Source organism: Chitinophaga sancti (genome assembly GCF_034087045.1).
GTDB classification, from domain to species: Bacteria; Bacteroidota; Bacteroidia; order Chitinophagales; family Chitinophagaceae; genus Chitinophaga; species Chitinophaga sancti_B.
The window spans coordinates 403,010-518,352 of record NZ_CP139247.1 but is presented as its reverse complement, the minus strand read 5'-3'; the positions used below and the strand labels follow the sequence as shown (position 1 = coordinate 518,352).

Genomic DNA, 115,343 nt, shown 5'->3' with positions numbered 1-115,343 from the left:
TAAAGAACTATAATTTGACTAAACAGAGTTATGTGCAACACTGAGTTAACTGAACCATCAAAGAATACTGAAAGCCTTAATATATCAGACCCTGAACTTTTAATAACACTTAAAATATTAGCGAGGATCCTACTATCTGTTAACCACTCAGAACCCATTGAGACACCAGTTGTAGATCTTAATCCAACACCTGAAAAATTAGCCGCATGAGTATTATTAACGCTTTTAAACAATTTGGAAACTATTCCAAAAAACAACCTGTTAAAGTGGCCGCACAGGCTGCTGTGGTATATACCAGGGTATCCAGCAAGGAACAGGCAGACCATAATTTAAGCCTGGATGTTCAGCGTAAATCAATCGAAGAATCTGCTCGTAAGAACAACCTGGGTATAATTGGTTACTTTGGAGGCACTTATGAAAGCGCGAAAACCGATGGCCGTAAAGAGTTTAATCGGATGTTGGACTTTATTAAAACCCGCAAGGGGAAAGTGAGTCATATATTAGTTTATACACTTGATCGTTTCTCCCGAACAGGAGGTGCTGCTATTAAATTAGCCGAGGAATTAAGGGAAAATTATGGTGTTACCATATTTGCGGTAACTCAGCCCACAGATACATCTAATCCTAGCGGTGTATTGCATCAGAATATCACCTTTTTGTTTAGTCAGTACGATAATCAACTGCGTAAGCAAAAGGCAGTTGCCGGGATGATAGAAAAGTTTGACAAAGGTATTTGGGTTACTAAGCCACCACAGGGATATGATATAGTGAAGATTAACGACCAGCGTAAAATTGTTGTAAACGAGGTAGGTAAAAAGATAAAGAAAGCATTTATCTGGAAGGCTGAGGGTATGAAGAATGAGGAAATTATTTCAAGGCTGAAGGCTATGGGAGTAAAAATGTATAAGCAGCAGTTGACTAAGATATTTAAACGTCCTTTCTATTGCGGTATGATTAATCACGGTTTATTGGAAGGGAAAATAATCGAAGGTGACCATGAGAAGATGATAAGCCCTGAAATCTTTTTAAAGGTGAATAACATTCATCAGGGTTCGGGAGGATACGGAGTGCCACACAAAAAGGAACAAGATGCTGTACCCCTTAAAATTTTCATTAAATGTGATACCTGCAACCAGCCATTTACAGGGTATATAGTCAAAGCAAAATCCCTGTGGTATTACAAGTGCCGAAAGGATGGCTGTAAATGCAATAAAAGCGCCAAAAGGATGCATGAACTATTTGAGCAGTTATTAAGTCAATTCTGTTTTGATGATAATCAGATAGATTCCCTTAGAAAGGTACTTATTGAGGAGTATTATGAAATGAACAGGGAAAACATAGAACAACAGAAAATATTAACCGCCCAATTAAAGGAGGTTGATAACAAGATCGACGGCTTGGAGGAAAGTAGGTATGTATTAAAAGAAATAGGGCAGGAGACGTTCGATAAGTTTTACGCCCGGTATAGTAAGGAGCGGAATCTTATTTCCACCAAACTGGAAAAATGCACCGGCAGTATTTCGAACCCTGAAGAAGTAATAAATCAAGCCATATCTCTTTCTTCCAAACTGGCTAGGGTATGGCATTCCAGCGATACTGGAGCCAAAGAAAAACTCCAAACCCTCGTATTCCCCAACGGAATCATCTACGACCGCCAAAATGAGGCATTTCGAACCCCAAAAGTCAACTACATTTTCTCACGGATTGCCCACCTATCGGGCAATCCACCCTCAAATGAAAAAGGGACCGATCATCTTTTCGATAATCAGTCCCCTTCTGCGGACCAGACGGGACTCGAACCCGCGACCTCCGCCGTGACAGGGCGGCATTCTAACCAACTGAACTACTGATCCGTTTTTGTCCGTTCGGGACGCGAATGTACATAAATCATTTGAATTACCAAATTTCCTTACCGTTATTATCATGGATTTTTTTCCGGGCATACAAATTCCTCCCCTTCTGCAACCCTACATTTCACGTATATGGTATGTCGGAGGAACCGCTGAAAACGCCTTCCCCATCTTCGCTGATGGCCGAACCGGCATCATTTTCCAACAATCCGGAATGATCCTGGGAGGAGAAGAAAAGTACTGGCCCATACTTTTGTATTCGGCCAGACCCTGGACCTAATTATTTTACACACGCACCCCAATTGCCTGGTCTTAGGCCTGATCTTTCACCCACATATACGCCCTTCTGTATTCCCCCTGCATACCAAAGAGCTGACAGATGAAATGATAGTGGATCATGTAAATGCGATAGGAAATATATCCCGGGAGATTACACTTTATCTTAAAAGTTACAAGTGTTCGAATCCATTTAAAGATTGATCTATAGCAGTAGTTTGTAATTTTCTGTTGGCAAGGTCTAATTAATTATTCTTCGGTCACGTTATTTACAAGCCCTCAAATCCTCCAAAAAGGCCTCCACAACCGCTCCCTGCGTACTCCAACTAGTCACCAACCGAATGGCCGCCTGCTCTTCATCTATCCGTTGCCATACATAAAACGCATATTTTTCCTGTAATTTATGAATCACCCTCACCGGCAGTATAGGAAATATCTGATTCGTCTTTGATTCAATCAAAAAATCATACCCTGCCTTCCTGATACCTTCCGATAACCTCCCCGCCATTTCATTCATATAAGCTCCTATCGACAAATAAGTATCATCCTTAAAAAGCTCCCTGAACTGAATGCCCAACAACCTTCCTTTCGCCAGCAATGCGCCCCTCATTTTTAAATTATAAGCAAAGTATTCCTGCAAAGATGGATTGTTTATAACAATCGCCTCCCCAATCAACGCTCCATTCTTCGTGCCTCCAATATAGAATGCATCGGTATACTGTCCCAGATCTTGATAACTGATATCCCCTGCCATCATCCCCGAAGCCAAACGGGCTCCATCCAGGTAAAGCAGCAAACCTTTACGCTGACAATACTCCCAAAGCGCGATCAGTTCTGCCCTGAGATAATGTGTACCCAACTCTGTAGAATTCGAAATATACACCAGCCGTGGAAGTGGCATATGCACCGCCTCCACTTTATCAATAAAAGAAGCAACAAGCGCCGGTGTCAGTTTTCCATCATTAGCAAGTACCGTTTCTATCTTATGTCCGGTTGCTTCAATAGCACCTGTTTCATGATGAAAGATATGTCCGGTGGTAGCCGCAATCACAGATTCATAAGGCCGCAATACGGAAGAGATAAAAGTAAGATTGGCTTGTGTACCGCCAGATACCAGGTATACCGCGGTATGAGGGTTACTAATTTTCCCTTTAATGAGATCAATGGCCTGTTGCGAATAATCATCCTCTCCATAACCTCCCTGTTGAATATCATTGGTAGCTGCTAATGCCTGTAAAATAGCAGGAAGCGCTCCCTCGCTATAGTCGTTTTTGAAACTTATCATTTAGCAAAAATACAACGCGAAGAGATGTTGGAAGATGAGAATTTTTAACCTTCTGCCTGATAGCCCAAAGATTAGGTTGTAAAAAATAAAAAGAACTGATAACCAGTGCGCTTCAATCCTAACGTTCTATCCAGGTGCTGGCTGGAGGGGGACATCTTTCGAACCGGGTTATGAATGATTTATCAAAAATTTATGTCTTTATTAGTGAAAATTTATCCATCTTTCCGGCCGGAAGCTATTTAAATTTCGGCGTCGCTTAATAGCCATTAAAAGCAAACTGCAATTACAATGAAAAAACATCTCTTGCTCGCCCTGCTCTCGCTATCACTTATACCTCTTCCAAAAGATATCATCATAGGCATCGACCATATCCCTGTGGTTGTTAACAATCTTGACAGCGCCACCAACTTCTATAAAAAATTAGGATTCTCTATCAAGCCCGGCAGGTTCCATCAAAACGGCATCCGCAATCAACACATCAAATTTCCTGATGGTACCGAAATCGAACTTATTACAGCATCACAACCCATGGATCCACTGACAACCGAATATTACAATTCCTTAAAAGAAGGAGAAGGCCCCGTTTATTTTGGACTCTTCGCCACTAATCCCGCGGCATTAAATAAACAAATTGACACAAACATTTTACACCCACTCTTTTTCGGCTCAAGAAATCACTCACCAACCGACAAACCCGAGCATTTCGCCCACAGCAATACTGCCTACTCCCTTAGAAGTATCTGGCTGGCCACAGATCACATTCCCACATACCTCCAGCTTTTTAAAAAGCTCGGAATAAAAGTCAAACAGAAAAAGATGTTCTCAGGAATAATCGCTCAAACAGCAGTCTTGAAAGAAGGCGAAGTTATTTTATTGCCAGCCTCATTACAGGTAATCCCGCATCACCAGGTAATAGGGGCCACTGTGCAGGTTAAAGATCTGAAAAAATTGAAAACGATCTTACAGCAGTCAGGTATCAAAGGCAGTGAGAGTACAAACAGTTTATTACTATCCCCTGCACTTACACATGGAATCTATCTTGAATTTAAACAATAGAAATGGGAAAGCACATTTGAATAAATGTGTTGTCTTTTTACAACTTCACAAAGAAAATAGGATTCACCTCCGGATCTGTTGCAGTCAAAACCATCTAAGCCATGACCACGCACTCATTCTGCGGAAAAAGAGGAATTCTACACGAACATTACTTAAACAAAGACAGGTTTATTCCATCGCCTATTAAACGGTAACCCAGTTCGTTAGGATGAAGAAAATCATTCGCCCCGGCTTGTACTTCATATTTTAGAACGTCCTTATCATTGGGATCTCTCATCAACTGATCAAAGTCGATGACTGCATCGAAATGGTTCGAGCTCCGGATCCATTCGTTGACCTTGTTGCGAGCGGAATTTTTGTAGCTCTCATAATAGAAGCTTTTTTTGAAAGGCATGATGGTAGCACCGTACACCTTTATTCCTTTGGCGTGCGCCAGATCTATGAATTGTTGATAAGCGGCAATGAGATTTTGTGCTATGTCATCAGCGGCCAAACTGTCTCGTGCTCCGCCAAGGTCGTTAATTCCTTCTGCCAGAATAAGCCATCTGACCCCTTTCTGCTCAAGGACATCATGTTCGAAACGTAGCAATCCGGTAGGTCCTAATCCTCCTTTAAGAATGGCATTACCACCGATCCCCATATTAATTACACCTACCTTGCTGGTAGCTGGATTTTTTAGCAAATTCTCTGATAATATATCGGGCCAGCGATTCTGTTTATTGGTCCCGGAACCGCGTCCATCAGCGATTGAATCACCGAAAACGACAACCGATCCCGTATTATTTTTGGCTGCTACTTCAATTCCTGCAATAATATACCAATGATCAATCCTGATCATATCCCTGTATGTTTCACCGGGTTTGGCAGCGTTGCTGGCAAACAGATAAGAGGTAGTCCGGGAGCCTCCATGCCCCGTAAGAATGGAAGGGACTTCGCCAAAAGAAATAGTGATAGCGATTCTGGCCCTCGGCTTTAGCCCAAACGATTTGGGGTCGCAATAAATTTCTGTACCTGGCTGCAAAATAACTTCCTGTTTCCCATTGAAGGTTAACAATGCAATGGTTGACATATCAATCGCGCTACTGTCTTTCGCAACCGCAATCTGTACCGATCTGATCTCGAGCGGACTATTCCCAAATTTATTGGAGAACTTCAGCCTTAGTTTATCAGCACCGATTGAGACGCAGACGATCTGTCTTAAGACATGGTTAGCCATTCCTGGTTTGGGGGGCATGTCCTTAGGATCTATTGCCAAAAGTGCTGTTCCCCAGGTACCTACCCATTTCGTTTTGTCATCTGTGTGATATTGGCTAACAGGAGGATTAGCTGATACAGAAATACAATACAGCAACAATAGTGTCGGCCATCCAAATTGCAGTATTCCGAGGGTATGATATCGTTTTGTCATGATAAATAATTAATATTTGATCGTTAACGTGGTCAGGTAGCAGAATTGTTTTGATTAATATGTATTCGCCAATTTTGATTTGAAAGATAGAAAGTGGTTAATTTAATCAACAAACAAGGGTTAATGCTACCAGCAGCCGGTCATTGTTTGTGCGATAGTTAACTTTTACATACGAAACAAGTTTCGTTTTGATGAAATTAATAAAATTAACTATACCGTCACTCCCCGTACCCTCTTTCCTTTTTAACTGCGTCATGAAAATGAAATTGGTTTATTTTAAACGGACCTTAAATAATCATTTTATATTTTCATTTCTAATAATAATTTGGTCACAAATGAGGTGAAGAAATGAACGGTGTCTAGCTAGCAATTATTTCCTAAAATTTATAGAGAATAATAAATCACATGGAGCGGGCAACTGGATGCGGCTATCTGAAAGCACGTCATGGAAAAGCTGGAGTGGGCTTGCATTCGAAAGTATATGTATTAAACATGATCAGCAGATTAAAAAGCAATAGGAATATCTGATGTTTATACAGAAGTACCTCCTTGGCGATATGCTGGTAAAATAAGGAAGATGGCGCACAAATAGATCTTCTATTTGATGGGAGGGATAATTGTATCAATCTGTGTGAAATTAAATTTTCCCTTTCCGAATTTATTATAGACAAAAAGTATGCTGCTGTATTAACGCAAAAAGAAGGGCTTTTCGGGAGAAAACCAAACCCGTAAAACACTGTTTCTTACACTTATAACTACCTATGGAGCCAAAAAGAATGATTATTATGTTAATGCTATACAGAAAGAAATAACAATGGGCTTGTTCAAAAATTAATTACTGCTGCTTAACTCAGAACTGGAAAGCTCAGCCCAGGATTATATAACACATTTTATTTCGACCGCTTATACAGTTGAAAACAAACATCCTGAAAATTCATCAAAATAGATTTAAAAAGCAAGACCCGCTCTATGAGCAGGTCTTGCTTTTTAGCGGGGCGAAGGGGGCAACTTTCGAACCTATTTATAGAGGATTTATCTAAAATTCACACTTTTATTAGAGATATTCATTAAGAAACTAATTATTGATAATTCCTTAATACATCTTTGTTTTTGAGTTGCGCTTTATTAAAAATTAAGTGTGCAAATACGAACCTGCCGAATCATACTCAAGCTGTCCTGAAAGGAGGGTTAAACATTTGATTTGTTAATCAGCCATCAATAAAATTACTTCATAAAGTGAATTAAAAGAAGATGATTTGTGGAGTTGTAAATCACTTTCTTATATTATCATATTTGCCAAAACATAATCTAATTATACGCTATCATTCTAAATGGAAAACGAAAATTCATTTCAATATAATGACATTATTTTCTACAGTACACCTGCAGGAGATATAAGAATAGAAGTAATATTTAATGATGAAACATTTTGGCTTACTCAAAAGCGGATGGCCGAATTATTTGCGGTAGAAGTGCCTGCCATTAGTAAGCATTTGAATAACATATATGAGTCAGGAGAGCTGGATAAGGGTTCAACTATTTCCATTTTGGAAACAGTTCAACAAGAAGGGGGAAGAAAGATAAAACGGAAATTGGAGTTTTACAATCTAGATGCAATAATAGCTGTCGGCTACAGGGTAAATTCAATGCAGGCTACTCAATTTAGAATTTGGGCTACCAGGAACCTGAGAGAATTTATCGTTAAGGGGTTTGTGTTAGATGATGAGCGTTTGAAACAAGGGAAGTTTCAATGAAAGTTTTTTTTGTTTTCACTACAATTGCTATAATACTGTTGCATGAAATTCATGTAGTACACAGGGAAAGTTTATTTTTTGTCTATATTGAACAATGTAAACGCAATATTTGTTAAGCTTGCAAACCCCGATTGTTATGTTGGGGAGCAAATCCGGACATCACCACAATGTAGCAAAGAGATTTTATTGATCGATTTTTTCTTGAACGTCCCTCATCGTGTTATATCTGTTGAATTAATCCCTTATTTATATGCGAAGAATATTGTTAGCATTTTATTTGTTTATATGTACCACAGCAAATGCCCAAAAATTTACTAAGGATTATTTGATTTCAGAGATGGGTAGTCTTCAACGATCAGTGCGTTCGGTTTCGATGCAGTCAGATACTATCTATCTGTCCGATAAGCAAAAGCAGGAGCTGATGTGCCGGCTAAATAGTAAATTGAACACAACGCTTATTAACCTGGATGATCCTAAGCGTATTGCATTTTATGATAAGTTGTGGGGCAGCGGATTTACAGCGCAATTAGAAGCAAATATTAAAAACCTGCAAAAGTCTTTGAATGATCCTACCTATAGACCATCTTTAAATAATGTGCCTGATCCGGCCATGGTAAGTGCGATGCTTACAATGCAGCTTGATGCAGTGACCAAGGGCAAGTCACGTCCTGGGGAACAGCAGATCAATCTTGAAATACGTGATCCCTATAAGGTTTTTTTACTAAAATATTATGAGCAGTCGAAAAATCATTGGGTCGGCGATCATGATATGAATATTGAATATATCCGAAAGTGGCGGGTATTGGAAAACAACTATAAGAATGCTGTTAAGAATTATGAAATCCTGAAAGAGCTAGCGGGTAAAGTAATGGATTGCGATGAAAGTGATAATCCGCTGGTAAAGCAATTGAACGCGGTGATAAAATTTGAATCCGGATTTGAAGAAGCGGATAAGCTGGCGATACATACGTTTTTAACAAAGAATAATTTCCTCAAAGATTGGTTATGGTATACCGGAGGCAAGCTGGCTGTTAACCCTTTGATAGTTACAAATACCTGGCTGTTATATCCCAATTCGGAACCCAACAGTCTGATCACCCCGGCAGATACAACATTATTTAGCTCAGTGACCATGGATGCAGAATTAAAGAAGTTTTTAGTTACAAGCAGGGTGGTGAATAAAGTTACCTTTCCCGTTACTGAAAAGGATGGCGAATTCAGGTTATACCAGTATGATGGGGCCAATGGATATAAAACCGATGTGAAGGCAAATAAGAAGGCCATAAGTGATGAGCAGGCGATTGCCGTATTGGTACATAATGTGCCAAAGTCAACTTCAATATCTATATCACTCGAAGAAGGGGATTTGAAAGATCGCGGTTTTGTAGCCGGCGAACTGGACGACGCATTGAACATCTTTTCAGGAGCGATCACCGATGTTGGAGGTAAATCGGATGCGATTTCAGCTATATTGGGATTGTTTAATCCAGCTCAACTGACTGCCCGTGCTCCTATTGTGAAGGTAAGTGGTGGAAAGAAAATGCAGGCCTCAGAAGCGTACGCTACATTCAGTCAATCAGGTAAAATGATGCAAGGCTACGATACCATACAGAATAGCCTGGCCCGTAGGATATTAGAAATACAAAGAGATGAAAACACGGAGGAGGTTGATGCAGTTGAAATAGAGACATATAAAATCCCACTTATTAAAGATCAGAATGTTGATAAAAGGACATTGATCATTGCCTCACTGACGCTTCCATATAATACTAATTGCAAAGGACAATGTAAATCCATACCTCCCGTACTGATCGATAGTTTCATTGCGAGAGATGAATGTGTCAGGTTGAAATATGAGAAGGAGTTAATAAACGAGGGTGCCAATAAATTGTTTGAAAGGTTTAATTGTTTTATGGACAAGGTGGAGCGGTGTAATAAAGTAATGTTAGCACTTACCGGGAACCTGGAAGAAAAGATGAACAGTTATTTACCTTATCTCGAAATCACCAACCGATCCATTCCCCCGCAACTTCTGACGTCTGAAACAGACGATAATGAGCTGTACCGTACAATCGTTTATTATCCGGATGTACCGGCTGCTCCCAAAAAACTTATCTATACACTTAAAGAAGAAAGGAAAGAAGGTGAGGAAGAAGTGAAAACAGATGTGGTAAAACAAAGTATTAAAGTTGGAGGCATACACTACATTGACGTCAGCGCCGGAGTCGCATTTACAACCAGTGCTTACACAGTAGGTAAACGCGGAGCCAATGATCTGCCTGAAAGAGATCCCGGAGAACAGTTTAAAGTAATAGCAGGGCTTAATTTTTATCCGTTTGGATTATTTAAACAGGACAATCGCATCCCGGGAACATTTAAGAACCGGATCTCTGCATTTGTAGGGATCAGTATCCCTAAGTCGCTGGATAATTATTATACAGGTGTCAGTTACGACTGGGTACCCGGTATAAGAACAATTGCAGGCGCACATTTTTTTAAAGAAACCCGGTTTAAGGTATTTAATAACCAGATCACAGATCAGGCCAGTGGCCTGAAAACCGCTGGATTATTCCTGTCAGTTAATATTGAACCGTCAACATTCGTTAAAGCCCTTGGTCTTTTTTAAACCCTTTATATGAAAACACAGTTATTTGCTATTCTAATTTTATTATTAACAGGTTGTCAGAAATTTAGGGATCTGAAGAAAGATTCTGATGCACGAGGTGAAGAACGCATCAGAGGTCGACTGTTTGCATATAACAATTTGACACAGAACAACAGTACCCGTCCCCTTGGTAGTAAGCATGTTACTATCGGTTATGCAGACCAAGCGGATACTATCAATTATATTTATGATGTGACCACTGATGCTGAAGGATATTTTGAATTCAAGACCCTTGCAGCTGGTGTGCGCTACCGTATCAGGTATACAGAAGAAATAGAAGGTGTATTATACACAGCAAGCGCTGTAATAATAGCACCACAGGCTGCATTGGCACTTGTGGCCGCTATAGATCGTGTTAATCAAAATGGCTTTCATATTGTAATTGCCGACTCTTTAGGAGGCACTTTCAAAGATATGGAGATCTGCGTGTTTAATAGTAGACTACTTTTTGAAAATAGCAATTGTGAACAAAGCTCCTTTAAGCTAAATACTGATAGTCTTGGAAGGATCTATGCATTTAACCTCCCTGTGATGAAATACTATTTTCGTGGGTCCGCAGTTATTAACAATGCGACCTATGAGATAGCCGACTCACTTACAATCTCCGATACTATCATGCTGGATACCTTTCTGTTGGCAAAGAAGCCTGTAAATGAGCAGAACGGTATTCATTACGTAATAATGGATAGTTTTGGCGGACGAATACCCGGTGGTGAGGCATGTGTTTTCACAAGTATTGAACTATATCGGCGTGATACCTGTGAGGGCAGCAATTTTCAGATTGAGATTGGCGCAGATGGCTCCGGAGAAAAACGGGATATACCCCAGGGTACTTACTATATTTTTATGGAAAGGATATTTGGTGAAGAGCGGTACCGGGCACGTGATACTGTTATAGTGGCGAGTAAGCTTGTAAAGGATACCTTGTGGCTAAGGAATTGATGTTGTTTTTTCAATAAAGAAAGTGTCGACTATGCCGACACTTTCTCTATTGTGTATTATTCTAAATACCCATTAACGTTTTACATGATGATGAAAGCAGCAGCATATGCAATTGGCAACATTACACTCCATGCTTTCAGGAATTTGAAAAACCTTTTTTTACAAAAACCAGGATTCCGCATCAAACCTACGAAAGCCATAATCAACGTCATCGGAATAACGACAAACAAGGTGTTGATGTACTTAAAATGTTTTCTTTTCATTTTTTGAATTGTTTAAATTAATGATGCAAAAATGCAGGGTTATTCATCTTAAACTTTGACATAGGTCGAAAAACGGCATGCTGAATTTCTATTCAGCTTCCCGGTACCGGAAGCTAAACCCGATTTGGAGCTAATTGTATCCATTGCGTTACTTAAGAATATTAATGCAGTTGATACCGGCGACGGATAGTTTAGCTGTAAATGATAATATTGTAAAGGGTAATGGCTGCCAGCTGAAACTAAATAAGGGATGGCGAACTGAAAAATGGATAGCTTACAATCAGCGTTGATTAGGAAGGAATAATTCCCGGATTGCCCACCTGTCTGGCAATGTACTGTTAACGAAAAAGAGACCGATCATCTTTCGATAATCGATCACTTTTAGGGGAGATAGAGGAATTCTACCTCCCGGACCTGTTAGTGTCATTTTTAGCAATATAGAAGTTCTATACACCACTTGCGGCAACACTCCTATATTGGTTATATTTCTCCCGATGAATTTGAATTAAACAGCCAGGAGTTGAAAGTGAAAAATGTAGCTTAACTATTTGTCCGTATTATGAGGTCAAGACTACAACTACGCATATTGAATTGTGATAAAAATATACGAAAATAAATCATCGCAAGAATTACATATATTTAAGAGCTTGTAGTTAGCTTAAAATAACCTTTAATGAAACTAATAACCACGGCGACAGAATTAGAAAAAGAGTTTAGACGACTGACTAGACAATATAAAAATTTCTATTGGGCGACAGCCTGGGCAAGTTCCAGTTCAAAGCTTTTCAACGATCTTTTAATCAATAAAGATAAAATCGGCAAAATTGTTGTTGGAATTCATTTCTATCAAACACATCCTGACTTTATTGAAGCATTTTTGAATGACAAAAAAGTCCGCTTTATCCAACACCCAGAAGGAACATTTCATCCTAAACTGTATTTATTCACCGATAGTTCTGAAAAATGGGAGCTAATTATTGGTAGTGCTAATTTCACCAAAGAGGCATTCTCACAAAATATCGAAGCGTGCATATTGCTTAGTAACAAAGACAATAATTCATCTGAAACCTTTGCCAATGCAATAAAACTGGTTGAACAAGCTTTTGTTGATGGAAAAATATTCGACAATTCTGACTTGGAAAAGTATATGATAACCTGGAAAAATCACAGGCAAAAAATTAAAAGTATATCCGGACAATACGGCAGTGAAAAACGAATGCCCAAGCCTATCCATGAAGTTCCGATAATAATTAGAAGCTGGGCGGAATTTATGAGCGAAGTTCGTTGTGAAAACAAACACGTAATTGAACGAAGATTGAGAGTAATAAAAATCTCAAGTGAACTCTTTAGAAGTAAAAACCATTTTAGCGAACTAACAGAAGACGAACGAAAATTTATAGCAGGTATTCCAAACAAACTAAAACTTGATGGGGCAGAGGATTGGGGTTATTTCGGAAGTATGAAAGGAGCTGGGATTTTTAAAAACAAGATCAAAAAAAATGACAAAAATGTTTCAAAGGCATTAGACCAAATCCCGCTTTCGGGTCAAATAACAAAACGACATTTTGACAACTTTATAAAATATTTCACGCAGACGTTTACAGGTAATTACATAGCAACTGCAACACGACTATTATGTATGAAGCGACCAGACACATTTATATGTTTCGATAGTAAAAATCGGTCAGCACTTTGTAAGGATTTCGGAATTATTCAATCCGCAATGGACTATCAAAGATATTGGGACGAAATTATAGAAAGACTTAATGACAGTGACTGGTGGCAAAACCCAGGCCCTAAAAACTATACAGAACAAAAAGTAAGTGAAGCAAGGGCAGCATTTTTGGATAGCTTGTATTACGAAAAATGAGACGTAATAAACATTAATCTAACCACTGCATTATTATTCGAGATCAATTAATGTGATACAATAGGTACGAAATGTGGAGACATTGGCAAAAAACGTTTCAATTGTATTATTTATATTCTTTCAATTAATTGATAAACCAAAGATAGCAAGGTCATGGTAACAATACCAGCTATTATATATATAATACATCCGGAATTAAGTACTATCATACTTTTATTTCCTTTTCACCCGTAAAATTCAACAATTTATAAAATTATATATCATATGAATAGTACTCAAAATATACTGCAGGCTAAAAATATATTTACCGAAAATATCCAGACACTTTTTACTAACGCAGAAAACATACGGATTCCAGAATACCAACGGGCCTATAGCTGGGAAAGAAAACAATGTTCGCAATTCCTGGATGATTTGCTGGAGCAACGCGGCAAACGTTACTATTTAGGTCAGTTTCTTTTTGAAAAAGTGGACAACACCCTTTATATCATCGACGGTCAGCAGCGGCTCACCACCACAATTCTACTTCTTTCGGCCATTGCCAAGATCAAAAATAAAAAGGGAAAAGAAGTTAGTAAAATACAATCTACCTACTTAACAGACGTATTTAGAACAATTGGAGACGACCAGATTGTCTTTAAACAGATCACACAAAGACATTTAATGTCAAAAAAGGACGATACGGATACCATTTCCCAAAGAAGACTAATCGAGGCTTTCAGTTATTTTGAACAGTATTTACTTGATGTGGATGAATTTACAATTGATGCCGTTCAGCAAACCTTAGAGGAAGCGGTAATCAGCACTTTTTTTATTTGCAGTAAAGTCGAGGCTACGCAGGTTTTTGAGTACCAAAATAATCGAGGAAAGGACCTTTCGCGGTTTGAGATCATTAAAGCTTATCTCATGCATCAGGTATATATCCAAAGCGAAAACGTCAGACAAGCAAACAGCATCATTGCGGATATTCAGACTGCTGTTGCAAGTACATATCGCTATTTCGAAGTTACTGAAGGTTATTTTACTGAAAGTGAGCTGTTAGATTATAGTTCCAGCCTGTTTTACAGTATTAACGGAAATATAGAATCAATAAAAGAAAAGCTCATCCATGAAAGTGACAAACTGGAATGGATTAAAGGCTTTTTTGAAAATTTTGCTGGTCTAAGCCTAAGCGCCAAGAGCATCGTAAAAAATAAGGCCCACATTGAGATTGCTAATCTCTTCCTTGTCGGGAACGAAGTAAAATGGCAACTGGTTTTATTGACATTGTTTTACAAAGGGGAAACCTCAGGCGATTTTTACACTAAAATTCTAAAGTTGCTCGAAGTTCTTTGCTTTAAGCTTAAGCTAGGTGACTACCGGAGTGACCATTTGCCAACTTATGCAAAAAACTATTTTAGCGGCAAAGATGGATACGACATAGAACGGCTTTACCAGGATATAAAAAAGGCAACAGAAATTGGATTTAACTGGTACTGGAATGACCAAGATAGGTTTAAAAACATTATTCACCATTACTTTGGTAATGGGAAATGGCATTATGACCCTAATACGATAAAGTTTGTACTCTGGCAGTATGAAAATGCCATAAGGATTGCAAACAAATCAGGTGCTCTGCTGGACAAGGAACAATATGAAGGATATACAATAGAACATATCAAACCGCAAAATCCAAAAGAGGAGCAGTATACCGAAGATTTTAGGAACAATTTCCTTCATTTAGCAGGCAATCTTGCGCTTTTAACAGTGAACCAAAACAGCAAGTTTAGCAATAAGTCATTTGAAAAGAAACGTGAGCTTTTTCAGGATACGGCACTTTCAAGTTACACAGAGATCCGTGAAAAAATTCAGTGGACTGAACAGGAAATAGCCGAAAGGCATCAGAAAATTTCGGCCTTTACAAAGTCTTATTTTGATACTGCAGGCCTGTAAACGGACCACCACAGGGATATGATATAGTGAAAATTAACGGCCAACGCAAAATTGTTGTAAACGAAGTGGGAAAAAAGATAAAGAAGGCATTTATCTGGAAGGCGGAGGGTATGAAGAATGAGGAAATTATTTCCAGGCTGAAGGCGATGGGAGTAAAAATGTATAAGCAGCAGTTAACTAAGATATTTAAACGGCCGTTCTATAGCGGTATGATTAACCACGGGTTATTGGAAGGTAAAATAGTCGAAGGTGACCATGAGAAGATGATCAGCCCTGAAATCTTCTTAAAGGTCAATAACATTCATCAGGGTTCGGGAGGATACGGAGTGCCACATAAAAAGGAACAAGACGCTGTGCCCCTTAAGATCTTCATTAAATGTGATACCTGCAACCAGCCATTTACAGGTTATGTAGTCAAAGCAAAATCACTGTGGTATTATAAGTGCCGGAAGGATGGGAAGGGTAAGACCCCAAACCTTAGTATTTACTAGTGGTAGAATAAGAGGGGTGGTCTTAATGATGATGCACTTACGCTATATACTTATATATGCTTTAAAATTTTGGGTTGGAAATTTTTTGGGGGAAACTGGCATATAGCTGCATCTGCCTATTATTATGTATATTACCTAATCAATATTTGTGTTATGCCCTTAAAAGAATTGTTGTTGTTTAATAATGAGGGAAAACATCTCACTTATAGTCAATACCTCAGTACTAATGAATGGATGTCTAAGAGGGAAGAAATTATTAAAAGAGATAATTTTCAATGTACGCAATGTAAGAAGAAAGATACTATTGATAATTATGATCCTATTACAAAAAAGACAGAGCATCTTTGGCTTATAGATAATGGAGTTGTGTATTTAGGTGGTGATACAGCTTCTGTTAATAGTGTTTTTGTTTCTGCTGATAAGCATTATCACCTAGAGGTTCATCACACCAGATACATTTTAAACAGGTTACCATGGGATTATAAAAATGAAGATTTAATCACCTTTTGTAATCACTGCCATACTGAGTTTCATCTGCATCATAAAGTGCCAGTGTATAGTGGGGATGAATCAACTGAACTGGAATATGAACCATGTCCAAAATGTAATGGTAAAGGATATATCCCAGATTATTTCAATGTACAGAATGGAATATGTTTTCAGTGTAGGGGCGAGAAATATATTATTCCAATAATTTGAATCACTAGATATACTGTTTTATTTAAAGAGCCTAACAAAGTGTCTCTCAGCAATTCTTATCTGATTCTTATTTCTCTTTTTTTCAATTCTTTCTTCCTTATCCTGTTTGGTTCTTGTTTGAATAGAGGGATGTTCACCACTTTCTATTTCTGACTGCGAAAAGTCATTTGATACAAATGGGTATCTGTCTGTAATATTCATCTTAAAATGTCTTTGAAATATTTGCATCATCATTAATGTTAATGATCTTGCACCTAATTCTTTTTTCTGCCTTTGAAAAGTTAAATAATATGTTCGTGTAAATATACTATCCAAATTTTTGGGATTTTCCACATATTGCTTATAGCCTGAGGGGCAATATTCTTCAAATTTAAAAAAGGGAATTAGATTAGAAAGTAATAGCATTTTTTCACCTACTACACTCACCAGGTCGAATTCATCATATTTTAAATAAGGCTGTAAGATTTTAAAAACATTAAAAAAACCTAGTAAGTCTAATTGATTAAATTCATTTTTAAAATTGCTTAAATAATTCTGAAATTGCGCAATAATAAATTGCTTGTATTCCACACAATTAAGGTGATTAAATAAGAAATCATCTAAAGCATATTCAATTAGGAGAGGCTTAGTGTTTGGGTAATATGCCCATTTAAAAGTTGCATCTTTATCATTGTTCTCCTTTCGATATAGCATAACATGAGTAATTCTATTATAATTTTCACATAATAATTTTGCAATAAAGGAGTAATGATAATCACTTCCAAGATATTGATTATTAGTCTTAACTAAAGAAATTCCAGATGTTATTTGATTAATAGTAATTGGCTTCTTTATATAATCTCTAATTAGGGTGTGCTGAATAAGTATTAATCTATTGTTAATCAATGTTGTATGGCCTATTTTTTGCTTGAATAGTGTATAAATATTGAATGAATCATCTCCAAAAGCATGCAGCCATGATACGTTATACACCTGCAAAACAATTGACATTAGAAGGTTTTTCCACACCCTTCTCGCAGCAGTTATCCACTTCCAACAGGTGGGTTATACTCGCTGCAAAGATTCCGTGGGACAAACTGGCGGATGTGTATTATAAAAAGATGCGGGCTGATTTCGGAGCGCCAACCTTGAGTGCGCGGATGGTAATTGGTGCGGTGATCATCAAACATATACTGAATATAGACGATCGTGAGGTAGTAGAGCAGATCACAGAAAACATATATCTGCAATATTTTGTAGGTCTAAGCAGTTTTCAACAGGAAGCTCCCTTTGATGCATCGCTGATGGTCAGTATTAGAAAACGGTTAGGCGTAGAGGTGATGTCCAGGTTGAATGAGATTATCTTGCAGGAAGCGGGATTAACCAAAGCGAAAGAAGAGAAAACATCGGATGCCGGCAGTAAGGATGAAAGTGATGGGGATGGAGGAGAGAGCAATAAAGTTGGCTGCCAGGCGGATGCAGAGATAGTAAAAGAAACGCCATCTGAAGGACTATCAGGAACATTGATGTTAGACGCGACGGTGTCAGAGCAACAGATCGATTATCCAACGGATATTAAGTTATTAAATGAGGGGCGCCGTCAATTGGAAGGGATAATAGAGCGGGGATGTCTGGCTGCTGAACTGATTATGCCGCGGATGTATCGCAATATAGCCAGGAAGCAATATTTGAACATTGCCAAAAAGAAAAACAAAAGCAAAAGAGACATACGCAGGGGTATCCGTCAGCAATTGCAATATGTTAAGCGGGATTTAAAGTATATCAACTGGCTGATTGAAACAGGACCTACTTTTAAGGAGACATTGAAACCGAAAGAGTGGACGTTAATACAAGTGATCCAGGAAATGTATCGTCAGCAGGTAGAGATGTATAAGAAAAGAGAACAGAAAATATCTGATCGGATTGTAAGTATCTATCAACCGCATGTGCGTCCGATGCCGAGAGGCAAAGACCGCGTATCAACGGAGTTTGGCAGCAAGCAACTGGTGTTGTTGAAAGATGGTTACACACATATTGAGAAGCTGAGTTGGGATAATTACAATGAAGGAGGATTACTAATCGAATGCCTGGAAACCCATAAACGCTTGTTTGGGTGTTATCCGGAGCGGGTATTAGGAGATCAGTTGTTCGGCACACGTGAAAACCGACGATACATGAAGGAAAAAGGGATCCGTTATGTTGGCAAGCCATTGGGTCGGCCCTCATCAGATAGTAAGCAGCAAAAGCGATTATTGCAAAAGCAGATGCCGGAACGAAATGCGATTGAAGGGAAATTTGGACAGGGGAAAAATGCATACGGTCTGGGTAAGATCAAGGCCCGTCTTAAGGATACAGCTGAGAGTTGGGTGATGTCTATTTACTTTGTTATGAATCTGCTTAAACTGGCAGCAGGTTCTTTTTTGTCATTACTCCAAATCTATTACTGGCTGGTAACAGAGGGTTATTTAACGATAATGGTGAGTTGCCCGGATGCACAACTTAGACCTCGATATATGAGACGTATGGAATGGTAAATAGCAAGGTGTCAAAATGAAATATAATTCATCGGAAAACTTATTCAGCAGACCCTAGTTATTAGGCAGAAGTGTCAGCATTTCAAAGATGAGCTTTTGTTTCATTATTAAATACTTACCTTATTAATTTACAATTCACCCTCTTTGAACTAAAAAATAGTGTGAACCAGGGAGAAGGAACGACCAGTGATAACTGGAGCTATTGTATTCCTGTGGAGAGCTGTCGTATCCCGGATGTGGAGTTGCGTACATACCGTGAACTTTACCTGGAATTAAAACAACGGTATTACCAGGAGATCAGGAGTGCAAATTACTGTGGCAGTGGCTGAAAAGGGATCTGAAAATATCGCTGATGCCCCGTTACCTGACAAGCCGCTCACCTCTCCAGATGGTAAATATGAGTATACATATAAGTAAACCTATAACGAAGGGAGTCATTGATAATGCAAAAATCCTCCTATCAAAATGATGATATTTTTGATAGGAGGATTTTTGCATTACTAACACTATTTCGCAATAATTTCGTCAAAACATTTTAAAAGGGTAATGTATCCTGCATATACGGCACCTCCTGATTCACGATTTAATCTATGCAGTATTTTATTCTCCCGACACTCTGATACTAGCATTGCGTAAAGAGATTTAGAAGAATAACTATTTAGATCATCATCTATCATTTTATTTTTAGCCGCTGCAGACATCGTTGTTTCATACCTTTTCAGCATCGCTACAAATCTGGATTCCTGCTTACTATATTGTTGCTCTGTGATTTTTATCGTACGGACATTCTTCCATGGCATATGTACCTGCTACGAACCTGACTGCATTTGCATCCTCTGGTATCAATGGCCTGATTATGCATATATGGTATGATAACCAATATGATGGATTTGGTTATACACAGGAAAACCTGCGTAAGCGGGTATCTGCAAAATCTTATCAGGATGGATCTTCAACTCCGCAGATGACATATTATAGTTATGATCAGATAGGTATGGTGAAGACCCTGTGGCAACAGATTGATGGACTGGGAACCAAACAGATAGAATACAATTATGATCTTGTGTCTGGTAAAGTAAATAAACTGCGCTATCAACACTTTGATGATAATAATGCCAAGACGGATCAGTTTTATTATGGTTATGAATATGATGCAGATAACAGGGTGATAAAATCGCTTACGGGTATTAAATCTGTGAGCTCTGATGGATGGGAGATTGAGAATCCTAAAACTGATGTGTTGTATAATTACTATTTACATGGTCCTTTATCACGCATGGAATTAGGAAATAAGCAATTAGTGCAGGGTGTGGATTATGCCTATACCTTACAGGGGTGGGTGAAAGGTGTGAACAGTCAGTACCTGAATACAGAGAATGACATGGGTAAGGATGGTTTGGCAGGTAATGTACACAGTGTAGTTGCACCTGGTGTATTTGGTTATTCCTTAGACTATTATACAGGCGACTACACGTCTATTGGTAATCAGCAATTCATGCCTTTAGGTTGGCAGTCTTCTGCTAGCACAGCTGCAGGACATAACCTGTATAATGGCAATATCAGCCGTATGACTGTTGCATCTGCTCAGTTTGGGAATACAGTGGGGTATAGTTATAGATATGATCAGTTGAACCGTATGAAGGCAATGCATCAGCATCCGTTGACCGCTGGGGCTACTTCATGGAATGCGTCAACTGCTGGAACTGCATACCAGGAAGATGTGACTTATGATGGTAATGGTAATATCCTGAGTTATGACAGAAATGGTAGTGGTGCAAATGGTAAGAATGTGGGGATGGATAAACTGACCTATGGGTATATTAGGGATGCATCAGGTTATTTGTTGAATAATAGATTATCGCAGGTTACAGATGCTATTACAACGCACGATTATGGTACGGCGGACCTGAAGTCTCAGTCTGATAATAACTATAGTTATGATAAGATGGGGAATATGGTAAGTGATTTGGAGGGAGGTTTAGCTAATGTTACCTGGACGGCGTATGGTAAAATCAGGACAATTACCAAAGCAGATGGAAGCACAATTGAATATAAGTATGATGCAGATGGTAACCGTATTTATAAGTCATATACCAATGATTCACAGGTGGATAAAACCTGGTATGTGAGAGATGCGACTGGTAATGTGCTGGCGATCTATGGAAATAAAAATGGTGATGCCAATATTTATTGGGAAGAGCAACAATTATATGGTAGCGGTCGTTTGGGTGCATGGTATCCTGATTTGAGTATGTCTGCTAATGCTAGTAGTACAGTTGCATTATGGGGGGCTACTAATAAGAAGCAGTATGAGTTGTCCAATCATTTAGGTAATGTTGTCGCTACAGTGAGTGATGAACTGAAATCAGATAATACAGCGTTGGTGTTGAATGCGAATGATTATTATCCGTTTGGTATGATTCAGCCAGACAGAAGTTATAGCAGTCGTGGGTACAGGTATGGTTTTAATGGCCAGGAAAAATCGGATGAGATAAAGGATGGAGGCAATAGTTATACAGCTGAGTTTTGGGAGTATGATCCGAGATTAGGGAGAAGATGGAATCTGGATCCCAACCCGCGGGTGGGATGGAGTCAGTATGCAGTATTGAACGATGCACCTTTACTATATAGTGATATTAAGGGAGATACTGTATGGCCCATATACAATAAATGGGATGATGGTTTTATTACTAAGTATAAAAACCATTTGAAGGATTATATCCAAAAATATGAGTCGGAGGAAAAGAAATTCACCTGTGATGATCTGGCATTATATTCAATATTGGAATTCTCAAAGGATAACGGTCTTCCTTTTAAATGGATTACAGGAGCAAAGAAATTTGATGCAGCGAAGGATGAGGCATACAATTTTGATATTTACGCCAATGATGTACTTCGTACATCTGGTGCTCCTGATTTCCAAACTAAGGGTAATACTCTTTCCATAAACAAGGAGGATATGGAAGCAGGAGGAATATCTTTGTTGTCTCATCGGGAAGGGAAAAAAGCTGGTATAGCACATCACGTGCAGTTGACTATTAGTGTTTATCTTCCTTTTAATAATGAAGGGATATTACTGAAGAATGCTTCTTGGGAAATTAAGCAAGGGAATTTTCGAAAGGAATGGTGGATTGGACGAGGACTTACTGGATCTAGTAATCCTACATTATTTAATTATCTTGGGGTGAAGATCCAGACAGGACGTTATTATTTATATTCAGATTTTTACCATAATCAAACTACGAATAGTAAAATATTTCATTTTTCACAAGACAAAGATGATAAGGTGAGTTATAAGATTTATGATTTCTCAAATTGGAATAAATAATATGATACGGAAAATATTTAATTTATTACCCTTGTTAATTGGGGTGTTTTTTCTGAGTAGTTTTTGTTACCACTATACTAAATACTCAAGGTTTTTTGATGGAGCCACCCCACATGAGGTGTATGATATGCTATCAGTTATTGACTATTATAGTTATTGGGTTTTTTTTTGATTTTGCTTGGTATTATTCTTTCTTTTTTTATAAATAATAAAAAGTTGAAATGGTTTTCTATTTTAATATTGGTCATAACATACTTTATAATCTTTACGAATATGGGAAAGTTTAATCTGCTTTAAAGACTAATACAAATTAATGAAATGGGATTGGGTTACTCACCTAATCCCATTTCATTAATTTGGAACAACCCACGGGTAATTAATTATACAAGGATTATTTGCCATCCGGATTTTAATATAATCCCTTGATTACAATACTTAGGTAATAATTATGCGACCAAATTCCCTAAATCCAGACACTTTTGGTATAGTTTTTTTATTTTATTACAATTCAAGTCCAGTTATAAGTTTGAGAATATTCGATTGGTGTAATCGGCAGATAATAATGCAGAGTTTTCGGCAACAATGGTACATGAGTAAGTATTTTAATAATGCAGCGAAAGCTCATCATTGAAATATTTACGGAGGAACGACCAGTGATAACTGGAGCTATTGTACTCCTGTAGAGAGCTGTCGTATCCCGGATGTGGAGTTGCGTACATACCGTGAACTTTACCTGGAATTAAAACAACGGTATTACCAGGAGATCAGGAGTGCGAATTACTGTGGCAGTGGCTGTACAGTAGGTAATTCTTCCGGTTTTGTATTTAGCTCTTGTGCGAAGGTGAGTGACTTTGTGATCAGTGAGTCTGATGCGACCTTGTCTGGATGTACCGGAAAGGTAGCTAAGATTACTTATACGGGTATCGGTTTGCCATCAGCAACTACCGTACAATTTTATTATCCAGCAGAAACTGTTGTTGATAATGTGACTTATGTGACAGGCATCACATTTGAAGTTGGACAAACAGAACGCGTATTTTGTGTGCCTGATAATGTGCCTGTCAATACAATCCGTGTTTCAAGTGTAATTTGTAATAACAGTGGAAGTAATAGTGGTGATGGTGGTGACGATGAAGATACGAAGTGGGATTGTGCAAACTGGAAACTGAGTTGGTTCTCACCTATCTATAACAGCCAGGATAATCCTAAGAGTATTGGGGTTTCCTATATTGGTGCTGAAACAATTCCGACAGGAAAATATACTTATGTGGTGGTGAAGGCTACAGTGAATGGAGTTGTGAAATATGGGGCAATAAGGATCGATGCCACTACACTTTCGGGTACGTGGTCACCTGAAAACCCTAACAACCAGTATTCTCTTTTAGATTATGGAATGGTACAAACCCAATGTACCTCTTCGGTGATAGCGTTTGAATCATTCTCATCAGCAAGGATTGCATCAACAGCTTCCACAACAGAGGCTGCAACCACTACAGCATCTACAGCTACTATAGCCGGGTTATTGGTTCAAGTATAATACGCCGACGAGTGGTGCGGGGAGTGTCGGGTCAGGTATAACGGAGACATCGGTTACACCGATTTATCCGACACATACGCTGGTGACGAGTTATGCATATCAATCATTGAATGGGATCACGTTGAAGGCATCACTTGATGGTGGAATGGTACAAAGTTGGTGTGATTATTTAGGCCGTGAGGTTGTTGTACAGAATGCTGAGCAATTGGTATTATTCTATCTTTATTGTCATTTCATATATTATGGTATTTAAAGATAATGATTGGATAGGTATTATTATTCCTTTAGGAATGATAGTAGTCTATTACCTGAACAATAAATGAAATCCAATAACCCTGCCAATATCTGGGAAAGCCCTGCTTATATGACCAAAGAGAAGGAGCTTAATAATGAAATAAGCAATAGAAATACTGGTAACACACATAGTGGACAGGAAGATAAAACCTGGTATGTGAGAGATACGACAGGTAATGTGGCGATCAAATTGGTCCCTAACTAGTTTCCATTGGTTTCAATTGCCTGCAACACCGTATGTAAAGACACTGCATCATAAAACGTCGGTGCATTACGAGTACCATTCCTTATATCCCCAGCTATCAATTCATATATCCTTTTTACATTTTCCATTACTGGGTTTTCCGGAGCAGCGTTTAATAATTTCAATGCCTTATCCCCGGGTCCGGCACCATAAATAGAAAGCTGGGCTAATTGCCCATGTCCAATATTTCCAGTTACCTGTATATCTCCTTCAGAACCATTAATCTCCCAAAGAAAATTAGTGGCTTTAGATATTCCACCACGATAATGAATGGAAATAGCTGCACCACTTTTCAAAGTACCAATTACCATGATTTGATCTTCGGTGTTTTTAGGTTTTACTTCTCCGGTATCCGTTAGTTTAACAGTTGAATAATTACTGGTCATACGTGAAGTAAGTTGATCAAAACCACCGAGAACTTTAATCAAACCTGCCAATGTATGCGCCAGTGGAATTGTGAGCAAAGTAGCGCCATTATTCTTATCATACATGTAATAAAAATCCCCGACAGTTTCATTGCGCCATTGACCACCTGAACCAATTAATGAGGTAGATAGTACTTTCCCAACAAAACCATCATTAATAAGTTGCTGCAGATAAACTATCTGCGAAGAAACCACCATCTGCGTTCCTACAACAGCAACTAAATTCTTGTCAGTGGCTAATGCAGCCAGCTCTTTTACTTCTTTCAATCCGTTGCCCAGTGGATGTTCACAATATATATGCTTACCTGCTGCTATCGCATCGCGTACCAGCTCATAATGATAGGGAACTTTGACGGTCACTAATACAAGATCTATTTCATCCGAATGTATTAACGCCTGGGCATTTTCAAATGCATACGGAATTTGTAATGCATTGGCTGTTCGCTGCGCACTTTCGTGTGTAGAATTCGCCACACCCTTGATTTCAAAATCGTCTGTCAGCATTTTCAATGCCGGAATATGTGATCTCGATGCCCAATGGCTATCTGGATTTAATCCTATAAATCCAATACGAATTTTATTTTTATTCATTTTATATTGTTTAAATTCATATTGCAATATTAATCCTGAACAAGGAAAATGCAGGACAGACAATTTTGTATGTATGGCTATAAAAGAGAGCTCAACAAATAATATCAATCGTCAATTTCTTACAGAATGTAATTTGACTTATGCCTTTCAATTAATGGGTGGCAGATGGAAACTTCCTATTTTAATGCATGTGCATAAGGGATTAAAACGATTTGGTGAATTAAGAAAAAGTATCCCTAACATTACAGAGCGAATGCTGATACTTCAATTGAAAGAATTAGAAAGAGATGGATTGGTTAATAAAACAGAATTGGAGTATACAGTAACGTATCTCGGAAGAGAATTGATTCCTGTTTGTATTGAATTACATAAATGGGGAGGCAAGCATAAACTGGTCTTTCATGGTAAAATAACCGATTTAGAGCCCCGGTTTTAATCCTTTATATTGTCATTCAGCGCCCATTGGGCATAAAAGAGGCTATCACAAGTAAGACTAAGGAGGGCGTAGGATACTCTTTTAGTAACACAGAAAAAGCAACTCTCCCCTTTGTAATCCCATTGCATATTTTTAAATTTATGACCATGTATTGGAGGGAACTATATGTCGCCTTATGATTATTATAATGATGAAATGTTGCTTCCACTGATAGCAGAAGGTGATGAATCCGCTTTTACAGTGCTTTATCACAGGTATTGTGAGAAAATATATTCCTTTTTGCACAGGATGACAAAAATCCCTGAAATTGCAGAAGAATTAACCTCTGACATTTTCACCGGTCTTTGGACAGGACGGGAATTGCTGGTTGAAGTCAGGAATGTAAAGGCATTTCTTTCGAAAGTCGCTTATAACAAAGCCATGGATTTTTTCCGCCTCACGGCTCACCGCCAGCAATTACAGGCAGTAGTGGCGGCACAAATGGCTGCAGGTACTGTAGCAGATGCTGATTTCAAACTGCTGGAATCTGAAACCAAACGCATATTACAGGAGGCCATCAACAGCCTAAGCCCACAAAGAAAACGGATATTTATTATGCACCGGGAACAGGGCATGACACATGAACAAATTGCACAGGCACTTCAGTTATCTCCCGAAACAGTCAAAACAACCATGTCAATGGCCCTCAAAAGCTTACGTGCGTTTTTATCCCAACATGGCCTGAAAAGTATTGCAATAATTTACTATATAGACTATTGGAAATAAATTTTCCTCTCCAATACCACTCCACTCATTTTTAAACGTCTTATTATATAAAGGTCACCTATTATGGAAATATTTCCTGAAAGATTTGCATATCTCTTTGAAAGATATTCGACGGGGAAAGCTTCGCCGGAAGAGCAAACGGAATTCTGGACAGCTATTGCTTCCTTCAGGGATGAAGATAAGGTGGTAATAGAAGCCCTGATGCAGCAATGGTGGGATAAAAGGGACGACGACCATACTATTAATAATATAGACAGTGAAAAAATGCTTAGACGTGTATTTTCTTCCGGTAATAACCGGGTTACAAAACCGCGTTTAAGATATTGGCCTGCCGCAGCAGCTGTCATATTCCTGTTCATAGCCGCAGGGGCCTATTGGAATTGGCAACGGCAAACGGATCCCCGTAAGAATATACTCGCTGCCACTACGCACGATCTGCCGGCAGGCAGTACCGCTGCTACCCTTACTCTGGATGACGGCAGCAAAATTAAGCTGGACAGTACCCACCAGGGGCTGCTCACCAGGCAGGGGAATGCCCTGGTCAGAAATAAACAGGAAGGATTAATTTATGAAGGGCAGCCAGGTGGAGCAATAAGATATAATATTCTCACAACTTATAAAGGTGAACAATACCCGGTTACATTGGAAGATGGTACCAGGATCTTGCTGGATGCTTCTTCTTCCCTGAGATTCCCCGTTACCTTTGATGCGCATGAACGTCGTGTAGAAGTAACAGGCAGGGCCTGGTTTGAAATTGCGCCGGTAGCAGGAAAACCGTTTTATGTCATTAACGGTGATAAAAAGATTGTCGTACTGGGTACTAAATTCAACATTACCGCCTACAACAATGAAAATACAACATGGATCACGCTGGTCACAGGTAGCATCAAAGTAGAAACTGGTAAGGCGTCACAATTATTGACACCCGGACAGGAAGCCGTTATTCATAATGGTACTGAGCAGATACAAGTGAACAATCAGGCAGATGTAGAAGAAACCATTGCCTGGGTAACCGGCAACATCACCTTTCATAACGCTGACATCGCTACTATACTACACGAAATAGAAAGATGGTATGATGTACAGGTAATAATAAAAGGGACTTTGCCCGATAAAAAATATTATTTCAGCGTTTCCAGGTCCGCATCGCTGGTAGATGCATTACGTTTTTTAGAGATTTATCATATAAAATATATAATTAATGGGGAGAACAAAACATTGACTATTCAACCAGCATAATCAGCCAACTATTTTTTTCGGTAAAAAAACCGGTAGTGAGTCCAAGCACTACCGGTGAACGCCGGACATCAAATGAGACATAGTCTAGGGGACTAATTATTATTTAATATCCAAACAACCAAAATTATGCAGATAACTGCTAATGGCAAAATATTGCCATTTATGTCACCAAAATCGCTTTTAATTATGAAGCTTACAGCCTGGCTTTTATTGGCCGCTTGCTTACAGGTTCATTCAAAAGGCATCGCACAAATTACCCTTACTGCTCAAAAAGTTCCGCTGGAAAATGCACTACAGCAAATCAGGAAACAAAGCGGATATAACCTGGTCTACGATGTAAACATGGTAAAGGATCAGAGCCACCCGGTAAATGTGCACCTTGTAAATGCATCTGTGGAATCTGCACTGGAAGAGGTACTACGCGATCAACTACTTACTTTTCAAATCTCCGGGGGCAACAGTATTTACATTATTGAACGTAGCAGGGGGAATGCACCTGCTGCCCCCCGGGACACCATCATTAAAGGTATTGTCACAGGAAATGATAATACACCTCTACCAGGTGCCACTATCAAGGTGAAAAACACGAGAATAGGGACCAGTACAGATATTCAAGGTGGGTTTGAATTGAAATCCGTACCGGGAAACGCTGTAATCCAGGTATCCTATGTAGGGTATGATAATTATGAACAGCCACTGAATGGCAGGAGTTTTGTTGCAGTCCGCCTCAAACCCGGCAGCAGTAAGCTGGATGAAGTACAGGTAATGGGATATGGTACTACTACCCGCCGCTTTTCCACAGGCGATATTGCTACTATCAGTTCCAAAGAGATCGAGTCACAACCGGTTACCAACCCTTTGCAGGCACTCTCAGGCCGTTTACCCGGTTTGCTGATCACTGAGCAAAGCGGTACGCCGGGTGCAGGTATCTCTGTTCAGATCAGGGGAATCGCCTCCCTCCTTTCCGGTACGAATCCCTTGTATATCATTGATGGCGTACCCTTCACATCGGAAGCTGTTTACACTGCCGGTGGCAATAATGTGGGCTATCTTAAACCTTCTTTCGGCAGCAGTCCGCTAAACAATATTAATCCGGCAGACATCGAAAGTATTGATGTGCTGAAAGACGCTGATGCTACCGCTATTTATGGTAGCCGTGGTTCAAACGGGGTGATACTGATCACCACCAAAAAGGGGAAACCAGGCAAAACGCGTTTCGATGTCAGTGCTTCTACCGGTTCTACCCGTGTAGGTGATGTGCATAGCGTACAGGTACTTGATCTGAAAAAATACCTTGAAATCCGCAGAACGGCTTTTGCCAATTCAAATGCCACACCCACCGCTACCAATGCACCGGATCTGAAGGTATGGGATACCACCCGCTCTACAGACTTCCAGCAACTGATGATAGGAAAAGCAGCGACTACAAATGATGCTGCAGTTTCTTTTTCAGGAGGCAGCCAGCAGACCAATCTCCTGCTGAGTGGAAACTATCACAGGGAAACCGCTATCATTCCCGGTGATTACAATTATCAGAGAGGTGCTGTTCATTTTACAGCCGCACATTCTTCCGTCGATAGAAAGTTCACTGCCTCCATGGGTGCCACCCTTTCCTGGGATAAGAATAATAACGTAGCCAGGTTAGGATATTCTTACGACCTCGCGATGGTTGGACTCACAAAAGCGCCTAACTTCCCGCTATATGATAGTACAGGCAATCTATACTGGATAAACAGCTCTTCTCTTAATTATGAAAATCCACTGTCTTATATGTATAAGCAGTATAGTATGAAGAATAACAATATCATCGGCAATATTTCTCTGGGGTATACACCAATAAAAGGATTAAACCTAAAACTAAACTCCTCTTATAACAAGCTATTGTCAAATTCACAGAACCTGAGCTACAGCAAGTCGATCAATCCATATGACAATACATTGCCCGGTGCACTCTTTATGGAGAATGTGCTGACCACCTGGAACGTGGAACCACAGGCGGAATATTCGCGCCAAATCAGCCAGGGCATTTTGAATGTATTGGCGGGCTCCACATTTCAGTCCAGTTCTTTTGACCAGCCGTATTACCTGGTTGCCAACAACTATACCTCCGATGCATTGCTCACCAGCCCCAGCGCTGCAGGTAACCTGAGTGTTTATACCTTTTCATCTCAATATAAATATCAATCTGTATTCGGGCGCATCAACTACAAATGGGATAATAAATATATCCTGAACGCGAATTACCGCTGGGATGCCAGCTCTAAATTTGGCAAAAATAACCGGTATGGTAGTTTCGCTTCCATTGGCGCCGCCTGGCTCTTTTCGCAGGAAAAGTTCATGCAGCCTTTAAACCCGGTGCTAAGCTTTGGAAAGCTGAGAGCCAGTTATGGTACCTCTGGTAACGACCAGATCAGCAATTATCAATACCTGGATACCTACTCTACTACCTATTACGGTTATAATAGTGTAGGAGGTATTATTCCCAGCAGGATCTCCAATCCTAACCTTAAATGGGAGGTCAATCATAAAAGAGAGATTGGACTAGAGCTTGGATTTCTCCAGGACAAAATCCTGTTTACCAGCGCATGGTTCCTGAACAAAACCAATAACCCGCTGGTACAGGGACCTCTTGCTACCGTGACAGGCTTTTCTTCATCTTATATGAACCTGCCTGCTACTATCAAACAGGAAGGTATGGAATATAGCCTGACTGCTCAACCGGTGAAAACCAAAAATTTCTCCTGGTCAGCGGCTTTCAATATTACCTTTGCCGATACCAAACTGACCTCATTTCCCTCCCTCACCAGCACCTCCTACGTATACAACTATGTAGTAGGCGAATCGATGAGTGCAGTACATGGCTACAAATACCTGGGCGTAGATGCTACTACGAGCCTGCCCAATTTCCTGGATGCCAACAATAACGGGACCACTGCATATAGCTCCGAAACAGGCCTTACTAAAAATGGCCTGGGCGATTATGTTTACCTGGGCAAATCGAACCCGGACTACTATGGAGGATTGAATAACTCATTCCGTTATAAAGCCTTTCAACTGGATATCTTCATCCAGTTTACCGGGAAAAACATGAAGAAAGGTGCGAAGTCTCTGATCACTGCAACAGGATATAATCCTATTAATATGCCAGCATCGTCCTACAAACTGTTTAAGGAAACAAATGGTAAGATCGCAACCCGTACTTTCTCTTATTCCGAAGGGTCTGCCTATTTATCCGGCGTAAAATACCAATTGTCAGACGGTGTATATAGCAATGCCGCTTATGCGCGTCTTAAAAATATATCCCTGGTCTACAACTTTAGCAGCGAATGGCTTTCCCGTGTAAAAATGACAGCTGCACAGATTTATGTGAGAGCACAAAATCTGTTTACCATTACCAACTTTGATGGATCTGATCCCGAAACGGGGGCTGCAGGTATTCCTCCATTAAGAACCATTACCGCTGGCTTAAAACTTTCATTCTAAAAAATGACGCAAATGATCCGCAATATAAAATCTATCATATCAATATATCTTTGCCTTCTTTTAGTGGCAGGCTGTAAAAAATTCGCTGATGTAGACGTTCCGTCCAATCAGCTAAGTTCAGGGAATGTATTTTCAACGAATTCGACTGTGAAAGCTGCCATAAGTGGCATGTTCGTGACACTCTCTACCTCTGATTCGTATGAACTACAACTGGGGCTCTCTTCATATACAGGCATGTCAGCCGACGAACTGGATTTCAACAGTACGTCAGATACCTATGATCCATTTGTCAACAATGCAATTGGCTCCGATAATACCAGTATCCAAAATCTGTGGACGGACTTGTATGAAGTCAACTACCAGGCCAATAGCATCATTGAAGGAATTACTAACAGCACGGCTACACTCACAGATTCAATCAAACAGGATGCACTGGCCGAAAGTAAATTTGTAAGAGCCTTTTGTCATTTCTACCTGGTGAATTTATGGGGAAGTGTTCCATTGGTAACTACTACCAACGTGACAGTGACAAAGAACATTGCAAGAAGCAGCACTGATACTGTATACCAACAAATCATTGCTGACCTGGAGAGTGCTGCTGCCAACCTGAATAAGAACTATACCTTCTCCGGCGGAAAACGTATCATGCCTAACAAATATGCGGCGATGGCCTTACTGGCCAGGGTACACCTCTATCTTGGTAACTGGCAAAAAGCGGCTAACTATTCCGATTCTGTTATAAATCATAGTAACGGACTTTATAGCCTGCTCTCTTCTGCCAATATAGGCACTATTATGACGGCGAATAACAGTGAAGCAATCTGGCAACTGTCATCCAGCGGTACTACCGGGTATACAATGGAAGGTCAATATTATCTCATTATCAGTCCTACTCCGTCTTACCTGGTCTCTGACCATCTCTTAGCTGCATTTGAAACCGGTGACCTCCGGTTATCCAACTGGATAGGGAGTGTAACGGTTGATAACGTGACCTATTACTATCCTTATAAGTACAAATTGAAAGCAACCAATACTACCTCCCTGGCAGAAAATGCCACCTACCTCCGGCTGGCAGAGCAATACCTGATCCGTGCAGAGGCTAACATGGAATTAGGAAATACGGCAGATGCCATTACGGACATCAATATCATCCGTAACAGGGCCGGGTTGAATAATACCACTGCTACTTCAAAGGAAGAAGTCAGACTTGCTATTGAAAAGGAAAGACAAACTGAATTATTTACAGAATATGGTCAACGGTGGATGGATCTGAGACGCACCGGGAGAATAGATGCTGTACTGGGAGCAGAAAAAAGTAACTGGACTGCAGATGCTGCCCTGTTTCCTATTCCCCTGAATGAATTGTATAATGATATTCATCTTACCCAAAATCCAGGCTACTAATGAGGACATATAAATGGCTGGCCATACTCTGCCTGACAGGCCACATAGCCAATGCACAGGTGGGTCGTTATGAGGTTGAGGGTACACTAACCAGCAAGGATAATGCGACTAAAATATATGTGACGCCACTATCTATCACTGGCGGAGGATTTGGGTATCAAGGGATCATGGATAGTGCTGTTGTAATGGATGGACATTTCCGGCTTACCGGTACCATAGACGGTCCTAAATATGTGCAGCTGACATTGGTGACGGCAGGAGTTGTGATTGAAAGCCGCGCTACTGAACGCAGGAATATACTTAGGATGTTCCTCACACCGGGTAAAACGAGGATTTTGGGAGATAGTATCTTCTCCCGTTCCCAGGTGGCCGGTAGTGCTTTGAATGACGAATACAAGATGTTGATCACTATGTCCGGGCATTATGATGCTATTTTGAGGCCACTGCATGATCACTATTATGATGCGCTGTATCATGCAGATATACCGGTGATGAAGCATTACAACGATTCGCTAAATACAATAAAACTTCAGCGAATGCAGGCATTTGCCGGGTTTGTAAGTGCGCATAACAATTCTCCTGCCGCCATACTTGCAGCATCGTTGTTGTCCGAACCAGGCAATATTGATACGCTGTTCTCTGCTGCACTTGCCCACTCTCCTGATGGCCTGGCCTATTCCAAAAAACAGGAAGCTCATCGCCCCAAAATGAAAACAGGAGAAAAGGTACCTGATTTTACTTTAACAGGTGCAGACGGGAAGAAAGTAAGTCTGTCTGGCTATGCCGGAAAATATGTACTCATTGATTGCTGGGCCAGTTGGTGTGGACCCTGCCGTAATGAGATTCCTTTTATGAAGAAGCTGGATGCTATGATAAAAGGATCATCCTTTCAGTTATTGCCGATATCAGTAGATACAAAAAAAGAGGACTGGATGAAAGCTATCAATGAGGAACAAATCAGCGGTTGGACCAATATTTCTGATCTGAAGGGCATGAAAGGAATTGTTCCTACCTTATATGGTGTTCAATCCATTCCGCATAATTTCCTGGTAGGGCCTGATGGTAGGTTGCTGGCAGAAAATGTGCATGGAATAGCACTGTTAGACCTGCTTGCTAAATATTTACCGGTTAATGATAAACAATAGCGGGAGGAGATACATTTGTTATAGGTGGCATTTCGAATATAATTGAATCATATACAAAAGCAGCCGGTCCTCACTAAGGCCGGCTGCTTTATGATGATCTTGTTTATTGCAAGGTTACTTTGATAATTTTAGTAAGTTCGGGTAAAGTGGTAAAACTATTAGGATTCGGTACTGCCTGTATAGGAATGTTTTCCTGCAATGGCGTACCCGCAAGGTTGAACTGGGTAATGCCAGCTCCTGGAAACTGGTTGATCGCCGTTCCATCATCAAATAAACCAACAGAACCTGATACGTCACCTTTCTGTGTAGCGTCTATACCATTGCCCGTTGTGGCAAAAAACCAATCATTGGAGAATCCGTACATGGTGGCTATGGCAATCCTGTCACCTGCTACTATATTAAGCAACTGAGATACTTTACCGCCATCTGCGCCGTTAATTTTGGGTAGTAAAACCGTGCTGGTGGGCGCAGGCAATACATATACATTCTTCACCCCTGCCTTCGTTTTCAGCACGGCAGCCAATGCATCTGCGCTTCCTTTTTGCGCCAGGTCTTTCAGCCCTTCAGCACGATCATTTTCACCCACTTTATAAAATGGATTTTCACTGCCATCGTATACGACTACCAATACGGGAGACAAAGGAGTAAAGATCCCTGTATTGCCAGTAAGATAAGTGCTTAAGGCTGTATTGTCTCCCATTTCTGCAATATCCGTCAGGCCGTTTGCTGTTGGTTTATTTGCTGAATAGATGGGCTCGGGAAGTAACAAATTGCCGCCAGCTACATAAGATATGGCCCAAACGCCCGGGCTAAAGGGAGTTTCGTTGGACGTACCGCCTGAGGTGTTCATAATCGTAGCCGTAAATGTAGAGTTACCGCTGTAGGCCAATGATACTTTGATCAGGCTGGAAGCCGGTAGATATGTATTACCGTAATCATCGGTACTCATTACTTCTTTAATGTTTTGTGGTGAAGTTACTGCAGTTCCGGGATGCGTAACATTCATTCCCGGCGCCTGGTTAACGCGGGTACCATTATCCCACAACTTGATCTGGGTCGATACATCGCCGGTGATGGGGGTACCGTCATCATTATACAATTTAATACCCGGGTTCTCCGGTGCAAAAAACAGGTCGTTACTCCAGCCATACATAGTCGCAAAAGTAAGCCGTTGGTTCTTTGCTGCCGAGAAAGTAAAAGATACTGATTGCCCGGGAAGGATTACCGGAGGGGTTCCTGTACCTTTGAATGTGCCTGATTCTACTAATGGTTTGCTATCCAGTACATTCTCTATTGTAATGGTGTTAGATTGTTGTTTTATTTCCTTGTCTTTGCTGCAGGCTGCCAGAAATACAATTACAAATAATGCTGTTAATGGTTTTAGGATGTTCTGTTTCATTTTTCTATTTTTTGATAAGACAAAGGAACAGATGTGATATCCCAAAGCGATTGCAGAAGTATAACAAAAGTATCACAGCGCTATTTCCACGGTATTTTTACTGATTTTTGATAAAATTTTATACCTCAGATTTATGCACAAGGTGCTTATTATAGAAGACGATACCCATATTGTAGAATTACTCAGCATTCACCTGAATGATCTTAACTGCCATGTATGCGCCGAAAGTAATGGCCAGCGGGGATTGGCTGCGGCTAAAGAGCAATCCTTTGACCTGATTATTCTGGATATTATGTTGCCAGGTATTAACGGTATGGAGATATGCAGGAGGATCAGGCAAACTGACCGGCATACACCTATACTAATCTTGTCGGCCAAGTCGGAAGAGATTGATAAAGTAGTAGGATTGGAAACCGGCGCGGACGATTACCTGACTAAACCTTTTAGTGTACGGGAGTTTATTGCCAGGGTAAAAGTGATTTTCCGGAGGAAAGATGATGCTATTGCTGTCCATGAAAAATTGCCTGCATCTGCTGTCATACGATTTTCAGGACTGGAAATCGATACGGATAAAAGAAAAGTGATGCTCCATGATACCCGTGTAGATCTTTCGCCTAAAGAATTTGATTTGATTACCCTGCTGGCAGCTAATCCCGGGAAAAGCTATAGTAGGAAACGGTTGTTAAACCTCGTATGGGGTTATGATTTTGAAGGATATGAACATACAGTCAACTCCCATATCAACCGGCTTAGGGGCAAGATTGAGGAGGATATTTCCAACCCCAGATTCATCCTCACTACCTGGGGCGTTGGGTACCGTTTTAATGAAGAATTATAAAACAACATTATGTCTGTAAGAACTATCCGGGGCAATCTTTTATTCTGGAAAATAGCCACTGTATTTTCCGTCCTGCTTATCATATTGGGAATCGTGTTTGTGTTGATTGCTTCTAAGTTATCCAGGTCTTATTATACGATGGCACACCAGGAGCTATACGGTAATGTAGCATCACACCTGGCCAGCTTTACACATCCATTGAAAAATGGCCAACCAGACACCACCGTCACACACGATATTATTCATTCCATTATGGTGGCCAATCCAAGTGTGGAAGTCTATTTACTGGATACTACGGGAAAGATCACCGACTATGTAGTTCCGGATAAATCGGTCCAGAACCACCAGGTGGATATCAGCAAAGTAAAACAATGGCTGAATGTTAAAAATGGAGAGCGCCCCCTTGGTGATAATCCTAAACAGCCGGACGAGCCAGGTATATTCTCCGCAGCACCGGTATACGAGAACGGGCAACTGACTGGTTATGTATATGCAGTATTAGCCAGCGAAAAGCAAAGGGAAATACTTACTACACTTAACAGCCATTTGTATTACCGCCTGGGGATGTATATTTTCTTCTGCGCCCTGGGAATCGCATTTATTGTGGGCGTCATTACTTTTTTCCTGATTACGAACAGTATCTGCGATATTGCAATGGTTGTCCGAAGGTTTAAGGAAGGCGATTATTCTGCCCGCATAGAAGGTCATGCCAAAGGTAACCTGGGTATGCTCACTTCTACATTTAATGAAATGGCGGACGTTATCGTGGACAATTTCGACAAGATAAGTGCCACAGATAAATTCCGGCAGGAGCTGATTGCGAATGTATCCCACGACCTACGCACACCTTTATCCATTATGCAGGGTTATGTAGAGACGCTGATGATCAAAAAAGATAGCCTGGCAGAATCAGAAAAAAATAAATACCTCTCGGTAGTGCTGGACAGCTCCAAAAAATTATCGGTGCTGGTAGAGCAATTGTTTCAATATGCCAAACTGGAAGCCAATCAGGTAAACCCGGAAAAAGAACAGTTCCAGCTTAGCGAACTGGCTTCCGATATACTGATGGCTTACCAGCTCAAAGCAAAAGAAAAAGGTATTAGCTTAAACCTCAATACTGAGGGTAACCTGCCACTTGTGTTTGCTGACATTGCGCTTACAGAAAGGGTATTGCAGAACCTGATAGATAATTCCTTTAAGTTTACCTCTGAGGGTGACAGTATCACCATCCAATTACAACAAACCAGTGCCGGTGTAAAGGTAGAAGTTGCTGATACTGGTATCGGCATCGCACCAGAAGACCAAACTTATATTTTTGAACGGTATAAGTATTTACATAAAGATGGGATTCCCAAAAAAGGAATGGGCATCGGTCTGGCTATCGCAAAAAAAATATTGGAGCTGCACCAGTCGTCAATACAGGTAAACAGCGCCCCGGGAAAGGGTGCGGCTTTCTGGTTTGTGCTGCCGGCAGTTGCAGGAGTTGGTATATAAATTTCGATTCGGGAAACCAATTTCTAGGACTGATACTATTTGTCAATTCGGATTTTCCAAAGGAATAGCTATAATATTTCTAGTAATCGAACTGTTGTTTTGCGTCGATAACCGCTGGGTAAAATTTCCCAGCCAGTGCCTGTAATGCCATCCTGAAGTGCCTATAATTGTTTTTGCTCTGGACATATTAATTTTTAACAATCGTACTATTTGGCATGCTTTTTTTTATTCACTAACCACAATTAAAAATGCAAGTATGAAAACTAAAATTGCTCCCCACAAATATTGATCATTGATGACGAAGGTGACCTGTGCCTGCTTTTAAACATACTACTGGAAGGGAAAGGAACGAAAGTAGAATATGTGCAAAGCATTGCTAAGCTGAGGAATATCTTCTACAGGAAAAGCCTTCTTTAATATTATTAGACAATCGCCTGCCAGTTGGTTTTGGCATCGACTTTCTTAGCGTTGTAAAAAAGGAACATCCCACAGTAAAAGTGATTATGATCTCTGGTGTTGATGCAGCTGCTCAGGATGTAGCGCTGGAAAATGGTGCTGATGCTTTTCTCAAAAAACCATTTACCAAAACGCAGTTGCACCAGGCGGTTACGGAGTTACTGAATACGGAAGAAGCTGTTATTTCGCTGTCCTGAACTTGCAATTACATTCAATTCATTTTGTTGAAATATTTCAACCCGGAGAAGGTACCAGTAATTAAAACTGTCTTTTTCACCGTTTATAGTTTATTGTGGTCGTCTTATTGACCCTACAAAACTACTATGAACCTTTTCCGGGAACTTATATCCTTTGCGTAAAAAAACCGCTTTCAGGTCTTTGGATTGAAGGCGGTTTTTTAATTAGAATTTATAGTCCAAAGAAAAGGGTAAAAGTTAAAGACTTTATCACCATTTAACTTTTGAACTTCGTTTCTCCAATTTGTCCACCTATTGCCTTCATAAAATTAATCCAGGTTACTGTTGAAACAGAAATGTAAGAATTGGGTATAGCTAATTTGATGGTGTATTAAAAATAGCAATATGTTTGGGTGGGCTACCGTTATTTACCCGTATCTGAGGGTAAAATAACGGGGTGATTTTTCTCCCTTTTGGCCGTATTGCAATGGTAGCAATGGTTTTGGACACCGTTATTTATGGGTGGGCTTTTCACTGGTGAGGTGTCTGATCTTATGCTTTTGTCTTCTGCTTACTTTCACACCGGCATAATTTTCTTTAACCTCAATACTACAATTTATGGAACTAGCAAGACTTGCACATGGTACCCCTATTAATGAATCAGAAGCTCATGCTGCCCTTGGTGAAAGAAGGGCCCTAAGGGATAAAATGGATAGCATAATTTTACCTATTGTAACTGCATTAAAGGATCCTTCTTTGGTTCAATTTTTTACCAGCGAAGCAAACGCTTTTATTTTTAGTGCGAAGGATGTAATCGATATGCTGAAAGGAACGAATGCTGGTTTCCTTACGATCGTACTAGGTGCGCATGATACTGATAGCAGCGACCCTAATGGCCCTGGTTTTAAGATGGGAGACCAGACCGTCATGCTAGTACCTTGTAGTGGAGATGCTACTATCGATGCGGCTCGTACTCCTATTACATTACAAGCCCTGACATTTGGGAATAGCGCTGTGGCATTGGAACATCCGCCCACCACTGTTGTCAGTGAGATCGTGGGTGGTGTTAAATTGATCTTCCATATAGTCTGAGAACTTCATTACCTTGCATAAAGCGCACTACAACCCCTTTATGCAAATCCAGGAGATTTTGAGCAGGACCTCCATATGGAGTATCCTCTTACCCCTTTTTACCGGTATTATTTGTTTGAGACGTCTTGGAAAAGACTCACAGATCATCCTGGGGATAGTGGCCCTGGCCACTATCCCCCAGATATTGCGTGCTTTTATCAGTTCCGGGCCTGTCCTGAATATGGTCTATAATGCTTATACAATCTGTGAGGTGATCTTATATTGTTTGCTGTTTAGCGATAAGATCAATCATTATAATAGGAATAGGATCTTTATTATCACCGCGATGGTGATCCTTTTTTGTAATGTTGTGTTGACCATTTGCAATGGATTGCAGGAGCGGTTTATTAGTGAACTGGTCTGTCTGGATAATATCGCCTATACAGTATGGCTATTGTTAATAATACTGGATCAGTATGATGCTGAAGATAAAGGTATTGACCCAAATATGCCATTTTTCTGGTATTTGTTAGGCCTGTTGTTGTACGCACCTTGTACAATGCTGATCTATTCTTTGTGGAGCTATATTAAAAATCACCCCGATTCTGCCTTGAACCAGTTGTGGGTCATCCAGTATATTTTTAATATCACTATGTATGTATTGTTTTCTGTTGGTTTTTTGCACGAGTGTAAACGTCATGCTGATAGATAAGGATATCATTTTTAGTATGATCATCGCTACTTTGTTATTTTTATTGATGCTATGGTTTGTGATCACTTTCTGGCTTATCTATCGTAAGCGGAGACGTATGCACCTGGAAGAGAAGCAACAGTTACTGGCGACTTATGAACAGGAAATATTGCGGTCACAGCTGGAGATGAAAGAACAAACATTGAAAAATATATCGCAGGAGATCCATGATAATATAGGGCAGGTGTTAAGTCTGGCGAAGCTGAATGTGTGTGTGATGGAGGGGGAGGTACCTGATCCTCTTAAAGAGAAGGCGGCGGATACCAGAGTGCTATTGAGTAAGGTGATACATGATCTGCGTGACCTGTCCAGGAGTATGGATACAGATACAATTACCGAGAGAGGGTTATATGCGGCAATGGAAGGTGAGCTGGAGATGGTGAGGAAGACAGGGGTGTATGAGGTGCAGTTTTCAGTTGAGGGGCAAGTGGTGCGGGTGGATGCGAATAGGGAGGTGATACTTTTCAGGATCTTTCAGGAAATTTTGCATAATGTGATCAAACATGCGGAAGCAAGGGTTATATGTGTGACAATGAACTATGAGCATGATCAATGCGTATTAAGGGTGGTGGATGATGGGAATGGATTTGAAACGGGAGGTAGTTTTGAGGGGATGGGGTTGCGTAATATGCAGAAACGGTGCCGGCTTATACAGGCCGATCTTCAAATTAACCCTCATATTCCGAGAGGGACTGTGGTCAATATTGTATTTCCATTTAAATAACACTATGAAACCGATGATCCGAGTTGTTCTTGCTGATGACCATGTATTGCTGCGTAATGGTCTTGCCAGGGTAATAGAAAGCTTTGGCTCGTTTGAAGTACTTTTTGAAGCAAATAATGGGAGGCACCTTATTAATAGGCTGGATGCGAAGTGTCTGCCGGATATTGTATTGCTGGATATTAACATGCCCGAAGTGGATGGGTATGAGACCTGCCTGTGGTTGCGGGAGCATTATCCTTTGGTGAAGGTGCTGGCGCTGTCAATGTATGATAATGAGGCGGCGGTGATCAGGATGTTTAAGGCGGGCGCGAAGGGGTATTTATTGAAGGATAGTGAGCCGTCTGAGCTGAAGGCTGCATTATCAGCGGTGGCGGAGAAAGGGTTTTATTATTCGGAGATGGTGACGGGGACGTTGATACATTCTATTAGTAGTGGGGAAGATGGGCAGAGACGGTTTTTGCTGGAGCTGAGTGAGCGGGAGCTGATATTTTTGAAATTTGCGTGTACGGAGTTGACGTATAAGGAGATTGCGGATCAGATGTGTTTGAGTGCAAGGACGATTGATGGGTATAGGGATAATTTGTTTGAGAAGCTGAAGGTGAAGACGAGGGTAGGGTTGGTGATGTATGCCTTGAAGCATGGAATAGTGATGTTGGACAAGTTGCCGTGAGGGAGGTGAAATACAAAGTAGTGGGTATTTTTTTATTGGCGAGAATGGGGAAGTTTGTGAAACAACGTGGGACGGCTGTTTTTTTTACTATTCAATGTAATGCATTATGTCATTAAAAAAGTTGTCTGCTGGAAAATTTATTACTGAAGGTGCTGTGGGTAAATTACTGGAAATGCGGGAGGGTATTAAGAAGGTCACTGATCCGAAGATAGAAGCGGCTGTGGCTGATGCTGGGCAAGAGTACAAGGCTTTTTGTTGTAATGATGCTAATGGGTTTGTGTTCGATATTAAGCAGCTGAAGGAATTGATCAAACATAAGAATGCGCGGTATGTAGCGGTTATTATTGGAGCGCATTATGGGGAAGGGGAGGATAAGGGGTTTAAAAAAGGTGCACCGACGATGATGCTGGTAGCTTGTGAGGATATTCCAAAAGCAAAGACTGGTGCTAAGAAGCAGGTGTCTGTGAAGGCGTTGAAGACGGATAAAGGGTATTCAGCATTGGAACATCCGCCAGTGGTGGTGGTGAAGGAGGTAGCATTGGAAGGACTACATTTGAACTTTGCGGAGGTGCCGGATTTGAAGTAGCAGGATGATATATTAAGTTATGAGCCGGGAAGAAGCCGTGCCTTTTTATTTTATGGGATCGTCAATTTGAAGCTATTCTCCGGAATAGCTTTTTAATTTTCTGTACAGAACAGTGTAGGGTGGTAGGTGCCGCCTGCCTGGGTCGAGCAGTAGGGGGTGACGCAGTCTGTGCCGGCGGGTGTATAGTCGGCCCCATGGATCACTTGAACGGAATCTTTGATGTAACAGAAGTAATTGGCGCTATAGGTCTGTTGAGACCTGAATGCCAGAATGCCTCCTATGATTGAAAGCAGGACAATGAATGATAGGATCAGTTTAGCTTTTTTCATGTATTGAACATAAGTTTTTGTGGGGGGATTTTTTTGGGAGAAAGCGATCGGAGTTTGGAGAGGTGAAAACACCCTGGTAAAAAACGCGTTTTTCCCGTTGATAGAGATGTGGGGGTATATGATATTTGTATTGTAACGTTTTTGGTATACAATCACCCCAAATTGATCTCTTATGAAATGTTATTTGATTCCTCGTATTTTATTGGAGAAGGATTGAAAAATACAAACTAGTTGGTATTGATCGCGCTTTTAGCTTCTATTAATTTTTTATGATGAATACCTTCAATAAATGAAGCAGCTGTTTTATTACGGCTGTAAACGATTCCTATTTTCTGGCGCACCGCACCCTTTTTAATTACCTTTTATATTTTATTAAATGTTTAATAATCCCGCACTTGATGCATTCATTGGGTTAATTTTTATTTTCCTCTTGTATAGCCTGCTTGCGTCTGTATTGACCGAGTTTTATGCGCAGCTATTTAAGCAAAGGGGCAAAATGTTGAAAAAGTCCATTTACTGGATGCTGAATGATGATGTAACAGTGAAGAATGGACTTGCAACTGCGTTTTATGAGTATCCTCTTATTAAGTATCTGGCAAAATCAGGCAACCAGCAATTGCCTTCCTATTTTACGGCGGACAATTTTTCCCAGACGTTAATTGCTCTCCTGAGAGGGGATTACTTTGATCATACTATTCCGCAAATGGAATTGATAAGGAATAGATTGTCGGTGGCCCCAGATCTTAAGAATACTGTTTCGCAAACTATTGCGATTGGGGATGAAACGCGGAAATACCTTTGGATGCTTTGGGTAGATGCGGGGAATGATATTGATAAATTTAAAGCTTCCCTTGAGCAATGGTTTAATGATAGTCAGGATAGGACTACGGGTTATTATAAGCGATATACGCAGTGGATCACTTTGATTGTTGGTTTAGGGATCGCTATTGCGGGGAATGTCAATTGTATTGCTATTGCGCATTTGCTGTTGAAAGATAAACCTGCAAGGGAACAAATGGTGAATTTGGCGATCACCCAGTATAAACAGGTAGGAGATGATATTAAACAATTGCCTACGGCAAATGAAGCCGATTCAAAGGCGATTAATGAGCGATTGATGAATGATATTAACCAGGTACAGTTCACACTTGGATTAGGATGGGGATATAAGATCCAACCTGATACTATCCAGGAAAAAAAATTGATAGTTGGTATAAAGGATAGTGAGCAACGTTTTGATATGCTTGTCGGACAGATAAAGAAGGATAGTACTTTGACGGCGGATACTTTAAAGCGTTCGATACAACAGATAGAAAGCAGGAAAGCTGCATTAGAATATTATTATAAGCATATCTCCTTCTTGAAGGAATATGATGACTGGGGGGGGAGGATCTTAGGATGGTTGCTTACTGCGTTTGCGATTTCATTGGGGGCGCCATTTTGGTTTGATCTGTTGAATAAGATCATACAGTTGAGAGGAACAGGACCTAAACCTGTAGCTGCTAATACTGATGATGGGAGCCCTGCTACTACTACTGTATCTAACTCTGATAAAAGAAAAGGATAGTTATGAAAGTTGTATCAAATTGTTTTTTGAATGCGAGGGTGGGGGCCGCTAAAGTAATGGCTTCTAATCCTTCCTGGCTAAAACCTGGCGATGAGATTGAGATTGATGATGTGGTGATTGGGGATGCTATAGAGGGAAATTCTATTTGGTATCATGCGGATAATAATTGCTATTACTGGAGTGGGGGTATTGATAATGTGGAGTTTGAGCTGCCGGGGAAGGATTTAAGCAAGCTTACACCTCAAGATGCGATCGCTGTTATTGTCAATCTTAAGAATGCCATATTCGATCGATATTATAATAAGCATTTTATCATTGGTATAGGTGCGGGGGTTAAAAATGATAAAATAGACAATGATCTCTGTATCACTTTTTTCGTGTCTCAGAAAGATTCAGCCGGAGGTATAATACCTGACTATTTTGTTTTTAAGGGGTACCGTATTCCTACGGATGTAAAGTCGAGTGGGATTCCAGGGAGTCATCAATATGATCCTAATGTTAAATACAAATGGGTACTGGCTGATAAGGGGAATATTGCGCACTGTGGTGGAGGCTTGGTTGATAGTTCTGGAAACATGTGTGGGACACGGACTATTTACATGAGCAAGGATAAAAAGAATTACCTGCTTACTTGTTTGCATGTAGTGGCATTGTCTAAAATTGTCGATACGGGAGATCATTTTTGTCCTGATCTGAGCGATACCATTTTCCATTTTACAAGGGCTGGAAGTCCTTGCTTTAAGGTGAATAGGGGGAGTATCAATACATTGTGGGATTATGCTCTTATTGATATAGGTGCACATGATATGGATAATTTGTTTCCTCACCCATATCTTATTAGTACAAAGATTAGTAAGTACTATCTGAAAGAGGAATTGAAGGCTGGAATAATCGTTTACAGCTTTGGTGCTACGAGTGGTCCGCAGATAGGATCGATCACAGATCCAATGGTTGATATACAAATGATGGTGAATCAGCAAAATCGAAGTTATAAAGGGTTGATCCGTACTACAAAAATTTCAGAGCCTGGAGATTCTGGTGCCCCCGTGGTGGCTGTAGATGGTAGGCTGATTGGATATGCAGTCGGAGGTCTTGTAGAAAACACCCCTACAGAAAATGCCTGTACTTATTTAATCCCTTGGTATTATTTAAACGATCATCTTGGCTTTAAAATAGTTTAAAAATGAAAACGAAACTTCTTCTCTGCATCTTTGCACCTAGCTTGCTTTGCTTTCAGGTTAAATCTCAAATCGTATTTAAAGGGGTTGGGAATATCAAGGCAGCTCTAAAGACAACATCTCAAGTTCCTATTTCTGAAAAGGAGTATGTTATAACTTTTAAAGGATTTAAATTAGTACAATATAATCAGATTATAAATCATAGTACTTTACAGATTGGGGATAATATAGATACTAAGGGCACGTTGGTTTCTTTTTCCAAGGATAATACTAAAGCTGTTATTGAACCAAGCCCTGGAAAAGTAGCGCCTGCTCAAATTGATTTCAAAATAACCGGTGGACTTGATCCGATAGAAGATGGGAAGACTGCTGTTCTTCAATTCAGTGATGGAAAAAACGATCTGGGAAGCCTGACACTAACTTATAAGCCAAATGATGACGGTAAAAAAAGAAAAGGCAATACTTCTTCTACTGTTACGCTTAAAAAACTTGTAGGGTTAGTAGGAATTAAGATCGATGATCTTACCAATCCTACAACTGGAGATTGTTCAGGATCTGATGGGCAGAATCCTCTAGGAGCTGATATAGCTATTGGTAATCGGATTGTTTATCTGGCAGATAGGAACTTAACTTTCTATTATGATGATGAAAATAAGCTTTATCTCATTGGTAATTATGGGAAAGGATTTTTGAAAGGTTATTTATTTAATGGAACAAATCTGGTATATGGAGCTGGTGCAGTAGGTTCCAGTTTTACTAAGGAAAGAAAAATAGTGGTTAAAAATAATGAACCATTATCCTTTGAGGTAATTAATGTGAATCCCCAGGCATTTGATGTTGAAATTACAGACCTCGCTGATCGTTCAAATGCTGAATCCAATATTATGCTCGAATTGTTGGAGTCTGGAATGCAAAATGCTGTTACTACTGCGCAAAATGCAGAAAAATCAGCATTACCATATGTACCCACTGCGGAAGATAAAATCAGAGTAGCTATGTATCTTTACACAAGAGAGATGGATGAACTGTTACTTTTATTACAGTCGTATTGTATCTATAAGCAGAATGACATTATAAAATATAAATTAGATGCCAGGAAGAAGATAGATGAATATTTTGTGAATAACTTGGGGAAACCTGCTGGAGTACGATTTTCAGCTTTTCTGGCTGCTACATTTCCAAAGCAAACAGATGATGATACAAAATTGATTGAAGCCTTTCTGAAGGATTATAATTCATTGCCTGCTTCTTATTATAAGAACATCACACAAGTGCCATTAGTGGATGGTAGTTATGATAAGATTGCATTCACCTTTAGTGTGAAGGGAAAAACCAACACGCCATATAAATCCGTTGTTTCTCAAAAGACAGTGAATGCCTGGATTAAAGGTGGGTTTAAAGTGGATGTGAGTACAGGATTATATTATAGCGGTTTACAGGATGAGAAGTATTCCATACGTTCGGATAGCACCATTTTGAGTGATAGGAACGGCGCGGATTCTATTGTTGATAGAAGAAGTAAACTTTATAAGGAGAATAATGGAAAAGGAGAGTTTGGTTTTGCGAGCTTTTTACACTTTTATCCAAAGATAGGACCGAAGTTTAATATTTCTTTGAATATTGGTGCTGGGGTTACGTTCAGTGAAAAGACACGTATTAGATATCTTGCAGGGGTAGGTTTCTTGTTTGGGGCTGAAAATAGATTAGGGTTGAATGTAGGGTATATATTAGGAAATGTGAATAAGCTGAGTAGTCAATATGCAAATGGGATAAATACGAAGTTAAGCTTTGCAGAGGCAGGAAAGGACCCTGTTTATGCGCCTAAGTTCACCGCGAAGCCATTTATTAGTTTGACATATAATATTCCTTTTATAAAGAAGAAGGGTAGTGGTACGCAGACGGTGGATGCTGCAAGTGGTGGTGGTACTGCTGCTAAGGATGATGCTAAGGCGGCGGATAAGAAAACTGATTGATCTCATACATGAATTATAATGGCTGCACACAAAAAGAGAGCCGTGCCAGGGAGAATACATACTCCGAAAGGTAGAGAGAAAAAAAAAGGGGTATCATCGTTTAATGTTCCTCCTCAAACTGATAGTAGCATAAATGGATTGGAGATAGACAACCTGGAGAAATTTATACGTTTTATTGAAGGGGAAACGAATATGGAGTGTGTCCTTTTTAGAGGGCAGAATGCGGACTGGCCTCTTTTGCCGAAGCTGAGTCGTGTAAAGATACGTAGTGATAAAGCAGTCATTACAGAAAGAAAGATGTTGGAGGATTTTAAACGACTGGCAAAGGCACATATAACTAGAGTGCCAAGCAATGACTGGGAATGGTTGGCTATGGCACAGCATCATGGTATGGCAACCCGGTTGTTGGATTGGACAAGTAATCCATTAGCTGCTCTTTGGTTTGCCGTTTCACAGCCTGCTAGTGATGCTTATGGAGTGGTATATGTGTTATTTGTGCATGAAAAATCATTCTTACGACCAGAGGAGTTGAGCAAACTGGATCCGTTTAAGGAAACTGCGACAAAGGTATTTAGGCCTGAGATATCTACTATAAGGATCCAATGTCAGAGTGGGTGGTTTACTACGCAGGAGTTAGATAAGAGAACGGGAAATTGGGTTCCGTTTAATAAAACGTCTTCTTTTAGTAAGGATATAATACAAATAAAGATCCCCGCGAGATGCTTTTCTGGTATTAGATTTCAATTGGATAAGCTAGGAATAAACATGTTTTCTCTTTTTCAGGATCTGGATGGTACTGCTGCTTATGCAGAATGGTCACATACAATGTTGAAGGATGAGGAGGCGAAAGATGAGAGGTTGAGTAAGGGTAGGAAGTTGTGAGGGTATGTGGGATGGTGAGCGGTTTGAGATGTTTAATAGATGAGTTATTGTATAGTAGGAATAGCTTGGTGGAGATGATAGCTCCACCAGGCTTTTATCTATGAAGGTCAGGAGGGTGATGGGTATTTTAGTCGTTGACATAATTTAAAATGATCAAGGGAGTGTAAAATATTTTGTGTAAACTCCTTTCCCATTGTTTGAAACCCTGCCGGGATGGAAAGGGTGAATGGCTCGGCAGCAGCACCTTCCCCGGTTTTTGGTCCTATTGAGATAATTCACCACCATAGGCCATTAACACAGGAAATTTTACAGTCTCATCATCAACGCTGATTGCAAGCTGTCCACTTTTTCAATTCGCCACCCCTTATTTAGTTGCAGCTGCCATCCATGACCTTGTACAATATTATCTTTTACATGTAGACTATCTATTGTCGGTAATGTAATTACTTTCCAGTTCTTCATGAGCATACCACCATCCACTAATTTCAACTTTCCCCAAACATCATTTATTTCTGCGGTTGGATATACAGTACCCAATTCCCCCAGGTCAAATAAATTGTTAGGATTAAACACTATGTTCATTTTATCCAGGTTGATGATCAACACCGGTTGTTGCGTAAAAAGACGGGTATAAGTATCTTCCTGCTGTCGCCTGTTTTTCTCTTTCATTTGTTCTACAAGTATGATACTATCTCCCTTGTACTGCTTTTCCAGTTTTGCCAAAATAGCGGTAGCCGTTTGTTCAGGCACAGTCACCTGATAATATTTTTTTATCAAAGCTGGAAATGAAGAATTCGATTCGACTGATTGTGTCCAGCCTGGCGATTTCTCATATAGCAGATACCCATAAACAGGGCCGGTTATATAAGCCATGGATCGAATCAATGACAACTGGGTGCCAGCCTTATCAATCTCATGATACAAATGTTGTCTTATACTACCAGGTAGTCTACCCAATAGCATTCCTGTATATTCAGCTAGTCCCTCATTCATTTCCAGCAGGCGTTCGTTGTCAAAGGTAGAAGGAAACAATTCCTCTCTTTTTTTGCGAAAAAGCAGTGCATTCACCAAATCCTTCCTACGCTGATCAATCGGTTTGGCTAAGGCTGCTTTTAACGCCTGCAGTTCTAACAGAAAAAAGATACGTCCATTCGTAGTTGCCAGGTGGTCTATTGTCGGGCTAAGAGCAGGAAATCCAAGTTGATGTTGTATGCGGTGAAAGGATTCGTGTAACATAAGGCTTAGTCGTTCCTCCTTGTCAACTGGTAATGGCCATAATAGAATGGCCCACAACCGGCCTTGCCAGGTTATAGATGTATTGGCAACCATCACTTCCGGAGGTAACGTCCCTTTGTACAAGCCTTCTGTTATGAAGGTAAAGGTCCCTGCACTATCCGGCATATTTGCATAAGTGGTTCTGGAATGGGGATCAACTAGTAACATAGGGCCATAAAGGGGATATTTCCACATAAAGTTGTGGCTGCCTGCGGAGTCCGCTTGTCTGAAATAAGTGGCAGCAAGCAACATGGCAGTATCTACTCCCTGGGCAATCCCACGAAAGGTTATAGTGATTAGCATTAGCAATCCAATAATAGCTTTCATGTTTTTTTTGTGAAAATTAAATACTGGTCAGACAGGATAATCTCAAATTATACCAATGGCTTTATCCTTTTTACATTAGGTAATGTCGTTTTCATAACTACCGTTAATCCTGTAAATAAGACATTTGCTATAAAACGGATGTACTTTTTTACCATTTTCATTAATTTGGTTCATGCGACGTTTTTTACTACATGTGAGCTTTTGGCTGGGTTTCTTTTTTATATGGAACCAGATCACGTATTTTTATATCAGTGATAAGGGAAACCGTCTTTACTTTTCAGCGCTCGATGTAAGTTTGATACTCTGTGCCTTTTACGGCATTTATGCATACCTGATGCCCCGTTATTTTAAGCATAAGAACGTAACAAAGCTGCTATTACTATCGTTAATATATCTTATACTACTGGCAGTCGGATATGCTTTTATTATGAAGCTATTTTTGAACCACATGCTGGTTCCCATTCACTTTAATTTTTCATGGAACTACACTGATTTACAGTATAATCGTTTCTTCATTGCATTGTTGGGCTTGTTAGGAGGAGGTGCTTTAAAGCTGGCACTTGATCGTGTGAATGCCCAGCATAGACTTAATGCGTTGGAAAAAGCCAATTCATTGGCTGAACTGGCCTACCTCAAAGCACAGCTTAACCCTCATTTTTTATTCAATTCTCTTAATAGTCTCTATACACAATTAGATTTTGATTTGCCACAGGCTAAGATTACATTAGTGACTATAGCCGACTTATTACGCTACCAATTATATGAATGCAGTGCGGACTTTGTTCCCTTATCCAAAGAATTAATGCATCTGGAAAATTACTTTAATCTTCAGCGAATACGTACAGAAGCAACGACTATTTTAAATGTAAAAGTAGATAGTAATGACTTGACGATTTCTCCATTGCTGCTGATGCCATTCGTTGAAAATGCTTTTAAGCACGTGTCTGATGATGATAGCAGGGAGAATATTATACAAATCGATATTCACCTTACAGATGGGAAACTGCATTTTTATTGTATGAATACAGTCCCTGTTAAGGAACATTTATCTGCTACATATGATAGCACGGGCATTGGTTTGCAGAATGTAAGACAGCGACTGGAACTCTTATATTCCAATAAATATGAACTTACCACCAAAGAACTTGATAATAAGTATTACATCTATCTAAATTTAATCTTAAACCAATGATGAACTGTATAATTGTAGAAGATGAACCATTGGTACGTAAACAAATAGAAGGATACATTGAGAGAATACCTTATTTACACCTGGTTGGAACAGCACGTAATCCAATTATTGCCAAAGCTATTTTACAAACTGAAGTGGTTGATCTGATTTTTCTGGACATTAAAATGCCCCAGATGAGTGGTATTGAGTTTTTACAACGGCATGATGTGTTCCAGCAGGTTATTTTCATAACCGCTTATCCTGAATATGCTTTGCAGGGATTTGAGTTGAACGTTACCGATTACTTAATGAAACCTGTAACGTTTGAGCGTTTTACAAAAGCCTGTGAAAAGGCAAAAGTTAAAATTTGTGGTTCGTTAACTGTAAAAAATAACCTGGAACATCCTGATTATTTATATGTCAAATGCGATAATTGCTTAGAGAAAATAGCGTTTGTAGATATATTATTTATCGAATCTATGTTGAACTATGTACAAATAGTTACTACAGAAAGAAAGTATACAGTATACTCCAGCCTGAAAGCAATTAAAGAGCGTTTGCCTCAAAGTCTTTTTTTGAAAATACATAAATCCTACATTGTGGCTTTGAATCACATAAGTACCTTTGGGCAATCTCAGGTTCTAATCGCAGGACACAAATTACCAATAAGTCGCAGGAACCTGCAAACGATAAAACAGTATTTGACAAATATACAATAGCACCTGCTTTATATTTCGCTGCTACCAGATCGGCAGTCGCTGCGATCGGATTGGGTCTTTTAAATGAGTATTGGTTTTGGAAAATTTCATTTAGAAGCAGTCTTGTTAAAACAGCAGCACCTGCAATTGCTACATGGAAGTTATTCCATTCCTGCAGATGTTGTTGAATTGCCTTGTAACCGACAAATTCAGCATAGCTTATAAGGAGGTAATAGGTACAACCCAATTCAGGAGTGGTCAATACTTTTGTTGTAATGATGAGGCATTCACTCCAAATTCTTTTTTAAATACGGTGGAGAAATGTGATAAGTTTTCAAACCCGACTTCCAGGTAAACATCAGACGGTTTCCTGTTCTTTTGGGAAATAAGAAAATGGGCCATTTCCAACCTACGTTTTTGTAGCCATTTTTCTGGTGTTACGCTGAAGATCTTCATAAAATCACGCTTGAATGACGAAAGACTTCTGCCTGTTAATTTCGCGAATTGCACGAGGGGAACGTTGTATGAGAAATGCCGGTTCATATATGCTTCTAAATCTATTTTGTACGGTTCGCTGAAATCGAACAGAAAATCTTTTAATACAGGATTACGTAGCAATAATTCAATTGCTTCTGTGGTTTTAGCTTGCGCCAAAATGGGCGTAAGGATCTCTGGTTTCGCAAGATAGGGGAGTAATGAGTCGAAATATCCTCTCATAAACGCGTCGTTTTCTAACAACACATTGGAGGCTCCGCTATAAACTTTTTCTGATTTTATACCATATTCAAGGCTGTATTTTTTCAATGCATCTTGTGTCAGGAATATGTTTATGGAAATAAACTTATTACTTACGGGATCAATTTTCTTCACTGCTTTTACAAGCTGATTTTTCCGTATTAAACTCAATGTTCCGGTGTAATGTGAAACGGCTTTATTATCTGTGTAGAAGTCAACTGAACCCGAAACGATTAATCCTAAGACATGCTCGTATACAAATGGGTCGTGTTCCTGTTTCTCATCTTCGGTAAAGAAGGACAGTGCGATATTATGTTGAAAAACTGTTGCCATAACATTTACTTCATTTGTCTAAGAATTATCTTATCCATCAATTTGTCTGAAATAATTTTTCTTATACCCAGAATCGGCTTTGCACCAAAACCTCCAACATAACGTGTTTTTGGATTTGTAGATTCAATACTTTTTTTAATCAATTTAGCAATGACAGAAGGCGCTGGCAGGTTCAGGTTAAGGGTGGATTTTTCAGCACTTTTAGCCATTTCTTTATAAGCGGTATGGCCAGAAATACGCATCAGATGATCGTTTGCAATTTCAGCCCATTCAGATTTAATACCACCTGGTTCTATCACGATCACATCGATACCAAATTCCTTTACTTCCATTCGCAAAGCATCACTCAATCCTTCTATTGCAAATTTACTGGCATGATACCACCCAGCCAAAGGAAATGCAACTTTACCTCCAATTGATGAGATGTTTACTATTTTGCCATATTTATTATCTCGCATTTTAGGCAATACTAACTGCGTTAAACGCATTGCCCCAAACACGTTTACTTCCAGTTGATAACGAGCGTCTTCTATTGACACATCCTCAATTGCACCACCTGTACCAAATCCTGCATTGTTGACCAATATATCAATGGTTCCTGCTTCTGTAAAGATGTGGTCAACACATGCCAAAATGCTTCCTTCGTTTGTGACGTCCAATTCAATTGGCTTAATGCCATATTCTTTTAAATCCCGCATTTTCTCTGTTCTTCTTGCCGCGCCATAAACATTGTAACCATTTTGCGCTAATAAAGTTGCGGTTGCTTTTCCAATTCCTGCAGAAGCTCCTGTAACTAAAACTGTTTTTGCCATAAGTATTTTTTATGGTGTAAAATTAGTTGAAGCTTCTACATGAAGGTTTTCTCAAACGTCCAGATTAGTTTGGTGAGAAGTCCAGATCATTAAAAAGTACAGGTCTGGCAATTAAGTCGAGAGATTTGCAGGATTTTTTATTTGGTATGACTATAAATATGCCAATAACTTCTTCCATTTAGTCAAACGTTTTCCATGTATTAGCACTGCCAGGTGATGGTAAGTTCAGACATGGTCTTCTGGAATGGGGTATAATATACTTAACAAATGTGTGGAGATTTTATTCATCATAGATAAAACTCCAAGTTGAAAGGCTTAAGGCTTTTTATCAGAGCGGCTTTAATAGAAAAATTAACTTACAATAATATATTCTCCTGTTGTACAGTAGTTGAAAAACATTATATATTTCCTCTACTCAAACCCAATTAAGCAATTTTCTTCCTCGGTTTTTTTTGCAAACGTTCGTTTGATATATGTATAATAGGTTCTCCCAGTTCTGCTTCTAATTTAGCTAATGTCATTAGGGTCAAATTATGATTACCCTTTAACCATTTATTGATTTCAGACGGCTTTTTTTTCATTTTTTCAGCTAAGTCCTTCTGTGTATATCCTTTTGCTTGCAAAATCTGGTTAATTCTTATAACAATATCTGTGTATTGTCTTACAAATATCCTCACCTCCTCCGGTGTTTCCTCTTGAATGTCCTTTGCGACTTTACTTCTCATATCATTAAATTTTTATAGGATGATCTCTTCATCGCCATTGTTAGTACGAATTGTCCTTTTCCTATGGTCAACAATAATTTCTTTATTCATTATCGCCTCTTCTATTCTTCGGGCAAACTGACATGCTTCCCGCTATTTTAAGTTCAAATCTTTGCTCGCCTGATTGGTTAATGCAGACTTTATACCGCCATTAAATAAAACGACCAAATTAGAATGATTATTAACTCTTAAAGCGTATAATCTTAAAGGGAAATTAGGAAAGAATAATGTAATCTCACCTAGATTTGCTTTCCCCTGGTTAGGTAAACCGACTACTTCATTTTCAAATCGATTGAACAACATATCGACGGCTCCATGATCTTCTCCAATACTATCTAAAACAAAGCTTAACAATTCCTGCGTAGGCTTCTTGTATTCAGCTATTGCATTATATTTCTTAAAGAACTTATCAGTTTCACAAGTACGGGAATCCTCTTTGCATACCGCATAAAAAGTACATTTCTTAGCTTCGTTATCCCAAATTTTCAATACAAATTTATTCACTTATAAGTTAATTTACAAATTTTAGTGTTTTAAACATATTATTATATATGTGATATTGTAAAATGCTTAATGAACATAAATAAGCACTTTGCTGATAGCGTTTTGGCAAATACCATTTATATTCTGCTTTGGAAGAAGAATATAAATATGATCGCAAGTTTCAGCTGAATTATAGTTGCGTAAAAAGCCCTCTAATAATAAGCTAGTTCAATAAATATTTTAATCAATGCTCAATCATCGTTCACAAGTTCCAATGCTAATTTTTTACAGCTCACAATGGATGAGAGATTACTTAACGATTATCAAAGTTGTTAGGGGTAACTTAGGTTGAGTTATAATGGCATACTATCTTCCTGGCACGTGATAATAATTTAGCTATGTAAGCACCCGAGGGCGAATACAACGAAATGATGCTCCGTATGGTGAGCGAAGGCATTTTTCGCAAAATCCGGATAGTTCATCTTTTTTGTTTTTAAAAGATTATGATAGCTTCGTAACTGATGAAAGCGATACCTGTTAAGTCGAAGATCAATAGCAACCAGCTGTTGAAGATCAGTCCTTTTAAAGAGGTGATCAAGCCAACAGTGCCGCATAAGCACGCCGATTATTTCGAATTGATCGTGCTGGAACATGGTGCCGGTTACCATACTATTGATGACCAAAGCTACGACGTACTGCCACCGTCGATCTATTTTCTGAAGCCTGGCCAGGTCCATTGCTGGGATTTTACCCGGATACCTAAAGGCTATGTGATCCTCTTTCGCGAAGAATTACTGAACCGCAAAAGCCTGGAGATCGTGTATAACTTACCAGTGGTTATACAGCTAAAGGAGAGCCCTATGTTGTTGGACCTTGTCAAATGCTTCTGCCAGGACTACCAATCTGCTGCTCCCCCTGCTATCCTGGAGGTTTATTTACAACTGATCCTATTAAAGGCAGCGGAAGAATCCAATGCGCAATTACGGGATGGCAAGCCCTTCAATCCGATCTATTACCAATTCAAAAGCCTTGTCAATGTACATTTTCAACAGATCAAAAAGATACAGGCATATGCTGAAATGCTGCATTTGCCAGGGGCACAATTGAACACTATTTGCAAGACAGCCTCCGGCAAAACACCTTCTATGATATTGAATGAACGTATTGTACTGGAGGCCAAAATACTGTTATCCAATACAGAATTATCCATCAAAGAAATTGCAGCCAGCCTGGAATTTTCGGATCCCTCACATTTTGTAAAGTTCTTTAAGCTGTATACCAACCTTACCCCGGGTATATACCGGGAACTGGCCTTTGCGAAGCGTCCTTAATTTTATTATACCATAATTGCATAGCAGGCTACCATTAATACAATGTGGCAGGTAATATTTTTGTAAGGTTTAATATCGGCCATTATGAAACTCCTCTGCCTGCTTATTTTATTATCCGGAATATTTACTGCCTCGGCACAAAATGCTATTATTAAAGGCAGGATCATCGATGCTCAAAGTCAGTCGCCTGTGGAATACGCAAGTGCCGCATTGTTTAGCACAATTGATTCAGGCCTGGTAGCAGGTAGCATCAGTAACACCAGTGGTATATTTAAGATCAAAAAAATTGCGCCGGGAAACTACCTGCTAAAGATCACATTCCCGGGCTACGAACCACAATACCTAAAAAATAGTGTAGCTGGAAATTCGGATATTGACCTGGGCATCATCCGCCTTACCCCTTCATCTAAAATGCTCAACGAAGTCGCCATATCCGGGCAGAAAATAACTGCATTGAACAAGATCGATAAACAAAGTTATAAAGCAGGGCAATTTGAATCCGCTAAAGGAGGTTCTGCTATCGATGTCTTGAAAAATCTGCCATCTGTAACTGTCAACTCACAGGGAGACATCAGTGTGCGGGGTGCTGCCGGTTTTATGGTACTGATTAATGGTAAACCAGTGCTGGCCGATGCACAAACTGTGCTGACACAATTGCCTGCCAACGCCATCGACAATATTGAACTAATCACTGCACCCTCATCGAAATATGATCCTGATAGCCACGGTGGTATCATCAATATTATGACTAAAAAGGGAGTTAACGATGGGTTCACACTAATTGCCAATGCCCAGGGTGGACTGCCAAGTACTACTGATTATAATAATCTGAAAAAACCGCAACGCTTTAATGGGGATATAACGATCAATTTTAAAAAGAAAAAATGGGATGTTTCGATCGGGGGAAATTATACACGGAATGACAATGAAGGATACCGGGAAGGCAATGCTTACACCAAAAATATTGCTGCTAACACGATCACCCGCTTTCCCTCCAATGGAGAGCGCAGCTTTGATCGTTACAACTATGCCGGGCGTGCTTCCATAATTTATACGGCTAATGCCAATAATGTGATCTCGGCCGGATTTTACAGCGGTAAAAGATACCAGGCACGCTTAGCAGATCTGCTTTATCATAATACCACCTCAAACCTTAGTACCGGTGCGCTTATCAACAGCGCAACCTACTTTAACTCCAATCTGCAAACCAAAGAGGGTACATTTAATTTAGGTAACCTTGACTATACCCATATTTTTGCCAATAAATCGAACTTAACGGCCGGTTTGCAATATGAACATGACAACTTATACGGCGGAACTTTGAACCGCAACCTGGAATACCCCAATACCAACGATACCATCCAATATGTAAACAATCCCTATAAACGTCCAATCAGTGCATACCGTTTTAAACTGGATTATACAATTCCTATTGGCCAGGGCAAGCTGGAGAGCGGGTACCAGTTCCGTCATGATACCCAGCAAGGCGACTTCGACTACTTCGTAACTCCGGCAACCTCGCAACCTGACATTGATAAGTTTAAAGGTAGCACAAACGCCATCAATGAGATCAACTCGGTTTATAGCCAGTATTCCGGTAAAACAGGTCAACTGGAATATAATGGAGGTCTGCGTTATGAGTATGCGACAAGAACGGTTCATTTATCTTATGACGTGCAATCCCACATCCTGAACCTATCCAATTTGTTTCCTGCTGCCAACCTTTTGTACCATTTAAACAAAGCATGGGAACTCAAGACCGGCTATAGTAAACGTATACAGCGCACAAGCAACCTGGAACTCAACCCGATTCCGGAACGTGAGCACTCCGAAACGCTGGAGGAGGGCGATCCTGACCTGTTGCCAGAATTTATAGACCTCGCTGAACTAGGTATAAACCATACATTTGATAAAGGCTCATTTTTCAGTACCATTTATTATCAGCATGTTCAGAACCCTATCCAGCGATTAAACAGTGTTTATGCAGATACTATCCTTAACCGCGTTTATACTAATGCAGGTGCAGCCCGCATGTGGGGGCTGGAGGCCGGATTGAATGTAAACCTTTGCAAATGGTGGACGCTGTATGTAGGCGGCAATATATACAATTATAAAATCCATGGAATTGCTTCAATCCTCAATGTGCCGGTTACCATTTCTAATAATAAATGGGCTTACTCGTTAAATGCGAACAACAATTTCCAGCTTGGCAAGACTTCGAGTATTCAAGTTAATATCAACTACCTGTCCAAACGACCCACTGCACAAGGAGAGGATGGTGCATTCCTTGTACCCAATACTTCGTTTAAAAAGAGTTTGATGAATGGTCGTCTAACCGTTTCTCTGTTATGGCAGAATATGAATATTGGCTTCCTGGGTGCCAATAAACAGCGTATTACTACTTCGGGGCCTGCATTTTATACCACTACAAATTATATTTCAGAAACCGATGTGTTCCTGATCAATCTGAGTTTTAATTTGAACCGCTTTACAAGCAAACTGAAACTACCGACCAGCGAAACGGGTAACCGGGAATTTTAAGGATTCATTAGGCATTGCCAATGCATTGTTAACAACTGCGTTGAAGAGAGCGTATCAAAAATAAATAGACCTCCTCAGAAGTGCATGAAGGACTACCTCTCTCCATTAGGTACCCCAATAAACGAGGCCGTATCTTACTAAAGATACGGCCTCGTTTTATTAATACACGTAACCTACAGGGGCTTGAAGTACCCAGGCACCGCTACCAGCGCCTAATTCTGCATAGTTGACAGTATAGAAATTTACCGAGCCGGGATATGTGTAATGATATAGTGGGCGGGTTCCTGCTACCTGTGTAGTATACAGGTATCCAAGAATGCCTTTATAAGTATATCCACTTGATCCTGCATCATTAAGAATAGTAGTATAGTAACTATCACCAGTAGTACCTATTTGATAACGGTATAAAGGTACAGTACCTGTTACCTGGGTAGGGAATATATATCCACTGGTGCCTGGTTCTGCAGAATAACCATTAGCAGCAACTCCTAACTCAGCGCTGTTAAGCGTATAAAGATGTCTGGAACTTGAAAGGTTCCAGTATCGCAATATTCGTTTGGTACCCGGGTAATTTGGATAAACGATACCAGCAGCAATATAATCATAGAAGCTCCAGGTGGTCACGCTTGGATTAGTATTAAATATAGAACTGGCATCTCCGTCGGGTGTTTCCGGAATCGAAGTACCCGTTGAACTATCATCTGTATGTGTAAAACCAAAGCAATGTCCAAATGCATGTATGATTTTAGCGGTTTTCTGATCCGCAGTAAGTGAATTGTAATAGAGGTTCACATTTACTGACTGACCTGCATAACCCAGTGCATCTGGATAACTGGCATATTCGGTAGTAGGAGTAGTAGCATCAGTGTATGTACCCACTCTTATACTGGCCCCCGCAGCTGTAGTAGTAAGGGTAATCTTTACCAGGCAGTCTATATTATTCCATGACGTGATAGCTGCATCCAGGGCCGTAGACCAGGCAGCAGGAATAGTAGGATCTGCATACACAGTGATAGATGGTGCAATATTGCTACCTACAATAAATGCATAACGTCGTTGACCTAAACGCCCTTCGGCGCCAGAACTGTTTGCCTTTGAATAATGATCTTTTGCTTGTTGTAATGAAAGAATTACGTCTCCCCCTACAATAAATTGTTGTTTTACGGAATCAAAAACAATTTTGTTTGAAGTTACGCCTGTAACATCAGTGATGAATGATGTCAGTGTTGCCAGTTCGCCAATTGGTTTAGTGCTTTGGGATATCTGGTTTTCTTTTTTACATGATGCCAGCACTGTGGCTGATAACAATAGGGCATAGATCGGCTGGGACAAGGTTTGTCTCATGTCCGTTAACTTGGTTAACATGATTGGGTATTTAAATGATAAAATAAACAATGCAGAAAGCCTGTTTGAGTCGTTGCGCAACTTTAAATAGACTGCTACAAAAAAATAAAGGGTTATTTTAATATTATATAATCAGGTATAATTGGGTTCTCTTTTTATGTAGTGGAATAGTAATTTGTGTCTTAAACAAATATAAAATATATTTTTTTAAAAAAGAAGTCTCTTTACCCATTTTAAAAATGGATTATTCTTCGTTATGAACTACTAGTATATTATTTACATTACCGTCAAAATATCTTATGTGGATTCTCTGTAACTGAATTTTATTATATTAATTGTATTAGTGTGCCGTAATCTTCTCATGAAGTTGATTTATAGGTTTATTTAAATGCTACAGTATTTGAAGTAGTATGTAAAGGCGTTGATGTATGAGGTGTAGGGTATCATTTGCAGGTTAAATGTATAATAAAGCTATACAATTAAAATAAAATGGCATGTATTAGTTATTGAATTTTTATATCTCAATTGGTAAAATAGCAACTATGAAAGCCCCGCTATAGTTATGAATTGTTCCTTGAATTATATTGACAACCTCTCATTTTTTATAAGCTTCCGGAGATCTTATCGCCTGAATTTTGAAAATAGATTAGGTGGATGATATTTGTTTACATACATTTGCGACTCATTGTGAGGTAGAGCAGAGGTAGCTCGTCGGGCTCATAACCCGAAGGTCAGAGGTTCGAATCCTCTCCTCGCTACAAATAACGGTCCCGGCTATGCCGGGACTTTTTTTGCAATTGGATGTAATGCTCAACAAATCCATTATTCATTAAGGATGCACCCTTAATCAGCTGTCATTTACCGAATCACCTTTACTACCGCTGCCACAATACCCGATTCATCCTGTACCCCGGGGGCTTTTTCCGCTCCTTATCATTCTTTAGCATTTGCAATCTGCTTCGTAAGTTTGTATTAGACCTCCATAAAACACCAGCGAATGTTTGATACACTATTTTTCCATATTGCGGCAAAGATCGTCCTCTCCGACCCGGAAAAAGAAATTATTAAAACATTCTTTACTGCCAGAAAATTCAAGCGTAAGCAATTTTTGTTGCAGGAAGGAGAAACCTGCAAACAATTGAGTTTTATTGCCAAAGGGCTGATCAAGTCTTATAATGTGGATGATAAAGGAGAGGATCATATTAACCTGTTTGGCTGGGAAGGCTGGTGAGTATCTGATTTTTATAGTTTTCTGTCTGCTACCCCTGCACAGTTAAATATTGAAGCCATTGAAGACACAGATGTGTTGCAAATAACGCTGGCAGATTATTAAGCCATGCTGGTGAAGGTGCCAGTGATGGAACGGTATTTTCGTATTTTATATCAGAATAGTATTGTTACTAAGGAGCGACGGCTGATGAGCTCAATTACGCATTCTGCGGAAGAGAAATATCAACATCTTTTACAGCATCATCCTGAAATTATAAAAAGAATTCCTCAGACACTGATTGCCTCCTATCTGGGGCTTGCGCCAGAAACTATTAGCAGGATCAAAAGGAATAAGATGCCATAATGCATTTCCTGAAAGTGGCTTACCCAAAACAAACTCAGCCGGATTAAAAGTAATCAAACGCGATAATACAAGCCCAGGGAATTGCTTAATACAATCTATTCATCCCTGGATATTTTTACAATAAAACCCACCCACATTTTTCTTGACACAGATCAACCCTCGTCTTCTCAGGACAGGATAATTTTGCAATAAAACCAATTGATATGAGTCAGGATAAAGTAGCACTTGTAGTAGGTGCCAGTGGTATTGCAGGAGGGAATCTATCTGCATTACTGATTGAAAATGGATGGACCACTTATGGGCTTTCCAGATCACCAAAAGCTGATGTAAAAGGATTGATACCTGTTGCTGCTGATCTGCTGGATATAACTTCATTGGAAGCCGCACTGAAGGATGTAACCCCCAGTCATATGTTTTTTACTACCTGGATGCGCAATGAAACAGAAGCTGAAAATATACGGGTGAATGGCGCACTGGTGCGTAATTTATTGCAGGTATTATCGTCGCGTACATCTGTACGTCATGTAGGGTTGGTGACTGGTTTGAAACATTACCTGGGGCCTTTTGATGCTTATGTAAAAGCAGGCGTTTTGCCATTGACACCTGTCAATGAAGAACATCCAAGATTGCCGCTGGACAACTTTTATTACAGCCAGGAAGATGAAGTGTATGCTGCCGCCGCAAGAGATGGATTTAATTGGAGTATTCACCGCCCGCATACAATTATAGGTAAAGCTGTGGGCAATGCCATGAATATGGGGAGTACCCTGGCTGTGTATGCCAGTATCTGTAAGCAGGAAGGCCTACCCTTTGTATGGCCAGGTTCTGCTGCGCAATGGAATGGGATTTCTGATATGACAGATGCCCGTATGCTCGCGGAGCAGATTCTCTGGGCAGGTACCACACCAGAGGCAGCGAATGAGGCATTTAATGTGACGAATGGAGATGTGTTTAGATGGAGCTGGATGTGGGGTGAAATAGCAAAGTATTTTGGTGTTGAACCAGTAGGATTTGATGGAGAAATTCATCCGCTGGAAAAAAGACTGAACGCGTATGAGGACGTGTGGGTAAAGATTGCAAACGAGCATGGGTTAGCGCACACTGAAATGGGGAAAGTCGCTTCTGCATGGCATACTGATCTGGATTTGGGAAGGCCTATTGAGGTGATGACGGATATGTCTAAGAGTAGAAAGTTAGGTTTTACAGCGTATAAGAGTACGAGAGATTCATTCTTTGAATTGTTTGATCAGCTGCGAAAAGACAGGATTATTCCATGATAAAAAGAACTGCTTTTTAAAGTCTGACTTCCACAAACATAGGTGGTTTCGTTTTTCATAAATGGGAGATCTCATAAATGGGAGATCTCATTTTTTAATAGATTTACCTTTTTAATAAATTTACTTTTGTGATGAATTTCGAATGATTGAATTCGAAAAAAAAATAATCAACACAAACACCACCCATGTTAAATGATCTTATTGCCGAAAAACTAACTGTGATTTTTTGCGGGATCAATCCGGGATTAAAATCTGCTGAGGAAGGACATCACTTCTCCGGACGAAGTAATCGTTTTTGGAAAGTATTGCACCAGGCAGGTTTTACACCACATGAAATAGCACCAGTGGATGATAAAACGATTGTTAGTTTTGGTTATGGACTTACTACTGCTGTAGCGAGAGCCACCAACCGTGCAGATGAGTTGAAAAAAGAGGAGTTTGCGGATGCTATTGAGGCATTCAAAACTAAGATGACCTTGTACAATCCGAAATATATTGCCTTTCTTGGTAAACCTGCTTACACAGCCTTTTCACAAAAGAGAGAGGTGGCATGGGGAGCGCAGGCCGAAGAATTTTGTGGTGCGAAAGTTTGGGTGCTGCCTAATACCAGTGGATTAAACCGGGGATTTTCGCTCAGTGATCTGGTTGTGCATTATAAGGAATTATACAAGGCGATAAAAGCATCATGAAATGAACAAAGGATTTGGCTTACTGCTACTTATAGTAAGTTAAAGAATGTGCATTAGCACACTCTTTAACTTACTGTCTTTATTATCTTCACCGGGCACGCTGCTGCCACTCCCTTTGCCTCCTGCAGCAGGAGGTTATTCACCAACAAAACATCCGTCTCCCGCTTCTCCTCCGCCCCCAACAACACCGCCTTGCCATCTTTACGGCTCATCCGCCACAACTCCGGTTGCATCTCAAAACAAATACCGCAACCAATACATTTATCTCTGTAATGTATAATCTTAGGCATTTGTCAGTTTATATAATTTATCTGTTGCTGTCACCTTATGAGGAAATGGAAATGTTATGCTATCACCTTTTACCGCCTTGTCCTTTTTCTCTCCATTCACCAGCACTGTATCAAAACTGATCTTCTCCATCCCAAATGCATTACCTGTTAATAACAATTCATCGCCCTGCTGTAAGGTGCCTTTTTCTATATAGAACTCCCCTACTTTGATCTGCGGATAGAAACGTACGCCTTTACCTGCGTAAATCTTTTTCTCTGTTGCGATTGAATCCGGCTTATTTGTCCACTGCCCCATTTCTCTACCCAGGTAGTAGCCTTCCCAGAATCCACGGTTATAGACGGTGGATAAGCGTGCCATCCAGTCTTCGACCTTTGCTGCATTGTAAGTACCTTGTTGTATAGCAGTAATCGCTTCACGATAACAGGTGGTCACGGTATGTACATAATCCGCCCCTTTGCTACGACCTTCTATTTTTAGTACTGTTACACCAGATTGCAATACTTCGTCAAGAATGTTAATAGTACAGAGATCCTGTGGAGACATGATGTATTCATTATCTATCTCCAATGATTCTCCTGTTTCTGCATCTGACACTTTATACTTACGGCGGCAGTTTTGTAAACAGGCACCGCGATTGGCAGAGGCATTTTTGCTGTGTAAACTCAGGTAGCATTTCCCTGAAATAGCCATACACAGCGCACCATGTACAAAGATCTCAATCTTTACCAGTTCGCCGTTAGGCCCCTTGATCTGTTTGCGTTTGATCTCGTTGCAGATAAAAGCAATTTGCTTCAGCGTTAATTCACGCGCTAATACAATCGTATCCGCAAAGCGTGCGAAGAACTGTACGGATTCCAGGTTACTCACATTCGCCTGTGTGGATATGTGCAGAGGAATACCCATCACTGCGCATGACTGTATCACAGCAAAGTCAGACGCTATCACTGCATCCACATTGTTTTCTTTTACCGCTTTCAATACCGCCTGCAGTAATTGCATGTCATATTCATACATCACCGTATTCAGCGTGAGATAACATTTTACCCCTGCTGTATGGCAACGTTCACTTACTTCCGCAATATCACTGATGGTAAATCCGCCGGAGGAACGGCTGCGCATGTTGAGTTGTTCTACTCCAAAATAAATGGCGTCTGCACCGGCATTAATAGCAGCCTGCATAGCCTCGAACGAGCCTGCAGGCGATAATAGTTCTGTGTCCATATGTGTGTATCCCGTTGGCATGACGGGCATGCAAAGTTAATTTTTCCGATCAACGCAGATCCTGACGAAGATCAGTATCCATGACCAAACAAACTGACGAAAATCAGTTCCAAAAAATAGGAAGAATTTGTGGTTTTCCTAAAATGCCTTATTATTGCTTCTGTGTGAAGCGAGGTTACGAGTTATATGTGAATAATGCCCACTTTATTTTATGGTGCTGAGCTGATCACCGACGCTTCTTCATACTACAATTCTTTGATGACGGGTGCTTACATACGCCCATTCACGCTGGAAGTGTCACTCAATTTTAAATGCTGATGTTATGAAAAAACTATTGTTAACTGCATGTTGCATTTCCGCGCTCACTTCTTTTGCACAGGTGAAAGAGCAATTGCTCTACGGCGTTGCGTATTATGATGAATATATGCCTTATGACCGCCTGGATAAGGATATTGCCATGATGAAAGCCGCACATATCAACGTGGTGCGTATAGCAGAATCGACTTGGGCCACTGAAGAACCGTCTGATAGTGTATACAACTTCACACATATCGACAGGGTACTCGATGCTATGCACAAAGCCGGTATCAGCGTGATTATGGGTACACCTACCTATGCTGTACCAGCATGGCTGGCAAAGAAGTATCCTGATGTACTGGCCACGACTCCTTATGGCCAGAATCAATTCGGTCCAAGGCAGAATATGGATATTACCAATCCACATTACCGGTATTATGCTGAACGCATTATCAGGAAGATCATGGAACATGTGAAGGATCATCCTGCCATCATCGGGTACCAGGTGGATAATGAAACAAAAGCATACAATACCGCAGGACCTAATGTGCAAAAGGCTTTTGTGGAGTATCTGCAAAAGAAGTTCATCACTTTGGATAGTGTGAACAATGCATTTGGATTGAACTATTGGAGTAACCGCATCAGCTCTTGGGATGATTTTCCTTCTGTGAACGGTTCTGTGAATGCCAGTGTGAAAGCGGAGTTTGCGAAATTTCAACGACAATTGGTTACAGAATTTCTGGCATGGCAGGCAAAGATCGTGAGAGAGTACAAACGTCCGGATCAGTTTATCACACAGAACTTTGACCTGAGCTGGAAAGGTTATTCTTATGGTATCCAGGACGAGGTAGACCACTTTGCCGCAGCTAAAGCACTTGACATTGCAGGCATTGATATATATCATCCCAGTCAGAACCAGTTGACCGGCGCTGAAATTTCTTTAGGGGGCGATCTGGCCCGGTCTATGAAAGGTGGCCAGAATTATCTCGTGATTGAAACAGAAGCACAGGGTTTTGCGAACTGGACACCTTATCCCGGTCAGTTAAGATTACAGGCTTTCAGTCATCTGGCCAGTGGGGCAGATATGGTGAGTTACTGGCACTGGGCTTCTATTCATAATAGTGCAGAAACTTACTGGAAAGGGTTGCTGAGTCACGACTTTGCACCTAATCCTACTTATAATGAAGCCATCACGATCGGGGCAGATTTTGATAGACTCAGTAAAGATCTGCTACATCTCAGCAAAAAGAATGAAGTAGCCATGTTTTTTAGCAATGAAGCCAATACTGCCTTTAATGCCTTCAGTTTTGGTTGGGGTGTCCCCGAAAAATACAATGATATCATGCGGCCATTTTATGATGCACTCTATCGTATGAATATTGGTGTTGATTTCATCGATCCTTCCAGCAATCATCTTGACCAGTATAAAATGATTGTGGTGCCAGCTTTGTACGCAGCCTCTGATAGCCTGTTGCAGCGACTCAATAAGTATGTTGAGAATGGCGGGCATATCGTTTATACTTTCAAAAGCGGTTTCTCTAATGAGAATGTACAGGTACGTTATACACCACAACCGGGTGGCATCAATGCGGTAACTGGTATTTACTACAGCCAGTTCGTAGTGCCTGAACATGTGGGGTTGAAAGGTGATCCATTTGGTGCAAAGAACAATGAGATCAAATACTGGATGGAGTTAGTGACACCTACTACTGCCAAAGTACTCGCGTATTACGACCATGCACAGTGGGGGCAATATGCCGCTGTTACACGTAACAAATATGGTAAAGGTACTGCGACTTATATCGCATTTATGCCGGGAAATGCACTCTGTGAAAAGATCATGGAGAATTGTGCACAAGATGCCGGAATTACACATCAATTACACTTCCCACTGGTTACAAAAACAGGGAAAAACACAGCCGGCCGCACCATCCATTATTTGTTTAACTACTCAGACACACCTCAAACATTGACTTATCCTTTTGAAACAGGCAAAGAACTGTTGTCAGGAAAAATGGTGAATCAAAAAAGCACCCTGACCTTAGCGCCATGGGATGTGAAAATTATTGAGAATAATTAAATCAGTGATATATGAAAAGAATCTTACTGACTGGTGCCATGGCTTTTCTTGCAATTAGCTGGAAACCAGCCCCACCGATCATTACAATTGACGGGTATACCTTCAGGGATTTAAATGGCAATGGAAAGCTGGATAGGTATGAAGATGATCGGTTGTCGATCAATGACAGGGTAGATGATCTGATCAGCAAAATGACGGATGACGAAAAAGCTAGTATGTTAATTGGCACGGGTATGCCGGGATTCAATGGCCTCACCCCTGTAGCAGGTGCTATTGAAGGAAAGGTGCCTGGTGCTGCTGGTGGTACATATGCCATTCCAAGACTGGGTATTCCAGAGGTTATTGTAGCCGATGGCCCTGCTGGTCTGCGTATCAAGCCTGTCAGAGAGAATACAAAAGCGACTTTTTATTGTACCGCATTTCCGGTAGGTACTGCACTGGCCTCTACCTGGAATACGCCTTTATTAGAAGAAGTAGGCAAAGCGATGGGACAGGAAGTGAAGGAATATGGTGTAGATGCGTTACTGGCACCTGCCTTGAACATCATGCGTAACCCGCTGTGCGGACGGAATTTTGAATATTATTCTGAGGATCCTTTGATTGCAGGTAAGATGGCGGCAGCTATTGTAAATGGGGTGCAATCCAATGGTGTGGGTACTTCTATTAAACACTATGCAGCAAACAACCAGGAGACAAATCGCCTTTCTATCAATGAGCACATCAATGAAAGAACCATGCGCGAAATCTACCTGAGAGGTTTTGAAATCGCTGTGAAGGAATCTCAACCATGGACAGTGATGTCTTCTTACAACCTGATCAACGGTACTTATACCTCTGCGAGAAAAGATCTGTTGACCGACATTCTACGCGAAGAATGGGGCTTTAAAGGGCTTGTGATGACTGACTGGTTTGGTGGCTATGAGGGTTTTAGCGCAATCAAAGCTGGCACCAGCAATGTGGTACAACAGCTCACTGCAGGCAATGACTTGCTGATGCCGGGGTTGCCGGCACAAAAACAAGCGATACTCGATGGTATGAATAATGGGAGTCTTACGAAAGAAGTAGTAGATACCGACCTGAGAAGGATCCTCACTTTTGTACTCCGTTCCCCTGCTATGGCGAAATATGCCTACAGCAATAAACCAGATCTGAAAGCCCACGCTGCCATCGCCCGTCAGGCCGCAGCAGAAGGTATGATCCTGTTAAAGAACGATGAACAATTACTGCCTTATACCAATAAAACAAAAGAAATTGCGGCATTTGGGGTTACTTCTTACAACTTCATAGCAGGTGGTACCGGTAGCGGTGATGTGAATGAAGCATACACTGTATCACTGATAGAAGGTCTGAGTAACGCAGGTTATAAAGTAGACCAGGAGCTAAAGAAACGCTATGTTCCTTTTGTAAAAAATGCGAACTACCAGGATTCTCTCCGCAAGGTGAAAGATGGTTTGCTGGCACTGCCACAACGTATAAAGGAGATGAATGTGGATAAAGTCCTCATCGATAAGAAAGCAGCTTCCGATGCATTGGCTATCATCACTATTGGCCGTAACTCCGGCGAAGGGGGCGACAGAAAAGTGGATGAAGACTTTAACCTGGCTGCAGATGAAGTAGCGCTGATCGATAATGTGACCGCTGCCTTCCATGCAAAGGGAAAGAAAGTAGTGGTGATCCTGAACATTGGCGGGGTGATTGAAACTGCGAGCTGGAAAGATAAGCCAGATGCCATTTTACTAAGCTGGCAACCGGGTCAGGAAGGTGGTAACTCTGTGACAGACATCTTCAGTGGACAGGTAAACCCTAGTGGCCGACTGACCATGACATTCCCTGTGAAGTATGATGAGACGCCTTCTGCAAAGAACTGGCTCGGTACCCCTGCTGGCAATCCCACTGACGTGACTTACGAAGAAGGGATCTATGTGGGTTACCGTTATTTTAATACTAAGAATATCAAGATGTCTTATCCATTTGGCTATGGAGGCTCTTATACGACTTTCGCTTATAGCGATCTGAAAGTGGATAAAGATAAACTGACCGCCACCGTGACAGTGAAGAACACTGGCAAGGTAGCAGGCAAGGAAGTGGTGCAGCTCTACCTGTCCGCACCTCATAACAGTATTGACAAACCCAGCGAAGAACTGAAGGCCTTTGCCAAAACGAAAGCCCTGAAACCCGGTGAAAGTGAAGTCGTGACATTACAATTACAGGCAAGAGACCTGGCTTCCTTTATAGAAGCACAGCAAGCCTGGGTTGCGGAATCAGGAAAATATATAGTAAAGGTAGGTAGCTCTTCACAGGACATTCACCAGCAAGCCGATTTCACGCTGGATGACGCGCTGACAGTAGAAAAGGTCCACAAAGCATTTGAAAAATAAGTGGATAAGCCATCAGAATTTTCCAAATAGTGCAGCAACCTGCTGCACTATTTGGGTGTGTGTTAGTTTAATTCGTTTTCTAAGTCTGAGATGTCTGGTAATTGAGATTTGAGTTCTTCCGGGATGGCTTTGGCGAGTTGGTATTCGGCTACGCCGATGGGATGGCCGATGCCTTTTAAAGCATATTCAGCCATGACTTCGTTTTTGCCTTTGCAGAGGAGCATGCCGATGGTGTCGCTGTCGCCTGTGCCTTTCAGTTTGTCATTGACAACGTTGATATAGAAATTGAGTTTGCCGGTGTCTTCGGGTTGGAAGTCGCGGGCTTTTAATTCTACGACTACGTAGGCATGAAGGCGAATGTGGTAGAGGAGTAAGTCGATGTAGAAATCTTGTCCGCCGATTTCAATGTGCACTTGTTTGCCGATGAATGCGAAGCCTTTGCCTAATTCGAGCAGGAATTTGGTGATGTGATCAGTGAGCTGTTGTTCTATGTTTCTTTCGTCTGCTTTTTCTTTTGCCTGTACAAAGTCGAAGATGTAGGGATCTTTCATGATGTAGGTGGCAAAGTCGGTGTTGGGCTCGGGAAGGGTTTTTGAGAAGTTGGTGATCTTTTTGGTGGTTACTTGTCTTTCAAAAAGATTGGTGTCAATTTGAGAGGCGAGGATGTTGCGGCTGTTGCCGTGTTCTATGGTGTTGAGCATGTACCAGAAGCGTTTACCGGGATCAGTAACTTTATCCAGTAAAACCATTTGATGTGACCATGTTACTCTCGCTACAACCGCCTTAAGAAAGACCGATTCCGTAAATTGCGCAGCAGGTTGCTGCGTAATTGTAATTGATTGTTTTTCAATTAATATTAATTTATTATTCCAATCGTAAGAAGAGGTTTTTTCTACACTTAATTCTTCCTCCAACTGATTGAAAGTTTGCAGCATTGTTATTGGATATGCCTCAGCAAATTGCTTCATATACAAAAGGTTTCTGGAAGAAAACCCTTTGACCGATGGAAACGCTTTTTTCAAGTCAGCTGCAAGGAGAGAAATTATTTTAGCCCCCAACCTTGTTCATGTTGGTGCATAAGAATGTAATTCCCCATTTCCCAATAAAGGAACAGCATGTGCTTATTTGCTGCAATAACTGTCTTTAATTGGGCTTGTTGGACTTTTTTCTTGATCTCATTTAATACTGTAACGTATTCGTTCATAAAACAAACAATTTTAGTTGGTCTTTAATTACTTACTTATTGCAGAGATCGGAGGTTGATAACAACTATTTTTCTATTACATTCTGCCCTGAAACCCTTACTATTATTGTGATAGACAGGAATTCAGAAAGGGGTTGAGTATCATGTTATTGAAATAAAATCAGCAGAAGAATCGAAACAAAAAATGAATCAATTAGTAATCAGTTATGTTTAAAACTGGTGACTTCATCCACTATGTAAATCCGACAGAAGAAAATAAACCACGCTTAAAAGCGGAGTATGAAAGCATACCCGATCATGAAAAAAGACATGTAGAAGGTATGGATGATAAAGATCATCATATACGTTCGATCCTTTATAAAAAAGCTGATTACGCGATTCAAATCAAAGCATATCTGGATGCGCAGCCAAATATCATTTATAGCAAAACCAGATCACCCCTATCCAAACCATAACATTGACTGTACCTTGTCAGGATGCGCAGCCCGCATCATGGCAAAAGCCAACCCTGCACTACCTGTAAATAATGCAGGCATTAAATTGGAATAATGACTATCAGGTGTATGTGAAGTGATCAGGCGATTCGCCTGGGATATATGTGATTGCAATTTTTCGGAAGGATAATATTCATTGATCTTCAATAAAGTATCTAATGCCCCGGCTGTACCACAACATAAGCCAGGTGCCGATTCATGCAGGATGTCGGTATGTGAGGCACACAATGCATGTTGGGAATAGTCATCGATAAATGGCGTACCTATTGCCTGTGATACCGCCAGCCTGGAAAGTAACCCACCACTCCGGCCGTTACACCATGTCCAGGTTGTTTTCTGCTCTTCCTGCAACCCTGCTACACGAGCATCTATCCACCCACTTTCCGTGACATCCCAGAATGAATTATCGTATTCCATAGCGCCCAGCAGTACACTTTTTGCTTTTGCATCCCCAGATAATTCATACCATCTAGCCATTGCCATAGCCATTCCGGAGGTGCCGTGACTGATGTTGGGAAGAGAGAGTCCATCTAATACTTTCCAACAGGTACCTCTTTCATGAGAGACAGATCGGGTGATGAGTGTTTGCGCAGTTTCTTCTATGATTGTTTCCAGCAAAGAATCTGGCTGTCTTTTGTACAAGGCGATCATAGCTAATAAAAAACCGGCACGACCGTGTAGTATTTCATCCAGCTCTTCTTTTGCAAATATCTCTTTGTAGTGTTTGATGGCAATTGATTTTGCCAGTTGTATATTTTCAGGTGTATTGGTCGCTTCTGCAATCCTGATCATGCCATAGATAACCCCGCCAAGGCCTCTTGCCAGACCACCTCCCCTGTTTACACTGATTGGATTTGAAAGCGGACGAATCGCTTGTAGCGCAAGCTCCATCCATGATGTGTTGTTAGCCAGTTTACCTGCTTCTGCGATTGCCACTGCTGTGCCTAGTACACCATCATACAGCGCTTCCTGGTCAGAATGCACCATGGTACAGCCATAACCTGGTGCATATGCTGTATAAGCCCAGGATGGAATACCATTTTTCCATATCGTCGCATTTACGATCGACTCAATAATGCCAAATGCAGGTTGCCCTTTTAGTGACTGTTCTGATATCTTTTCCTTGATAGTAACGACCTGTAGTTCCAGTTCTTTTTCATTGATGCGCTCAAAACGTTGCTTTGCCATTTCAATGGGAGAAAAGAGCAAATTGGTATCATAAGCACTTGTACCACCTGCAAGGACATCGAAGCGGGGGATGTCTCCATTTAAAATACCCGCAGTTTCATGTAATTCAATGTTATCAATCGCATCGAGTCTTAATTGTCCCAGGATCCTTAAATCGTCGATGATCTTTTGCCTGCGCAGCTCGTAGGATCTCAATAATTGTATACTGATGCTGCGGATAAATACTACGCCATATTGTACAGTGGGGCGCAATAACAACCGTAAATTCAGGTGACGCAACTGGTCCAGCATCTTATCTTTGTATAGGATCTCCTGTCTGTGTTTTAAAAGAAACTGATGCGCAGTACGGAACCCTTTCTCTATTTCGGGTAAATATTCTTTGGGTAATTGTGGTGCTCCATTCAATGAAGGTAAGTTGGGAATGGTCGCTGCCGTAAACCATTTCTCCAATAATTGTACATTGTCCGATCCCCTTCCGCAAAATACAAATTCCTTCATCGGCTCACTACCAAAGGCGTGCAAGGCACCTGCTATAAACTCTACATGCTTATTCCCATCTTTATCCAACTGACTCAAAATAGTATGTGGCAACATCCCAATATCCAACACCGATTCACTCGATTCTATATTTTCCAGCGATATATTGCGATCCAGTTGTAATCGTTTCTCTCCTGTTGCAGAGTTGGCTAGCAGGCACCTGAATAATGGCTCAGCATCTATTACTACAGGACTATCGCCTTGTACAATGATATTCTCATGGTGCAGATCATATGTACCAAAAGCATGTGCTACCGCCAGTATGGCGCCGTATTTTTCATAACAGTCCGCTACCTGTTTCGGATCATGACAGGTGGTAGGTGCTACAAATTCCATAAACCCATAGCCAGCGAAATTTAATACGCCGGGTAAAAAGAAATCATAATGAAGCCCCTTCTCCATCAGGTAATCCAATATGTAATTCCATCCATATTCACCATCCAGTGAACGGGGCTTATACACCATCTTTACCTCTCCGAATTCCAGTATCGCTGCTGTTCTTCCCTGATCATGCGGATCAGAAATTCCGAAACTGATGGCTGTTAATTTATGCAAAGCAGGGATGCCATTTTTACCATGCAATTGTATCCTGTCGAAGAGTTCTTCAATAACTGTCAGCCAGTTTTGTTGTGCGAGTGTAAGCAGGCGGGTTAACTCCGGATAGTTTTCATTGCCGGAAAATAAGTTTTGTTCACTTTCCCATATTATATATTCATCCAGTTTTTCTCTGGATGCATCGGGTTCACAATCTCCAGGAGCTGTGTTTTTCGGTCTCCAGAACGGATATACAGACAGGAAGAAACTGGAATAGCGTTGAATAAGCAGGTTGTTTGTCAACCGGGCAATTATCTTACCATACCAATCTGTCAGATCTTGCAAAACACGGGGCTGGATATTAATTCCTTTTGACTGTAGCCGTACTTGTAATAAGGCACCTGCCTGCTGGCAGAAGGGATCAGTTAATTCAGGTATAACGGGTTCACTATTGATACGGGATGCCAGGCTGATATCGTACACCGCCTTTTGTTCAAGAACAGCACTCATAGTTGTGGTTTTCGGATAAGTGGGAAAGTAGATATTGTCTTAAAAATAACTTTACCGGGTTTGAATGGGGAACCTGATGGAGAAAAATTTCAATGAAGAAATTTTCAGATCCATCAGGTTACTCCTAAAGATAACTTCTTGTAATAGTGTTATGCACAAGTCAGTGATGCCAGCGAGCCTGCACAGATAGGGGTAGTAGCAGTACAGGTCGTACACCAGGTAGTGCCGCTACTGCTTGCTGCTGCTGATTTCAGAGATGCGTCTGACAGATCATTACCCCGGAAAGGAGGAATGCTGATGTTGTAAGAGCTTGGAGTATCCTGTACTACATTGATCTTTACATCAGATGGTACGTCAATGCCATGTGATTTTAATACACCAGCAGGATCTGCAATAAATTTTTTTCTGAAGTCTTCGTCAATTCCGCATTCTATGCGAATTGTGTCAAGGGCGGATAGTGGAGCTGTCTTGCTCCATTTGCTAGCTTTTAGGTTTGCTGTGCTCATGTTGAGGGTGTTTTTTAAAATTTGAATACAACAAAAGAACAGGCAGTGAATGCAGATTGTTTGAAAAGACATATTTGTGTGGGAAGGTGGCCCCATTTTTATGTGAGAAATCGTTAGTTCCCCGGAATTGATTAACAATAAGTATCGGCTAAATGACCATATCGGTTATTTAGCCGCTGTATTTTAAACACCCCCGTATTTCTACCTACATTTCCCCTCCTAACTACCTGATTTATTTTTCAGGTACTCTCCCGCTTGCCTACCCCTTTCCCATACCCTACTTTTACATCGTCAGCACAGGCTTTTTGTCCATTGAGACCAAAAATGACACCTTTTCCCTTCCTAAACCATGAAAACAGGGCGGTGAATACTCCCGATTCATCGCCCTCTTAAAATGGGTCGTGAGAAAAAATGCCTGCGGTGCCACTGCATTCTGTAAAGATTAAATTCGGTTATCCCGAAATTTTTTTCACCCATAAGCTATATAATATGTCTCATGAATTAGCACAGACCTTGCCCATTCCGCTAATTAGCAAGGACGATTATGAAAGAATTACCTCACAATGGATTACCCAACTCAATCAGGATGATGGTAACTCTAAACTTGACAAATTTTTTTTCAAAGACGGATCTAAACTCACTGCCGTTCGTTTTGACCTGGACACTATTCTTTACCTGGTATCGTCAGAAGGGACTACTACTATCAAAGCCCGGTTTTGCATCCAGGATGGAGATGATGACGAAAGATTGTTTAATGTGGTTTTGTATGGTGTAGATGCAAATGGTATTACTACTTCTGCCTATTTTCTCGGTACTCCATATTCGCCGGACCTGGAAACTCCCGGGCTTCCTCAGTGTCAGATCCCTTCCAGTCTTGGAAATATCTGGATACAGAATTGGGTAGACAATGATGTCTTTGTTGCAAAAGAACGATTCAAAACTATTTACGGTTATCTGCAGGGGTATAACTTTGAATTGAGTGACTTTATCGACTCGGCCTTTAGCGCCGATTATGTCGGATTGTCCGTAACTCTTGCCCTGCATGAGTTATTCAGGCCGTATGAGACTGATCCTTATGCGCCTACTTTTACTTTCAATCTTGTATTACAGGGACTTATTAAAGAGGATGGAGATGGCACATCTGAAAAGGTGGCCGATGCAGATGGGTTGTACGATATCTCAGCTCCAAGTCCTCCCTATTGACCCATACCCTACTTTTTATTCATTGCCTCTCCTGGCCCGGGAGAGGCTTTAAAATATTTACTATGTCTCTTACTATCGATCGGATCATTATGTACGCTGTAATGATCCCTGAGACCATCGCAGTAGTGGTGGGAGGGCTTCGTCTTAAAAAACTGCAACCACCCCTGCGCTACCTGTGGATCCTTGTATTATTCGGCTTTCTGACAGATCTCCTGTCAAGAATTTTCATTTTACTAAAATTGGGGAATTTGTTTTTAATTGTCCTCTATATACCCGTAGAATTTGGCCTGCTGGCAGCTATGTACCGATATGAGCTGAGTGACAGCAGGACTGCGAAGATGATCCCTTTCCTCACCGCTGGTTTTGCCGGCTATGCCTTCTTTGAAATCATCACGGGCAAACTGCAGGGGTTCAATAGGGAAGAACGCTTTGTGGAAGGGTTTCTCCTTCTTTTTTTTGTGTTACAATATCTTTACCGCGTACTGAAAAAATTGAATATCTTTCACCTGGAATATGCACCTATGTTCTGGCTGTCGGCAGGGTTGATCATTTACTTTCCCTGCGATATCATTGTGTTTACTTTTAGTGAGTATATCTTCTCCTCATATTCTACGACGTTTAATTTGCAGTTATGGGATATCCACGCCATATTAACAATGATACTCTACATTTTTTATACGCTAACACTAACGATCCCCCGGAGGAACTAGAGATGAAGTACATGTTATTTGGCGGCATTATGGTGATCCTGTTTCTGGCCATTTCGGTGATTATATTTTTCATTGTTTACCAGAAACGGTTACTGGCACAGCAAATCAGACTGCAATCAGTGCAGCAGGAATACCAGCGTGAATTATTATCTTCCAGTATTGCCGCACAGGAAAAGGAAAGAGTACGCATCGGGCATGACCTGCATGATGAAATAGGTTCTTCACTGTCTACTGCCAAATTGCTCGTCAACCAGTTACACCATACCGACCCGGATAAAGCGCAGATCGTGACCAGTGTCAAAGAGATATTGAGCCATACGATACAAAATCTAAAAAATATATCACTCAATCTATATCCTTCTGTATTGACGAAGTTCGGTTTGGTAGAAGCGTTGCAATATCTGGTGTCTGTATTGTCACAGGCTTCCCCGCTGAATTTTTCTTTAGCTGCAGATGAGATCAAAGGCCTTGAACTACCGCAGGAACTGGCGCTTTACCGTATTGTACAGGAACTGGTAAACAATGCGATCAAACATTCCGGCGCCAGTGAGGTGAATATTCTATTGACACAAACAGAAAAATGTATAGCGCTAAGTGTGCGTGACAATGGCTGCGGGTTTGATACGCAGGAATCAGGAAAAGGAGGTATCGGTCTTAAAAGTATAGAGGCGCGCAAAGAGATGCTGAAAGCCGATATGGAAATACAATCAGTACCGGGAAAAGGTACCTGCATCATTATCAGATTACCAATTGTGAAAGCAATGCAATCATTATAAGATATTATTATTACTGTAAAATATTGCCTGTGATGCCCATAGTGAATCCCATGCAATCATTATAAATTTTGTAGTGCTGCTATCGTTGTAAATATTACCATTACTGTAAAATATTGCCTGTGATGCCCATAGTGAATCCCATGCAATCATTATAAGTTTTGTAGTGCTGCTATCGTTGTAAATATTGCCATTACTGTAAAATATTGCCTATGATGCCTATCCGACTTGCTATTGTGGATGATCATAAACTCTTTCGCCAGGGAATTATTAACCTGCTGAAGACCTATCCTCATTTTGATATGATCATCGAAGCTGAGAGTTGTCAGCAACTGCTGGAAGCGCTGGTTATACAACAACCCGATATTATCCTGATGGATATTGAAATGCCGGATATTGATGGCATGGAAGGATGTAAGCAGATCCTGGCGCTGTATCCGCAGATGAAAATTATCGCGCTGTCCATGCATACCGCCGATAATTTCATATTTCATATGATGAAATTAGGTGCGCGCAGTTACCTGCATAAAGACATCGATCAGGATAGTCTGCGGGAAGCCATCGAAGAAGTGCATGCAAAGGGATTCTATTTTAATGAAAAGATTGCGGAAGCCATGTTACGAGGGGTTCAATCCCGCTCTCTTCAAAAGCCTTATTTAAATGGAAATACCCTCACGCCAAGAGAAAAGGAAATTTTAACATTTATTTGCAAGGGAATGACGAATAGCGAAATCGCCGCAAAATTATTTATCAGTATCCGTACGGTAGAGGGGCACAGACAACACTTACTGGATAAAACAGGTACGACTAACTCTGTGAGTTTGGCCGTGTTCGCCATCAAGTCGGGGTTATTGAGTGCTGATGAAGTGGGTGGGCATTTTTGATAAATGAGTCGGAGTGCTATCTTTGTCTCAAAGTATAGCAATCTCTAATATGAATCGATTACTTATTGCATTGTGTTTCATTTGTTTAAATGGTTATGGCCAGAAAAAATACGGGGATCCGGATTTTGCGCTGAATATTCCTGATACCGTACTGGCGACATCTTCGGATACCAGTGTGGCAAGGGTGTTCCTGGAAGATCACAAATGGATGGTGCAGATTATGAAAGCAGGGGTGGTGGATATTACTACCGACAGCACGGTTGAAAAAATCACGATTGATAAGGCGCCATTGACCATTACGGCACAAAGTTTTACAAAATGTTATGGTATGCCAGATCCTACCTTTACTGTAACCTATAAAGGATGGGTGTATGATGAGTCAGATAGTGTATTGAGTAGTCATCCTACTGTGAGGGCAGATGCCACGAATGTATTGATACCCTCAGGAGCGAGTGCAGACAACTATGATATTACTTACGTGAATGGAATGCTGACGGTGAATAAATTACCCGTAGCGTCAATATCCGCTGATAAGGGAACGGTTATTTGTGGCCTGAAGACATTGCCTTTAAGCGCAGCCGGCAAGTATGCATATACATGGATGAGAAATGACTCTATTGTTGGTAAAGGCAGCTCTTTGGAGGTGTCGGCTCCCGGTGATTATAAGGCAATTGCCGTGGATGTAAACGGATGTTCCAATACTTCGAATGTGATTGCTATGACACAGGTTTTAGCACCTGTTGTCGATTTTACTTTTGCCAGTGGCTGTACGGGTACTTCTGTTTATTTTACTAACAAAACAAAGGCCACAGGCGCGGTAGATTATAGCTGGCATAGTGGCGACGGGCAGAGTAGTGAGAATACCAGTGCGGGCTTTACCTATGCAAAGGTAGGTACGTACACCGTTGTTTTGACGGCTACGCCACCCAGCTGTCCATCTTTGGGTGGCACCAGTATTCATGATGTAACAATTACAGCACCCATGGCAGCAAAGTCATTGCCAACGGTGAAAGCGGAACCGGGTAAGCCCGTGCAGCTGAATGCAAGAAAGATGGAAGGTGTGGCATATGAATGGTCGCCTGATAATGGATTGACGGATACCAAAGTGAGTGATCCGAAAGTAACTTTGAAAGCACCGGAGACTTATTTTATTAAGATGATACAGAAGAATGGATGTGTAACTACCGATACATTGAGGGTGAGTGTGGCCAATCCCAAAGCGTTTATGGTACAGGAAGAGTTTTCACCAAATGGAGATAAACAGAATGACCTGTTGCAGGTGTATGCAAGAACCATCAAGACGATCACTTCTTTTGATATCTTAGATAGTATGGGCAACCAGGTGTATCAGAAACCTAAGAAAGGTGAAGTAGCCTGGGACGGGACGAATATGATGGGAAAGAAAGTGCCGGAAGGGATTTATATCTGGATGGCAGTGGGAAATGATTATTATGGAAAGGTGGTAAGAGAACAGGGAACTGTAAAACTGACAAGATAAATACCCAGGAGTGCCCGCCAGCAAGCGGGCATTCTTCATAAATGGAGATGGTTAACCCCCGGAATTTGATAATATTACCTTAATATACCCGCGCTACTTCTTTTTATATTTTTGCTTTTTCAACAACTCCTTTCCATAACTATGTGCCAACGTTATACCGTAGCAGACATTAAGGAGGGTAATCAAAAAGCCTTCTCGTCTGTTTATGAAGAGTATAAGGATAAGCTGTATTTCCTCCTGCTGGGCAGGACAAAATCAGCGTACCTGGCACAGGAAGTCGTACAGAAGACCTTTGTAAAGGTCTGGACCCACCGCGATACCCTCAATCCTGTTATTAATATAGATGTACAAATTTTCCGCATTGCCCGCTCTCTCATGATCGATGAGTTGCGTAAACTAGCTGTAGAGAAAAAACGCATGGGCGTAGTAGCAACTACTGAATCAGACGATAGCGTCAATAACCAGTATCAGGCACGCGAAACCCGCATTGCCATTGAAAAAATCCTCAGTGCCATGCCGGAACAGGGCCAACTGGTGTTCCGACTGAGCAGAGAAGAAGGAAAGACCTATAATGAAATAGCACAACAACTGTCTATTTCCCCAAAAACGGTTGAATACCATATCTCCAGGATACTGAGTGTGCTGCGCAAAGCCCTCCTCCTCTTCCTCCTAATGTTAACAAATTATTAAGCGCCAGGGTATTCCCAATTTACAAACGAATAGTAGTTAGAAACAGTTCAAATGAAGATCACCAGCGAACAGGTTGCACGTTTTATTACCAACAATTGTAGTCCGGAAGAAGCGGAAATGCTCGCTGCGTGGTTTGCTGAACACCCGGATGACCTGATCAGTACACCAGAATGGGAGGAATTCGTTATACAGCAACGCATACCTGAAGAAACAGATGCGGCTATGTGGCAATACATTGCCCAACACACAAAGCGTACACCGAAGGTTTATTACTTCCGCAGAATAGCTGCTGCAGCTGCTATGATTGGAATAATAGGCGGAAGTGTACTCTTGTGGAAACCACAGCATCAACGGCACTTACAGGCCACGCTGGTAGACACAACTACCGTGAGGTATACCCTGATCAGTAACGACAAAAAGCATGACCAGACTTACCAGCTGGAAGATGGTACTACAGTCGTACTCTCTTCAGGTAGTAAATTGAAACATGTTTTGCACTTCGATCGTCAGCAACGTTATCTTCAATTAGAAGGTAAAGCCTTCTTTGATGTAGCGAAAGACAAAGACAGACCATTTACTGTAGAAGCGGGCGGATTGACCACGACTGCATTGGGAACATCCTTCCGTATCACTGCTTTAAAAGGCGAAGTACACGTACAACTGATCACTGGTAAGGTAGTGGTGAAAAAGGCCAGCACCACTTTCAAACCAGTATACCTGAATCCCGGCCAACAACTGGTATTTAACACGCAGCAGGAGAAAGCTGTTGTATCTGACAACAAACTTCCTTCGCTGAAAACCGCACCTGCAACGGTTGCCGCTAATGAGACTAAAGGACAGGTGTTTCACCAGGAACCACTGAAAAATGTGTTCCTTACTTTACAAAGTTATTATCATACCAGTATCACCTTCGACGAGCAACAGTTGAAGAATATGAAGTTCTCCGGTACTTATGCCGATACTGACAGTGTAGCAGATCTGCTCTCTGTCATTACACTGGTGAATGGATTAAAACTCGAAAAAACAGCTACAGGGTACAACATCACCCGATAACAGGATCATACATAAATACAGAATAACATGACATTTAGAGGAAAAAGACCGTTTCCGCGACACGCGGTGCTGCTCTTATTTGCCGTATTGCTGCATTTAAAAGTTTTTGCCCAAACGGGAGATATCAAAGGTTTGATCAGAACGGAAAAGGGAGAACCCCTGCCCGGTGCTACTGTCATCCTGACCCGTAATGCTTCTTCATTTTCTAAGGTAACACGCACAGATTCTATCGGATTATTCCGCTTTTCAAAAGTACCTGCCGATACGGGGTATGTAATCAAAGCAAGTTACATTGGTTATACCACACACGTAAGCGAGCGCTATAGCGTAAAAGCCAATGATCAGTTATCCCTTGCATTTAAAATGCAGGAAAACAATGGTCAGCTCAGCGACGTTGTCGTAATTGGGTACGGTAGCCGAAGCCGTAGTGAAATGGTAGGGGCTGTAACCACTGTGAAGAAAGAAGATTTCAATGTAGGTGTATATAGCGATCCGGTACAGATGCTGCAAGGTAAGGTAGCGGGTCTGAATATTTCAAGAAGTGGTAACCCGAATGAAAATGCAGCTGTGATACTCCGTGGTCCTTCTTCTTTCAGATCTGGCACGGATGCCTACGAACCTTTTTATGTGATCGATGGTGTACCGGGTGCATCTATCTATAGTGTAGCACCTGGTGATATTGAAAGTATGGAAGTGCTGAAAGACGCAGTGTCTACTTCTATCTATGGTTCCCGTGCGGCAAATGGTGTGATCATCATTACTACCCGCAAGGTGCGTTCCGGACAATCACACCTCTCCTATAGTACGTATGGTGCGGTAGAGAGAATTTCGAATACCATTAAAATGGCTTCTGCTTCCCAGCTGCGTTCTTACCTGGCTGCGAATAATGTGACCATTGATGCAATCAACGATGATGGCGTAAGTAATACTGACTGGCAGAAGGAGGTAACCCGTACCGGTTTTTCTCACAACCATAACCTGGCTTTCAGTGGTAGCAATCAACAATCTTCTTATGGTGTGAGTGTGAACTACCTGAACAATGAAGGTATCATCAAAGGATCTGCTATGGATCGACTGGTGATCCGTACCAATGTACAGCATCGTGCTTTTAAGGATCGGCTGAAGCTGGATATGAATGTGACCAACAGTATCACTAATGGTAAGCAGATCCCTTCTCAGGTGCTGAGCAACATGCTTACTTATATGCCTACTGTACCTGTGAAGAATGCAGATGGTAGCTATTATGAAGACAGAACACGTACTACCGGTACCAGTGGTTATTATAACCCGGTAGCGCTGATCAATGATAATACCATTCACAGCAAGTCAAACATCCTGTTGATAAATGGTATTGCAACTGTGAATATCCTGAAGGGACTGGATTTTACCACCTCTGTTTCTTACCAGAAACAGCGCAATGATACAGATCTGTATTATAACAGTTCTTCTATGCTGGCACAGGATTATACAGGGTATGCACAGCGTACGAATGTGTCCAATACCAAGAAAGTACTGGAATCATTCGCTACTTATGAAAGAAGATTCGGTAAGCACGGCATTAAATTGCTGGGTGGTTATAGCTGGCAGGAAGATCGCAATGGCGATGGCTACCAGGTGAGTGGTTATAACTTTGTATCTGACGATCTGAAGTGGAATAACCTGGGGCAGGGTAACGGTACGACTGTCAACTATGGGGATATCTATGTGTCTACCCTGCGACTGATCTCTTTTTATGGCAGGGCCTTTTATGATTATGATGGTCGCTTCCTGTTCCAGGGATCTCTGCGTCGTGATGGTTCTTCTGCATTTGGTACGAATAATCGCTGGGGCTATTTCCCTTCTGCATCCGTGGGTTGGAATATCCACAATGAACGTTTTATGAAAGATGTGAATTTTGTGAATGTATTGAAGGTACGTGCTGGTTATGGTGTGGTGGGGAATTCTACCGGCTTCAATGCTTACACTTCCCGTTTGATCTATGGTAGCGGTTCTTCTTACTTCTATTATAATGGCGAATGGATCAATTCCCTGACACCTATACAAAATGATAATCCTGATCTGAAATGGGAGCGTACCGCTACGATGAACGTAGGTGTGGATTTCGTATTGTTCGGCAATAAACTGAGTGGTAGTGTGGATGTGTATGACAAGCGTACGACTGATCTGATTGGCGATTACACGGTATCTACTACACAATATCCTTATAGCACAATGACCGCGAATGTGGGTGCCATGAGCAATAAGGGTATTGAACTGGCACTGAGCACGACACCTGTAAAGACAGGTAAGTTCAGCTGGACATCATCCGTCACCCTCGCACACAATGTGAATAAAATCACTTCTATCTCCAACGACCTGTTTAGTGCATCGCAGTTTTACACAGCTGCATTCAGTGCACGTGGACAATCAGGTATCAGTGGTTACCAGATCATTAAAGAAGGAAAGCCATTGGGTTCTTTCTATACCCTGCAATATGCGGGTAAAGATGCAGATGGTAGGTCTACTTTCGTAGCCGCTGATGGTACGGTGTCTACAGATAGTACTGCATTTACGAATTTCCGTGTCACCGGTTCTGCACAACCTAAGTTAATCTATGGCTGGAACAATACTTTCCGTTATGGCCAGTTCGACCTCAACATCTTTGTACGCGGGGTGTATGGCAACCAGATTCTGAATGCTACCCGTGCTGATATGAATGCACCTATTTATGCCAATACCACCAATGTACCCGTAAGTACATTATCAGAATCTATCAAGGACGATAAGGATCATTTCATTTCCAGCCGTTATGTAGAGAGTGGTTCTTACCTGCGACTGGACAATGCTACACTGGGGTATTCATTTGCTACAAAAAAGAACTATCAGTTGCGTGTGTATGCTTCGGGCAATAACCTGTTCATCATTACAAAATACAAAGGGATAGATCCTGAAATCAACGTGTCTGGCCAGACACCGGGCATTGACAACCGTAGTTACTATCCTAAAACCCGTACGTTCCTGCTGGGATTGAATGTTACATTTTAAAATTACACTGAAGAATGAAAGCATTATTATATATCGCTATTTCCGCTACGCTGATGATGGCTGCAGCAGGATGTACCAACCTGGATGTGCCTGTTGAATCACAACTGACCACTATTCCAAATACACAGGAAGGCTATGTGGCGGCGACTGGTTCTGTATACCAAAAGATGTCAAGTCAGTCTTTTGCGGTTGACTTCTGGAGAGTGATTGAATTGTCTACCGATGAGGCGATGATTCCAAACAGGAATGGTAGCTATTATGACAATGGCAGTTACATCAAGTTGCACAAACATACCTGGACGTCTTCTGACCTGGATGCCCCATGGAACTGGGGATACAGTGGTATCTCTGAATGTAACCGGGTATTGAACCTGTTGTCAAAAGCAGATTCCAGTGCACTGCGTACACAGTTTACGGCAGAGATCCGTACGATGCGTGCTTTGTTTTACTTCTATATGATGGACTTGTATGGCAATGTACCGATCACCACTTATGGTAGTACAGAGAGCCCTACCCAGTCTACCCGTGCAGAAGTGTTTGACTATATCGAAAGTGAATTGCTGGCGGCAGTGCCGGGATTGGGTGCGCCTGCTACTGTGACACTGGAATATTACGGACGACCTACTTTGTGGATGGCGTATGCATTGTTGCAGAAGCTGTACCTGAATGCGGAATATTATACAGGTACGGCAAGGTACGATGATGCGGTTACTTATGGGAATAAGATCATGAGTGAATCAGGATTGTCATTGGAAAAGAGTTATATGGACCTGTTTAGCCCGGATAATACAGCTAACAATGAAACTATCTTTGTAGCGGTATTTGACGCCAATAAAGCACAGGGTAACTATTTTACCCGTTATACACTGCATGGTACATTGAAGGCGAAATACGGGCTTAATTTCAGTCCTAGTAATGCCATGTGTACTTCACCTGAGTTCTTTGACCTGTTTAGTTTAACAGGTGATGCAAGAGATACGACCTGGTTATCGGGTTTACAATATGATTTTGCAGGCAATGCAGTGAAGAATGGTAGTTATCAGCTGAACCTGACCCGTGAAATTACATTGACAGATGCGGCGACTATGAATGTGGGTGCGGAGGTGAATGGTGTTTCCTGTGGTGCAAGGTCTATCAAGTTTTATCCTGATCCGAATGCAGTGAGCCGTTATCAGAACAATGACATTCCTGTACTGCGGCTGGCGGATGTGTACCTGATGCAGGCGGAAGCGCTGTTGCGCGGTGGTGGTAGTACCACTACAGCCGTGGAGTTGTTTAATAAAGTGCGTGCAAGGGTGAGTGCACCTACGGTGACTTCGATCACCCTGCAGGATATTTTGGATGAGAGAGGTCGTGAGCTGGCATGGGAAGGTTGGAGAAGGAATGACCTGATCCGTTATGGTAAGTGGGAAGATGCGTGGGGCTTTAAGATCGGTGGTGAGGGTACTTTTAGAAGATTGTTCCCCATTCCTGCTACAGAGATGGTGTTGAATGCAAATTTAGTGCAGAACACAGGGTATTGATATATGAATGCCGGCCATCACATGGCCGGCATTTTTTTTAAATGTGATTGAATGAAAAGAAGAACCTTTTTTAAACAAACAGCTTTTAGTGTATTAAGTACTTCGGTGCTTTCGTCTTTAAGTACCTACGCAAACATAGAAGTTCCGGCAGCATCTTACCCTTTACAATTCCTCGCCATTGGCGACTGGGGCCGCAATGGCGCCGATCATCAGTTACACGTAGCCCGTCAGATGGGCAAGTGGGCTACCGAACACCCCAATCAATTTATTATCTCCACCGGCGATAACTTTTATCCCTCTGGTGTAATTAGTGAGCACGATCCCTTGTTTCACTATTCCTTTGAAAACGTCTATACAGATTTCTCCCTTCAGTGGGATTGGTATCCTATCCTGGGCAATCATGATTATAAATCTGATCCTGATGCCCAGGTACGATATACCAACATCAGCCGCCGGTGGAAGATGCCGGCACGTTATTATTCCAAAGAGTTTGCTGTAGGCAAGGATGGTAAGGTATTAATGCTCTTTATTGATACGAATCCTCTGTTGCCCGAATTTTATGATAACCCTGAATATGGCCCGCATGTAAAAGGACAACATCCCGAAAAACAACTGGAATGGATCAACCAGACCCTGGCTGCTGCTGACAAAGATGTACGCTGGAAGATCGTGGTAGGTCATCATCCTATGTATACTGCAGGACCACGGACTACAAATTATGATACATTGGGAATTCGTAAGACATTGGAAGAGGTTTTAGAAAAGCATAAAGTGAACATATACCTCTCCGGTCACGATCACTCCCTCCAGCACCTGAAGAGTAGCGGTGTCACCCATCATTTCATTTCCGGAGCCGGTTCTGAAGTCACTCCTGTCAGGGATGGATTGCCTTACAGCCGCTTTCAGGCGGCAGATTATGGGTTTATGTACTTCTCCGTCGCAATAGATAAACTGAATGTAAAGGTGATCAATCACGAAGGGAAGCTCCTCTATGAGACCTTAATTTTCCCGGTTGCGTAAACTATATTCCCATTTTTAGAAGCAATTTCTTCCCGCATGGCATAATTTTGCCCAATTATGGGGAGATATGGAACACGACTACCATTGGAAGCGTGCTGACCAGGCAAAAATGTCATGCAATCTTATTTGGTCCGAATTTCGTTATTATAAGTATAATACTATAATAATGAGAAACGCATTATACCTGAGTATGCTCCTGTGTACGCTTTTCAGCTGTACCGGTCGCGCCCAGCAAAGTAAAAACAAATCAGATATGCATAACCCATACTACTCGCGCACAGACACTACCCATTTGAATGTCAGCAATGCGGAATGGAAGAAGATCCTGCCTGCGGACTTATATGCCGTAGCCAGAGAACAAGCTACAGAAAGGGCTTTCACCGGTAAATACTGGGATGCAGATACCAAAGGAACTTACTACTGCGCAGTTTGCGGGAATAAACTCTTCCGCTCCGACGCTAAGTTCGCCAGCAGCTGCGGTTGGCCGAGTTTCTTTGAAGCAGACCGCCCTAACAGCGTGATCTATAAAGAAGATAACTCCTACGGTATGCAACGTATAGAGGTGGAATGTGCAAGATGTAACTCACATTTAGGCCACATCTTTGACGACGGACCTGCACCTACAGGAAAGCGATTCTGTATGAACTCAGTTTCCCTGGATTTTGACCCGGATGGTCACTGACAAATGGTCAGATAAAAATATAGGAGGGTGTATCATAAATTAGATACACCCTTTTTTAATTTGGATACCTGGTGGAGCCAGATTCTATTTTATGCGTTTCTCAGGAGCTTCATCGATTAATGATAAACCCTCTTTGTTGGGAGGTAGTTCTGCCATAAAAAGCCATCCCTCATACGCCTTCCTGAACAAAAAGACAATAGAAATGTTAGACCATGCATGTGGTCAATGAAAAAATTCGCATTCTTACTCTCACTACTTTTGCCGGGTGTTACATCCAGTTATGCAAGCATACCCCCGGGCGATATACTCATCCTTGGTAAGGATAGTATTCATATCCCTGCGCGTCCATTGGTCAACCTTGACGCCGGTACACTTGGCAGGTTGGATCACTGGCTGGAACATTTCAGGTATGAAAAAAACATCCTCTATCTGGTGGGTGGCTATCGGCGCATCTGGCAGATTATTGACGGTAATATGTACCTGGTAGGATTGATGGATTATAAACATAGTGATCAGATTCTCAGGGAGACTTTCTGTGACGATTATAAAGATGGGAAAGTAGCCGCTTATTGGTTCACAGGAACCCTTTGGGTACCTGATGGCCGGTTGTTAAGAATGGACCCTTTTTACAATTGTATTTATGAGAAGGAGAAAATGTTTGAGTTGGTGAATGGAAAAGTACATGAGCAAAAGAATGTCACCAATTATTTTCCTGTGTTCAATGGTATTCGGCGGATGGATAGAAATGCAGTAAAAGATACCCTGGTGAAACTGTTCAGACAATCGGACTTGAAAAAATTGATGGCATGTGGTTGCCTGCCGGCAGGATATGAAATTTGTGTGAATGAAAAGGGGAAAGTGGAGGACGTATCGTTCCTGTCATTAGCAGAAAAGAGGAAGGGAGATGGAGATACCTGCATCCGTGAGATCAGACGAATATTAGCAGACTTACAATTTGATATCATAAAGTGGCATGGGCGTCCGGATTATGAATTATGTGACCTGGGACTGTTTTATGATGAGGAAAAAAATGAGTTGATACTTTTATAGTATACTAATCTGAGGTATTGTTTAATTTTTAAATATGACAGGGTATTGCTGTACCTGTTTTCTTAATAAAAAGAAAAACTGGTTGATAATCATTTTTATTTGAGATAGTGTAAATTGTTGCCGAGTTCGTAAAGCCATCCTAATGACGTCCAGAGAAGAATTACAATCAGCCATAGACCATCAGCTCCGGGTAGTACTGGAGAAATATCATTGTGTTCGGGGAAGTATCAGGTTTCAGGCGCCGGCATTATTATCCATGAATGGGATAAGAACTGACGGAAAGCCGGTATTGATATGGCCTACAGATAAGAAATTGGATACCCTGGTTTCCAAATACGTATTCCAGGAGCCGGAACTGGGCGGATTGATCGTACAGGCAGATTTGGTCATGGATCAATTTGTATATAAACAGGTGAGCAAGGGCCGCCTCCAACAGGAAGCGCTGCAGGTGCAACGACAAAGAGATCAGGAGGCCAGGGTACAGCAGCAAAACTGGCGCCGCCTGCTGGAAAGCAAGACGGAATGCTATGGGGTGGAATTGGCAGAAAAGGTGGCAGAACGGTTGCAGACAGCTAGTTTTGGGTTTGGCCACCGGGATTATTGTGGAATGGGGTTGGAATACCGGAATGGGGTTTATTATTATGGTGGTTTGTGGGATGGGATTATGGATGATAAGGTGCTGTCATTTACCTCTAAAGCCGAATTTGTGGGTTGGTTGGCCGCGCAATCAGATGCGGGTATGGCCAGATTGAACGAGGTGGATGCTTTTTATTGGGGCAACCAGACGGTGACGAGACAACGATTACAGGAATTTATTTTATAAAAAAGGGGGTGTACTTTTTGATATACCCCCTTTTTTCATTGAAAATAGTTAGTCTGTGTCATAATTTTGATATGACTCTATATGCTTAAAATTTTCATTTCGTGCTTATAGCAACAATCGTTTGTACTTAGAGTCTTAAATCAGTTTTCTTTACAGGCTTAAAAAGCACCAATAAGAGGTCGATTTTTGTAACTTAGTAATCTTATTGAGATGGGGGTAATGCCTCAAGCTCGCGCAGGCGCCTGAGATAATTATTTATCTGCGCCTGCTTTCTTTTTTTAAGCCACTCCTGATTATCCGGTTCCATATATGGCACTCTATTTTTGAGTATAAAATAAGTGGCAATGAGGATTTTGTGTGCAATGGCGATAAGAGCACGTTTTTTACCTCTTCGCACACTTAAAGAGTAATATCTTCTTTTCAGATAAGATTCCTTTGTATGTACAGCGGCCCAGGCCGCCTCCACCAGTGCTGTTTTAAGAGAACTGTTGCCATGATTGATACGTTCACTTTTCTTTTTTCCGGCACTTTCATTATTACCCGGACATAAGCCACACCAACTGGCTAAATGATGCTGATTTGGGAAGGCATGCATATCTGTACCTATTTCGGCTAAGATGGCTGTAGCTGTTTGTTTTTGTACTCCGGGAATAGTCTGAAGTAATTTTACTTCTTCTTCCCATTTTCTTAAGTACTGATCAATACGGTTATCTACCTGACAAAGCAGTTCATTTAGCTGTAAGATAGCAGCTTTAGACAGGTTGAGCATAAAACGGTGATGCTCATTAAGATTACCTTCTAAAGCAAGAATAAGTTCTTGCTTCTTGATTTTGAGCCTACCTTTGGCCAGATTGGCCAATATCATGGGATCCTGTTCTCCATCAATAATAGCAGAGATCATTGACCAGCCGCTTATGCCGAACACATCACTGACAACGCTGCTCAATTTGATATTGGCAGTCTCTAAAATGTTCTGTAATCGGTTATATTCACTGGAGCGTTGGCCTATTACTTTACGTTTGTATCGGTACAATTCCCGTAATTCACGAGTGTATTGGGGTGGAATAAAACTTCCTTTTAGTAGCCCGCTTAGCAATAATTTTGCAATCCAGGCACTGTCATTACGATCAGTCTTATGACCCGGCACATATTTAATATGCCGGGCATTGACCAAAATAAGTTCAAAGTGAGGTTCTAGTATATTAAAAACAGGCTTCCAGTAAACACCCGTGCTCTCCATTGCGACATGTGTAATGCCCGATTCTTCCAACCAGGCTACCAGGTCCTTAAGTGAACTTGTGAAGGTGCTAAAAGTGCGGGTTTGTTCCTGCAAATTATCACCCCTGATGGTAGCTACTACATTCTCCTGGTGAACATCGAGGCCACAGCCACGACTCACAACCTGTTCAAAACTGATATGTGATTGTTCCATGGTAGTACTTTTGTCGAAGGTACCACCATTTTCATAGTCGTTTGTGAATTCGGTTCATGAGGGTTTTCTTTGAAAATGGTTTTCATTACCCGTTGGTGAATCCCCTTTTTCATGAATGTTTTATTCGGGCACCCGATGGTATTACGTTTTTTATTCTTCCGCTTATTATTTAATCAGGGTCGGATCGTCTACTACCGGATCCTTTACATTATTTAATATAACCAGCGGCCTGGAAGCTGCTTTGTTTATTTTCACCTTTTCCAGTTTCAATCCATTTACATCATCAAAAATACAAGCTGTACGGAATTCCTCTCCTGTATAGCTCAGTTTTACATTTTTGAAAGTAATACCATCCGCATGTCTCACATAAAAACCCCATGCCGGCAATTCCCTAAACATGGAGAATTCAGGATAATCGCTGATCGCTTCAGGAATACGATGTAATGAATCTACATTGATATTCGCTACTGCCATGCTGGATTTCTCAGTGTAGGTGATATCTATATTTTCCAAAGTTACATCCTGTATGTTATGACCGGGTATGCCATAGATGCCGGCAGGGAAAGTGTTATGTTCAAAAAGCTCTCTTGGCCCTTCCATATTATATCCTGCATCTGGTTTGGTAGCAGGGATCTCCACTTTTACATCAGAGATACGCACTTTGCTGAGGGTACCGGGTTCACGCTTTGCCTGGCGCTTGCCCAGGCGAAGGAAGATGGCATTACCAGTATTCTTTGCTGTTATATTGCTGATGTCAATGTTTTCCACAATTCCGCCATCTACTGTTTCAATGGCGATAGCAGAGCGGAAGGTGTTGTATACATAAATATTTTTTACAGTGATGTTTTTAAATCCTCCCCAGGAGGCGGTGCCCATTTTGAACCCACTGGCGCTGGAACGTACTTTACAATTGGCGATGTAGATGTTCTCACAAAGTCCTGCGGTATCGTGCGATTTCAGGCAAATACCGTCATCGGCTACGTCAAAGCTGCTATTGGTAAGCTTTACATTTTTGCAGTCTACCAGGTCAATGCCGTCATTATTCAGGAAGGTATTGCTGATCACTTTGATGCTGTCGAAGATCATGTCTGTACAACTTACATAGTCCTGTATCCAGCAGAGACCATTTAGGATGGTGACATTTTTCACCGTTACCTGCTGGCAGTTTGTGAATGCAATCAGCTTTGGACGGTTGTTTTCTTCAGGTCGCATTTGTCCCCATTCGTTGTAACGCTGCCATTCTTTATCTTTTAGTGTACCCTTTTTTAGCATGTCAAAGATGTCTTTCAGGAGCAGTTCTCCTTGTCCATCGATAGTCCCTTTCCCTGTGATACCGATGTTTTGTTGGTTGTTGGCAACGATCAGGGCAGAGGCTTTGGCTGGACCATAATCCTTACGGCTGGTGGTTGCGAGGAGGAAGGAGTTGGGCGCCAGGTGCAGGGTGACGCCGGATTTAAGGGTGATGACACCGGTTACGAACTTCCCGGCTGGTACGACTACTGTACCGCCGCCAGCGGCAGCTGCTTTGTCGATAGCTTCCTGGATGGGAGTGGTATTGTTGGTTTTACCATCACCTTTGGCGCCGTAGCTGGTGATGGGGAAGTTCTTTTGTTGCGCAGATAGTTGAAAATAGTTTAAACATAACAGTAGAATCAATACCCTCATATCGTGTTGGTTTTATATGGACAACAAGATAATAATCTCATTGCGAAAAAAACAGCTTCCACCAATGTCGGAAGCCATTTTTTTCGGGAGGGTGCCTGCGGCAGGCATTTTCCACCGGGAACGATGTGTAGCCGTGAGTGGATTTAATAATGTCTCTTATTTTAACCGGCAATTTAAATGGCAAGTGAGAGTATCTCCATTATATTACCGCCGCCAACGTTGAGTTGTAACTGGATGGTGAAATTGCCTGGTATTTCCTGGATATCTAATTGGTATTGGCCAGGGTATACCAGGTCCAGTCTTCTTCTTACATTCCGTAATCCTATACCGCTGTATTGACTGGATTCCTTGTTTGTCGTACTGTTGCTGACCCCGAAAAGTAGTTGATCTTCCTCTATTTCCAGGTGAATATTGATCCAGTTTGCATCCTGACCTGATACATGTTTAAATGCATTTTCAATAAATGTCATCAATATAAATGGTGCAATTGAAATATGCGCAACAGGTTTGTCAGTAAAATGCACTTGTATGCGGGTGCTTTTATTCTGTCTTAATTTTTCCAGTTCAATAAAGTTTTCCAGGAAAGTTATTTCCTTATCGAGTGGAATGTGGGGATCATTACATTCATAGAGTTGATGCCGCAGTAACTCAGAGAATTTGGCCAGGGAAGCACTTGCTACATCCGGCTTTTTATGGATCAGGAAGAAGATAGAGTTAATACTATTGAATAAGAAATGTGGATTAAACTGATTGCGCAGAAACTGCAATTCTGTTTCCAGTTTTTCTTTTTCTAATAATTGCTGGCGTTCTTTTGTTCGCATCCAGTGTTTGGCCAGTTTGATACTCATGGCCAGGGTCATACTTGCTATGGTACTGGGCAGGGCTTTGCCAACAAATCCAAAGAAGCAAAGATCACTGGGAGTGGGAATGAGATAATACCCTCCTACTATACACAGTGTAGCGGTTACGAGTGTAAGCAACAGGTAGCCCATGTATGCCTGGTATTTCCCTTTCTGAAGAAATTGAGGAATGAGGTAATACAAATTGAAATATACTGCCACTGCCTGAAAAACGACGTAGAAGGCGAACTCTACGGCATGAGGGGTGAACAGGATGGTATTGGCTGCTTTGAGCGGATCGCCATAAGACACTACCCACCAGGCGTAATGATACATTACCCAGAATGGCAGATGGTAGAGTCTGTAACGAAATAGCCAATGCTTTTCCATTTTCCTAATTTACGAAAATACGCTGTGGCAGTGGATATAATTATATGAAATAACACGGGAAAATGGTCAAATGCACCTGGTTGTACATGAACGGGTGTGGGGTATTTCATCAATTATTTACGACGGGTGGTCATACGCTTTTTTTGAAGGAAAGGAATTTAGATTCTTTTGCTGAAAACAAGCATTATGAAACGCCTTTTTCTAATTTGCTATATCATCGCAATTTGCTCGCCTGCCATGGCGCAGGTCAGTGGCAAACTACAGGATATGCAGGGGGCGCCGGTTCCTTTTGCGAATGTCATCATATTGAAAGCTGCAGATAGCAGTATTTTTAAAGGAGCCGTCTCCGATGAACAGGGCGGTTTTCTGATTGATAAAGTGCCAGCTGGACAATATGTGCTCAGGATAAATGTGATTGGGTACGAAAGTGTAAATCTACCCCTGGATGGCCCCAGAAATGTAGGTGTACAGGTATTGCAGACTAACCGCCGGCAATTGGGAGAAGTGGTGGTGCGTGGTACGAAACCACTTTATCAGCAACAGGAACAGGGGATAGTAGTGAATGTAGAAAGCAGCATCCTCTCCAAAGGCAGTGCGGCATTGGAGGTGCTGGAACGTGCACCGGGTATTATCATCGATCATAGAAATAATAGTATTTCTATGAATGGAAAAAGTAGTGTGATGGTCATGCTGAATGGAAAGTTGTTGCGTATGCCCATAACACAGGTAGTAGCTTTGCTGAGAGGAATGCGGGCGGATGATGTGGAAAAGATCGAATTGCTCACTACACCGGGTGCAGGTTATGATGCAGAAGGTGATGGCGGCATTATCAATATTGTTTTAAAGAAGAACAGCAATGTCGGTTTGAATGGTAGTGTGAGCGCTACTGCGGGTTATGGGTGGGGAGAGAAAGCAGGTACGAGTGTACAACTGGGATATAATAAGTGGTATGGTTCCTATAGTTATAATCATAACAGGAGTAATGCGGACTGGCATGCGACCGGCACATCTGTAGAACCTTTATATGGAGGGCTGACCTATTCTGATGTAACAGGTGTGATGCAGCCAGTGGAGAACAGTCATACTGCCAGAGTAGGTTTTGATTCTAAACATATGGGCGGCAGTTTGCTGTTTGGATATAGTAAAACGCATCTGCATAATATCAATACCGGCATGTTTAATGTATTGCCTGATTCTATCTTATACAATCATGTAAATGTCAATGAATACATGAAATGGAAGAATACGATTGCGGATTTTTATGTGGAGGGGAAGCACCTGAATTTGAGTCTGGGTTACCTGCGCTATACCATGGATCGCCCCAGCAAAGCAATGAATTCATTTGTAAATCTGAAAGGAGAAGAGATTGGGAATAACGATACCTTGTTTGCACCGATACAGGAAGGTTATGCACATACATTGATACGGGTAGGTGTGGTGAAGCTGGATTATAAAGCGCAGCTCAATGATAAATTAAAGCTGGAAGCAGGTGTGAAAGGTAGTTATAACCGTACAGAAAGTGCATCGGGTATTAAAAGCCTGGTAGATGGTGAATATGTAACTGGTAAGGATGCAACGAACGATGGGGTGATGAGAGAAATAATCGGGGCGGGCTATGCTTCCTTAAAATGGCAGCTGGATTCTACGACTGCATTGACAGTGGGTAGCAGGTATGAATATGCCGATACGCGGCTGACAACTGTTCGTAAGATGGGGAAACTGTTTCCTGCACTTGCTTATAATAAAACATTTCCGGGCGGACATGAATTGTTTATCACGTACAATAAGCGAATCACCCGGCCAGCTTATACAGATCTGGCTTCTTATAAATCTTATACAGGGCCTAATTCTTATGAATCAGGCAATCCTTCGTTGATACCTACTATTACAAATATTTTTAAAATAGGGTACAATTATAAAGGTTATTCATTTTCGATCTTAGCCAGTAGAGATGATCATCCTATCGTGCGCTGGCAGTTGACAGAGACACCGGATAGTACTGTGCTGATAGTGTCTTCACAAAATATGTTGTGGCAGAATAACCTGGTGTTTCAGGCAGGTATACCAGTAAAGGTGACTGAGTGGTGGAGTATGAATTACAGTCTGCTGGCCGCCTACAGGCAATTTAAATTAGATTATACCCGGAAACCGGCAGAGAAAGGATACTTTACGTGGAATGTGAATTACAGTGAACAATTTAAATTTCAAAAAGGATGGTCTGGTGAATTGTCCGGTTTTTACTGGGGGGCTTCTTATGATGGGTCTAAAAAGGTTGGAAGTTTTGGAGAAGCGAATGTAGGAGTGAAGAAAGAGATTGGGAAGGGTACTTTGCAGTTTGCGGTAGAGGATATATTTTCCAGTATGCATATTCCATTTTCTTTTGGGGAGTTAACAGAGGAGGCGCATGATTTAAAATCGAAAGTGGTGTATAGTGCGGAGTCCAGTTATTTTCCGGTGATGAAGCTCACTTATTTCAGGGCATTTGGTGGGACGAAACAAAGCCATAAGGAGGGCGGGGTAAAAGAAGAACGGGAACGAATAAATTAGTGGCTTTGACTACCGTATATTCGAATCACGTGAAGAGGCTGTAGCGGTTATTTTAGTGCCTTACGACTATCACAGCATTTGCTGATTCGCATCATCAGTCAGTGATAAACAATATTTTATCTTAGTGAACATTCTTCTCATACTATAGGGTAGGAAATAGGTATGCGTAAACAAGACCTCCTTATGAAGATGGTAAATTGGAAGAGTGATGAAAATGCGGCCCCGGACTGATTACCCGGGGCTTTTTTTACATAGCGACTTCCAGTAGCAGGATGATGGCATCACTCGACAACGCCTCCATTTCTATTGCATCTACATCCCACAAAGCAAGCCCGTCGCCATTATGCAGCAGTCTGTACTGCACTTCAAAAGCCCCTTCTATATTAAATACGAATACCCCTTTGGACTTATCTTTTAGTGGGTAGTTGGTTTCAGCCCTGCCATTAAATTTTCCGATAGACAATGAATAGGTGTCATTACTTATGAGTGTGTGCAACTGATCTTTATGGCTGAGGTCAAAAGTGGTCAATGTAGCTGACGTTGCTGTTGGGGCTTTGATCCATAATTGCAGGAACTTCACTAAGTCATTTTCGTATGGATTACGTACTTCGAATGAAGTACCCCGTATGAGGTGGAGCACCTCTACCTGCCCCGCTTCCAGCAAACCATTATGTCCGTCATCAGTAGAGAAGGTGATGGCGCCTACAATGGGTAGCAGTATAATGTCAGAAGCTGTTTCGATTTCCATGCGAAAACCATTGCCACCAGCTAATACATCTTCATTCAGTACATAGAGTGCACCAAACGGTTGTTTGTGTTCATTGAAATACCTGCCGAAGTTGAATGTATTGTATGTACGGAACCAAGGCATTTCGTTGTAGCCGCGTTCATCAGACAGGTACATTTTTCCTTTTGATTGTGGTATCATGATTGAATAGAATAAATACTTAAGAATGGTTGCATGGTGAACATTTCTGTGAGCGTTTCACCATTCTCCGGTTCGTTGTTAATAGTGACCAGCAGCTGGTTGCCGATAGTATCATGCCAGATGAGCGGTTCAGAAATGAAGTTCACTGCTACCTGGTGTTTCTTTTTATCTGTGATGTCAGAGTTGACGATTTCGAACTTGAAATTTTTGAATGGTAAAAACGTTTTACCAATGCTGTTGGTGATATCAGGTACTCTCCCATTCAGTTGTTTGAGGTAGCCGATGATGGCAGGTGTAACGAGAAAGTGGATCCTGTCTGCATTGGGTACGTTGGCGATAAGTTCAGCGAAGGTGTTGTACTTTTTTTCGGGATTGAATGTTTGTGCCTGTAGCAGGTATTCATACCACGAGCCTTCGAAGAGCATTTGATCCCATGGTTTGGTATTCGATGCGTCGATGAGTTTGCGATATATGAGGCGGATGGATTTCATTGTTCCTGTAGTTATGAGCGGAGGTATCTTTATTGAAAAGAGCGTGCATCTTTTTTTGATACACGCTCTTACCATGAATTTATGCCGCGACGTAGATAGTGTGAGTCAGTGTATAGCCGGCCGAGACACTACCTGTTACAGTAGCGAGTTCATTGGTAAGGGAGTCACTGAATATCGTATCGGAGGTGTTGGATGTATCCTGTGTACCGTGAGCTATGTAGTCAGTAGCAGTGGTGTACACCGTGTTACAAACATCAGTTGGGAACGCGATCTGGGTGATGAGCAGAGATGTACCGCTGCTATTGTACACATGCACATGGATGTGTGGCGCTCTGCCTGAATACCAACCTGGGAAGATACTGGTGAAAGTAACTAATCCGCTGGAATCGGTTGTTTGACGTCCTCTCAGAAAGTGAGAAGAGGTATAGTCAACACTGGAATATCCACCACCGGGGTTTACTACATATTCAGAGTAGTAGCCCACAGCGGTGCAATGCCATATATCTACCAGTGCACCGGAGAGTGCTGCACAACTGTTATTTGTATTGGCGATGGTAATTTTCACAGTGAGTGGTACACCGGATTGACCATCGACAATGTTACTTCTTACATAGGAAGATGGGGTTTTGGTAGGATATGGTCCTGCTGTTTCAGTGTCTGTAACAGTGCAGGATGTAGTTGTACTACCAGTGTTGGTAGTGGTGCTGTCAGTGGTAGTACCGTCTGTGCTGGTAGTCGTATCTGTGTCTTTTCCGCAGGACGATACTGCCAGTGGGGCAACGGCTGCTAAACCTAAAGCAGCGAGGGTGTTTTTCAAGAAGATTTTTCTTTCCATGGCACGATGTTTAATTAAATATTTGTGTTGGTCGCTTTTGTAAATGTATCTACAATCGTGATTGGAAGCGAGTTTTGTCGGTAAAGAGTAGGATTGTTGAGGTAAAATAAAAGGTCTTTTTTACGTTAAAAAAAAGTAACCGGTTAAGATTAAACTTTCGGATTCTTAACTGGTCTAAGGGCGATTTTATATAAAATAAGTCTTTATAAATCGCAGTGCATTATCTGAAAAAATGCGGGTAATGATTTTATGTGGTGAAACCTGATTATTGGTTTGTAATGAGAGGTGAATATTGGCGGGGTGGTCACTAAAGGTGAGAATTTAGGTTGTACCCACGAAAAGTACAACAGATAATATGTTTTGTCAATTGACAGTAGCTGTTTAGGGAGTTAGCTTTGTTTCAATGGAAAAATGTTCATTCCTTCCTTTATTCATACAGTGGAGCTTGATTGTAATTGGCCGTTTCTGTCAAGGAGCGGCCTTCTGTGTTTGGACAAAAATGCTTAATATAGCATACTGTTTGAAAGTATCCCCTGCTCCTGCGGAAGAATGTGAATATGCTCACTTTGTTAAATATTTAATTTATGGAACACCAATTGCATTATGATACTGTTACCAATGCTATTGCCGCTTTGAAGAAAAAAGGCTTTACTATTGATTTTAATCTGGAAGACAATTATATCGTATCGTCGGAAGATAAGATTCATGTGGATGATTTCAGTATCGTGGATGTGTACCGGTATGAGGGTAATTCGGATCCGTCGGACGAGGCAGCGGTATATGCTATTGAGTGTAAAAATGGCCTGAAAGGTATACTGGTATCGGGCTATGGTCCATCAGCGGATACTCTTACAACAGAAATGCTACAAAAATTAAGGATTAAGTAAAATATAAACAATTTTGATATGAAAGCTAATATTGGAATCAGCGAAAAGAACACGCAGGCTGTTGCCCTTATCTTAAATCAATTACTGGCAGATGAACAGGTGTTATTTGCGAAGACACGCAATTACCATTGGAACATCGAGAGTCCAAGTTTTATGGAGTTGCATAAGTTGTATGAAAGACTGTACACAGAACTGGCAGAAACGATTGATGGGGTAGCGGAGCGTGTACGTAAGATTGGACATTATGCCGAAGGCCGCCTGGCAGATTACCTGAAACTGGCTAACCTGCAGGAAGGGGATTATACGAATGATCAGAATACCCAGATTAAGAATTTGCTGGATGACCATGAGACGCTTATTCGTGGCGTGCGTGCGAATATAGAGAAGGTGGAGGATGAGTATAAGGATACGGGTACCGCAGATTTCCTGACAGGGGTATTGAAGGAGCATGAGGAGTGGGCATGGTTCCTGCGTTCTTATTTGAAATAAGTGAAATTAATTATGTTAAACGCTTTTGTCTTTTAGGGGGCAAAAGCGTTTTTTTATGCCCCCAAATTGTGGAGAATCTCCTCCACGGTATTGTGTAATATTTTCTTTGTTTTGTGGTATTTGTTTGTATTATGTTAATATTGTATCTAAATAGTGCCTGGTTTGAAAATTGAACTAATGGTATTTTTTATACATATGTACTATGATAGAGATCCTGCAGATAAAAGAACGGATAGCGGCAGAACATTACCGCGATGCGAACAGTAGTTTCGAACTGCGTATGATGTTGATGGATGTGGCATCACTACTTACTGCCAGGCAAATCTCTAACCTTCGACAGGGCAGGGACCCTCATGTCTCCACGATCTTATTAGAGACATTCGGGAATGTAAAACAATATTACTTTGTGCTGGAAAAAACAAAGGACGTAGACCTGGCGTGTTATAACAAAACAAAAGATGCAGTGGTAGCTGAATTAGATAGTTTGTGCCAACAGTTGAAAGGAAATGTATTCCAACTTCCTGAAGAAAATATCCCCGCTTTAAAAATTGCACAGTAACTTAATGTCGCAAATTTTTGCGGCATTTTTTTTAAACTGGTATTATGAAAATAGGATGGGCAGGACTCGGTAACATGGGTAAACCTATGGTGAAGAACCTGGTAAAGGCAGGATTTGATGTGAAGGTGTATAACCGCACGGTAGCAAAGGCAAATGAATTTGCAAAGGAAACTGGTGTGACGGTAGCTGCAACACCGGCGGAACTTGTGAAGGATGTAGATTGTGTTATTACGATGGTGTCGGATGATGCGGCGTTGCAGGAGATCTGGGATCAGTTGCTGGCAGCACCGTTAGCTGATGGATTACTGGCGATTGATATGAGTACGGTATCTCCGGATACAACGAGGGCAATGGCGGCTCGTGTCAGAGAAAAGGGAATTGCTTATCTGGATGCGCCTGTATCCGGGAGTGTAAAACCTGCGGAAGATCGTCAGTTGATAATATTGGTAGGTGGGAATGAGGCGGATTTTGAAAGGGCGAAACCGGTATTTGATAGTTTGGGTAAGTCGGCTACGTTGTTGGGGGATAATGGTGCGGGGAACTATGCGAAACTGGCCATCAATGCGTTTCTGGGAATTACAGTGCAGGGATTGGCAGAGGCGGTGATATTTGCTCAAAAGCATGGTATAGGGCCTGATAAGTTGTTACCGCTGATTAATGAAGGTGCTGTAGGGAGTGGTATTACGAAGATAAAGACGCCGGGGATTATTAATGGAAATTTTGCACCAGCGTTTGCATTGAAGTTGTTGGCGAAGGATATCAGGTTGGCGATAGCGCAGGGAATGGATACGCCGGCAGGAGTGACATTGAATAAGGCGTTGGAGGGTGCGGTGAAGGAGGGATTGGGAGATGAGGATATGATTGCGATATTGAAGTATTTAGCATAAATGAGAAGGCTGTCAGTTACGACAGCCTTTTTTGTGTAACTAGTTGACCTACATATAAATGTGGCAAAGTGAACAATATCCCATTTGAGGATGTTAACTTTGACTAAATTACACCCCGACATGAAGACCTTTCGCAATTTGATGCTGATCGCCCTATTGGCGGTTGCCTGTAGAACCACCCGGGATGGGTATGGTAGCAACGAGCCGTTGGACAAAGTTTATAACAGGTCCATTAACCAGGCGATGATCGCAGACACCACTAAAACAATCGACACGCTGCAGACGATCACTGCAGGGAATCCTGTACTACAGTGGAAAACGATTAACGGACAGCAGTATGTGTTGATGGGTACTTTTATGAAGTATCCTAATAGCTTTCCTCCCGGAGATTCGATCAACAATAGTTGGGGAGAGATGTGGTTATTCATTCCCAACCAGATGAAGTACAGGTTGGGAAGTACGTTTTCACCAACTTCAGATACGTTGTTGCGTTTGAGCCAGATGCTGGGGTTACCGCCAGTGAATGGCAATAAGTATATCGCACAGGTATGGGTACCGGCGGGTAAGTTGTATAGACCTGCGGGTAATCCGGATGTGACGACGACACATGCGGGTCCGGTATTGTCAGCTGGTGTATCGGAGGAGTATAAGGCGTGGTTTAACGGGTATATTATTTCATCTTACTTTCAGCCACTGGCACCGGGTGGCGCGCATTATCCATGGACGAGGATGGGGTATACGTATGATTGGAATCCGAGGGTGAATAGAGTGGGGGTGAGTGAGTTTGTGTTGCCGAAGGGGTGTGGGATATGGGTAGAGAAGATGACCACGGCGGGCGGTTTTTTTAAGTAAGAGAGCGTTCATCCACTTTAAATATTTTCATTTTTAATTTAAAAAAGCTTTTACCATAATGTAAAAGCTTTTTTTCGCTGAAAGCAGGTTAATTTCGTGAATTAATCACGAGCTATGCAAACATCGGAATCCTCGTCGCGCGGGAAATCCCTTCTTATTTTTATTTTAGGATCACTGACAGCATTAGGACCCTTCTCTATTGATATGTATCTTCCAGGCTTTGACTCCATTGCAAAAGACCTGGGGGTGACTACCGCAGAAGTTGGCCTTTCCTTATCCAGTTATTTTATCGGTATCTCTGCCGGACAGTTATTGTACGGACCACTTTTAGATCGTTTTGGTCGGAAGAAGCCGCTGTATTTTGGGCTTTGCCTTTACATTTTAGCATCTGCAGGATGTACATGTGTGCATAGTCTGCAGGGGTTGGTGATATTACGTTTCTTCCAGGCTATTGGTAGTTGTGCAGCGGCAGTAGCTGCGATTGCGATGGTGAGGGATTTGTTTCCGGTGGAACAGAATGCGAGGGTATTTGCATTGTTGATGCTGGTAGTAGGGGCTTCTCCAATGATTGCGCCTACAGTGGGTGGTTATGTAACGTTGGCATTGGGATGGCATGCGGTGTTTATAATATTAGGTGGATTGGGGGTGTTGGTATTATTGGCGAGTATATTTTTATTGCCGGAGAGTTATGAGCCGGATGTGAATATGTCTTTAAAGCCGGGGCCGATAATTAGCAATTTTCTGGTAGTGATTAAAGAGCCACAGTTTTATACTTATACTTTGTCGGGGTCGTTTGCATTTGCGGGATTGTTTGCTTATGTATCGGGTTCGCCGGTGGTGTTTATGGAGATCTTTCACCTGGATAAGACGGTGTATGGATGGATCTTTGCGGGGTTATCGGTGGGGTTGATTGGGTCTAGCCAGGTAAACAGTTGGGTGCTGCGTCGTTATAGAAGTGATCAGGTGGTAAAGGTGGCGGTGATTGCGCAGGCATTGACGGGGATATTGTTTTTGGTGGGAGAATACCAGGGTTGGTATCAGTTACCGCAGGTGATAGGGTTGTTATTTATATTTTTGAGTTGTGTGGGTTTTGCGAATCCAAATACGTCGGCATTGTCTATCGCACCTTTTAAGAAGCATGCGGGTAGTGCGGCGGCGTTGATGGGGGCTACGCAGATGGGAATAGGTGCGTTGGCGTCAGTGGGGGTGAGTTTGTTTGATAGTCATACGGCGTTGCCGATGGTGATGATTATGGCAGGTACAGCGGTGATGTCGGTGGTGGTGTTGGTGATAGGGCGCAGGCAGATTAAGCATCCGATAGTGATGCATGAGGGGGATGATGCGATAGTGATACATTAGGGATCAGGTATTTAATGTTATGGATTAAATCGATTACAGATTGAATTATAGCTTAGGTGATAAGATGTAGGTGAGGTTATTGGATCAGTTTCTAATTGCCTTATCGACTTATCGACTATCTGGTAACTTTAAGTTATGCATTCACGATTGCTTTCTATTTCTACTTTACTTTATTCTATTTTACTTTCACGGTGATATATCCTGTTTTCAAGTGATCACCGGTTACTTCTACTTTAATCTTTCCAGCATGGCCGGTATTCCGCAGGATAATCAATCCTTTCCCCCTAAAGGTGGTAAGTGTTGGCTGCTGAAAACTGGCCATTCTATTTGGACACCCACTTCCTGCTCCTGCAAGCACAGCCGGTCCTGAGATCCTGATATTTAATTTCAGGTCGGCATAAGGTACTACATTCCCTTCAGCGTCCATTATCGCTACATTGATATAGGAAAGCGATTCAGGGTCTGCCTGAATGGTGGTAGTATCAGCACCTAACGCAATGGCGGCAGGTTCGGAGGTAGATACGAGGTACCTCATTCCTATCGGCTTTCTATTTCTATCCAGTGCATTGGCTACGATGGTTCCGGGTTTCACCAGTACATCGAAAGTAGCTGTCAGGTCAGTAGCCGTTTCTTTAGTCGCCAGCACTTCTCCGTTTTGCTCAAATTTTACATATTTGGCACGGGTAAAGACTCTCACTTTCAAAGGTTTTCTCAGGTGTTCAGGATATGACCAGCGAGGGAGTTCATCCGGCCATCCCCAGAAACTGGTTTTTTCTTTGGTTGTATCTGGTGAGTGTACGAGTATTTCGATAGGGCTCCTTCTCCATACTACATCTCTGTAAAATGATTGTGGTTTTTTCTCGCCTGTAATATCGAGGTCGCCGCACCATGCATTGAACCATGGCCAGGTAAGGCGTGCGCTGTCTTTATCACCGTGAATGGTGTGTCCGATACCGGCTTCTCCAAGGTAGTCCATGCCTGCCCAGGCAAAATCACCGATGATCCAGTTTAACCCTTCTACATGATTCCAGGCATTTTGTAAATCCTGCACGGTGCTTTCAGTGCCCACCATGATACGGTTGGGTACTCTCTTTTTATCGAGGTAATAATTGCCCCAGAGGTAGTTATACCCAGCCACATCCAGGAGAGCGAGGGGTGCATCTGCATCTTCCCATTTGAGGGAGCCACGGCCAAAGTTGTTGAAAGCGGCGGTGATGAGGCGGGTAGTATCGAGTGATTTGATGGTAGCGCTGAGTTCTTTGGTAAGAAGGAGGCCTCTGAATTCTGCTCTTTCAGGGATTTCATTCCCAATGCTCCACATAATGATGGAGGGGTGGTTTCTGTCGCGACGAATCATGGATTCGAGGTCTTTAGTATGATTGTCGCGGAAGTAACGGGAGTAGTCGAAAGGTGTTTTTTCATCTTCCCAGGTATCGAAGGCTTCGTCGATGACGAGCATACCGAGGCTGTCACACACTTCCAGGAATTTGGGAGAGGGAGGATTATGGCTGGTACGGATGGCGTTGAAACCATTTTCTTTCAGCAGCACGATTTTCCTTTCTTCGGCACGATCAAAGGCGGCGGCACCGAGGAGGCCATTGTCGTGGTGGATGTTGGCACCTCTGAGGAGAGTGCGGGTACCATTGATTAAAAGGCCAATTTTAGGGTCAATTTTGACTTCTCTGATACCGGTTGGAATAATGACTTTATCGAGGGGTGTATTGTCTTTTTGGAGGGTTATTTCGGTTTTATAACGATAAGGGCGGTTTGGTGACCAAAGTTGTGGGTTATTGATGGTGATAGTGTTGGTATTTGATTCAGCTACGACGGTATTGGTGGTGTCGAGTAGGCGGAGGTGAAGGTGGGTACCTTCGGGGATGGTGGTATTGACCTGGATGGTAGCCTGGAATGTAGGGTTGGTGGTGGGGAAAATAATATTGGCGTCCTGACCTGTAGTTTTTGTGGTGTATTGAGTTGTTGCTTTTGTGGGGGGGATGATGGAATTGGAATCCTGAATAGTGTTTTTTATGTCCTCGATTGCATCCTGTTTTGTGGTGATAGCGATGTTTTCCACATCCAGGTGTAGTGCTGGTAAATAGACCAGGTATACATGGCGGTAGATGCCGGAGCCGGTGTACCAGCGGGAGTTGAGACCTTCGTTTTTAACTTGTACCTCGATGGTATTGACTTTTCCTGCTGGAGAGAGGTAGGGAGTCAGGTCGTAGGTAAAGGGAGTATAGCCATAATGGTGATTGCCGAGGAGGTGGCCATTGATCCATACTTCGCTGTTCATGTAAACGCCGTCGAAGTGGATGTGGAGCAGGTGGCCGTTAAGTTCAGGGAGGGTAAACGATTTCCTGTACCAGGCGGTGCCGCCTACCGTGTAGGCGCCTTGTTCTTTATTGGGGCTGTATTTGTAGAAAGGCCCTATGATGGTAGAGTCGTTTTGATGAGGGAGGTCTTCGATGCTCCAGTCGTGAGGTAGCTGGACGGTCTTTTTTAGGGAGTCCTTTTGGAAGAGCCAGTTGTTGTCGAAGCGGATTTCTCTTTGGGTAAGGCGGATGGCTTCCGGTTTTTGACCAAAGGCGGCGGCGGCTGTCAGGAGACAGGTGGATAGGAATAGGTGGCGGAGGAATAGTTTGGCATTCATTTTTTCACAGGATTGGGGTAAAAATATAAAAAATTGGGGAAAGGTTTTAAGCGAACAAGCAGCGAACTAGCGACGAACTAGCGGCGAAGAACGAGTATAGAACGAGTATAGAAATAGTATAGAATGAGTATAGAAAGAGTATAGAATGAGTATAGGAGATTCGAACAAACAGTATAGAAAACCCTGGAAAAATAGGGGTGAAAAATAGGGGGCGGAAAGATTTTCGCAAGATTTTTTAAAAAATATTTGGAATGAATTGAACAAATCCTATCTTTGCATCCCCAACGACGAAGAATGGTAGTGAGGAAAGAGAGAAAAAGGATCGCGGGGCGTAGCGTAGTCCGGTTATCGCGCCTGCTTTGGGAGCAGGAGGTCGCAAGTTCGAATCTTGCCGCCCCGACTTGAACAGACAGGGTAGTAGAAATACTACCCTGTTTTATTTTGTCCCCCTCTGAAACGCTGTTCAGGCCTGCAATTATAGCGAACACGCTATTTACCTTCTCAGTTCGAAATGCCCTATTTCCCAAACTATAGAAAATTCCATCCGGGAATACGATTTTTTTGAAGCTGTTCTTTAGCCTTCACGGAGCTAGAACGCCATGCTGTAGAGAGGCATCGATAAATCCAGTACCAAATCTATATGTTCTGAAAAGTTCGAACAGGTTTCTTGGCAGATGATAGTCTGAGTTGTAAAGAAGACCTTTGTATAGTTTGACCTGAAATGTAATCCATCTTTTATTTGAGATAATGGGAAGCAACGCGAAACTTTATAACCATATTCAAGGCAGCGAGGTTAGTTCGAAGGTAATTCCGAAATAAGAGAAGACTTTCATAAGTTGAGATAATTTTTTGCAATACAACAAGGTAGGCTACGGCATAATCTGATAATTTTTAAAGATTGAACTGTTAACCAGCATTTCCTCATTTTCTATTTCAAATTCTGTATTGTTAAGAATGAAAGAACGTTTCTTTTAAATCAATTTATCCTCAACTCTTGAAAATAAGGGTGAGGGGGGGAATTGGTTAAAAGAATAGCTTTTCAAGACCTTAAAACTACCATTTGTGATTTTTTCACAAATAAATAAGGTAGATTTGTTTCATGTTTATAGAATTTCACTTTGGGAATTTCCGGTCTTTCAGAGATCTTCAAAAATTTAGCCTTGAAGCCACTCCCTTGCGTAGTAATGATAGTGGATTAGAAGAAGGGCATGTTTTTGAGGAACAGTCGTTACGACTATTGAAATCGAAGGCGATTTTTGGGAGTAATGCCAGTGGGAAGAGTAATCTTGCCAAAGCAATGGCTGCTTTTTGTTTTATGGTTAGCAGATCGGTTGCTGTAGAAGGTATTCCAAAGGGTTTATGGAATGATCGCTTTCAGTTACTTTCAAACTGGGATGACCAACCTGTATTTTTCCAATATATCATGTTGCACAAAAGTATAGTTTACCGCTACGGCTTTCAAATTTTGAGTGGTAAGGTCACCTATGAGTGGCTGTATTCAGGAACAGGCGAGCATCAGGCAGAAATATTTATGCGAACTCCTGAAGGCATGAATATCAATGAAAAGGAGTTGCCGGCAATGGATAATTTTATTAAGCAGGCCCAAAGTGGAGATAGTGAGCTTTTTCGAACTGATTCTCTTTTTCTGACTGCAGCAGCGCTTTCGGGAAATAAATTTTTAGGTGGCATTCGGGATGATATACGTAGAATTATGGCAGTTGATGGAGTTTATGATGACTCTGCATTAAAATATGCGATGACAGCCATGGTTGAAGGTGACGAGCAGCAGAAGGAAGCTATTAAAAGTCTGTTAAGGGCGGCAGATACAGGGATTGAAGATTTGGAAATAGCTGAATTACCAGAACATTTAGTTGAATTGGAAATGAAAAAGGAAATCAGTACTTCCATGGACGGCAATAAAAGAAAGCCGGTCAGTCTTTTTTCTGTTCATTCCAAATTTAACGAAGAAGGAGAGGTAGTTGATAAGATTATCGTTCCTTTCGGGGAATGGGAATCTGAAGGAACTGCGAAACTATTTAGTGTTGGTGCGCTTATATTAGAAGCTCTATGGGAGGGAAGAATCATTATTATAGACGAGTTTGACGCGCGCTTTCATCCTAATCTGACATTAAAGATTGTTGAGCTCTTCAATAATTCTGAAACTAATCCCAGGCATGCACAATTAATTTTTGTAACTCATGATGCAAGTCTGTTAAAACGGGCAAAGCTGAGGAGGGATCAAATTTGTTTTGTAAATAAAGATAAGTATGGCATTAGTACTTTAACTAATCTAATAGAATATAAAGGGGTTAGAAAAGATGCCTCTTATGATAAAGAATACTTGAACGGTTCTTATTCTGCTATACCTTATCTGGACAAAATTGATTGGGTAGTTAAGCATAAATCTGATCAGGATGGGATATAATAAACCCAGCAAGGCCCGGGCTAATGAGGCATATCTTCGTTCAATTAATTTTATCGGGGGCAATGCTTATAAAGAGGAGCAAATTGATAAAAACAAAACATTTCTAATCATTTGTGAAGGGGAGAATACTGAGCCATTTTACTTTCAAGGCTTTCTTGTTCCTTCTAAAACTGTTTTAATAATTGGAGGGTAGAATTCCAAAAATTCCCTTGTAGATTATGCATTAAAAATGCAACAAGAGGAGGAACATGCAGGACGCGAGATTTGGTGTGTTTTTGATTATGATGTTAAACCAGACGAAGCTTCAACTCAGCCAAACGATTTCAATAGCTCGATTACAAGAGCGCAGGATAATGGCCTGAAAGTGGCATGCTCAAATGATGCTTTTGAACGCTGGTTTGCGCTTCATTATGTTGAGCTTCACGCGAATGTAAACCGACGGGATTTATATACAATTCTAAAAGATAGATGGGAACTGGATAGCTTTCATAATGAGGCAAAAGCAAAAGCGTTTTGTAAAGGACATTACGATCGTCATCAAGGATTAAATGGGGCTTCACAGGAACTTGCAATTCGTCGTGCCAGACGTCTTCATGAAGCTTATCGGGGGGATCGGAATTACTCAGACCAATGCCCATGCACCACTGTTTACCTGTTAGTGGAAGAATTAAACAAGTATTTGAAGTGATAAAACCCGGATATGTGTTGTCATAAATGACGATTTTAGGTGGGCAAATGCATTTTTTTGAAAAAAAGTTTAGCAACTTGAAAAAAGGTTATTATTTTTGCACTCCCAACTACGAAAAATAGTGAGCGGAAACGGGGCGTAGCGTAGTCCGGTTATCGCGCCTGCTTTGGGAGCAGGAGGTCGCAAGTTCGAATCTTGCCGCCCCGACCGGAAAAAGGAGATCAAGTAATTGATCTCCTTTTTTGTTTTTGGGCGAAAGTTTCTACGGTTTATTGTTCTATCACAGAGAACAATAGCCGGTTAATCCCAATTAGCATTTTCCACGGTGCTATTTTGTTTTGGAAGAAGGACACCTGCCGGTATGCTCTTTTATTATCGCTTGACAGGAGGGCTATTTTGAACCCAACAGCCCTATTTTCTTGCTAAGATTACTATCATCCAACCAGGTGGGTCGGTGAGTACCCAAAATGTTTTTTGAATGCATAGGAAAAGTGCGATAAGTTTTCAAAACCAACTTCGTAGTACACGTCAATAGGTTTCTTTTTCTTTTCAACAAAATGATAGTGTGCCAGTTCCAATCGCTTTTGCGTAAGCCAGCGCTGAGGTGTAGTGTTGAATTGTTTACTAAAATCCCGTTTGAAAGTTGTTAAGCTACGACCCGTTAGATAACCGAATTTTTCTAATGGCAGGTTGAACATAAAATTCTTTTCCATATAGTCTGCCAGATCTATTTTCCCGGGTTCTTCAAAGTTCGCCAACACGTTGTCTATCCCTTTGTCTATCGCCCTGAGGATACTGATGGCTTCTGTAATTTTCAATGATGCAATATTTTCGGGAAGTTCTTTCATTTCAAAGTACGGGATCAGGGACGCCAAACAACTTTCAAGCAGTGGATGGTGGTTGAATGTATATATTTTCTGCGATTCTGAGGCTTTAGGTTTTACAGGCAGGTTGACGTAAAATTCGCTAAGCCTTTTGGTTGACAAGTGCATCACCACAGTTTTGTGGGGCTGCCCGTCTTTGGGATAATTTATGATGGTTGCCAGTTGATTTCTGGGTATCAAAAATATATCGCCTTTTTTAAAAAAGTAAGTCGCATCTGACTGTACGATCTTGGTCTCTCCCGAAATAAACCAAATGAGCATATGATGGTCAAACATAATATCTGATTTAAAAAACTTGTCTTCGTAACAAGAGAGTTTAATATCCTCGGTTATATATTTTGCCTGATATTCCATATCTTATTTTTTTGATTGTCTTTCGTTCAGACGGGTAATTATGAATACAAAAATAGAAATAATCATGATAATCATTTATATGGATTGACCACCATCAATTACGAAATTTGCCCCTGTAATAAATGAAGATTCGTCGCCCGATAAATAGGTTATCAAATTGGCTACTTCATTGGCCTTCCCTAATCTTGATAGTGGGATACTACCAATGAGTTGCTCCTCAAGCGTAGCATCCAGTCCTATTTTATTCATGATTTCAGTAGCAACAGGTCCGGGGCTAACTGCATTCACACGAATTTTACGGGAAGCCAATTCAAGGGCTGCAATTTTCATAACAGCATTGATGGCAGATTTACTTGCTGCATATACCGATGCGCTTTGCGGAGAAATGGTTGCAGATGTTGACGATAAAAATATCACCGATGCGTTATCATTTAAAATGGGAATAAGTTTACTCAGTGTAAAATAAGCCCCTTTGAAATTTACATTCATTATTTCGTCAAACACATTTTCAGTCATCGATTCAATTGGGGCCAATTTTGTAATGCCCGCATTGATAAGTAAAATATCTACTTTGCCAAATTTCGCTTTCACTTCCGAAACCAGCATGTCAATGTCGGACAAGTTGGATTGGTCAGCCACCACCCCACTTACATTGAGTGTTGAGGCTGCCTTTTCAATCGCTTCTTTTCTTCTACCGGTGATGATGACCGTTACGCCTTTTTCATTAAGCGCTTTTGCGGTGGCATACCCGATGCCACTGTTACCACCGGTAATAACGGCTACTTTGTTTTTTAAATTTATCATTTAATTTTTTTTAAGTGGATTAAATAATGCGGAAAGTAATGCCGGTCATTTCTTCGCTTAATGCCCATAGGCGTTTGGCGTTGGCTTTACCTAATGAATAGGGATTTACGCCAGTCGGCATGGAGGAGTCGGCAGTCAATTCGGCGACGTCTGCATCTTCGCAGTACACCCCTCCTATGTTATTTAATAAAGCACTCGTGGCACACCAAACCGTAGTGGCTGCACCCTGTGGGATCGTCTTTAACGAGGCGGCTACTTCTGGTAAAAGATTGCCTTCTGCATCACAAAAACCCATGTTTTGAAACAGCTCCAGTGGTGCCTCTCTTCCTAATTCAGTTCCACCAATAGAACCCGGGTGCAATGAATATGCTCTTACATTATAGTCTTTGGCAAGATTGTCTAATTCAACCGCAAATAAATTGGTGGCAGTTTTTGATTGGCCATACGCCTGCAGGGTTTCGTATTCACGGTTGAGAAAATTAGGGTCCTCAAAATTGAAAGGGGCGAATTGATGACCATGTGAGGATACGTTGATCACTCTGGCGCCGCCGGCTTTTTTTAGTGCATGCCAAAGCCGTGCGGTTAGTTGAAATTGTGCCAGGTAATTGGTGGCTAACTGTGATTCAATACCACGACTGTCTTTACGCAGTGGCACCCACATAATACCTGCATTATTGATAAGTAAATGAAGGGGGCGACCCGAAGCCAAAAACTTTTCGGCAAATGCATCGATCGATGCCGGATCCATCAGGTCCATGGGTTCAATTTCTACATTGACAACAGATGCCAGATTTTTCTTTGCTTTTGCTGTATCTCTTGCAGGCACAATAACCGTAGCTCCTGCAGCAGCCAGTGTTTTTGTCGTTTCTAAACCAATGCCAGTATTCCCCCCTGTTACAATGGCAATTTTTCCTGTGAGGTCAATACCTTTGATCACATCACTTGTTGTTGAGGTGGCGTTGAAGCCTGATCCTATTGAATGCTGTAATGCTCCGTTGTAATTTGTTTGTTCCATTTTTTAAATTTTTAATTTGTTTGATGGAACAAAAATAGCACAGCTGCTTTTGGATAGCTTTGTTTAAACGTCCGAATATACTTTGTTCAAAAGGTCAGGCTACGGCCAGGTAGTATTATGTATTTTAATAGTAAGGAACTCCTGCTTAGACTTTAAAAAGTATTGGCCAATATATTTAGTTCTTCTATTAAAAAGTTCGAAAAGTGTCGGCTCACCCCGACGAATTGGAAAAAGGAGATCAGGAAATGTATAAGTCCACCTTTTTTGAAAGCTCCCAATGTAAAAGGATGGATTGCTATGAGGTAAATTGATTTGAATATTTTAGTCTGAGACATCATTAAAGCGTTTTCCTTATTGGTCGGAGAAAAATGAATTTCCTTACAGAATTTTTGAAAAAAAATAGAGTTGACATTTTAGAACTTTGGAGAGAGAGGTATAATTGGTTAGCAAGAAACATAGATCAGGAGAAACCAGTTGATCCGGTTATTCCTGAGGATTACTCCTGCTTGTTCAAAGAAGCAACTTCATGATTGATGGGGTATTTTACAGGGCGTAGCGTAGTCTGGTTATCGCGCCTGCTTTGGGAGCAGGAGGTCGCAAGTTCAAATCTTGCCGTCCCGACAGAATTAATATCAAAGGATTTTAAGAGGCAAGTAGAACATAGGTTTTACGAGCCTCTTGTGTTTTGGGCGGTGTAGTCCCCTTAATTCAGAGTTATTTTTTTATAGTCCCTAAAAACAAAGCACCAATTTGTTTATCCCGCCTTTCTATGTGATTTTATTTAATATCTTGCTAAATGTGCCAGCCGGGTGCTATAGCAATACCAAGGTATCCATAAATACTGTCGTTAGAGTCTCTCAGTGGTGTAAAATTTGATTTTATTTGTATTTCGCTACTATCCTTTCTTACATAAGTCCAATTCCGTAGTTCGGTGAACGTCATTTCCAGTATTTTGGGCGTTGACTCAATCCCTTCAAGCTTAATGTCGGACCTCTTTTCTCGTTTTATTTTATCCGGGTAAGATAAAAACAGTCCAAGAGATTGTTTGCCTATTACTTCATCTGCTGTATAACCAAGCATTATTTCGGCTCCTTTATTAAAGACTGTAACGATTCCATTTATGTCGATAGCGAAGACTCCTATACCTTTAGGTGCGTTCAAAATATCTTCGAATAGCTTTTGCGATCTTGAAGTTTCAATCTTTTCTCGTTTACGTTCATCAATGTCCTGGAAAGTACCATATATTTTAGTACATACACCGTCTTTATAGTTAGAGCTTCCTGTCGCCCTGACCCATTTTTCATTTCCCTGTGCTGTTACTATCTGCAGCTCTAAGTCCCAAGAGATACCTTCTGAAGTAGCCAATTCTACAGCTCTTTTAATACTATCTCTGCTATAACCCTGTTTGTAAAAATTGATTGCGCTTTCCAATTCAGGAACATATTGTGGATCAACTCCATGTATACTCTTTGTGATAGCTGTCCATTGAAGAATGTTAGTCTCAATATTTAGCTCCCAGCCACCAATGGACACAGAATTTTGAGTTTGCAGTAGTAAGTATTTCGATAGTTCTTCTGATGCACAAAGAGCATCTCTGGTATCCATGATATCAGTAAGATCGCGTGTTACTTTCGTGAAACCTATTACTTCTCCGTAATCGTCGTGTATGGCTGTTATAATTATACTTCCCCAAAATCTCGATCCATCTTTTCTTATACGCCATCCCTCATCTTTGGCTACTCCTCTTTTTTCGGCTTGGCTTAGTAATCTTTGTGGACGGAGATTATTTTGATCGTATTCAGAATAAAAAACACTGAAATGTTTGCCAATGATCTCATCAGCAGTATATCCTTTTATCTTTTCAGCGCCTTTGTTCCAGTTTTCCACCTTGCCATTTTTGTCCAGCAGTAGTATTGCGTAATCATCGATCTCTTCTACCATTTTATTAAAACGGATTGCTCTTAGGTCCCTCACAGCAATAGATTCAGCAACAATTTCCTTGATTTTTATGTCAAATTTATTGGTAGCCCGCTCAAACATTCTTAACCATTCACGATCTACATCAGGATATTCGTCTTTAAACAGGCTAATCAAACTCATAATTGTTGTAAGCGGTTGCCTGATTTGATGTGATTGCAGCCGCGCTACTTTCATCAGTGCATTGTTTTTTGCATCTTTTTCCGCTATATGATACTGAAGTTCTTTATAACCCAACTCCAACTCCAGTAGGCAAGAAACCTGGCGCGCGAATAATTTAAGTGTTTCTTGCTGCTTTTCATCTATCCAGTTGGGCTTAGTATCGTAAATACATAAGGTACCTAGTTTAATCCCATTTTTAATAACAATTGGTACACCTGCATAAAATCTAATATAGGGTTCTGAGCTTACCAGGGGATTAGTCTTAAAGCTATTGTCTACTGTAGTATCTGGAACTATTAACAAATTCTCTTTATCAATTATATAATTGTTGTAAGAGGTCTTCTGGGGTATTACTGCCAAATCTGACCCAGGCTTAACTTTTAACCAATTAAAATCATCGTCCAGTAAAGCAATTAGAGCTACAGGCTTTCCACACAAACTGGCGACCAGTTCTAAAATATCCTGGAATTCTTTCTTTTTATGAATTTCGATTTTCAAAAATTTTTCAATCGATGAGATTCCATTTGCTCCACTTTTCATTCGACATTACTTTAAAATAAGTTGATAATTTAATTTTATCAATGCGAAAGTAAAAATGCAGTACAGTAATCTAATTTACAGAGATTTAGTGAATCTTCATTCGATGATTTAGGAATACCTGGCTTTCAGGTAGGTTTTTCCCTCGTTTGTAAAATAGGGGCAGAGATGG

The 115,343-nt window shown here is 41.2% G+C and carries 95 protein-coding genes, 5 tRNA genes and 2 pseudogenes; 70 read left to right on the top strand and 32 right to left on the bottom strand.

Going from position 1 to position 115,343, the window contains the following annotated elements:
• Positions 1–206: 206 nt before the first annotated feature.
• A pseudogene (locus SIO70_RS33325) lies at positions 207–983 on the top strand (recombinase family protein); the annotation flags it as partial.
• 796 nt (positions 984–1,779) lie between these two features.
• Here SIO70_RS33325 and SIO70_RS02205 read toward each other — a convergent pair.
• A tRNA-Asp gene (locus SIO70_RS02205) sits at positions 1,780–1,853 on the bottom strand.
• Positions 1,854–2,391: 538 nt separating this feature from the next.
• Positions 2,392–3,411, bottom strand: a complete 1,020-nt coding sequence (locus SIO70_RS02200; RefSeq protein WP_320579058.1) for a threonine aldolase family protein — start codon at positions 3,409–3,411, stop codon at positions 2,392–2,394.
• Positions 3,412–3,699: 288 nt separating this feature from the next.
• Between SIO70_RS02200 and SIO70_RS02195 the strand changes: the two genes are divergently transcribed.
• Positions 3,700–4,467 (top strand): VOC family protein, encoded by a 768-nt coding sequence (locus SIO70_RS02195; protein ID WP_320579056.1) that lies wholly within the window; start codon positions 3,700–3,702, stop codon positions 4,465–4,467.
• Between the two features lie 148 nt (positions 4,468–4,615).
• Here SIO70_RS02195 and SIO70_RS02190 read toward each other — a convergent pair whose 3' ends face one another.
• The gene (locus tag SIO70_RS02190) at positions 4,616–5,875 is read right to left on the bottom strand and encodes an SGNH/GDSL hydrolase family protein (protein WP_320579054.1); all 1,260 of its coding nucleotides are present in this window, start codon (positions 5,873–5,875) and stop codon (positions 4,616–4,618) included.
• A gap of 1,331 nt (positions 5,876–7,206) precedes the next feature.
• Here SIO70_RS02190 and SIO70_RS02185 point away from each other — a divergent pair.
• From SIO70_RS02185 to SIO70_RS02175, 3 genes are all read left to right on the top strand, one after another.
• Positions 7,207–7,629 carry a virulence RhuM family protein gene (locus SIO70_RS02185; protein WP_320579052.1) on the top strand — a complete coding sequence of 141 codons (423 nt, stop codon included), beginning with the start codon at positions 7,207–7,209 and terminating at the stop codon, positions 7,627–7,629.
• A 250-nt stretch (positions 7,630–7,879) separates the two neighbouring features.
• A complete protein-coding gene (locus tag SIO70_RS02180) occupies positions 7,880–10,255 on the top strand; it encodes a hypothetical protein (protein WP_320579050.1) in 2,376 nt (791 codons plus the stop codon).
• A gap of 9 nt (positions 10,256–10,264) precedes the next feature.
• Positions 10,265–11,236, top strand: a complete 972-nt coding sequence (locus SIO70_RS02175; protein ID WP_320579048.1) for a hypothetical protein — start codon at positions 10,265–10,267, stop codon at positions 11,234–11,236.
• A gap of 80 nt (positions 11,237–11,316) precedes the next feature.
• On the opposite strand, the gene SIO70_RS02170 is transcribed toward SIO70_RS02175, so the two are convergent.
• Positions 11,317–11,499, bottom strand: a complete 183-nt coding sequence (locus SIO70_RS02170) for a hypothetical protein (RefSeq protein ID WP_320579046.1) — start codon at positions 11,497–11,499, stop codon at positions 11,317–11,319.
• Between the two features lie 673 nt (positions 11,500–12,172).
• On the opposite strand from SIO70_RS02170, the gene SIO70_RS02165 reads away from it, so the two are divergent.
• The 4 genes from SIO70_RS02165 to SIO70_RS02150 all read left to right on the top strand — a co-directional run bounded on the left by SIO70_RS02165 (position 12,173) and on the right by SIO70_RS02150 (position 16,491).
• Positions 12,173–13,369 (top strand): phospholipase D family protein, encoded by a 1,197-nt coding sequence (locus SIO70_RS02165; protein ID WP_320579044.1) that lies wholly within the window; start codon positions 12,173–12,175, stop codon positions 13,367–13,369.
• 264 nt (positions 13,370–13,633) lie between these two features.
• Positions 13,634–15,301 carry a DUF262 domain-containing HNH endonuclease family protein gene (locus SIO70_RS02160; protein ID WP_320579042.1) on the top strand — a complete coding sequence of 556 codons (1,668 nt, stop codon included), beginning with the start codon at positions 13,634–13,636 and terminating at the stop codon, positions 15,299–15,301.
• Positions 15,302–15,366: 65 nt separating this feature from the next.
• Complete coding sequence (locus SIO70_RS02155) at positions 15,367–15,792, top strand: recombinase family protein (RefSeq protein ID WP_320579040.1); 426 nt, start codon at positions 15,367–15,369, stop codon at positions 15,790–15,792.
• Positions 15,793–15,945: 153 nt separating this feature from the next.
• Positions 15,946–16,491 (top strand): hypothetical protein, encoded by a 546-nt coding sequence (locus SIO70_RS02150; RefSeq protein WP_320579039.1) that lies wholly within the window; start codon positions 15,946–15,948, stop codon positions 16,489–16,491.
• A gap of 18 nt (positions 16,492–16,509) precedes the next feature.
• On the opposite strand, the gene SIO70_RS02145 is transcribed toward SIO70_RS02150, so the two are convergent.
• A complete protein-coding gene (locus SIO70_RS02145) occupies positions 16,510–17,481 on the bottom strand; it encodes a hypothetical protein (RefSeq protein ID WP_320579037.1) in 972 nt (323 codons plus the stop codon).
• Between SIO70_RS02145 and SIO70_RS02140 the strand changes: the two genes are divergently transcribed.
• Complete coding sequence (locus SIO70_RS02140; protein ID WP_320574022.1) at positions 17,448–19,004, top strand: IS5 family transposase; 1,557 nt, start codon at positions 17,448–17,450, stop codon at positions 19,002–19,004. The genes SIO70_RS02145 and SIO70_RS02140 overlap by 34 nt on opposite strands.
• Before the next feature lie 161 nt (positions 19,005–19,165).
• On the top strand, positions 19,166–19,333 hold the full coding sequence (locus tag SIO70_RS02135; protein WP_320579035.1) for a hypothetical protein: 168 nt from the start codon (positions 19,166–19,168) through the stop codon (positions 19,331–19,333).
• A gap of 177 nt (positions 19,334–19,510) precedes the next feature.
• On the opposite strand, the gene SIO70_RS02130 is transcribed toward SIO70_RS02135, so the two are convergent.
• Complete coding sequence (locus SIO70_RS02130) at positions 19,511–19,804, bottom strand: hypothetical protein (protein WP_320579034.1); 294 nt, start codon at positions 19,802–19,804, stop codon at positions 19,511–19,513.
• On the opposite strand from SIO70_RS02130, the gene SIO70_RS02125 reads away from it, so the two are divergent.
• The 3 genes from SIO70_RS02125 to SIO70_RS02115 all read left to right on the top strand — a co-directional run bounded on the left by SIO70_RS02125 (position 19,798) and on the right by SIO70_RS02115 (position 24,368).
• A complete protein-coding gene (locus tag SIO70_RS02125) occupies positions 19,798–22,332 on the top strand; it encodes a hypothetical protein (RefSeq protein ID WP_320579033.1) in 2,535 nt (844 codons plus the stop codon). The genes SIO70_RS02130 and SIO70_RS02125 overlap by 7 nt on opposite strands.
• Positions 22,333–23,041: 709 nt before the next feature.
• Positions 23,042–23,869, top strand: coding sequence for a hypothetical protein (locus SIO70_RS02120; protein ID WP_320579031.1), 828 nt, complete (start codon positions 23,042–23,044; stop codon positions 23,867–23,869).
• 319 nt (positions 23,870–24,188) lie between these two features.
• Positions 24,189–24,368, top strand: coding sequence for a hypothetical protein (locus SIO70_RS02115; protein WP_320579028.1), 180 nt, complete (start codon positions 24,189–24,191; stop codon positions 24,366–24,368).
• Here SIO70_RS02115 and SIO70_RS02110 read toward each other — a convergent pair.
• On the bottom strand, positions 24,365–25,423 hold the full coding sequence (locus SIO70_RS02110; RefSeq protein ID WP_320579026.1) for a Gfo/Idh/MocA family oxidoreductase: 1,059 nt from the start codon (positions 25,421–25,423) through the stop codon (positions 24,365–24,367). The genes SIO70_RS02115 and SIO70_RS02110 overlap by 4 nt on opposite strands.
• A gap of 73 nt (positions 25,424–25,496) precedes the next feature.
• Here SIO70_RS02110 and SIO70_RS02105 point away from each other — a divergent pair, with 73 nt between their 5' ends.
• The 6 genes from SIO70_RS02105 to SIO70_RS02080 all read left to right on the top strand — a co-directional run bounded on the left by SIO70_RS02105 (position 25,497) and on the right by SIO70_RS02080 (position 33,895).
• Positions 25,497–25,859: a helix-turn-helix domain-containing protein gene (locus tag SIO70_RS02105; protein ID WP_320579024.1), complete on the top strand. Its 363-nt coding sequence runs from the start codon at positions 25,497–25,499 to the stop codon at positions 25,857–25,859.
• Positions 25,860–26,147: 288 nt separating this feature from the next.
• A complete protein-coding gene (locus SIO70_RS02100; protein ID WP_320579021.1) occupies positions 26,148–26,624 on the top strand; it encodes a sigma-70 family RNA polymerase sigma factor in 477 nt (158 codons plus the stop codon).
• Between the two features lie 63 nt (positions 26,625–26,687).
• Positions 26,688–27,863, top strand: a complete 1,176-nt coding sequence (locus SIO70_RS02095; protein ID WP_320579019.1) for a FecR domain-containing protein — start codon at positions 26,688–26,690, stop codon at positions 27,861–27,863.
• Between the two features lie 186 nt (positions 27,864–28,049).
• Positions 28,050–31,346 carry a SusC/RagA family TonB-linked outer membrane protein gene (locus SIO70_RS02090; protein WP_320579017.1) on the top strand — a complete coding sequence of 1,099 codons (3,297 nt, stop codon included), beginning with the start codon at positions 28,050–28,052 and terminating at the stop codon, positions 31,344–31,346.
• Between the two features lie 12 nt (positions 31,347–31,358).
• Positions 31,359–32,750: a RagB/SusD family nutrient uptake outer membrane protein gene (locus SIO70_RS02085; RefSeq protein ID WP_320579015.1), complete on the top strand. Its 1,392-nt coding sequence runs from the start codon at positions 31,359–31,361 to the stop codon at positions 32,748–32,750.
• Positions 32,750–33,895 (top strand): AhpC/TSA family protein, encoded by a 1,146-nt coding sequence (locus SIO70_RS02080; protein WP_320579013.1) that lies wholly within the window; start codon positions 32,750–32,752, stop codon positions 33,893–33,895. Before SIO70_RS02085 ends, SIO70_RS02080 begins: the two co-directional genes overlap by 1 nt.
• Before the next feature lie 103 nt (positions 33,896–33,998).
• On the opposite strand, the gene SIO70_RS02075 is transcribed toward SIO70_RS02080, so the two are convergent.
• On the bottom strand, positions 33,999–35,294 hold the full coding sequence (locus SIO70_RS02075; RefSeq protein WP_320579011.1) for a spondin domain-containing protein: 1,296 nt from the start codon (positions 35,292–35,294) through the stop codon (positions 33,999–34,001).
• Between the two features lie 133 nt (positions 35,295–35,427).
• On the opposite strand from SIO70_RS02075, the gene SIO70_RS02070 reads away from it, so the two are divergent.
• The 3 genes from SIO70_RS02070 (at position 35,428) to SIO70_RS02060 (ending at position 38,279) form a co-directional block, all read left to right on the top strand.
• Positions 35,428–36,132, top strand: coding sequence for a response regulator transcription factor (locus SIO70_RS02070; protein ID WP_320579009.1), 705 nt, complete (start codon positions 35,428–35,430; stop codon positions 36,130–36,132).
• Between the two features lie 9 nt (positions 36,133–36,141).
• Positions 36,142–37,626 carry an ATP-binding protein gene (locus tag SIO70_RS02065; protein ID WP_320579007.1) on the top strand — a complete coding sequence of 495 codons (1,485 nt, stop codon included), beginning with the start codon at positions 36,142–36,144 and terminating at the stop codon, positions 37,624–37,626.
• Positions 37,627–38,042: 416 nt separating this feature from the next.
• Entirely contained in the window at positions 38,043–38,279 is a 237-nt protein-coding gene (locus tag SIO70_RS02060) for a response regulator (protein ID WP_320582081.1), read from the top strand.
• A 200-nt stretch (positions 38,280–38,479) separates the two neighbouring features.
• Here SIO70_RS02060 and SIO70_RS33320 read toward each other — a convergent pair.
• Positions 38,480–38,542, bottom strand: a pseudogene (locus tag SIO70_RS33320) (hypothetical protein); the annotation flags it as partial.
• 334 nt (positions 38,543–38,876) lie between these two features.
• On the opposite strand from SIO70_RS33320, the gene SIO70_RS02055 reads away from it, so the two are divergent.
• From SIO70_RS02055 to SIO70_RS02015, 9 genes are all read left to right on the top strand, one after another.
• On the top strand, positions 38,877–39,350 hold the full coding sequence (locus tag SIO70_RS02055) for a hypothetical protein (RefSeq protein WP_320579005.1): 474 nt from the start codon (positions 38,877–38,879) through the stop codon (positions 39,348–39,350).
• A 58-nt stretch (positions 39,351–39,408) separates the two neighbouring features.
• On the top strand, positions 39,409–40,041 hold the full coding sequence (locus SIO70_RS02050) for a hypothetical protein (RefSeq protein WP_320579003.1): 633 nt from the start codon (positions 39,409–39,411) through the stop codon (positions 40,039–40,041).
• Complete coding sequence (locus tag SIO70_RS02045) at positions 40,028–40,804, top strand: sensor histidine kinase (protein WP_320579001.1); 777 nt, start codon at positions 40,028–40,030, stop codon at positions 40,802–40,804. Before SIO70_RS02050 ends, SIO70_RS02045 begins: the two co-directional genes overlap by 14 nt.
• Positions 40,805–40,808: 4 nt before the next feature.
• The gene (locus SIO70_RS02040) at positions 40,809–41,474 is read left to right on the top strand and encodes a response regulator transcription factor (RefSeq protein WP_320578999.1); all 666 of its coding nucleotides are present in this window, start codon (positions 40,809–40,811) and stop codon (positions 41,472–41,474) included.
• 106 nt (positions 41,475–41,580) lie between these two features.
• Positions 41,581–42,060, top strand: a complete 480-nt coding sequence (locus SIO70_RS02035; RefSeq protein WP_320578997.1) for a hypothetical protein — start codon at positions 41,581–41,583, stop codon at positions 42,058–42,060.
• Between the two features lie 825 nt (positions 42,061–42,885).
• Complete coding sequence (locus tag SIO70_RS02030; protein ID WP_320578995.1) at positions 42,886–43,956, top strand: hypothetical protein; 1,071 nt, start codon at positions 42,886–42,888, stop codon at positions 43,954–43,956.
• Positions 43,957–43,958: 2 nt separating this feature from the next.
• Positions 43,959–45,137: a trypsin-like peptidase domain-containing protein gene (locus SIO70_RS02025; RefSeq protein ID WP_320578993.1), complete on the top strand. Its 1,179-nt coding sequence runs from the start codon at positions 43,959–43,961 to the stop codon at positions 45,135–45,137.
• A gap of 2 nt (positions 45,138–45,139) precedes the next feature.
• Positions 45,140–47,107, top strand: a complete 1,968-nt coding sequence (locus tag SIO70_RS02020; RefSeq protein WP_320578991.1) for a hypothetical protein — start codon at positions 45,140–45,142, stop codon at positions 47,105–47,107.
• Positions 47,108–47,125: 18 nt separating this feature from the next.
• Positions 47,126–47,989 carry an FRG domain-containing protein gene (locus tag SIO70_RS02015; protein WP_320578989.1) on the top strand — a complete coding sequence of 288 codons (864 nt, stop codon included), beginning with the start codon at positions 47,126–47,128 and terminating at the stop codon, positions 47,987–47,989.
• Between the two features lie 306 nt (positions 47,990–48,295).
• Here the strand turns inward: SIO70_RS02015 and SIO70_RS02010 are convergent, their stop codons facing one another.
• A complete protein-coding gene (locus SIO70_RS02010) occupies positions 48,296–49,591 on the bottom strand; it encodes a hypothetical protein (RefSeq protein ID WP_320578987.1) in 1,296 nt (431 codons plus the stop codon).
• Between the two features lie 172 nt (positions 49,592–49,763).
• Here SIO70_RS02010 and SIO70_RS02005 point away from each other — a divergent pair, with 172 nt between their 5' ends.
• Both SIO70_RS02005 and SIO70_RS02000 read left to right on the top strand, forming a co-directional pair.
• A complete protein-coding gene (locus tag SIO70_RS02005) occupies positions 49,764–50,783 on the top strand; it encodes a sensor histidine kinase (RefSeq protein ID WP_320578985.1) in 1,020 nt (339 codons plus the stop codon).
• Positions 50,780–51,481 (top strand): LytTR family DNA-binding domain-containing protein, encoded by a 702-nt coding sequence (locus tag SIO70_RS02000; RefSeq protein WP_320578983.1) that lies wholly within the window; start codon positions 50,780–50,782, stop codon positions 51,479–51,481. Before SIO70_RS02005 ends, SIO70_RS02000 begins: the two co-directional genes overlap by 4 nt.
• 237 nt (positions 51,482–51,718) lie before the next feature.
• Here SIO70_RS02000 and SIO70_RS01995 read toward each other — a convergent pair whose 3' ends face one another.
• From SIO70_RS01995 to SIO70_RS01980, 4 genes are all read right to left on the bottom strand, one after another.
• Complete coding sequence (locus tag SIO70_RS01995) at positions 51,719–52,528, bottom strand: AraC family transcriptional regulator (RefSeq protein ID WP_320578981.1); 810 nt, start codon at positions 52,526–52,528, stop codon at positions 51,719–51,721.
• A 5-nt stretch (positions 52,529–52,533) separates the two neighbouring features.
• Entirely contained in the window at positions 52,534–53,340 is an 807-nt protein-coding gene (locus tag SIO70_RS01990) for an oxidoreductase (RefSeq protein ID WP_320578979.1), read from the bottom strand.
• A gap of 425 nt (positions 53,341–53,765) precedes the next feature.
• Positions 53,766–54,065, bottom strand: coding sequence for a helix-turn-helix transcriptional regulator (locus SIO70_RS01985; protein ID WP_320578977.1), 300 nt, complete (start codon positions 54,063–54,065; stop codon positions 53,766–53,768).
• Positions 54,066–54,197: 132 nt separating this feature from the next.
• Positions 54,198–54,608, bottom strand: coding sequence for a hypothetical protein (locus SIO70_RS01980; protein ID WP_320578975.1), 411 nt, complete (start codon positions 54,606–54,608; stop codon positions 54,198–54,200).
• Positions 54,609–55,108: 500 nt separating this feature from the next.
• Between SIO70_RS01980 and SIO70_RS01975 the strand changes: the two genes are divergently transcribed.
• Both SIO70_RS01975 and SIO70_RS01970 read left to right on the top strand, forming a co-directional pair.
• Entirely contained in the window at positions 55,109–55,918 is an 810-nt protein-coding gene (locus SIO70_RS01975) for a helix-turn-helix transcriptional regulator (RefSeq protein ID WP_320578973.1), read from the top strand.
• 84 nt (positions 55,919–56,002) lie between these two features.
• Entirely contained in the window at positions 56,003–58,459 is a 2,457-nt protein-coding gene (locus tag SIO70_RS01970; protein WP_320578971.1) for a TonB-dependent receptor domain-containing protein, read from the top strand.
• Positions 58,460–58,618: 159 nt separating this feature from the next.
• On the opposite strand, the gene SIO70_RS01965 is transcribed toward SIO70_RS01970, so the two are convergent.
• The gene (locus tag SIO70_RS01965; RefSeq protein WP_320578969.1) at positions 58,619–59,824 is read right to left on the bottom strand and encodes a M57 family metalloprotease; all 1,206 of its coding nucleotides are present in this window, start codon (positions 59,822–59,824) and stop codon (positions 58,619–58,621) included.
• A 665-nt stretch (positions 59,825–60,489) separates the two neighbouring features.
• Between SIO70_RS01965 and SIO70_RS01960 the strand changes: the two genes are divergently transcribed.
• The 4 genes from SIO70_RS01960 to mug all read left to right on the top strand — a co-directional run bounded on the left by SIO70_RS01960 (position 60,490) and on the right by mug (position 63,342).
• A tRNA-Met gene (locus tag SIO70_RS01960) sits at positions 60,490–60,561 on the top strand.
• A 239-nt stretch (positions 60,562–60,800) separates the two neighbouring features.
• Entirely contained in the window at positions 60,801–61,034 is a 234-nt protein-coding gene (locus SIO70_RS01955) for a hypothetical protein (RefSeq protein ID WP_320578967.1), read from the top strand.
• A 545-nt stretch (positions 61,035–61,579) separates the two neighbouring features.
• Positions 61,580–62,653 carry an SDR family oxidoreductase gene (locus tag SIO70_RS01950; protein ID WP_320578965.1) on the top strand — a complete coding sequence of 358 codons (1,074 nt, stop codon included), beginning with the start codon at positions 61,580–61,582 and terminating at the stop codon, positions 62,651–62,653.
• Between the two features lie 185 nt (positions 62,654–62,838).
• Positions 62,839–63,342, top strand: coding sequence for a G/U mismatch-specific DNA glycosylase (gene mug, locus SIO70_RS01945; protein ID WP_320578964.1), 504 nt, complete (start codon positions 62,839–62,841; stop codon positions 63,340–63,342).
• A gap of 65 nt (positions 63,343–63,407) precedes the next feature.
• On the opposite strand, the gene SIO70_RS01940 is transcribed toward mug, so the two are convergent.
• Both SIO70_RS01940 and SIO70_RS01935 read right to left on the bottom strand, forming a co-directional pair.
• On the bottom strand, positions 63,408–63,632 hold the full coding sequence (locus SIO70_RS01940) for a ferredoxin (protein WP_083722560.1): 225 nt from the start codon (positions 63,630–63,632) through the stop codon (positions 63,408–63,410).
• Positions 63,625–64,884, bottom strand: coding sequence for a peptidase U32 family protein (locus tag SIO70_RS01935; protein WP_320578960.1), 1,260 nt, complete (start codon positions 64,882–64,884; stop codon positions 63,625–63,627). Before SIO70_RS01935 ends, SIO70_RS01940 begins: the two co-directional genes overlap by 8 nt.
• Positions 64,885–65,049: 165 nt before the next feature.
• Here SIO70_RS01935 and SIO70_RS01930 point away from each other — a divergent pair, with 165 nt between their 5' ends.
• The 3 genes from SIO70_RS01930 to SIO70_RS01920 are packed head-to-tail and all read left to right on the top strand — an operon-like array spanning position 65,050 to position 69,609.
• The gene (locus tag SIO70_RS01930; RefSeq protein ID WP_320578958.1) at positions 65,050–65,172 is read left to right on the top strand and encodes a hypothetical protein; all 123 of its coding nucleotides are present in this window, start codon (positions 65,050–65,052) and stop codon (positions 65,170–65,172) included.
• A 4-nt stretch (positions 65,173–65,176) separates the two neighbouring features.
• Positions 65,177–67,231, top strand: coding sequence for a beta-galactosidase (locus SIO70_RS01925; RefSeq protein ID WP_320578956.1), 2,055 nt, complete (start codon positions 65,177–65,179; stop codon positions 67,229–67,231).
• A gap of 11 nt (positions 67,232–67,242) precedes the next feature.
• Positions 67,243–69,609, top strand: coding sequence for a glycoside hydrolase family 3 N-terminal domain-containing protein (locus tag SIO70_RS01920; protein ID WP_320578954.1), 2,367 nt, complete (start codon positions 67,243–67,245; stop codon positions 69,607–69,609).
• 62 nt (positions 69,610–69,671) lie between these two features.
• Here the strand turns inward: SIO70_RS01920 and SIO70_RS01915 are convergent, their stop codons facing one another.
• The gene (locus SIO70_RS01915; protein WP_414017948.1) at positions 69,672–70,631 is read right to left on the bottom strand and encodes a PDDEXK nuclease domain-containing protein; all 960 of its coding nucleotides are present in this window, start codon (positions 70,629–70,631) and stop codon (positions 69,672–69,674) included.
• Positions 70,632–70,651: 20 nt separating this feature from the next.
• Complete coding sequence (locus tag SIO70_RS01910; RefSeq protein WP_320578952.1) at positions 70,652–70,813, bottom strand: DUF1016 N-terminal domain-containing protein; 162 nt, start codon at positions 70,811–70,813, stop codon at positions 70,652–70,654.
• Between the two features lie 206 nt (positions 70,814–71,019).
• Between SIO70_RS01910 and SIO70_RS01905 the strand changes: the two genes are divergently transcribed.
• A complete protein-coding gene (locus tag SIO70_RS01905) occupies positions 71,020–71,268 on the top strand; it encodes a hypothetical protein (protein WP_320578950.1) in 249 nt (82 codons plus the stop codon).
• On the opposite strand, the gene SIO70_RS01900 is transcribed toward SIO70_RS01905, so the two are convergent.
• Positions 71,254–74,076, bottom strand: a complete 2,823-nt coding sequence (locus tag SIO70_RS01900) for a DUF4135 domain-containing protein (RefSeq protein ID WP_320578948.1) — start codon at positions 74,074–74,076, stop codon at positions 71,254–71,256. The genes SIO70_RS01905 and SIO70_RS01900 overlap by 15 nt on opposite strands.
• 149 nt (positions 74,077–74,225) lie before the next feature.
• Entirely contained in the window at positions 74,226–74,582 is a 357-nt protein-coding gene (locus SIO70_RS01895; RefSeq protein WP_320578946.1) for a hypothetical protein, read from the bottom strand.
• A gap of 489 nt (positions 74,583–75,071) precedes the next feature.
• Here SIO70_RS01895 and SIO70_RS01890 point away from each other — a divergent pair, with 489 nt between their 5' ends.
• From SIO70_RS01890 to SIO70_RS01830, 13 genes are all read left to right on the top strand, one after another.
• Complete coding sequence (locus tag SIO70_RS01890) at positions 75,072–75,785, top strand: hypothetical protein (RefSeq protein ID WP_320578944.1); 714 nt, start codon at positions 75,072–75,074, stop codon at positions 75,783–75,785.
• Positions 75,786–75,847: 62 nt separating this feature from the next.
• Positions 75,848–76,495 carry a hypothetical protein gene (locus SIO70_RS01885; protein WP_320578942.1) on the top strand — a complete coding sequence of 216 codons (648 nt, stop codon included), beginning with the start codon at positions 75,848–75,850 and terminating at the stop codon, positions 76,493–76,495.
• Positions 76,496–76,497: 2 nt separating this feature from the next.
• Positions 76,498–77,271 (top strand): sensor histidine kinase, encoded by a 774-nt coding sequence (locus SIO70_RS01880; RefSeq protein ID WP_320578940.1) that lies wholly within the window; start codon positions 76,498–76,500, stop codon positions 77,269–77,271.
• 209 nt (positions 77,272–77,480) lie between these two features.
• Positions 77,481–78,152, top strand: a complete 672-nt coding sequence (locus tag SIO70_RS01875; RefSeq protein ID WP_320578939.1) for a response regulator transcription factor — start codon at positions 77,481–77,483, stop codon at positions 78,150–78,152.
• 49 nt (positions 78,153–78,201) lie between these two features.
• Positions 78,202–79,650: an MBG domain-containing protein gene (locus tag SIO70_RS01870; RefSeq protein ID WP_320578937.1), complete on the top strand. Its 1,449-nt coding sequence runs from the start codon at positions 78,202–78,204 to the stop codon at positions 79,648–79,650.
• Positions 79,651–79,791: 141 nt separating this feature from the next.
• Positions 79,792–80,340, top strand: coding sequence for a sigma-70 family RNA polymerase sigma factor (locus SIO70_RS01865; protein WP_320578935.1), 549 nt, complete (start codon positions 79,792–79,794; stop codon positions 80,338–80,340).
• Between the two features lie 51 nt (positions 80,341–80,391).
• The gene (locus SIO70_RS01860) at positions 80,392–81,393 is read left to right on the top strand and encodes a FecR family protein (RefSeq protein WP_320578933.1); all 1,002 of its coding nucleotides are present in this window, start codon (positions 80,392–80,394) and stop codon (positions 81,391–81,393) included.
• A gap of 27 nt (positions 81,394–81,420) precedes the next feature.
• Entirely contained in the window at positions 81,421–84,417 is a 2,997-nt protein-coding gene (locus tag SIO70_RS01855; RefSeq protein WP_320578931.1) for a SusC/RagA family TonB-linked outer membrane protein, read from the top strand.
• A gap of 14 nt (positions 84,418–84,431) precedes the next feature.
• Entirely contained in the window at positions 84,432–85,940 is a 1,509-nt protein-coding gene (locus SIO70_RS01850; RefSeq protein WP_320578929.1) for a RagB/SusD family nutrient uptake outer membrane protein, read from the top strand.
• A gap of 51 nt (positions 85,941–85,991) precedes the next feature.
• Positions 85,992–86,960 carry a tartrate-resistant acid phosphatase type 5 family protein gene (locus SIO70_RS01845; protein WP_320578927.1) on the top strand — a complete coding sequence of 323 codons (969 nt, stop codon included), beginning with the start codon at positions 85,992–85,994 and terminating at the stop codon, positions 86,958–86,960.
• A 166-nt stretch (positions 86,961–87,126) separates the two neighbouring features.
• Positions 87,127–87,642 carry a peptide-methionine (R)-S-oxide reductase MsrB gene (gene msrB, locus SIO70_RS01840; RefSeq protein ID WP_320578925.1) on the top strand — a complete coding sequence of 172 codons (516 nt, stop codon included), beginning with the start codon at positions 87,127–87,129 and terminating at the stop codon, positions 87,640–87,642.
• 225 nt (positions 87,643–87,867) lie between these two features.
• Positions 87,868–88,692, top strand: a complete 825-nt coding sequence (locus SIO70_RS01835; protein ID WP_320578924.1) for a hypothetical protein — start codon at positions 87,868–87,870, stop codon at positions 88,690–88,692.
• A gap of 142 nt (positions 88,693–88,834) precedes the next feature.
• Complete coding sequence (locus tag SIO70_RS01830) at positions 88,835–89,515, top strand: hypothetical protein (RefSeq protein ID WP_320578921.1); 681 nt, start codon at positions 88,835–88,837, stop codon at positions 89,513–89,515.
• Between the two features lie 202 nt (positions 89,516–89,717).
• Here SIO70_RS01830 and SIO70_RS01825 read toward each other — a convergent pair whose 3' ends face one another.
• The 3 genes from SIO70_RS01825 to SIO70_RS01815 all read right to left on the bottom strand — a co-directional run bounded on the left by SIO70_RS01825 (position 89,718) and on the right by SIO70_RS01815 (position 93,841).
• Positions 89,718–90,947, bottom strand: coding sequence for an IS110 family transposase (locus SIO70_RS01825; protein WP_320577102.1), 1,230 nt, complete (start codon positions 90,945–90,947; stop codon positions 89,718–89,720).
• Between the two features lie 165 nt (positions 90,948–91,112).
• Positions 91,113–92,612 carry a glycoside hydrolase family 28 protein gene (locus SIO70_RS01820; protein WP_320578919.1) on the bottom strand — a complete coding sequence of 500 codons (1,500 nt, stop codon included), beginning with the start codon at positions 92,610–92,612 and terminating at the stop codon, positions 91,113–91,115.
• 173 nt (positions 92,613–92,785) lie between these two features.
• Positions 92,786–93,841: a sensor histidine kinase gene (locus tag SIO70_RS01815; RefSeq protein ID WP_320578917.1), complete on the bottom strand. Its 1,056-nt coding sequence runs from the start codon at positions 93,839–93,841 to the stop codon at positions 92,786–92,788.
• Between the two features lie 186 nt (positions 93,842–94,027).
• Between SIO70_RS01815 and SIO70_RS01810 the strand changes: the two genes are divergently transcribed.
• Entirely contained in the window at positions 94,028–96,388 is a 2,361-nt protein-coding gene (locus tag SIO70_RS01810; RefSeq protein ID WP_320578915.1) for an outer membrane beta-barrel protein, read from the top strand.
• Positions 96,389–96,635: 247 nt separating this feature from the next.
• Here the strand turns inward: SIO70_RS01810 and SIO70_RS01805 are convergent, their stop codons facing one another.
• From SIO70_RS01805 to SIO70_RS01795, 3 genes are all read right to left on the bottom strand, one after another.
• Complete coding sequence (locus tag SIO70_RS01805; protein WP_320578913.1) at positions 96,636–97,316, bottom strand: pirin family protein; 681 nt, start codon at positions 97,314–97,316, stop codon at positions 96,636–96,638.
• A complete protein-coding gene (locus tag SIO70_RS01800; protein ID WP_320578911.1) occupies positions 97,313–97,807 on the bottom strand; it encodes a hypothetical protein in 495 nt (164 codons plus the stop codon). Before SIO70_RS01800 ends, SIO70_RS01805 begins: the two co-directional genes overlap by 4 nt.
• A gap of 79 nt (positions 97,808–97,886) precedes the next feature.
• Positions 97,887–98,642: an intradiol ring-cleavage dioxygenase gene (locus SIO70_RS01795; protein WP_320578909.1), complete on the bottom strand. Its 756-nt coding sequence runs from the start codon at positions 98,640–98,642 to the stop codon at positions 97,887–97,889.
• A 584-nt stretch (positions 98,643–99,226) separates the two neighbouring features.
• On the opposite strand from SIO70_RS01795, the gene SIO70_RS01790 reads away from it, so the two are divergent.
• The 6 genes from SIO70_RS01790 to SIO70_RS01765 all read left to right on the top strand — a co-directional run bounded on the left by SIO70_RS01790 (position 99,227) and on the right by SIO70_RS01765 (position 103,675).
• The gene (locus SIO70_RS01790; RefSeq protein ID WP_320578907.1) at positions 99,227–99,529 is read left to right on the top strand and encodes a hypothetical protein; all 303 of its coding nucleotides are present in this window, start codon (positions 99,227–99,229) and stop codon (positions 99,527–99,529) included.
• An 18-nt stretch (positions 99,530–99,547) separates the two neighbouring features.
• Positions 99,548–100,018: a DNA starvation/stationary phase protection protein gene (locus tag SIO70_RS01785; RefSeq protein ID WP_320578904.1), complete on the top strand. Its 471-nt coding sequence runs from the start codon at positions 99,548–99,550 to the stop codon at positions 100,016–100,018.
• 202 nt (positions 100,019–100,220) lie between these two features.
• Positions 100,221–100,577: a hypothetical protein gene (locus tag SIO70_RS01780; protein WP_320578903.1), complete on the top strand. Its 357-nt coding sequence runs from the start codon at positions 100,221–100,223 to the stop codon at positions 100,575–100,577.
• A 44-nt stretch (positions 100,578–100,621) separates the two neighbouring features.
• The gene (locus SIO70_RS01775) at positions 100,622–101,464 is read left to right on the top strand and encodes an NAD(P)-dependent oxidoreductase (RefSeq protein WP_320578901.1); all 843 of its coding nucleotides are present in this window, start codon (positions 100,622–100,624) and stop codon (positions 101,462–101,464) included.
• A 120-nt stretch (positions 101,465–101,584) separates the two neighbouring features.
• Positions 101,585–102,316 carry a hypothetical protein gene (locus tag SIO70_RS01770; protein ID WP_320578900.1) on the top strand — a complete coding sequence of 244 codons (732 nt, stop codon included), beginning with the start codon at positions 101,585–101,587 and terminating at the stop codon, positions 102,314–102,316.
• A gap of 114 nt (positions 102,317–102,430) precedes the next feature.
• Positions 102,431–103,675, top strand: coding sequence for a multidrug effflux MFS transporter (locus SIO70_RS01765; RefSeq protein WP_320578898.1), 1,245 nt, complete (start codon positions 102,431–102,433; stop codon positions 103,673–103,675).
• Between the two features lie 175 nt (positions 103,676–103,850).
• Here the strand turns inward: SIO70_RS01765 and SIO70_RS01760 are convergent, their stop codons facing one another.
• Positions 103,851–106,325 (bottom strand): glycoside hydrolase family 2 TIM barrel-domain containing protein, encoded by a 2,475-nt coding sequence (locus tag SIO70_RS01760; protein WP_320578896.1) that lies wholly within the window; start codon positions 106,323–106,325, stop codon positions 103,851–103,853.
• Positions 106,326–106,650: 325 nt separating this feature from the next.
• Here SIO70_RS01760 and SIO70_RS01755 point away from each other — a divergent pair.
• The 5 genes from SIO70_RS01755 (at position 106,651) to SIO70_RS01735 (ending at position 109,645) form a co-directional block, all read left to right on the top strand.
• Positions 106,651–106,725 (top strand) — tRNA-Pro (locus SIO70_RS01755).
• A gap of 699 nt (positions 106,726–107,424) precedes the next feature.
• The gene (locus SIO70_RS01750; protein WP_320578894.1) at positions 107,425–108,750 is read left to right on the top strand and encodes an ATP-binding protein; all 1,326 of its coding nucleotides are present in this window, start codon (positions 107,425–107,427) and stop codon (positions 108,748–108,750) included.
• The gene (locus tag SIO70_RS01745) at positions 108,740–108,943 is read left to right on the top strand and encodes a hypothetical protein (protein ID WP_320578892.1); all 204 of its coding nucleotides are present in this window, start codon (positions 108,740–108,742) and stop codon (positions 108,941–108,943) included. Before SIO70_RS01750 ends, SIO70_RS01745 begins: the two co-directional genes overlap by 11 nt.
• A gap of 36 nt (positions 108,944–108,979) precedes the next feature.
• On the top strand, positions 108,980–109,438 hold the full coding sequence (locus SIO70_RS01740; protein WP_320578890.1) for an RloB family protein: 459 nt from the start codon (positions 108,980–108,982) through the stop codon (positions 109,436–109,438).
• 132 nt (positions 109,439–109,570) lie between these two features.
• Positions 109,571–109,645, top strand: a tRNA-Pro gene (locus SIO70_RS01735).
• 227 nt (positions 109,646–109,872) lie between these two features.
• On the opposite strand, the gene SIO70_RS01730 is transcribed toward SIO70_RS01735, so the two are convergent.
• The 3 genes from SIO70_RS01730 to SIO70_RS01720 all read right to left on the bottom strand — a co-directional run bounded on the left by SIO70_RS01730 (position 109,873) and on the right by SIO70_RS01720 (position 112,495).
• The gene (locus tag SIO70_RS01730) at positions 109,873–110,598 is read right to left on the bottom strand and encodes an AraC family transcriptional regulator (protein ID WP_320578889.1); all 726 of its coding nucleotides are present in this window, start codon (positions 110,596–110,598) and stop codon (positions 109,873–109,875) included.
• A 153-nt stretch (positions 110,599–110,751) separates the two neighbouring features.
• On the bottom strand, positions 110,752–111,480 hold the full coding sequence (locus SIO70_RS01725) for an SDR family NAD(P)-dependent oxidoreductase (RefSeq protein ID WP_320578887.1): 729 nt from the start codon (positions 111,478–111,480) through the stop codon (positions 110,752–110,754).
• Between the two features lie 19 nt (positions 111,481–111,499).
• The gene (locus SIO70_RS01720) at positions 111,500–112,495 is read right to left on the bottom strand and encodes an SDR family NAD(P)-dependent oxidoreductase (RefSeq protein WP_320578884.1); all 996 of its coding nucleotides are present in this window, start codon (positions 112,493–112,495) and stop codon (positions 111,500–111,502) included.
• A 546-nt stretch (positions 112,496–113,041) separates the two neighbouring features.
• On the opposite strand from SIO70_RS01720, the gene SIO70_RS01715 reads away from it, so the two are divergent.
• A tRNA-Pro gene (locus SIO70_RS01715) sits at positions 113,042–113,116 on the top strand.
• 171 nt (positions 113,117–113,287) lie between these two features.
• On the opposite strand, the gene SIO70_RS01710 is transcribed toward SIO70_RS01715, so the two are convergent.
• Positions 113,288–115,174: a PAS domain S-box protein gene (locus SIO70_RS01710; protein ID WP_320578882.1), complete on the bottom strand. Its 1,887-nt coding sequence runs from the start codon at positions 115,172–115,174 to the stop codon at positions 113,288–113,290.
• Positions 115,175–115,343 lie beyond the last annotated feature (169 nt).

What these genes read in the sequence shown, in the direction of transcription:
- SIO70_RS02200 (WP_320579058.1), bottom strand. Translation starts at nt 3,411, where the DNA reads ATGATAAGTTTCAAAAACGACTATAGCGAGGGAGCGCTTCCTGCTATT.
- SIO70_RS02195 (WP_320579056.1), top strand. Translation starts at nt 3,700, where the DNA reads ATGAAAAAACATCTCTTGCTCGCCCTGCTCTCGCTATCACTTATACCT.
- SIO70_RS02190 (WP_320579054.1), bottom strand. Translation starts at nt 5,875, where the DNA reads ATGACAAAACGATATCATACCCTCGGAATACTGCAATTTGGATGGCCG.
- SIO70_RS02185 (WP_320579052.1), top strand. Translation starts at nt 7,207, where the DNA reads ATGGAAAACGAAAATTCATTTCAATATAATGACATTATTTTCTACAGT.
- SIO70_RS02180 (WP_320579050.1), top strand. Translation starts at nt 7,880, where the DNA reads ATGCGAAGAATATTGTTAGCATTTTATTTGTTTATATGTACCACAGCA.
- SIO70_RS02175 (WP_320579048.1), top strand. Translation starts at nt 10,265, where the DNA reads ATGAAAACACAGTTATTTGCTATTCTAATTTTATTATTAACAGGTTGT.
- SIO70_RS02170 (WP_320579046.1), bottom strand. Translation starts at nt 11,499, where the DNA reads ATGAAAAGAAAACATTTTAAGTACATCAACACCTTGTTTGTCGTTATT.
- SIO70_RS02165 (WP_320579044.1), top strand. Translation starts at nt 12,173, where the DNA reads ATGAAACTAATAACCACGGCGACAGAATTAGAAAAAGAGTTTAGACGA.
- SIO70_RS02160 (WP_320579042.1), top strand. Translation starts at nt 13,634, where the DNA reads ATGAATAGTACTCAAAATATACTGCAGGCTAAAAATATATTTACCGAA.
- SIO70_RS02150 (WP_320579039.1), top strand. Translation starts at nt 15,946, where the DNA reads ATGCCCTTAAAAGAATTGTTGTTGTTTAATAATGAGGGAAAACATCTC.
- SIO70_RS02140 (WP_320574022.1), top strand. Translation starts at nt 17,448, where the DNA reads ATGATACGTTATACACCTGCAAAACAATTGACATTAGAAGGTTTTTCC.
- SIO70_RS02145 (WP_320579037.1), bottom strand. Translation starts at nt 17,481, where the DNA reads ATGTCAATTGTTTTGCAGGTGTATAACGTATCATGGCTGCATGCTTTT.
- SIO70_RS02125 (WP_320579033.1), top strand. Translation starts at nt 19,798, where the DNA reads ATGGCATATGTACCTGCTACGAACCTGACTGCATTTGCATCCTCTGGT.
- SIO70_RS02130 (WP_320579034.1), bottom strand. Translation starts at nt 19,804, where the DNA reads ATGCCATGGAAGAATGTCCGTACGATAAAAATCACAGAGCAACAATAT.
- SIO70_RS02115 (WP_320579028.1), top strand. Translation starts at nt 24,189, where the DNA reads ATGAAATCCAATAACCCTGCCAATATCTGGGAAAGCCCTGCTTATATG.
- SIO70_RS02110 (WP_320579026.1), bottom strand. Translation starts at nt 25,423, where the DNA reads ATGAATAAAAATAAAATTCGTATTGGATTTATAGGATTAAATCCAGAT.
- SIO70_RS02105 (WP_320579024.1), top strand. Translation starts at nt 25,497, where the DNA reads ATGGCTATAAAAGAGAGCTCAACAAATAATATCAATCGTCAATTTCTT.
- SIO70_RS02100 (WP_320579021.1), top strand. Translation starts at nt 26,148, where the DNA reads ATGACAAAAATCCCTGAAATTGCAGAAGAATTAACCTCTGACATTTTC.
- SIO70_RS02095 (WP_320579019.1), top strand. Translation starts at nt 26,688, where the DNA reads ATGGAAATATTTCCTGAAAGATTTGCATATCTCTTTGAAAGATATTCG.
- SIO70_RS02090 (WP_320579017.1), top strand. Translation starts at nt 28,050, where the DNA reads ATGAAGCTTACAGCCTGGCTTTTATTGGCCGCTTGCTTACAGGTTCAT.
- SIO70_RS02085 (WP_320579015.1), top strand. Translation starts at nt 31,359, where the DNA reads ATGATCCGCAATATAAAATCTATCATATCAATATATCTTTGCCTTCTT.
- SIO70_RS02080 (WP_320579013.1), top strand. Translation starts at nt 32,750, where the DNA reads ATGAGGACATATAAATGGCTGGCCATACTCTGCCTGACAGGCCACATA.
- SIO70_RS02075 (WP_320579011.1), bottom strand. Translation starts at nt 35,294, where the DNA reads ATGAAACAGAACATCCTAAAACCATTAACAGCATTATTTGTAATTGTA.
- SIO70_RS02070 (WP_320579009.1), top strand. Translation starts at nt 35,428, where the DNA reads ATGCACAAGGTGCTTATTATAGAAGACGATACCCATATTGTAGAATTA.
- SIO70_RS02065 (WP_320579007.1), top strand. Translation starts at nt 36,142, where the DNA reads ATGTCTGTAAGAACTATCCGGGGCAATCTTTTATTCTGGAAAATAGCC.
- SIO70_RS02055 (WP_320579005.1), top strand. Translation starts at nt 38,877, where the DNA reads ATGGAACTAGCAAGACTTGCACATGGTACCCCTATTAATGAATCAGAA.
- SIO70_RS02045 (WP_320579001.1), top strand. Translation starts at nt 40,028, where the DNA reads ATGCTGATAGATAAGGATATCATTTTTAGTATGATCATCGCTACTTTG.
- SIO70_RS02040 (WP_320578999.1), top strand. Translation starts at nt 40,809, where the DNA reads ATGAAACCGATGATCCGAGTTGTTCTTGCTGATGACCATGTATTGCTG.
- SIO70_RS02035 (WP_320578997.1), top strand. Translation starts at nt 41,581, where the DNA reads ATGTCATTAAAAAAGTTGTCTGCTGGAAAATTTATTACTGAAGGTGCT.
- SIO70_RS02030 (WP_320578995.1), top strand. Translation starts at nt 42,886, where the DNA reads ATGTTGAAAAAGTCCATTTACTGGATGCTGAATGATGATGTAACAGTG.
- SIO70_RS02025 (WP_320578993.1), top strand. Translation starts at nt 43,959, where the DNA reads ATGAAAGTTGTATCAAATTGTTTTTTGAATGCGAGGGTGGGGGCCGCT.
- SIO70_RS02020 (WP_320578991.1), top strand. Translation starts at nt 45,140, where the DNA reads ATGAAAACGAAACTTCTTCTCTGCATCTTTGCACCTAGCTTGCTTTGC.
- SIO70_RS02015 (WP_320578989.1), top strand. Translation starts at nt 47,126, where the DNA reads ATGGCTGCACACAAAAAGAGAGCCGTGCCAGGGAGAATACATACTCCG.
- SIO70_RS02010 (WP_320578987.1), bottom strand. Translation starts at nt 49,591, where the DNA reads ATGAAAGCTATTATTGGATTGCTAATGCTAATCACTATAACCTTTCGT.
- SIO70_RS02005 (WP_320578985.1), top strand. Translation starts at nt 49,764, where the DNA reads ATGCGACGTTTTTTACTACATGTGAGCTTTTGGCTGGGTTTCTTTTTT.
- SIO70_RS02000 (WP_320578983.1), top strand. Translation starts at nt 50,780, where the DNA reads ATGATGAACTGTATAATTGTAGAAGATGAACCATTGGTACGTAAACAA.
- SIO70_RS01995 (WP_320578981.1), bottom strand. Translation starts at nt 52,528, where the DNA reads ATGGCAACAGTTTTTCAACATAATATCGCACTGTCCTTCTTTACCGAA.
- SIO70_RS01990 (WP_320578979.1), bottom strand. Translation starts at nt 53,340, where the DNA reads ATGGCAAAAACAGTTTTAGTTACAGGAGCTTCTGCAGGAATTGGAAAA.
- SIO70_RS01985 (WP_320578977.1), bottom strand. Translation starts at nt 54,065, where the DNA reads ATGAGAAGTAAAGTCGCAAAGGACATTCAAGAGGAAACACCGGAGGAG.
- SIO70_RS01975 (WP_320578973.1), top strand. Translation starts at nt 55,109, where the DNA reads ATGAAAGCGATACCTGTTAAGTCGAAGATCAATAGCAACCAGCTGTTG.
- SIO70_RS01970 (WP_320578971.1), top strand. Translation starts at nt 56,003, where the DNA reads ATGAAACTCCTCTGCCTGCTTATTTTATTATCCGGAATATTTACTGCC.
- SIO70_RS01965 (WP_320578969.1), bottom strand. Translation starts at nt 59,824, where the DNA reads ATGTTAACCAAGTTAACGGACATGAGACAAACCTTGTCCCAGCCGATC.
- SIO70_RS01955 (WP_320578967.1), top strand. Translation starts at nt 60,801, where the DNA reads ATGTTTGATACACTATTTTTCCATATTGCGGCAAAGATCGTCCTCTCC.
- SIO70_RS01950 (WP_320578965.1), top strand. Translation starts at nt 61,580, where the DNA reads ATGAGTCAGGATAAAGTAGCACTTGTAGTAGGTGCCAGTGGTATTGCA.
- mug (WP_320578964.1), top strand. Translation starts at nt 62,839, where the DNA reads ATGTTAAATGATCTTATTGCCGAAAAACTAACTGTGATTTTTTGCGGG.
- SIO70_RS01940 (WP_083722560.1), bottom strand. Translation starts at nt 63,632, where the DNA reads ATGCCTAAGATTATACATTACAGAGATAAATGTATTGGTTGCGGTATT.
- SIO70_RS01935 (WP_320578960.1), bottom strand. Translation starts at nt 64,884, where the DNA reads ATGCCCGTCATGCCAACGGGATACACACATATGGACACAGAACTATTA.
- SIO70_RS01930 (WP_320578958.1), top strand. Translation starts at nt 65,050, where the DNA reads ATGCCCACTTTATTTTATGGTGCTGAGCTGATCACCGACGCTTCTTCA.
- SIO70_RS01925 (WP_320578956.1), top strand. Translation starts at nt 65,177, where the DNA reads ATGAAAAAACTATTGTTAACTGCATGTTGCATTTCCGCGCTCACTTCT.
- SIO70_RS01920 (WP_320578954.1), top strand. Translation starts at nt 67,243, where the DNA reads ATGAAAAGAATCTTACTGACTGGTGCCATGGCTTTTCTTGCAATTAGC.
- SIO70_RS01910 (WP_320578952.1), bottom strand. Translation starts at nt 70,813, where the DNA reads ATGAACGAATACGTTACAGTATTAAATGAGATCAAGAAAAAAGTCCAA.
- SIO70_RS01905 (WP_320578950.1), top strand. Translation starts at nt 71,020, where the DNA reads ATGTTTAAAACTGGTGACTTCATCCACTATGTAAATCCGACAGAAGAA.
- SIO70_RS01900 (WP_320578948.1), bottom strand. Translation starts at nt 74,076, where the DNA reads ATGAGTGCTGTTCTTGAACAAAAGGCGGTGTACGATATCAGCCTGGCA.
- SIO70_RS01895 (WP_320578946.1), bottom strand. Translation starts at nt 74,582, where the DNA reads ATGAGCACAGCAAACCTAAAAGCTAGCAAATGGAGCAAGACAGCTCCA.
- SIO70_RS01890 (WP_320578944.1), top strand. Translation starts at nt 75,072, where the DNA reads ATGTCTCATGAATTAGCACAGACCTTGCCCATTCCGCTAATTAGCAAG.
- SIO70_RS01885 (WP_320578942.1), top strand. Translation starts at nt 75,848, where the DNA reads ATGTCTCTTACTATCGATCGGATCATTATGTACGCTGTAATGATCCCT.
- SIO70_RS01880 (WP_320578940.1), top strand. Translation starts at nt 76,498, where the DNA reads ATGAAGTACATGTTATTTGGCGGCATTATGGTGATCCTGTTTCTGGCC.
- SIO70_RS01875 (WP_320578939.1), top strand. Translation starts at nt 77,481, where the DNA reads ATGATGCCTATCCGACTTGCTATTGTGGATGATCATAAACTCTTTCGC.
- SIO70_RS01870 (WP_320578937.1), top strand. Translation starts at nt 78,202, where the DNA reads ATGAATCGATTACTTATTGCATTGTGTTTCATTTGTTTAAATGGTTAT.
- SIO70_RS01865 (WP_320578935.1), top strand. Translation starts at nt 79,792, where the DNA reads ATGTGCCAACGTTATACCGTAGCAGACATTAAGGAGGGTAATCAAAAA.
- SIO70_RS01860 (WP_320578933.1), top strand. Translation starts at nt 80,392, where the DNA reads ATGAAGATCACCAGCGAACAGGTTGCACGTTTTATTACCAACAATTGT.
- SIO70_RS01855 (WP_320578931.1), top strand. Translation starts at nt 81,421, where the DNA reads ATGACATTTAGAGGAAAAAGACCGTTTCCGCGACACGCGGTGCTGCTC.
- SIO70_RS01850 (WP_320578929.1), top strand. Translation starts at nt 84,432, where the DNA reads ATGAAAGCATTATTATATATCGCTATTTCCGCTACGCTGATGATGGCT.
- SIO70_RS01845 (WP_320578927.1), top strand. Translation starts at nt 85,992, where the DNA reads ATGAAAAGAAGAACCTTTTTTAAACAAACAGCTTTTAGTGTATTAAGT.
- msrB (WP_320578925.1), top strand. Translation starts at nt 87,127, where the DNA reads ATGAGAAACGCATTATACCTGAGTATGCTCCTGTGTACGCTTTTCAGC.
- SIO70_RS01835 (WP_320578924.1), top strand. Translation starts at nt 87,868, where the DNA reads ATGAAAAAATTCGCATTCTTACTCTCACTACTTTTGCCGGGTGTTACA.
- SIO70_RS01830 (WP_320578921.1), top strand. Translation starts at nt 88,835, where the DNA reads ATGACGTCCAGAGAAGAATTACAATCAGCCATAGACCATCAGCTCCGG.
- SIO70_RS01825 (WP_320577102.1), bottom strand. Translation starts at nt 90,947, where the DNA reads ATGGAACAATCACATATCAGTTTTGAACAGGTTGTGAGTCGTGGCTGT.
- SIO70_RS01820 (WP_320578919.1), bottom strand. Translation starts at nt 92,612, where the DNA reads ATGAGGGTATTGATTCTACTGTTATGTTTAAACTATTTTCAACTATCT.
- SIO70_RS01815 (WP_320578917.1), bottom strand. Translation starts at nt 93,841, where the DNA reads ATGGAAAAGCATTGGCTATTTCGTTACAGACTCTACCATCTGCCATTC.
- SIO70_RS01810 (WP_320578915.1), top strand. Translation starts at nt 94,028, where the DNA reads ATGAAACGCCTTTTTCTAATTTGCTATATCATCGCAATTTGCTCGCCT.
- SIO70_RS01805 (WP_320578913.1), bottom strand. Translation starts at nt 97,316, where the DNA reads ATGATACCACAATCAAAAGGAAAAATGTACCTGTCTGATGAACGCGGC.
- SIO70_RS01800 (WP_320578911.1), bottom strand. Translation starts at nt 97,807, where the DNA reads ATGAAATCCATCCGCCTCATATATCGCAAACTCATCGACGCATCGAAT.
- SIO70_RS01795 (WP_320578909.1), bottom strand. Translation starts at nt 98,642, where the DNA reads ATGGAAAGAAAAATCTTCTTGAAAAACACCCTCGCTGCTTTAGGTTTA.
- SIO70_RS01790 (WP_320578907.1), top strand. Translation starts at nt 99,227, where the DNA reads ATGGAACACCAATTGCATTATGATACTGTTACCAATGCTATTGCCGCT.
- SIO70_RS01785 (WP_320578904.1), top strand. Translation starts at nt 99,548, where the DNA reads ATGAAAGCTAATATTGGAATCAGCGAAAAGAACACGCAGGCTGTTGCC.
- SIO70_RS01780 (WP_320578903.1), top strand. Translation starts at nt 100,221, where the DNA reads ATGATAGAGATCCTGCAGATAAAAGAACGGATAGCGGCAGAACATTAC.
- SIO70_RS01775 (WP_320578901.1), top strand. Translation starts at nt 100,622, where the DNA reads ATGAAAATAGGATGGGCAGGACTCGGTAACATGGGTAAACCTATGGTG.
- SIO70_RS01770 (WP_320578900.1), top strand. Translation starts at nt 101,585, where the DNA reads ATGAAGACCTTTCGCAATTTGATGCTGATCGCCCTATTGGCGGTTGCC.
- SIO70_RS01765 (WP_320578898.1), top strand. Translation starts at nt 102,431, where the DNA reads ATGCAAACATCGGAATCCTCGTCGCGCGGGAAATCCCTTCTTATTTTT.
- SIO70_RS01760 (WP_320578896.1), bottom strand. Translation starts at nt 106,325, where the DNA reads ATGAATGCCAAACTATTCCTCCGCCACCTATTCCTATCCACCTGTCTC.
- SIO70_RS01750 (WP_320578894.1), top strand. Translation starts at nt 107,425, where the DNA reads ATGTTTATAGAATTTCACTTTGGGAATTTCCGGTCTTTCAGAGATCTT.
- SIO70_RS01745 (WP_320578892.1), top strand. Translation starts at nt 108,740, where the DNA reads ATGGGATATAATAAACCCAGCAAGGCCCGGGCTAATGAGGCATATCTT.
- SIO70_RS01740 (WP_320578890.1), top strand. Translation starts at nt 108,980, where the DNA reads ATGCAACAAGAGGAGGAACATGCAGGACGCGAGATTTGGTGTGTTTTT.
- SIO70_RS01730 (WP_320578889.1), bottom strand. Translation starts at nt 110,598, where the DNA reads ATGTTTGACCATCATATGCTCATTTGGTTTATTTCGGGAGAGACCAAG.
- SIO70_RS01725 (WP_320578887.1), bottom strand. Translation starts at nt 111,480, where the DNA reads ATGATAAATTTAAAAAACAAAGTAGCCGTTATTACCGGTGGTAACAGT.
- SIO70_RS01720 (WP_320578884.1), bottom strand. Translation starts at nt 112,495, where the DNA reads ATGGAACAAACAAATTACAACGGAGCATTACAGCATTCAATAGGATCA.
- SIO70_RS01710 (WP_320578882.1), bottom strand. Translation starts at nt 115,174, where the DNA reads ATGAAAAGTGGAGCAAATGGAATCTCATCGATTGAAAAATTTTTGAAA.